The sequence below is a fragment of the Clostridium sp. UBA7791 genome, assembly GCF_002480755.1.
Classification (GTDB): domain Bacteria; phylum Bacillota; class Clostridia; order Clostridiales; family Clostridiaceae; genus Clostridium_J; species Clostridium_J sulfidigenes.
Genome location: NZ_DLCT01000005.1, coordinates 987,633 through 1,098,874 on the forward strand (window position 1 = coordinate 987,633; position 111,242 = coordinate 1,098,874).

117 protein-coding genes and 2 riboswitches (1 of these 119 only partly in view) are annotated in these 111,242 nt (G+C 30.9%); of the genes, 111 read left to right on the forward strand and 6 right to left on the reverse strand.

Annotated features, from left to right (window positions below; all coding sequences use genetic code 11):
- From B3Z56_RS10090 to B3Z56_RS10295, 42 genes are all read left to right on the forward strand, one after another.
- A protein-coding gene (locus B3Z56_RS10090) for a motility associated factor glycosyltransferase family protein (protein ID WP_346877358.1) crosses the window boundary here: on the forward strand, positions 1–848 show its end. Its footprint begins 964 nt before the window's first position; 848 of the gene's 1,812 nt are visible here — the last part of the coding sequence; its start codon lies off the left edge, out of view; its stop codon occupies positions 846–848.
- The gene (locus tag B3Z56_RS10095) at positions 838–1,137 is read left to right on the forward strand and encodes a hypothetical protein (protein WP_346877359.1); all 300 of its coding nucleotides are present in this window, start codon (positions 838–840) and stop codon (positions 1,135–1,137) included. Before B3Z56_RS10090 ends, B3Z56_RS10095 begins: the two co-directional genes overlap by 11 nt.
- A 13-nt stretch (positions 1,138–1,150) precedes the next feature.
- The gene (locus B3Z56_RS10100; RefSeq protein WP_346877360.1) at positions 1,151–2,140 is read left to right on the forward strand and encodes an NAD-dependent 4,6-dehydratase LegB; all 990 of its coding nucleotides are present in this window, start codon (positions 1,151–1,153) and stop codon (positions 2,138–2,140) included.
- Between the two features lie 18 nt (positions 2,141–2,158).
- Positions 2,159–3,322 carry a LegC family aminotransferase gene (locus tag B3Z56_RS10105; protein ID WP_346877361.1) on the forward strand — a complete coding sequence of 388 codons (1,164 nt, stop codon included), beginning with the start codon at positions 2,159–2,161 and terminating at the stop codon, positions 3,320–3,322.
- A 29-nt stretch (positions 3,323–3,351) separates the two neighbouring features.
- The gene (locus tag B3Z56_RS10110) at positions 3,352–4,404 is read left to right on the forward strand and encodes a nucleotidyltransferase family protein (protein ID WP_346877362.1); all 1,053 of its coding nucleotides are present in this window, start codon (positions 3,352–3,354) and stop codon (positions 4,402–4,404) included.
- The gene (locus B3Z56_RS10115) at positions 4,404–5,039 is read left to right on the forward strand and encodes an acetyltransferase (protein ID WP_346877363.1); all 636 of its coding nucleotides are present in this window, start codon (positions 4,404–4,406) and stop codon (positions 5,037–5,039) included. The genes B3Z56_RS10110 and B3Z56_RS10115 overlap by 1 nt, the downstream gene beginning before the upstream one ends.
- Positions 5,032–6,030: an N-acetylneuraminate synthase gene (neuB, locus tag B3Z56_RS10120; RefSeq protein ID WP_346878716.1), complete on the forward strand. Its 999-nt coding sequence runs from the start codon at positions 5,032–5,034 to the stop codon at positions 6,028–6,030. Before B3Z56_RS10115 ends, neuB begins: the two co-directional genes overlap by 8 nt.
- Positions 6,024–7,193 carry a UDP-N-acetylglucosamine 2-epimerase gene (gene neuC / locus B3Z56_RS10125; RefSeq protein ID WP_346878717.1) on the forward strand — a complete coding sequence of 390 codons (1,170 nt, stop codon included), beginning with the start codon at positions 6,024–6,026 and terminating at the stop codon, positions 7,191–7,193. The genes neuB and neuC overlap by 7 nt, the downstream gene beginning before the upstream one ends.
- A 15-nt stretch (positions 7,194–7,208) precedes the next feature.
- Positions 7,209–7,907, forward strand: coding sequence for an acylneuraminate cytidylyltransferase family protein (locus B3Z56_RS10130; protein ID WP_346877366.1), 699 nt, complete (start codon positions 7,209–7,211; stop codon positions 7,905–7,907).
- Between the two features lie 89 nt (positions 7,908–7,996).
- A complete protein-coding gene (locus B3Z56_RS10135) occupies positions 7,997–8,815 on the forward strand; it encodes an EFR1 family ferrodoxin (protein ID WP_346878718.1) in 819 nt (272 codons plus the stop codon).
- Between the two features lie 162 nt (positions 8,816–8,977).
- Entirely contained in the window at positions 8,978–10,723 is a 1,746-nt protein-coding gene (locus tag B3Z56_RS10140; protein WP_346878719.1) for a methyl-accepting chemotaxis protein, read from the forward strand.
- 211 nt (positions 10,724–10,934) lie between these two features.
- Positions 10,935–11,330 (forward strand): nucleotidyltransferase substrate binding protein, encoded by a 396-nt coding sequence (locus B3Z56_RS10145; protein WP_346878720.1) that lies wholly within the window; start codon positions 10,935–10,937, stop codon positions 11,328–11,330.
- Complete coding sequence (locus B3Z56_RS10150) at positions 11,327–11,554, forward strand: nucleotidyltransferase domain-containing protein (RefSeq protein WP_346877370.1); 228 nt, start codon at positions 11,327–11,329, stop codon at positions 11,552–11,554. Before B3Z56_RS10145 ends, B3Z56_RS10150 begins: the two co-directional genes overlap by 4 nt.
- Positions 11,555–11,849: 295 nt before the next feature.
- Positions 11,850–12,695 (forward strand): flagellin, encoded by an 846-nt coding sequence (locus B3Z56_RS10155; protein WP_346877371.1) that lies wholly within the window; start codon positions 11,850–11,852, stop codon positions 12,693–12,695.
- Positions 12,696–12,806: 111 nt separating this feature from the next.
- A riboswitch (cyclic di-GMP riboswitch) is annotated at positions 12,807–12,889 on the forward strand.
- 414 nt (positions 12,890–13,303) lie between these two features.
- The gene (gene flgB, locus B3Z56_RS10160; protein ID WP_346877372.1) at positions 13,304–13,684 is read left to right on the forward strand and encodes a flagellar basal body rod protein FlgB; all 381 of its coding nucleotides are present in this window, start codon (positions 13,304–13,306) and stop codon (positions 13,682–13,684) included.
- Between the two features lie 2 nt (positions 13,685–13,686).
- On the forward strand, positions 13,687–14,118 hold the full coding sequence (flgC, locus tag B3Z56_RS10165) for a flagellar basal body rod protein FlgC (protein ID WP_346877373.1): 432 nt from the start codon (positions 13,687–13,689) through the stop codon (positions 14,116–14,118).
- Between the two features lie 20 nt (positions 14,119–14,138).
- Complete coding sequence (gene fliE, locus B3Z56_RS10170) at positions 14,139–14,459, forward strand: flagellar hook-basal body complex protein FliE (protein WP_346877374.1); 321 nt, start codon at positions 14,139–14,141, stop codon at positions 14,457–14,459.
- 16 nt (positions 14,460–14,475) lie between these two features.
- On the forward strand, positions 14,476–16,047 hold the full coding sequence (gene fliF, locus B3Z56_RS10175) for a flagellar basal-body MS-ring/collar protein FliF (protein WP_346877375.1): 1,572 nt from the start codon (positions 14,476–14,478) through the stop codon (positions 16,045–16,047).
- Between the two features lie 2 nt (positions 16,048–16,049).
- Positions 16,050–17,063, forward strand: a complete 1,014-nt coding sequence (fliG, locus tag B3Z56_RS10180; protein ID WP_346847886.1) for a flagellar motor switch protein FliG — start codon at positions 16,050–16,052, stop codon at positions 17,061–17,063.
- Complete coding sequence (locus B3Z56_RS10185; protein ID WP_346877376.1) at positions 17,047–17,814, forward strand: hypothetical protein; 768 nt, start codon at positions 17,047–17,049, stop codon at positions 17,812–17,814. Before fliG ends, B3Z56_RS10185 begins: the two co-directional genes overlap by 17 nt.
- A gap of 14 nt (positions 17,815–17,828) precedes the next feature.
- A complete protein-coding gene (gene fliI, locus B3Z56_RS10190; protein WP_346877377.1) occupies positions 17,829–19,136 on the forward strand; it encodes a flagellar protein export ATPase FliI in 1,308 nt (435 codons plus the stop codon).
- 14 nt (positions 19,137–19,150) lie between these two features.
- Positions 19,151–19,591, forward strand: a complete 441-nt coding sequence (fliJ, locus tag B3Z56_RS10195) for a flagellar export protein FliJ (RefSeq protein WP_346877378.1) — start codon at positions 19,151–19,153, stop codon at positions 19,589–19,591.
- A 5-nt stretch (positions 19,592–19,596) separates the two neighbouring features.
- Positions 19,597–20,928, forward strand: coding sequence for a flagellar hook-length control protein FliK (locus tag B3Z56_RS10200; protein WP_346877474.1), 1,332 nt, complete (start codon positions 19,597–19,599; stop codon positions 20,926–20,928).
- A gap of 11 nt (positions 20,929–20,939) precedes the next feature.
- Positions 20,940–21,641: a flagellar hook capping FlgD N-terminal domain-containing protein gene (locus tag B3Z56_RS10205; protein WP_346877379.1), complete on the forward strand. Its 702-nt coding sequence runs from the start codon at positions 20,940–20,942 to the stop codon at positions 21,639–21,641.
- A 43-nt stretch (positions 21,642–21,684) separates the two neighbouring features.
- On the forward strand, positions 21,685–22,743 hold the full coding sequence (locus tag B3Z56_RS10210) for a flagellar hook-basal body complex protein (RefSeq protein WP_346877380.1): 1,059 nt from the start codon (positions 21,685–21,687) through the stop codon (positions 22,741–22,743).
- 101 nt (positions 22,744–22,844) lie between these two features.
- Positions 22,845–23,060, forward strand: coding sequence for a flagellar FlbD family protein (locus B3Z56_RS10215; protein WP_346847892.1), 216 nt, complete (start codon positions 22,845–22,847; stop codon positions 23,058–23,060).
- A complete protein-coding gene (locus B3Z56_RS10220) occupies positions 23,047–23,838 on the forward strand; it encodes a motility protein A (RefSeq protein WP_346847893.1) in 792 nt (263 codons plus the stop codon). The genes B3Z56_RS10215 and B3Z56_RS10220 overlap by 14 nt, the downstream gene beginning before the upstream one ends.
- A 10-nt stretch (positions 23,839–23,848) precedes the next feature.
- Positions 23,849–24,583, forward strand: coding sequence for an OmpA family protein (locus B3Z56_RS10225; RefSeq protein ID WP_346847894.1), 735 nt, complete (start codon positions 23,849–23,851; stop codon positions 24,581–24,583).
- Positions 24,567–25,064 (forward strand): flagellar basal body-associated FliL family protein, encoded by a 498-nt coding sequence (locus B3Z56_RS10230; protein ID WP_346847895.1) that lies wholly within the window; start codon positions 24,567–24,569, stop codon positions 25,062–25,064. Before B3Z56_RS10225 ends, B3Z56_RS10230 begins: the two co-directional genes overlap by 17 nt.
- A 7-nt stretch (positions 25,065–25,071) precedes the next feature.
- Positions 25,072–25,413 carry a flagellar biosynthetic protein FliO gene (locus B3Z56_RS10235; RefSeq protein WP_346878721.1) on the forward strand — a complete coding sequence of 114 codons (342 nt, stop codon included), beginning with the start codon at positions 25,072–25,074 and terminating at the stop codon, positions 25,411–25,413.
- 32 nt (positions 25,414–25,445) lie between these two features.
- The gene (fliP, locus tag B3Z56_RS10240; RefSeq protein WP_346877383.1) at positions 25,446–26,267 is read left to right on the forward strand and encodes a flagellar type III secretion system pore protein FliP; all 822 of its coding nucleotides are present in this window, start codon (positions 25,446–25,448) and stop codon (positions 26,265–26,267) included.
- A 14-nt stretch (positions 26,268–26,281) separates the two neighbouring features.
- Complete coding sequence (locus tag B3Z56_RS10245; protein ID WP_346847898.1) at positions 26,282–26,551, forward strand: flagellar biosynthetic protein FliQ; 270 nt, start codon at positions 26,282–26,284, stop codon at positions 26,549–26,551.
- A gap of 11 nt (positions 26,552–26,562) precedes the next feature.
- Positions 26,563–28,398: a fused FliR family export protein/FlhB family type III secretion system protein gene (locus B3Z56_RS10250; RefSeq protein ID WP_346847899.1), complete on the forward strand. Its 1,836-nt coding sequence runs from the start codon at positions 26,563–26,565 to the stop codon at positions 28,396–28,398.
- A 19-nt stretch (positions 28,399–28,417) separates the two neighbouring features.
- Complete coding sequence (gene flhA / locus B3Z56_RS10255) at positions 28,418–30,481, forward strand: flagellar biosynthesis protein FlhA (RefSeq protein WP_346847900.1); 2,064 nt, start codon at positions 28,418–28,420, stop codon at positions 30,479–30,481.
- On the forward strand, positions 30,481–31,659 hold the full coding sequence (gene flhF, locus B3Z56_RS10260) for a flagellar biosynthesis protein FlhF (RefSeq protein WP_346877385.1): 1,179 nt from the start codon (positions 30,481–30,483) through the stop codon (positions 31,657–31,659). The genes flhA and flhF overlap by 1 nt, the downstream gene beginning before the upstream one ends.
- A complete protein-coding gene (locus B3Z56_RS10265; RefSeq protein WP_346847902.1) occupies positions 31,653–32,519 on the forward strand; it encodes a MinD/ParA family protein in 867 nt (288 codons plus the stop codon). Before flhF ends, B3Z56_RS10265 begins: the two co-directional genes overlap by 7 nt.
- 9 nt (positions 32,520–32,528) lie before the next feature.
- Positions 32,529–33,188 carry a flagellar brake protein gene (locus B3Z56_RS10270; protein WP_346847903.1) on the forward strand — a complete coding sequence of 220 codons (660 nt, stop codon included), beginning with the start codon at positions 32,529–32,531 and terminating at the stop codon, positions 33,186–33,188.
- A 12-nt stretch (positions 33,189–33,200) separates the two neighbouring features.
- On the forward strand, positions 33,201–33,935 hold the full coding sequence (locus tag B3Z56_RS10275; protein ID WP_346847904.1) for a FliA/WhiG family RNA polymerase sigma factor: 735 nt from the start codon (positions 33,201–33,203) through the stop codon (positions 33,933–33,935).
- Positions 33,936–33,950: 15 nt separating this feature from the next.
- Entirely contained in the window at positions 33,951–34,520 is a 570-nt protein-coding gene (locus B3Z56_RS10280; RefSeq protein WP_346878722.1) for a hypothetical protein, read from the forward strand.
- A gap of 195 nt (positions 34,521–34,715) precedes the next feature.
- Entirely contained in the window at positions 34,716–35,498 is a 783-nt protein-coding gene (locus B3Z56_RS10285; RefSeq protein WP_346847906.1) for a flagellar hook-basal body complex protein, read from the forward strand.
- A 36-nt stretch (positions 35,499–35,534) separates the two neighbouring features.
- Positions 35,535–36,323, forward strand: coding sequence for a flagellar hook-basal body complex protein (locus B3Z56_RS10290; RefSeq protein ID WP_346847907.1), 789 nt, complete (start codon positions 35,535–35,537; stop codon positions 36,321–36,323).
- A gap of 137 nt (positions 36,324–36,460) precedes the next feature.
- The gene (locus B3Z56_RS10295) at positions 36,461–37,228 is read left to right on the forward strand and encodes a hypothetical protein (RefSeq protein WP_346847908.1); all 768 of its coding nucleotides are present in this window, start codon (positions 36,461–36,463) and stop codon (positions 37,226–37,228) included.
- A 47-nt stretch (positions 37,229–37,275) separates the two neighbouring features.
- Here the strand turns inward: B3Z56_RS10295 and B3Z56_RS10300 are convergent, their stop codons facing one another.
- Entirely contained in the window at positions 37,276–38,916 is a 1,641-nt protein-coding gene (locus B3Z56_RS10300; RefSeq protein ID WP_346878723.1) for a putative manganese-dependent inorganic diphosphatase, read from the reverse strand.
- Positions 38,917–39,081: 165 nt separating this feature from the next.
- Here B3Z56_RS10300 and B3Z56_RS10305 point away from each other — a divergent pair, with 165 nt between their 5' ends.
- On the forward strand, positions 39,082–41,631 hold the full coding sequence (locus B3Z56_RS10305) for a calcium-translocating P-type ATPase, PMCA-type (protein ID WP_346877389.1): 2,550 nt from the start codon (positions 39,082–39,084) through the stop codon (positions 41,629–41,631).
- A 178-nt stretch (positions 41,632–41,809) separates the two neighbouring features.
- Here B3Z56_RS10305 and B3Z56_RS10310 read toward each other — a convergent pair whose 3' ends face one another.
- From B3Z56_RS10310 to B3Z56_RS10320, 3 genes are all read right to left on the reverse strand, one after another.
- Entirely contained in the window at positions 41,810–42,502 is a 693-nt protein-coding gene (locus B3Z56_RS10310) for an LrgB family protein (protein ID WP_346847911.1), read from the reverse strand.
- Positions 42,499–42,858, reverse strand: a complete 360-nt coding sequence (locus B3Z56_RS10315; RefSeq protein ID WP_346847912.1) for a CidA/LrgA family protein — start codon at positions 42,856–42,858, stop codon at positions 42,499–42,501. The genes B3Z56_RS10310 and B3Z56_RS10315 overlap by 4 nt, the downstream gene beginning before the upstream one ends.
- Positions 42,859–43,008: 150 nt before the next feature.
- The gene (locus B3Z56_RS10320; protein WP_035129279.1) at positions 43,009–43,440 is read right to left on the reverse strand and encodes a hypothetical protein; all 432 of its coding nucleotides are present in this window, start codon (positions 43,438–43,440) and stop codon (positions 43,009–43,011) included.
- A 242-nt stretch (positions 43,441–43,682) separates the two neighbouring features.
- Here B3Z56_RS10320 and B3Z56_RS10325 point away from each other — a divergent pair, with 242 nt between their 5' ends.
- Both B3Z56_RS10325 and B3Z56_RS10330 read left to right on the forward strand, forming a co-directional pair.
- Complete coding sequence (locus B3Z56_RS10325) at positions 43,683–45,974, forward strand: AAA family ATPase (RefSeq protein WP_346847913.1); 2,292 nt, start codon at positions 43,683–43,685, stop codon at positions 45,972–45,974.
- Positions 45,975–46,499: 525 nt separating this feature from the next.
- Positions 46,500–48,494 (forward strand): methyl-accepting chemotaxis protein, encoded by a 1,995-nt coding sequence (locus B3Z56_RS10330; protein WP_346878724.1) that lies wholly within the window; start codon positions 46,500–46,502, stop codon positions 48,492–48,494.
- A 77-nt stretch (positions 48,495–48,571) separates the two neighbouring features.
- Here the strand turns inward: B3Z56_RS10330 and ychF are convergent, their stop codons facing one another.
- Positions 48,572–49,669: a redox-regulated ATPase YchF gene (ychF, locus tag B3Z56_RS10335; protein WP_346877391.1), complete on the reverse strand. Its 1,098-nt coding sequence runs from the start codon at positions 49,667–49,669 to the stop codon at positions 48,572–48,574.
- Between the two features lie 355 nt (positions 49,670–50,024).
- On the opposite strand from ychF, the gene rsmH reads away from it, so the two are divergent.
- The 22 genes from rsmH (at position 50,025) to B3Z56_RS10450 (ending at position 69,891) form a co-directional block, all read left to right on the forward strand.
- Positions 50,025–50,957: a 16S rRNA (cytosine(1402)-N(4))-methyltransferase RsmH gene (rsmH, locus tag B3Z56_RS10340; RefSeq protein ID WP_346878725.1), complete on the forward strand. Its 933-nt coding sequence runs from the start codon at positions 50,025–50,027 to the stop codon at positions 50,955–50,957.
- A 27-nt stretch (positions 50,958–50,984) separates the two neighbouring features.
- Positions 50,985–51,482, forward strand: a complete 498-nt coding sequence (locus B3Z56_RS10345; RefSeq protein WP_346878726.1) for a septum formation initiator family protein — start codon at positions 50,985–50,987, stop codon at positions 51,480–51,482.
- 18 nt (positions 51,483–51,500) lie between these two features.
- Positions 51,501–53,696: a stage V sporulation protein D gene (locus B3Z56_RS10350; protein ID WP_346847918.1), complete on the forward strand. Its 2,196-nt coding sequence runs from the start codon at positions 51,501–51,503 to the stop codon at positions 53,694–53,696.
- Positions 53,697–53,815: 119 nt separating this feature from the next.
- Positions 53,816–55,264: a UDP-N-acetylmuramoyl-L-alanyl-D-glutamate--2,6-diaminopimelate ligase gene (locus B3Z56_RS10355; protein ID WP_346878727.1), complete on the forward strand. Its 1,449-nt coding sequence runs from the start codon at positions 53,816–53,818 to the stop codon at positions 55,262–55,264.
- Positions 55,265–56,638: a UDP-N-acetylmuramoyl-tripeptide--D-alanyl-D-alanine ligase gene (locus B3Z56_RS10360; protein WP_346878728.1), complete on the forward strand. Its 1,374-nt coding sequence runs from the start codon at positions 55,265–55,267 to the stop codon at positions 56,636–56,638. It begins immediately after the preceding gene.
- Between the two features lie 13 nt (positions 56,639–56,651).
- Positions 56,652–57,608 (forward strand): phospho-N-acetylmuramoyl-pentapeptide-transferase, encoded by a 957-nt coding sequence (gene mraY / locus B3Z56_RS10365; RefSeq protein ID WP_035129292.1) that lies wholly within the window; start codon positions 56,652–56,654, stop codon positions 57,606–57,608.
- 22 nt (positions 57,609–57,630) lie between these two features.
- Positions 57,631–58,740: a stage V sporulation protein E gene (spoVE, locus tag B3Z56_RS10370; RefSeq protein WP_035129299.1), complete on the forward strand. Its 1,110-nt coding sequence runs from the start codon at positions 57,631–57,633 to the stop codon at positions 58,738–58,740.
- 118 nt (positions 58,741–58,858) lie between these two features.
- Positions 58,859–59,014, forward strand: a complete 156-nt coding sequence (locus B3Z56_RS10375) for a hypothetical protein (protein WP_346877397.1) — start codon at positions 58,859–58,861, stop codon at positions 59,012–59,014.
- Between the two features lie 480 nt (positions 59,015–59,494).
- The gene (locus B3Z56_RS10385; RefSeq protein WP_346878729.1) at positions 59,495–60,295 is read left to right on the forward strand and encodes a cell division protein FtsQ/DivIB; all 801 of its coding nucleotides are present in this window, start codon (positions 59,495–59,497) and stop codon (positions 60,293–60,295) included.
- Between the two features lie 63 nt (positions 60,296–60,358).
- On the forward strand, positions 60,359–61,069 hold the full coding sequence (locus tag B3Z56_RS10390; RefSeq protein WP_346847922.1) for a DUF881 domain-containing protein: 711 nt from the start codon (positions 60,359–60,361) through the stop codon (positions 61,067–61,069).
- 16 nt (positions 61,070–61,085) lie between these two features.
- Positions 61,086–61,427 (forward strand): small basic family protein, encoded by a 342-nt coding sequence (locus B3Z56_RS10395; RefSeq protein WP_035129303.1) that lies wholly within the window; start codon positions 61,086–61,088, stop codon positions 61,425–61,427.
- Positions 61,428–61,439: 12 nt separating this feature from the next.
- The gene (locus B3Z56_RS10400; protein ID WP_346877399.1) at positions 61,440–62,150 is read left to right on the forward strand and encodes a DUF881 domain-containing protein; all 711 of its coding nucleotides are present in this window, start codon (positions 61,440–61,442) and stop codon (positions 62,148–62,150) included.
- Positions 62,151–62,267: 117 nt separating this feature from the next.
- Positions 62,268–62,936: a YggS family pyridoxal phosphate-dependent enzyme gene (locus tag B3Z56_RS10405; RefSeq protein WP_346877400.1), complete on the forward strand. Its 669-nt coding sequence runs from the start codon at positions 62,268–62,270 to the stop codon at positions 62,934–62,936.
- A gap of 14 nt (positions 62,937–62,950) precedes the next feature.
- Positions 62,951–63,400, forward strand: coding sequence for a cell division protein SepF (locus B3Z56_RS10410; protein ID WP_035129307.1), 450 nt, complete (start codon positions 62,951–62,953; stop codon positions 63,398–63,400).
- A gap of 131 nt (positions 63,401–63,531) precedes the next feature.
- Positions 63,532–64,308 (forward strand): RNA-binding protein, encoded by a 777-nt coding sequence (locus B3Z56_RS10415; protein WP_346877401.1) that lies wholly within the window; start codon positions 63,532–63,534, stop codon positions 64,306–64,308.
- 15 nt (positions 64,309–64,323) lie between these two features.
- The gene (locus B3Z56_RS10420; RefSeq protein WP_346847926.1) at positions 64,324–64,917 is read left to right on the forward strand and encodes a DivIVA domain-containing protein; all 594 of its coding nucleotides are present in this window, start codon (positions 64,324–64,326) and stop codon (positions 64,915–64,917) included.
- Between the two features lie 398 nt (positions 64,918–65,315).
- On the forward strand, positions 65,316–66,008 hold the full coding sequence (locus tag B3Z56_RS10425) for a 5'-methylthioadenosine/adenosylhomocysteine nucleosidase (protein ID WP_346878730.1): 693 nt from the start codon (positions 65,316–65,318) through the stop codon (positions 66,006–66,008).
- An 11-nt stretch (positions 66,009–66,019) separates the two neighbouring features.
- A complete protein-coding gene (gene aroF, locus B3Z56_RS10430) occupies positions 66,020–66,832 on the forward strand; it encodes a 3-deoxy-7-phosphoheptulonate synthase (RefSeq protein ID WP_346847928.1) in 813 nt (270 codons plus the stop codon).
- A gap of 12 nt (positions 66,833–66,844) precedes the next feature.
- Positions 66,845–67,297, forward strand: a complete 453-nt coding sequence (gene lspA, locus B3Z56_RS10435) for a signal peptidase II (RefSeq protein WP_346847929.1) — start codon at positions 66,845–66,847, stop codon at positions 67,295–67,297.
- Entirely contained in the window at positions 67,297–68,211 is a 915-nt protein-coding gene (locus B3Z56_RS10440) for an RluA family pseudouridine synthase (RefSeq protein WP_346878731.1), read from the forward strand. Before lspA ends, B3Z56_RS10440 begins: the two co-directional genes overlap by 1 nt.
- Before the next feature lie 12 nt (positions 68,212–68,223).
- Positions 68,224–68,763 (forward strand): bifunctional pyr operon transcriptional regulator/uracil phosphoribosyltransferase PyrR, encoded by a 540-nt coding sequence (gene pyrR / locus B3Z56_RS10445; RefSeq protein WP_035129314.1) that lies wholly within the window; start codon positions 68,224–68,226, stop codon positions 68,761–68,763.
- A 12-nt stretch (positions 68,764–68,775) separates the two neighbouring features.
- The gene (locus tag B3Z56_RS10450; protein ID WP_150844846.1) at positions 68,776–69,891 is read left to right on the forward strand and encodes a THUMP domain-containing protein; all 1,116 of its coding nucleotides are present in this window, start codon (positions 68,776–68,778) and stop codon (positions 69,889–69,891) included.
- A gap of 40 nt (positions 69,892–69,931) precedes the next feature.
- Here B3Z56_RS10450 and B3Z56_RS10455 read toward each other — a convergent pair whose 3' ends face one another.
- Positions 69,932–71,677, reverse strand: coding sequence for an Rqc2 family fibronectin-binding protein (locus B3Z56_RS10455; protein WP_346847932.1), 1,746 nt, complete (start codon positions 71,675–71,677; stop codon positions 69,932–69,934).
- A 239-nt stretch (positions 71,678–71,916) separates the two neighbouring features.
- On the opposite strand from B3Z56_RS10455, the gene B3Z56_RS10460 reads away from it, so the two are divergent.
- From B3Z56_RS10460 to B3Z56_RS10675, 44 genes are all read left to right on the forward strand, one after another.
- Positions 71,917–73,185: an amidohydrolase gene (locus B3Z56_RS10460; RefSeq protein WP_346878732.1), complete on the forward strand. Its 1,269-nt coding sequence runs from the start codon at positions 71,917–71,919 to the stop codon at positions 73,183–73,185.
- A 52-nt stretch (positions 73,186–73,237) separates the two neighbouring features.
- Complete coding sequence (gene recQ, locus B3Z56_RS10465) at positions 73,238–75,712, forward strand: DNA helicase RecQ (protein WP_414633080.1); 2,475 nt, start codon at positions 73,238–73,240, stop codon at positions 75,710–75,712.
- A gap of 12 nt (positions 75,713–75,724) precedes the next feature.
- Positions 75,725–76,552 carry a diaminopimelate epimerase gene (dapF, locus tag B3Z56_RS10470; RefSeq protein WP_346877405.1) on the forward strand — a complete coding sequence of 276 codons (828 nt, stop codon included), beginning with the start codon at positions 75,725–75,727 and terminating at the stop codon, positions 76,550–76,552.
- A gap of 156 nt (positions 76,553–76,708) precedes the next feature.
- Positions 76,709–78,214, forward strand: coding sequence for a GspE/PulE family protein (locus tag B3Z56_RS10475; protein WP_346877406.1), 1,506 nt, complete (start codon positions 76,709–76,711; stop codon positions 78,212–78,214).
- Positions 78,204–79,400, forward strand: a complete 1,197-nt coding sequence (locus B3Z56_RS10480) for a type II secretion system F family protein (RefSeq protein ID WP_346847937.1) — start codon at positions 78,204–78,206, stop codon at positions 79,398–79,400. Before B3Z56_RS10475 ends, B3Z56_RS10480 begins: the two co-directional genes overlap by 11 nt.
- Before the next feature lie 21 nt (positions 79,401–79,421).
- On the forward strand, positions 79,422–79,865 hold the full coding sequence (locus B3Z56_RS10485; RefSeq protein ID WP_346847938.1) for a type II secretion system protein: 444 nt from the start codon (positions 79,422–79,424) through the stop codon (positions 79,863–79,865).
- Positions 79,846–80,289 carry a hypothetical protein gene (locus tag B3Z56_RS10490; RefSeq protein ID WP_346878733.1) on the forward strand — a complete coding sequence of 148 codons (444 nt, stop codon included), beginning with the start codon at positions 79,846–79,848 and terminating at the stop codon, positions 80,287–80,289. The genes B3Z56_RS10485 and B3Z56_RS10490 overlap by 20 nt, the downstream gene beginning before the upstream one ends.
- On the forward strand, positions 80,276–80,713 hold the full coding sequence (locus B3Z56_RS10495) for a hypothetical protein (protein ID WP_346877409.1): 438 nt from the start codon (positions 80,276–80,278) through the stop codon (positions 80,711–80,713). Before B3Z56_RS10490 ends, B3Z56_RS10495 begins: the two co-directional genes overlap by 14 nt.
- The gene (locus B3Z56_RS10500) at positions 80,700–81,143 is read left to right on the forward strand and encodes a hypothetical protein (protein WP_346847941.1); all 444 of its coding nucleotides are present in this window, start codon (positions 80,700–80,702) and stop codon (positions 81,141–81,143) included. Before B3Z56_RS10495 ends, B3Z56_RS10500 begins: the two co-directional genes overlap by 14 nt.
- 11 nt (positions 81,144–81,154) lie before the next feature.
- The gene (locus tag B3Z56_RS10505) at positions 81,155–81,883 is read left to right on the forward strand and encodes a hypothetical protein (protein WP_346878734.1); all 729 of its coding nucleotides are present in this window, start codon (positions 81,155–81,157) and stop codon (positions 81,881–81,883) included.
- Between the two features lie 21 nt (positions 81,884–81,904).
- Positions 81,905–82,348: a hypothetical protein gene (locus tag B3Z56_RS10510; RefSeq protein ID WP_346878735.1), complete on the forward strand. Its 444-nt coding sequence runs from the start codon at positions 81,905–81,907 to the stop codon at positions 82,346–82,348.
- A complete protein-coding gene (locus B3Z56_RS10515) occupies positions 82,338–82,727 on the forward strand; it encodes a hypothetical protein (RefSeq protein ID WP_346878736.1) in 390 nt (129 codons plus the stop codon). The genes B3Z56_RS10510 and B3Z56_RS10515 overlap by 11 nt, the downstream gene beginning before the upstream one ends.
- 73 nt (positions 82,728–82,800) lie before the next feature.
- Positions 82,801–82,931: riboswitch (SAM riboswitch) on the forward strand.
- A 128-nt stretch (positions 82,932–83,059) separates the two neighbouring features.
- Positions 83,060–84,019 (forward strand): methionine ABC transporter ATP-binding protein, encoded by a 960-nt coding sequence (locus B3Z56_RS10520; protein WP_346878737.1) that lies wholly within the window; start codon positions 83,060–83,062, stop codon positions 84,017–84,019.
- A gap of 2 nt (positions 84,020–84,021) precedes the next feature.
- Positions 84,022–84,672, forward strand: coding sequence for a methionine ABC transporter permease (locus tag B3Z56_RS10525; protein ID WP_414632280.1), 651 nt, complete (start codon positions 84,022–84,024; stop codon positions 84,670–84,672).
- Between the two features lie 48 nt (positions 84,673–84,720).
- The gene (locus tag B3Z56_RS10530) at positions 84,721–85,548 is read left to right on the forward strand and encodes a MetQ/NlpA family ABC transporter substrate-binding protein (RefSeq protein ID WP_346878738.1); all 828 of its coding nucleotides are present in this window, start codon (positions 84,721–84,723) and stop codon (positions 85,546–85,548) included.
- A gap of 302 nt (positions 85,549–85,850) precedes the next feature.
- Entirely contained in the window at positions 85,851–86,408 is a 558-nt protein-coding gene (efp, locus tag B3Z56_RS10535; RefSeq protein ID WP_035129348.1) for an elongation factor P, read from the forward strand.
- A 240-nt stretch (positions 86,409–86,648) separates the two neighbouring features.
- Positions 86,649–87,566: a stage III sporulation protein AA gene (gene spoIIIAA / locus B3Z56_RS10540; protein ID WP_346847946.1), complete on the forward strand. Its 918-nt coding sequence runs from the start codon at positions 86,649–86,651 to the stop codon at positions 87,564–87,566.
- Positions 87,567–87,569: 3 nt separating this feature from the next.
- Positions 87,570–88,088, forward strand: a complete 519-nt coding sequence (spoIIIAB, locus tag B3Z56_RS10545) for a stage III sporulation protein SpoIIIAB (protein ID WP_035129352.1) — start codon at positions 87,570–87,572, stop codon at positions 88,086–88,088.
- Between the two features lie 15 nt (positions 88,089–88,103).
- Entirely contained in the window at positions 88,104–88,301 is a 198-nt protein-coding gene (gene spoIIIAC / locus B3Z56_RS10550) for a stage III sporulation protein AC (RefSeq protein WP_035129354.1), read from the forward strand.
- A 9-nt stretch (positions 88,302–88,310) separates the two neighbouring features.
- Positions 88,311–88,694, forward strand: a complete 384-nt coding sequence (spoIIIAD, locus tag B3Z56_RS10555; RefSeq protein WP_035129356.1) for a stage III sporulation protein AD — start codon at positions 88,311–88,313, stop codon at positions 88,692–88,694.
- Positions 88,695–88,702: 8 nt separating this feature from the next.
- A complete protein-coding gene (gene spoIIIAE / locus B3Z56_RS10560) occupies positions 88,703–89,857 on the forward strand; it encodes a stage III sporulation protein AE (RefSeq protein ID WP_346878739.1) in 1,155 nt (384 codons plus the stop codon).
- 15 nt (positions 89,858–89,872) lie between these two features.
- On the forward strand, positions 89,873–90,490 hold the full coding sequence (gene spoIIIAF, locus B3Z56_RS10565) for a stage III sporulation protein AF (RefSeq protein WP_346878740.1): 618 nt from the start codon (positions 89,873–89,875) through the stop codon (positions 90,488–90,490).
- Between the two features lie 35 nt (positions 90,491–90,525).
- The gene (gene spoIIIAG / locus B3Z56_RS10570; RefSeq protein WP_346847948.1) at positions 90,526–91,230 is read left to right on the forward strand and encodes a stage III sporulation protein AG; all 705 of its coding nucleotides are present in this window, start codon (positions 90,526–90,528) and stop codon (positions 91,228–91,230) included.
- Between the two features lie 42 nt (positions 91,231–91,272).
- The gene (locus B3Z56_RS10575; protein WP_346847949.1) at positions 91,273–91,761 is read left to right on the forward strand and encodes a SpoIIIAH-like family protein; all 489 of its coding nucleotides are present in this window, start codon (positions 91,273–91,275) and stop codon (positions 91,759–91,761) included.
- A gap of 187 nt (positions 91,762–91,948) precedes the next feature.
- Complete coding sequence (locus B3Z56_RS10580; protein ID WP_035129363.1) at positions 91,949–92,347, forward strand: Asp23/Gls24 family envelope stress response protein; 399 nt, start codon at positions 91,949–91,951, stop codon at positions 92,345–92,347.
- A gap of 235 nt (positions 92,348–92,582) precedes the next feature.
- The gene (gene nusB / locus B3Z56_RS10585; protein WP_346847950.1) at positions 92,583–92,984 is read left to right on the forward strand and encodes a transcription antitermination factor NusB; all 402 of its coding nucleotides are present in this window, start codon (positions 92,583–92,585) and stop codon (positions 92,982–92,984) included.
- An 8-nt stretch (positions 92,985–92,992) separates the two neighbouring features.
- Positions 92,993–93,838 (forward strand): bifunctional 5,10-methylenetetrahydrofolate dehydrogenase/5,10-methenyltetrahydrofolate cyclohydrolase, encoded by an 846-nt coding sequence (locus B3Z56_RS10590; protein WP_346847951.1) that lies wholly within the window; start codon positions 92,993–92,995, stop codon positions 93,836–93,838.
- Complete coding sequence (gene xseA / locus B3Z56_RS10595; RefSeq protein WP_346878741.1) at positions 93,828–95,030, forward strand: exodeoxyribonuclease VII large subunit; 1,203 nt, start codon at positions 93,828–93,830, stop codon at positions 95,028–95,030. The genes B3Z56_RS10590 and xseA overlap by 11 nt, the downstream gene beginning before the upstream one ends.
- Position 95,031: 1 nt before the next feature.
- The gene (gene xseB, locus B3Z56_RS10600; protein WP_346878742.1) at positions 95,032–95,250 is read left to right on the forward strand and encodes an exodeoxyribonuclease VII small subunit; all 219 of its coding nucleotides are present in this window, start codon (positions 95,032–95,034) and stop codon (positions 95,248–95,250) included.
- Positions 95,251–95,273: 23 nt separating this feature from the next.
- Positions 95,274–96,140 (forward strand): polyprenyl synthetase family protein, encoded by an 867-nt coding sequence (locus B3Z56_RS10605; protein ID WP_346878743.1) that lies wholly within the window; start codon positions 95,274–95,276, stop codon positions 96,138–96,140.
- 857 nt (positions 96,141–96,997) lie between these two features.
- The gene (locus tag B3Z56_RS10610) at positions 96,998–97,582 is read left to right on the forward strand and encodes a hypothetical protein (RefSeq protein WP_346847954.1); all 585 of its coding nucleotides are present in this window, start codon (positions 96,998–97,000) and stop codon (positions 97,580–97,582) included.
- A 5-nt stretch (positions 97,583–97,587) separates the two neighbouring features.
- A complete protein-coding gene (dxs, locus tag B3Z56_RS10615) occupies positions 97,588–99,465 on the forward strand; it encodes a 1-deoxy-D-xylulose-5-phosphate synthase (RefSeq protein WP_346847955.1) in 1,878 nt (625 codons plus the stop codon).
- Positions 99,466–99,467: 2 nt separating this feature from the next.
- On the forward strand, positions 99,468–100,292 hold the full coding sequence (locus tag B3Z56_RS10620; RefSeq protein WP_346878744.1) for a TlyA family RNA methyltransferase: 825 nt from the start codon (positions 99,468–99,470) through the stop codon (positions 100,290–100,292).
- Positions 100,289–101,158: an NAD(+)/NADH kinase gene (locus B3Z56_RS10625; RefSeq protein ID WP_346878745.1), complete on the forward strand. Its 870-nt coding sequence runs from the start codon at positions 100,289–100,291 to the stop codon at positions 101,156–101,158. Before B3Z56_RS10620 ends, B3Z56_RS10625 begins: the two co-directional genes overlap by 4 nt.
- Complete coding sequence (locus B3Z56_RS10630; RefSeq protein WP_346847958.1) at positions 101,139–101,588, forward strand: arginine repressor; 450 nt, start codon at positions 101,139–101,141, stop codon at positions 101,586–101,588. The genes B3Z56_RS10625 and B3Z56_RS10630 overlap by 20 nt, the downstream gene beginning before the upstream one ends.
- 16 nt (positions 101,589–101,604) lie before the next feature.
- The gene (gene recN, locus B3Z56_RS10635) at positions 101,605–103,302 is read left to right on the forward strand and encodes a DNA repair protein RecN (RefSeq protein WP_346878746.1); all 1,698 of its coding nucleotides are present in this window, start codon (positions 101,605–101,607) and stop codon (positions 103,300–103,302) included.
- A 236-nt stretch (positions 103,303–103,538) separates the two neighbouring features.
- On the forward strand, positions 103,539–104,693 hold the full coding sequence (gene spoIVB, locus B3Z56_RS10640) for a SpoIVB peptidase (RefSeq protein ID WP_414632284.1): 1,155 nt from the start codon (positions 103,539–103,541) through the stop codon (positions 104,691–104,693).
- Between the two features lie 251 nt (positions 104,694–104,944).
- Positions 104,945–105,778 carry a sporulation transcription factor Spo0A gene (gene spo0A / locus B3Z56_RS10645; RefSeq protein WP_150844952.1) on the forward strand — a complete coding sequence of 278 codons (834 nt, stop codon included), beginning with the start codon at positions 104,945–104,947 and terminating at the stop codon, positions 105,776–105,778.
- Between the two features lie 182 nt (positions 105,779–105,960).
- Positions 105,961–106,479 carry an NUDIX hydrolase gene (locus B3Z56_RS10650; RefSeq protein ID WP_346878747.1) on the forward strand — a complete coding sequence of 173 codons (519 nt, stop codon included), beginning with the start codon at positions 105,961–105,963 and terminating at the stop codon, positions 106,477–106,479.
- Between the two features lie 80 nt (positions 106,480–106,559).
- The gene (spoIIM, locus tag B3Z56_RS10655) at positions 106,560–107,198 is read left to right on the forward strand and encodes a stage II sporulation protein M (protein ID WP_346878748.1); all 639 of its coding nucleotides are present in this window, start codon (positions 106,560–106,562) and stop codon (positions 107,196–107,198) included.
- Positions 107,199–107,202: 4 nt separating this feature from the next.
- The gene (locus tag B3Z56_RS10660; RefSeq protein ID WP_346847963.1) at positions 107,203–107,421 is read left to right on the forward strand and encodes a hypothetical protein; all 219 of its coding nucleotides are present in this window, start codon (positions 107,203–107,205) and stop codon (positions 107,419–107,421) included.
- Positions 107,422–107,616: 195 nt separating this feature from the next.
- Complete coding sequence (locus B3Z56_RS10665; protein ID WP_346847964.1) at positions 107,617–108,789, forward strand: phosphopentomutase; 1,173 nt, start codon at positions 107,617–107,619, stop codon at positions 108,787–108,789.
- 248 nt (positions 108,790–109,037) lie between these two features.
- Positions 109,038–109,853, forward strand: coding sequence for a purine-nucleoside phosphorylase (locus B3Z56_RS10670; RefSeq protein WP_035129396.1), 816 nt, complete (start codon positions 109,038–109,040; stop codon positions 109,851–109,853).
- A 56-nt stretch (positions 109,854–109,909) separates the two neighbouring features.
- Complete coding sequence (locus B3Z56_RS10675; protein WP_346878749.1) at positions 109,910–111,214, forward strand: pyrimidine-nucleoside phosphorylase; 1,305 nt, start codon at positions 109,910–109,912, stop codon at positions 111,212–111,214.
- The last annotated feature ends 28 nt before the right edge of the window (positions 111,215–111,242 follow it).

The window sequence follows — 111,242 nt, forward strand, 5'->3', positions numbered from 1 at the left end:
ATTTTACTCATTCATCTGTTGCACATACTTGTACAAAATTAGCTATGTATATGGGATGTAATCCTATAATATTTTTAGGTCAGGATTTAGCATATACAGATGATAAGGTTCATGCAGAAAATGCTGAATTTGTACAAGAAAAGTATAAGGATAAAGAAGATATCACTAAGGTAGCTGATAACTTTAGTCCGTACGTGGAAGATATATATGGAAATAAGGTAAGAACAAGTATGACATTAAATTTTTTTAGAGAAGAATTTGAGGAAATTATTAAGGAAAACTCTCAAATAGAATTTATTAATTCCACAGAAGGCGGAGCAAATATCAAGGGAACACAGATTAAAAAATTTATGGATAATAAAGTTATGTTTGATAATGTAATAGATAAGAATCATATATCTGTTAATTATGAAAATATGATTGGATGTATAAGCGATGATAAAGTTATAGATATAATTGATTGTGCTATAAATTATTTAAAAGAGTTAGAGATAAAATTAATAGAAGCTATAAAACATAATGAAAAGTATTATGATAATTTTACTAGTAAACATAAAATATTAAAGAGCTCATTAAAGATTTTAGAAGATACAGATAAATTTATAAGAGAAATACCTAAAGAAATTAGATTTATAGAATATTTATTTGCAGATACTATTAATATCGTTTTATATAATCCAGATTATAAAATTGGAAATGAAGATACGGAGTTAAGTAAGGCTAAGAAAATATATGAAAAAAGTAAAATACTATATTCAAACTTGTTAAATGAAGCTGAATATGCATTAAAATATATAAAAAATGAAAGAAAATCTATATGTAAAGGGGAAACTTACAGTGAATATTAAGGAATTTGCAGAAAATTTAGTAGAACTTATTAGTATAAATAATGAAGAAACAAGAAACAATGGGGGTAAAATAAATACTCAAGTGTTTGAAAGTATACTTGAATATATACAAATATTCATGACAGAAGCTATAAAAGTAAATAGTAATTGTATTAATATAGAAAAATTCAATGAAATTCTTAAAGAGATATTAGAAGCCCTAAAAAACAATGATTTAATCTTAATGAGTGATATGTTTGAATATGAGATTATACCAGAAATAAATAAAGTTATAGAACAATTAAGTTAATGAGGTGTATTAGATGAGTAAAAAGGTATTAATAACAGGAGCAGATGGATTTATTGGAAGTCACCTTACAGAAACACTTTTAGAAGAAGGTTATGATGTTAAGGCATTTACATATTATAATTCATTTAATTCATGGGGCTGGTTAGATACATTGTCTAAAGATAAGTTAAAGGAAATTGAAGTGTTTACAGGAGATATAAGAGATCCTAATGGAGTTAGAGAAGCTATGAAAGGAGTAGATGAAGTATTTCATCTTGCAGCCTTAATTGCAATTCCTTTTAGTTATCATTCACCAGATTCTTATGTTGATACTAATATAAAAGGAACTCTGAATGTGCTACAAGCTGCAAGAGACTTGGAGACTGAAAGGATACTGGTAACTTCTACGTCAGAAGTTTATGGAACAGCCCAGTACGTACCTATAGACGAATTGCACCCATATCAGGGTCAATCTCCTTATTCAGCAACTAAGATAGGTGCAGATAGGTTAGCTGAATCTTTTTATAGAAGCTTTAATATGCCGATTTCTATTGTTAGACCATTTAATACATACGGCCCAAGACAGTCAGCTAGAGCTGTTATTCCAACAATAATTACCCAATTATTATCTGGAGAAACTGAAATAAAATTAGGTTCTTTAACACCTACAAGAGACTTTAATTTTGTTAAGGATACAGCAAGAGGATTTATAGAAATTGCTAAATCAGATAGAACCATAGGCGAAGAGATAAACATAGCTACTCAAGATGAAATATCCATAGGAAGATTAGCAGAGGAAATGATAAGACAAATAAATCCAAATGCAAAAATCGTATGTGATGATCAAAGATTAAGACCTGATAAAAGTGAAGTAAATAGATTATTAGGTTCAAATGAAAAAATTAAGAAGTTAACAAATTGGTTGCCTAGTTATACTTTTGAAGAAGGAATTAGAGAAACTATAGAATGGTTTAGAAAACCAGAAAACTTAGCTAAGTATAAAGCTGACATATATAATATTTAATTAAAGGAGATGGGCTAAGTGAAGAAGTTTATTCCGCTTTCAGTACCTAATTTAAAAGGAAATGAATTAAAGTATGTAGTAGATGCAGTAGAAAAAGAATGGGTATCTACTGGTGGAGCATATATAAATGAATTTGAGGATAGCATAGCTAAATATCTTAATGTTGAATCTGCCGTTGCTTGTCAAAGTGGAACTGCTGGTATTCATTTATCGTTAATTTTAAGTGGAGTAGATGCTGGAGATGAAGTCATAGTTCCTACATTGACATTTATTGCAGCAGTAAATCCTGTTAGATATATTGGAGCAGAACCTATATTTATGGATTGTGATGATTCATTAACAATGGATGCTAATAAACTAAAAATGTTTTGTGAAGAAGAGTGTGAATTTATTGGTGGAAAATTAATAAATAAGCTTAATAGGAAGCATATAAAAGCCATAATTGTAGTTCATGTTTTTGGTAATAGTGTAAATATAGAGAGGATAATGGATATTGCACAAAAATATAACCTTAAAGTTATAGAGGATGCAACAGAAGCATTAGGAACTAAATTCATTTCAGGAAAATATATTGGAAAGTATGCGGGAACTATAGGTGATTTTGGAGTGTACTCGTTTAATGGAAATAAAATAATTACCACTGGTGGAGGTGGGATGATAGTATCAAATCATCCGGAACTTTTAGCAAAAGGAAAATACCTCTCTACGCAAGCTAAAGATGATGAACTTTACTATATACATGATGAAATAGGATATAATTATCGAATGACTAATTTACAAGCAGCACTAGGGGTTGCGCAATTAGAACAATTAGATAAATTTATAGAAATTAAGAAAAAAAATTATGAGTTATATAATAATGGATTGAAAAATACTAAAGGATTAACAATGCTTGATTTTAATAATAATATACAACCCAATTATTGGTTTTATTCTTTATTAATAAATAATGATATATATCCATTAAGAGTTAAAGAAATTATTCCGTATCTTAAAGAAAAAAATATACAAGTAAGACCAATATGGAATTTAATTCATACTCAAAAACCGTATAGAGAATCAAGAGCTTATAAAATAGATAGAGCTAATTATTATTTAGAAAATGTGATAAATATTCCATGTAGTAGCAATTTAACAGAAGAAGAAGTTAATTATGTTATTAATGTTTTGAATAGTATTTAAAGCATTATTAAGTATGGGGAGATATAGCTATGAATATTCAGGATATAATAATAAATGAAGAGATAAGTATAAGACAAGCTGCTAAGATTTTAGATAAAACTGCCAAGCAGGTTTTACTTATAACAGAAGATAATAAGTTAAAGGCTATACTTACAGATGGCGATATAAGAAGATGGATTTTAAAGAGTGGGGATTTGTCGGCACCTGTAAAAGAAATTGCTAACTATTCGCCTAAATATATAACAGAAACAGAGAGATATAAAGCTAAAAGACTTATGAAGAAATATTCAATTAGTTCTATACCTGTAGTTAGTATTGAAGGGGAAGTAAAATCAATAATATTTTGGAACGACTTGGATATGTCTAGTGTTGAGAAGAAGCCTTCATTAGATATACCAGTGGTAATTATGGCTGGAGGGTTAGGCACTAGGTTATATCCTTACACTAAAATTTTACCTAAGCCTCTTATACCTATTGGTGATATACCTATAGTAGAAAGAATAATTAATAGATTTAAGGAATTTGGATGTAATGAATATTATTTAACCGTTAATTATAAGAAAAATATGATTAAAGCATATTTTGAAGAAGTAGTTAAGAATTATAATATATACTATATAGAAGAAGATAAACCGCTAGGTACTGGAGGGAGCCTTTATTTTCTTAAAGATAAAATAAAGAGCACATTTTTTGTATCTAACTGTGATATATTAATAGATAGTGATTATGAAGCCATGTATGAGTATCATAAAGAAAATAAAAACTTTATTACTATGGTATGTGCAGTTAAAAATATGGTAATACCTTATGGTGTAGTTAATTTAAATAATGAAGGAAATATACAGAGTATGGTAGAAAAACCTGAGTATTCATTTTTAACTAATACAGGAATGTACATAATAGAGCCTGAGGCACTACAATTAATAAAGGAAGACACATTTATTCACTTACCTGATATAGCAAAAGAATGTATGGATAAAGGAATGAAAGTTGGAGTTTATCCAATAACAGAGAGAGCTTGGATGGATATGGGACAACCAGATGAAATGCAAGAAATGATGAAAAGATTAGAGGAAGGTTAATGAAAAAGATTGTATTAGTAGGTGGAGGAGGGCACTGTAAAAGTGTCATTGACTCCATAAGAAGTAAAAATGAATTTGAAATAGTAGGTATTACAGATCCTGTTGACAAAGGGGAGATACTTAATGTTAAGATACTTGGAACGGATTATATATTACAAGATATGCATAATCAAGGTGTTGAATATGCATTTATTACAGTTGGAAGTATTGGAAATCCTAAATTAAGAATTACTTTATATGATATGCTAAGTAAAATAGGATTTAAATTTCCAGCTATAATAGATAAAACGGCTATTGTATCGGAAGAATGTGGTATAGGTGAAGGAACTTTTGTAGGAAAAGGTGCTATAGTAAATGCAGAAGCTATAATAGGGAAACAAGCTATTATAAATACAGGAGCTATAGTTGAGCATGACTGCCTAGTTGGAGATTTTGTACATATTGCTCCAGGAGCAACTCTGAGCGGAGGAGTGACCATAGAAAAGTATTGTCATGTAGGAACAAATGCTACTATTATTGAGGGAATAAGTGTAGTCAAAAGTACTGTAATTGGAGCAGGATCCGTAGTAATTAATTCAATAGATAAAGTATCTAAAGTATATGGAAATCCAGCAAGGGGGAAAGAATATGAATAAGGTATTTATTATTGCAGAAGCTGGTGTTAATCATAATGGAAGTGTTGAAGTAGCAAAAAAGTTAATAGATGAAGCAGTAATAGCAGGAGCTGATGCAGTTAAGTTTCAAACCTTTAAAGCGGAAAATTTAGTGACTAAGAATGCTAAACAAGCTAAATATCAAGTAAGAAATTTAAGCGAAGAGACTTCGCAGTTTGAAATGCTGAAAAAGTTAGAATTGGATTACGCTGAATATAGAGAGTTGGTAGAATATTGTAAAAAGAGACATATAATGTTTTTATCATCACCATTTGATATAGAAAGTATAGAGTTTTTAGATAACTTGGGAATTGAAGTATTTAAAATTCCATCTGGAGAAATAGAAAATGTACCTTACCTTGAAAAGGTAGCTAGAATAGGTAAAAAGATTATCTTATCTACAGGAATGAGTGATTTATCAGACATAGAATTTGCTTTAAGCACTCTAAGAAATAATGGTAATAATGAAATTATTGTATTACATTGTAATACAGATTATCCTACTAATATGAATGATGTAAATTTGAAAGCAATGGAGACAATAAAAGAAGCATTTAAGGTTGATGTTGGATACTCTGATCATACAGAAGGAATAGAGGTTTCAATTGCAGCTGTAGCAATGGGAGCAAAGGTAATAGAGAAACATTTTACACTTGATAAAACTATGGAAGGACCTGATCATTTAGCTAGTTTAAATCCAGATGAGCTTAGGATGATGATTAAGTCTATTAGAAATATAGAAAAGGCTCTTGGAGATGGAATCAAGTATCCCACCACTGTAGAAAAAGAAAATAAGAAGATAGTAAGGAAAAGTATCGTTGCTAGTGTAGATATAAAATGCGGTGAAGTTTTCACAGAAAAAAATTTAACTGTTAAGAGACCTGCAAGTGGAATAAACCCCAAGATGTGGCACGCTATAATTGGTATGGTTTCTAAAAAAGATTATAGAAAGGATGATCTAATTCAATGGTAAAAAGAATATGTGTGATTACTGGAACAAGAGCTGAATATGGATTACTGAAGCCGTTAATAATGAAAATGATAGATGATAAAGAGATAGATTTAAAATTGGTTGTTACAGGAATGCACATGTCAACAGAATTTGGACTTACATATAAATTGATTGAAGAAGATGGCATAGTTATTGATGAAAAAATAGAAATATTACTAAGTTCAGATTCACATGTAGCTACTTCAAAAGCAATGGGATTAGCTATTATTAGCTTTAGTGAGTATATTAATAGAACTAAGCCTGACATGGTAATTGTACTTGGTGATAGATATGAAATATTGGCTGCAAGTATTTCAGCTATGGTAGCTAATGTTCCTATAGCACATATACATGGAGGAGAGATAACCGAGGGAGCACAGGATGATGTATTTAGGCACTGCATAACTAAATTGAGTTATCTTCATTTTACAAGTACTGAAAGTTATAGAAAGAGGGTAATGCAGTTAGGGGAAGAGCCTCATAGAGTTTTCAATGTTGGAGCTATAGGAATAGAAAATATTAAAGTATTAAAATTATTATCCCAGGAAGAGATAGAAAAAAGTATAAATTTTGTTTTGAATAAAAAATTTGCGCTTGTTACATTTCATCCAGTTACACTAGAACAAGGATTAGCAGAGATACAGATTACAGAGTTATTAGGTGCTTTAGAAGAATTTGATGATATGAAATTTATAATTACAAAAGCTAATTCTGATAATGAGGGGAGAAAAATAAATAGAAAGATAGATGAATTTATATCTAAAAACCCAGAGAAATATATTGGTTTTGTTTCTATGGGACAACTAAAATATTTAAGTGCTATGAAGTATTGTAGTATGGTAATAGGGAATTCATCTAGTGGAATTATAGAAGCTCCTTCCTTTAATATCCCTACTATAAATATTGGTGATAGACAAAAGGGAAGATTGCAAGCTAAAACGGTAATCAATTGTGACCCTATTAAAAGTGATATTATTAAAGCAATAAAAAGAGGACTAAGTAAAGAATTTAAAGATAAAATATCAAAGATTGAAAATCCATATGGAGATGGAGATACATCTAACAAAATACTATATGAAATAAAAAAAGCGTTAAGCAAAGAGATAGAGTTAAAAAAAACTTTTTACGATATAAGTATGATGTGAAAGGTAAAGGTATAAATGTATAGTAATAAAAGAATCTTAGCAATAATACCTGCAAGAAGCGGTTCTAAGGGGCTAAGGCATAAAAATATAAAATTATTAAATGATAAGCCATTAATAGCATATACCATTGAAGCTGCTATTGAAAGTGATATATTTACCGATATAGTTGTTTCTACTGATTCAGAAGAGTATGCCAATATATCTAAACGATATGGAGCAAGTATACCATTTTTAAGACCAGATGAATTAGCTAGCGACATAGCTAGTAGTACAGATATGATTGTGTATACCATTCAAAGATTAAAGGAGTTAGGGAAAGTATATGATTATTTTATGTTACTACAACCTACTTCACCCCTAAGAAAAGCTTTAGACATAAAAAAATCATTAGATTTATTAATAGAAAACAAATTAGATTCTGTAGTAAGTGTTTGTGAGGCTGAACATTCTTTAAGTATATATAATACATTGAGTGATAGTTTATCTTTAGAAGGTTTTATAAATAAAAACAGTGCAACTCGAAGGCAAGATGACAAAAAGTATTATCGTATAAATGGTTCAATATATATATCTAATGTTGAAAAATATTTAAGCGAAAGGGATTTCTACGGAAAGAAAAGCAAAGCATACATTATGAGTAGAGAAAGCTCAATAGATATTGATACAGAGCTAGATTTTAGAATTGCAGAATATATTATGGCCCAAAATATATAATTGAGCTAATTATGTTGAGGTCAAATATCACTTAGCATAATGCTATGGAATATTCATACTGGTCTTTCATTCATTAAGAGGTGATAAATTTGCATTATAAACTAAACACACTATATTTTAGTGCTACAGATACAACTAAGAAAGTAATATCTGGTATAGCAGAAGGACTTTCGGAAGATATGAACCTAAAGGAAAGCATAAATAGTATTGATTTTACCTTACCAAAGATAAGGGAGAAATCTGTATCTTTTTCAAAGGATGATATTGTTATTGTAGGAGTTCCAGTTTATGCAGGGCGAGTGCCTAATGTGCTTTTAAGGTATATAAATTCTATTGTGGGTAATGGTGCGTTGGCTGTCGCAGTGGTGGTTTATGGAAATAGAAATTATGATGATGCTTTGATAGAGTTAAGAGATATATTAGAACTAGATGGCTTTAGGGTTATTGTGGGGGCTGCATTTATAGGACAACATTCTTTTTCTAAAACCTTAGCTAAGAATAGACCTGATGAAAAGGATATGGATATAGTTAGGAATTTTGCTGATAAAATATATAGTAAAATTGCTGCTGGAGAAGATGGACAGGATCTATTAATAAATGAACAAAAGCCTTATAGAAATTATTATATGCCTAGGGATGAAAAGGGAGAGCCTATTGATATAAGAAAGGTGAAGCCCAAAACTAAGGATAGTTGTATAGATTGTAAACTTTGTGCTAGTGTTTGTACCATGGGCTCTGTTGATCTTGAAGATGTGACTAAAGTTAATGGAAATTGTATTAAATGTTGTGCATGTATTAAAAAATGTCCTGTAGAAGCAAAGTATTTTGATGATATTGGATATTTAAAGCACAAAGAAGAATTAGAAATAAATTTTATACATAGAAAAGAACCAGAATTATTTTTGTAAACAGATAATTGTAAAAAGCATTAATGGCTAATAATAGCTGTTAATGCTTTTTATATGTGATAAAGTTTAAAAAAAACCATAAAGTTATAATGTTAAATATCGATAATATTATTAATTTTAATTATATATTACTAAAATTTTGTGACAGAGGAGATTAAATTTATGAAAAGCTTAAAATGGAAAATAACTACTATTATTCTTACTATTATTATAATTATTTCGTTGTCTATGATGTTTATGGGACTTTTTAAGTCATTTAGTGTTACTAAAAATATTATAAACAAACAATCAGAAGATGCAATAGGTTCAGGTTATAGTGTGCTAGATATTTATCTTAAGGAGCAGTTTGGTACATTAAGTCTTAATGATGATGGGAAACTTATAGACTCTAATGGTAAGCCCATTGATGGTGACTATGAGTTTATTGACGAATTAGCGGAAGGTATGGATATACTTGCTACTGTCTTTGCTAAGTCTGGTGATGATTATGTGAGAGTTTTGACCACAATTAGAGATGATAAAGGGGAACGAATTATTGGAACAAAATTGGATGCTAGTGGTAAAGCCTATGAAGAGATTTCAAAGGGGAATGAATATTTTGGAGAAGCTGATATATTAGGTGAAAAGTATATGACAAAATATGCACCTATTTTTGGTGATAATAATGAAGTCATTGGTATTTATTATGTTGGAAAATCTGTAGAATCAATTTTAGATATATATAATGAAGGTGTATTATCTACCATAAAATCGGTAGTTATAGTAATTGTTATTGGACTACTTATATCTGTTGCTATAAGCTATAGCTTAGGGGCATCAATTACAAAACCTATAGTTGCTTTAACTAATACTATAAAAAAACAGTCAAATTTAGACTTTAAGTTTAATGAAAAAGATGAAACATTAAAATATATGAAAAGGAAAAATGAAATAGGAATTATGGCAAATTCTCTGAAGGTTATGGAGGACAATGTAAGAGACTTTGTTATAAAAACTTCAGAAGGTGCAGAAAAGGTAGTGGCAACTTCCCAGGAACTAACAGCAACAGCAGAACAGTCAGCCATAGCTTCTGAAGAAATATCAAGAACTATAGAAAATATAGCTAGTGGAGCAAGTAGCCAAGCTCAAGATACAGGAGAAGCAGCTTTAAGTGTAGAAGAAATGGGTAGTTTACTAGAAGAGAATAAAGAATATACAGAGGAATTAAATAACGCAGCAAAGGATATAGAAAAGGAAAAAGAAGAAGGTTTTATTATATTAAAAGATTTAGTATTAAAAACGGGAGAAAGTAATAATGCTTCTAAACAGGTGTATGAAATTATATTAAGTAATAACGAAAGTGCAGAAAAGATAGAAAAGGCAAGTACAATGATTCAGTCTATATCGGAACAAACAAATCTACTTGCTTTGAATGCAGCTATTGAAGCAGCGAGAGCAGGCGAGCATGGAAGAGGTTTTGCCGTAGTAGCAGAAGAGATAAGAAAACTTGCTGAAGAATCTAATAATTTTACAGGAGAAATCAAAACTGTAATAGAAGAGTTAAAATTAAAATCTGAAAATGCAGTAAATAGAATGAAAGAAGTAAAAGGGATAATTGATTCCCAATCTGAAAGTGTAGAAAAAACTGAAGAAAAATTTCATAGAATATCAAATTCTATAGAAATAACTAATAATGTTATAGATAAGCTTAATGAATCATCAGAAAAAATGAATGAAAATAAAGAAAAGCTTGTAGACTTAATGCAAAATCTATCTGCTATAGCAGAAGAAAATGCAGCAGGAACTGAGGAAGCTTCAGCAGCTATAGAAGAACAATCAGCAAGTATCGAAGAAATAGCCAATGGTAGTGAAGGATTGGTAAATATTATAGATGAACTACAAGGTATTATCAATAAATTTACAGTATAAATATTCCACGGGGTCAGACTCCGAGGAAAAGAATTCCTGGGGGTCTGACCCTATGGTGATTTTTTCAATTAAATTTGGTCACAGGCATTTGTAAAAGAATGGTTCAATCCCTGCATTTTACATGGTATAATAAAATAGTATGAAGATGAATATACTATGGTTTTAAGAGAAAAAATAATTAAAAAGCAGGTGGCTTTACAGGTGGCTTTATATGAACAATGATATTCGCTGGAAACAGAGATTTTCTAATTATAAAAAGGCTACATCACAACTAACGGAGTTTATAGAAAAAGGTGACCTTAATAAATTTGAAGTTCAAGGTTTAATAAAATGTTTTGAATATACTTTTGAATTAGCATGGAAGACTATGAAAGATTATCTTGAATTAGAAGGATTTGAAGTAAAAAGTCAAAGGGGAACGATAAAAACTGTTTTTCAAATTCAGTTGATTGAAGATGGACATATATGGATTGATGCATTGGAAAAGAGAAACTTAATGTCATATACTTATAATGAAGAAGTGGCTGAAGAAGCAGTAGAGCTTATTCGTAAATCCTATTATCCTATTATTAAAAAATTATATTCTAAATTGGAGGAATTACAGTGAGTTTTGGGCTAAGAGAATTAGATTTAGAATATATAGTTAGTGTTATAAGAGGATTTGATGAGATTGAAAAAGCATCTATATTTGGTTCCCGTGCTAAGGGTAATTATAAGCCAGGCTCAGATATTGATATAGCTGTCTATGGAGAAAATATAAATTTGGATATTTTATCAAAACTTAATTCAATACTGGAAGAAAAAAGTCCTATGCCGTACTTTTTGACATAGTTGATTATTCACATTTAAAGCATAAGGAATTAAAGGAACATATAGATAGGGTAGGGAAAGTTATCTTTTCTAGGTGACGGGCACTTGTGAAAGAATGGAAAAGCATTAATGGCTAAAAATAGCTGTTAATGCTTTTGCTAATCATAAAGTAATTAATAAAAAGTGACGATAAGTAAAATGGATTTAGTTGTCAACATAGTTTAAATAAATGGAACTTTATTCCATGGGGTCAGACCCCAAGGAAAAAAATTCCTGGGGGTCAGACCCCGTGGTAATTTTTGTGAGGAGTGAGATAATGAGATTAAGTAGAAATATGTCCGCTATGAGGATATTTAATAGCTATACTAAAAATTTAGTAGCTCAATCTAAGGCTTATGGTAGTATTAGTTCAGGTAATAAGATACAGACCTATAGAGATGATCCTAATGCTAAGGCTAAGAGTGATAAGTTGAAGTTAGAGATTAGAGGTCTTCAAATGGCCACTAGAAATATTCAAGATAGTGTAAGTCTTATGCAAACCATGGATGGTGGTATGCAAAGTATAAGTGAAGCCTTACAAAGGTCTAGAGAACTTATGGTTCAAGCTGGAGGAGCAACTACGCCGGAAGATAGAGCAGTTATTCAAAAGGAAATAGATGAGAATCTAGAACATATAACTTATACTGCTAATAATACGGAGATGAATGGTGTAAAGCTGTTAGCCGATAAAAATAATCCAGGTGATACAGTGGATCTACTTATTGGAGCAACTAGTGACTATGTAACTAAACTGCCAACATATAATTTAACATCTACAGGACTAGGACTTGTGAATGCTGACGGTAGCAATAAAATAAGTGTGGAGAATATGAATGATGGATTAGAACGCTTAGATGATGCTATAGATAAGCTTAATTCTGGAAGAGGAAAGTATGGAGCTCTAAGTAATAGAATGGAGTCTACTGCAGATTATACCAGTGAAATAGTAGGTAAGGTTGAAGGAGCAGAAGGTGAAATTACTGGTACTGATATAGCACTAGAAATGGTTGAATATGCTAAAAACTCAATTTTAGTGGAATCAGGTATGGCTATGATGGCTCAAAGTAATGAATTTCCACAGGATATTCTACAAATATTGAGCAATGTATATCCTAATAGGTAGAGAAAAAGTAATTTCGTGTAGCAAATAAGGAATTTTAAGTAAAAAGTAAATAATTTACGTTTAAAAGGTTGAATGGAAGAAAAATATAGTATATAATGCAGATATGTGAAAAAATTAAATAGGCAAAATTGACGAAAGTTAGTGACGCAAAGCTATAGGGGCTAAGCCTAAGGGTATGCCAGCCAGTTGCCAAAGAGTAAGTATACTTTTTGTTTTAGGTATTATAGAAGTAAATAATATTTTTATTTTAACCTTGTTGTAATTAAAAGCTACTCTTTTTGAGTAGCTTTTTTTATATAAAATTTATAGTTTTTCATATAAAAGTTGCAATTGGCTTTATAAAATATACCATATTGTAAATGATTACCCAGGTTCATGTTTTACAATGAGTATTTTACATAAGATTACATGTAACCATTATTATTCAATCTTTACCATACTGTTTTTTACTAATGATGAATTTTGTAGATTTATTTCTATTTAAAGTAAGTTTAAAGTGTATAAAATAAATAAAAAATCGTATAACTAACAAAAAAAAGAAGGGATTTAAGTATTTATGTCTAATTTATAAACATTAAGTATGTTTAAGTGGAAAATGGAGGTATAAAATGTCACAAAATGAAGTATATGGATTGTTAAAAAAATCTATGAATGTAACTGTTGAGGCTAATAAGGTTATTGCTAATAATATTGCAAATGTAAATATAAAAAACTATAAGAGATATTATGTTCCCTTCGAACAGGTTATGGAAGAGTCAACAGCTAATGGTAATTTAAAAACTACAAATGAAAAACATATAGGCATTGGAAGCAAAGATGTACAAGTTAAAAGAGATGATAGTGCATCTATGCGAGAAGATGGTAATAACGTGGATATTGAAACAGAAATGACAAGTCAAGCTGCTAATACTATGATGTATGAATCTTTAGTTAGATTTGCCAGTGGAAAGCTAAATAGTACAAGTAGAGTTATAAAAGGAGGGAACTAAAAGTGGAGGCATTTAGAGGAATGAGAATTTCAGCTAGTGGTCTTACTGCAGAAAGATTAAGAATGGATACTATCTCTTCTAATATTGTTAATGCAGGAACTACTAGAGGAAAAGATGGGAAACCTTATGTAAGAAAGATTGCTATGTTTCAAGAGAACTTAAAGGAAGCCTACAATAAAAGCAATGGAAAAGTAGAGGACAAGTTAAATGGGGTTAAAGCAGTTGGCATTGTAGATGATGAATCAGAACTTATTAAAGTATATAATCCAAGTCATCCAGATGCGGATGAAGAAGGATTTGTATCTATGCCAAATGTAAATATCTCCAATGAAATGGTGGAGTTAATAGCATCAAGTAGAGCTTATGAAGCCAATGTCAATGCAATGAACGCACAAAAAAGTATGTTTTTAAAAACTTTAGAAATAGGTAAATAAAAGATGGGAGTAGTACTTTTATGATGAACAATTACATACCAAATGCAACAATTTTTCAAAATGAGCTAAGGGAAATTTATGGGGTAAAAGAAAAGGATACTGAAGAGAATAGCACTTCGGGTGGCACAGGATTTGCAGCTGTTATAAAGGATGAATTGCAAAAGGTCAACGATCTACAAGTTGAAGCAGATAACAATGTAACAGGATATATTGCAGGAGAAAAAAGTATCCATGAAGTAGTATTAGCTACAGAAGAGGCATCTATGTCCCTAGAGCTTGCTATTCAAATAAGAAATAAGCTAGTTGATGCTTATAAGGAATTTAATAATATGCAAGTATAATGGGGGTAAGGATTAGATGAGTAAGCTATCGGAGCTAATGAAGAAGATAAAAGATAAGTGGAATTCCATGTCGAAAACTAGAAAGATAGCTTTAGTGATAATTGCGGTGGTGACTTTTATAGCAGTAGGAACACTACTTTATGTATCACTTAAACCAAAGTATACGGTTTTATTTTCAAATATGGATTCCCAAGATTCAGGAAAGATTATAGCCAATCTAGAGGGCAAAGGAACTAAGTATAAAATAGAAGGAAATTCCATTTTAGTTGAAAAGTCTCAAGTAGATAAACTGAGAATGGAAATGCTGTCAGAGGTTCAAATAACAGAAGGAAGCCAAGGCTTCGAACTTTTTGATAAGGGTAGCATTGGGGCCACAGATGAAGAATCAAGAATAATGTATCAAAGAGCACTTTCTGGAGAACTTGAAAGAACTATAAAGGGTTTTGAAGAAGTTGAGGCTGCAAAAGTAAACTTAGTTTTACCAACCAACTCAGCCTTTGTAACTAAACCAACTCCTGCTAGTGCTTCAGTAACGGTAAAGTTAGTGCCAGGAAATGAACTTTCACCTGAACAAGTTAAAGCTATTGTACACTTAGTAACAGGTAGTGTGGAAAACTTAGATAAGGAAGACGTTACAATAGTATCAGACAATCTAAAGTTATTAACGGAAGGTTTGTTTGATAATGAAAAAGGGACCCAAGCTACTAGTACAGAAAATCAAATTGATTCAACTAAAAAAGTTGAGAAAGAATATGAAAAGAAAATCTTAAATGTATTAGAACCAATATATAAAGATAATGTAAAAGTATCTGTAAATGCACAGCTTAATTTTGACGCTGTAAAGCAGAATAATGTTACATATGATCCAAAGGGATCCGCAGTAGTAAGTGAGCATATTATTAAAGACAATAGTAAGGGTACTGAAAATACTTCAGGAAGTACTGTAGATAATAATATGACTAATGAGCAAGATGCAGAAAAAGATACTGAAAAAGCAGGCTATTCGGAAGAAACAAGAAATTTTAATAATACTAAGAGTGAAGAAACAGTTGTCAAGGCACCAGGTCAAGTGGAGAGAATTACCACATCTGTTGTTGTAAATGGAGATATGGATAATGCAACTAAGAATACTATAAAAAATTTAGTATCTGATGCCATTGGTTTTGATGAGGCACGAGGTGATGGAATTTCAGTTGAAAGCTTAACATTTAATGATGATTATAAAACACAAGCTGAAGAAGAAATTAACGCTATGAAGGAAGCAGAAGCAAAATCTAGAAGGATTAAGCTTATTGCTTTAGGAGTAGGAGCAGTTATAGCACTTATACTTATTATTGTAGTTGTTTCTATTATTAGAAGTAAGAGAAAAGAAGATGATGAAGAAGATGAAGAGGCTATAGAAGGGCTAGATGTAGTTATAGGAGATGAAACTTTAGAAACAGTGGCGGATTTATACAAAGATTTAGATTTAGAAGCAGAAACTGAAAGAGAAAAGATTATGAAAGAAGTTAAAAAATATGCAGAAAAGAAACCTGAACAGGTAGCGGATATTATAAAATCATGGATGACTGATGAAGAAGGGAGATAGTAATGGCTAAAACAGAAAAATTTACAGGTATTCAAAAGGCAGCAATATTATTTATCTCTTTGGGACCAGATGCATCTGCAGCAATAATAAAAAGATTAAATGAAAGAGATATACAAAAGATAACCTATGAGATTGCTAATATGTCATCAGTTAAAGCTGAGGACAGACAAGCTGTTTTAGATGAATTTATGGAATTAAATAAGGCTAAGGATTATATTCTTGAAGGTGGAGTAGAGTATGCTAGAAGCGTTTTATCTAAAGCTTTAGGAACTCAAAAGGCCAACGATATTCTAGAGAGAGTTACAGAGTTTTCACAGCAGTTTAGACCTTTTTCTATTGCTAGAAAAGCCGATGCAACTCAGCTTATGAATGTAATTTCAGGAGAACATCCTCAGACTATAGCATTAATACTTTGTCATCTACAGCCGGACAAAGCGGGACAGATAATGTCTGCACTTCCATCTGAATTACAGAGTGAAGTTGCTTTTAGAGTTGCTACTATGAGTAATATATATCCGGTGGTAGTGAAAGAAATTGAAGAGGTATTAAATAGTAAGTTATCTTCAGTGGTTACTAGTGAAAGTAGTGTTATAGGAGGAGTTCAATCTTTAGTTAATATACTTAACCAAGTTGATAGGACTACAGAGAAAAACATTACAGAAGGTCTTGAAAGGGAAGATATGGAACTTGCAGATAAAGTTAAGGAATCTATGTTTGTATTTGAGGATATTATTACTATCAATGATGTGGAAATTCAAAGAATTTTACGTGAGGTTGATAATAAGGAGCTATGTATGGCTCTAAAGGGTACTTCAGAACAAGTAATAGAAACTATATCAAGAAACCTTTCAAAACGTGCAGCAGCTACATTGAAAGAAGATATGGAATTCTTAGGACCTGTAAGACTTATGGATGTTGAAAAAGCTCAACAAAAAATTGTTGCCTTAATTAGAAGACTAGATGAAGCTGGAGAAATAACAATTGTAAGAGGTGGAGACGATGCACTCATCTTATAGGGTAATAAAAAGTGTTAATGTATGTGAAAGTGGAACCAAGGCAATAGATACAGACTTTTATATAGAGCCAGCTCCCATAGTAGAGGAGACTATAGAGCTTGAGGATACTAATCCTAGGAGCATGGAGGAGTATCTAAAACTAAAGAAAAAGGGTGAAGAAATAGTTGAAAATGCCCATAAAGAAGGGGAAGCTATTCTTGCAAATGCAAATGCAAAAGTAGAAGAAATCCTATATGAAGCCAAGGAAGATGGATTTAATAAGGGTTATGAAGAAGGCCATAGTATTGGTTATAAAGAAGGCTATGACAAGGCTTATGATGAAGGAGTAAAAAAAGGTGAAGAAATAATTCGAAATGCAAATTTTATTCTTTATCAAGCTAAGGAAGAGTATGATAAATTTCTTAAGTCTAAGGAGATGGGCATTAGAAAAATTATTGTAAATGCCGTAGAAAATATGCTTAAAAAGGAGCTTGAAAGTAAGGAAGCACTAAATGGATTACTTTTCAACATCCTATCTGAAGAAAAAAATGCCAAGATGATAATTATAAGGGTAGCACCTAACTATTTAGAAGAAATAGAGACAAAGATAGAAGAATTCAAGCATAGTATGGGCATCAGAGGAGAAGTTGTGGTTTTACAGGATAATTATTTAGATTATGGAACCTTAGTTGTTGAAAAGGATGATGGAAAAACCACCTTTACTATTAAGGGGAGCATAGAGAAACTAAAGGAAATTCTCATGGAAGCATAGAGGAAGATGGTATTATGATTAATTTGAATATAGGAGACATTGAAAAAAGTATTAGTAAAACAAATTTTAATCATATGGAAGGCATAGTTAAAAACATAATAGGTCTTACCATTGAAGTAAAAGGAGTTAAGGGTTTTGTAGGGGAAATTTTCCACATATATAATGAGGAAAACAAAACTATAGTCTGTGAAGTAGTAGGTTTTAAAGATGGAAATTTGATTCTTATGCCCCTTGGAAACCTAATAGGGATATCTCCTGGATGCAGAGTAGAGAGAACAGGAAAGCAGTTAAGTATAAAGTGTTCAGATGAACTTTTAGGAAGAGTTTTAGATGGAATTGGAAATCCTTTAGATGAAAAGGAATTGTCACTTTATAAGAATTATCCCTTGGAAGCTATGCCACCAGACCCATTGAAGAGAAGAAGAATTAAAGAAGTTCTTCCTACAGGGGTAAGAGCCATTGATGGATTTCTTACTTGTGGTGAAGGACAAAGGATTGGTATTTTTGCTGGTTCAGGGGTAGGAAAAAGTACTACTCTTGGAATGATTGCTAGAGAAGCTAAGGCTGATGTAAATGTAATATCCCTAATAGGAGAAAGAGGTAGAGAGGTTTTAGATTTTATAGAAAAAGATCTAGGTCAAGAAGGGTTAAAGAAATCTGTAGTAGTATGTGCTACATCTGATCAACCGGCTCTTGTTAGGCTAAAGGGTGCATTTACTGCTACAGCCATTGCGGAATACTTTAGAGATAAAGGATTAAAGGTTATTCTTATGATGGATTCTGTGACACGTTTTGCTATGGCACAAAGGGAAATTGGTCTTGCTATAGGAGAGCCTCCAGCTACTAAAGGATATACTCCTTCGGTTTTTGCAATGTTACCTAAACTTCTTGAGCGTAGCGGTATGTCTGATAAAGGATCTATTACAGCTTTTTATACCGTCCTTGTTGATGGAGATGACTTTAATGAACCAATTGCAGATGCGGTAAGAGGTATTTTAGATGGACATATTGTCTTAAGCCGTGAGTTAGCTACTAAAAATCATTATCCAGCCATAGATGTACTTAAAAGTGTATCTAGACTTATGCCAGAAATTGCAGAGGAAATCCATATAAAGGCTGCCTCACTTGCTAGAGATTTAATGGCCTCTTATAAAGAAGCTGAAGATTTAATAAATCTAGGAGCTTATGTAAAGGGAAGTAATTCTAAAATAGATATGGCCATTGAATATATAGATAGTATAAATGGATTTTTAACTCAAGAGATAAAAGAAGGTTGCGAAATTGAAGCTAGTAAAGACATGCTTATTAATATGTTTAAATAAAGGTGGTGTAAATTTTGGGACAAACTTATAAGTTTAAATTACAAAGGTTATTGGACTTAAGAGAAAAAGAAGAAGATGGTAAAAAAATAGTTTTTATGGAGGCCCTTAGGGATAAGAACAGGGTAGAAGAAGAACTTAAAAGTCTAGAGGATAGCTTCCAAAGATACTCTACTGTGAATAATAACATGAGTGTAACTGAAAGAAAAATTCAGCATCATTACTTAAATCTATTAAATAGTACTATTGATATTACACAAGAAAAGCTTAAAACTGATGAAGAAAGAGTGAAGCTCACTAGGAAAGAATTGGTTACTGCTCAAGTAAATAAAAAGATTGTAGGCATATTAAAAGATAAGGATCAGGCAGCATTTATAAAAGAAGAAAATCGAATAGAACAAATTCAAAATGATGAATTTGCACTTTATGGATTTATACGTGAGTGTGGGAGGCGATAAATTTGATGGAAATGGCACAATTTAGTGTTGGAAATGACCTGTATAAAGGTAGTAGTACTAGTGATAAAGTTAAAAAGTCTGAAGGAAATAAAGGATATTCTAATAAGGAATTTTCCAAGGAACTTAAAAACTACAGTACAGATAATGAAAGCTCTAAAACTAAATCAGTAAATTCTATTAAGCAAGAAAAAGTTAAAGAGCCTTCGAAGGATTACATATTGAGCTCTGAGGAAGTTCATGAAGGTGAAAAGCTAAGTACCTCAGAAGATATGCAGTCACTAATAAATCTAATAATAGCTCTTTTGAATAAGAAGGATCCTTCTAAGGATGAAATGGTTTCTTCTGATCTTATCAGTGGAAATGAAGGTAAAGTGGAACTACAACCTTTATTAGACCTTTTAGGAAGTGAAAAAAGGGCAAATGGCTTATTAGAATTATTAAGTGAAGCATCAATTAATAGTGACATGAAAAATAAACTTACAGAGTTATTAACTTTAATTAATGAAGATATTACTGAGCTAGACAATAGTAGTGAAAGTCTTATGAAACTATTAACAGCAGAAGAAGGTATAGATAATGATGATCTAATAAGTCAGTTACAAAAAATAGTTTCAATGAAAGATGCTAATAAAGAAGAGGAGCCTTTAAATATACCTAGAAGAATAGAACTGGAAGCTAATGTTATAGAAAAAAGTAGTGTAGTAGCTAGAGTAGAAGATAATGAAGAAAGTAGTAGTAGTAAAGATAGTAAGTTTTCAAAGGAAACAGCTATTTTGAATAAAGTAATTAATGGTGAAGAGAAGGATTCAAAGGTTACAAGAGCTGCTGATTTTATGTCATACTTTGAAAATAGTGTACAAAAATCAGGAGAAGTATCTAGTGAAAAGCCTATAGCTATTACAAAGAGTGATCTTAATAATGATGTGATAAAAGCTTTATCATACATGGATAAAAATGGGGTTAAGGATTTAACTGTAAAGATTTATCCTAAAGAGTTGGGTGAAATATCCATATCTGTAAGTATGGAACAAGGTGCTTTAAAGGCAATGATTAAGGCTACATCAAAGGAAACTGTAGAAATGTTAGCTTTAGGACTTAAGGACATAAATGAAAAGCTAAATGGAAACAACATAAAAATACAATCAGTAGATATAGGACTTTATGAAGAGGATACTACCTATTATGCTCATGGAAACAACCAAGGCAAAGCATATGAAAATGGTGGACAAAGAGGTAGTGAGAATGGTAGACAAGGGTCAGAGGTCAATATAGTTGAAGAGGATGTTATACCTGAAGCTAATGTGAAAGCCTCTAATGAGATAGATTTACTAGTTTAGGAGATGATGAAATGGCAATATCAACTAATAATACAACAGCACCTTGGGTTGAAGGAAACAAAACTAAAAATGGTACGCCTATTGTAAAACCAGGGGCAGAACTTGACAAAAATTCTTTCTTTAAAATATTAGCTGCTGAGCTTTCTAATCAGGATCCAACTCAATCACAAGATACTACTGCATATGTCTCACAGTTAGCTCAATTTACAACCCTTGAACAGATGAGTTCATTAAATTCTACAATGACTCTTTCATCTGCACAAGGATTAACTGGAAAATTTGTAGCTTTAGATGCATTGGATGCTAATGGAGTACCTCAGTGTGGCGTAGTTAGGGCTGTGTATAAACATAAGGGAGACGTTTATGTTACTGTGGAAGGTGTAGATGGAAAATATACAGATTATGAATATAGCCAAGTTACAGATGTCATTGATTCGGGAGATCCAAATATGGATAACTTAACCTTCTCTAATGCAGTAACATTGATGGGTAAAATTGTTGAAATAGCATTGCCAGCAGATACATCTGTAGAAAAGCCTAAGGGAGATGGCAAGGAAGAAGAAAAGCCAGTAAAGCCTAAGAGTATTACAGGGAAAGTTCTAGAAGTATATAGGGATGCAGAAGGCATAAAGCTTAAGGTTGAAGTTGAAGTTGATGGAAAAATAGAAATCAGAGATTACTTATTTGACTCTGTAATTGGAGTAAAAGGTTAATAAAATTACATTAAAAAATAGAGAATCGGAGGGATAGTATAATATGTTAAATTCAATGTACTCAGGGATATCAGGTTTAGGAGCAAATCAAAAAAAGTTAGATGTAATAGGAAATAACGTGGCTAACTCAGGAACTACTTCCTTTAAATCATCTTCAGTTACTTTTCAGGATAGTATGTATCAAAGTTATAAGGGAGCATCAGGTCCAGGATTAAACTTAGGAGGAGTTAACCCTTCTAGAGTTGGTATGGGAGTTTCTATACAAAGTATAGTAACAAACATGGCTCAAGGAAGTCTGCAACCAACAGGAAGACCTTATGATGTAGCTGTAGATGGAACAGGATATTTTATAGTAGCTAAAGGAAAAGAAAATGGCACAATAACAGTTAATCCAGATCAAAGTATGGAATCTACAACCTTAGAGAGCTTTTATACAAGAGATGGTTCATTTAAGGTAGATAGTAAGGGAAATCTTCTAAATTCTAATGGATATAGAATTATGGGTTATGCTATAAGTGATGGAACAGCAACATCTCCATTAGGTGGAATAGTTAATTATGTAGATGGAGAATCCGAAAACTTAAATGCTAATCAAAATGAATTAGTAGCACTTAAAATACCAGAAACTGTTTCTAAGCTGGTAACTGATAAAGATGGAAATCCAGAAGTAGATGCTGGTGGAAATCCAACAGGAAGAAGAGAAGATGTTAGAATTCAAGGTTTCTCTATAGAAAATGATGGACTAATTAAGGCTGTCCTTGCTGATGGTAGTACTACTGTTCTTGGACAAGTTGCCATGGCGTCATTTACTAACAATGAAGGTCTTGAGCAAAAGGGAAATAATATGTATTCTCCTTCAGCAAACTCAGGAAATCCATTAGCTAGAGTTGGTAAATATACTGATAAAGCTGCTTTAGGTGCAAGAGAAGACAATGGCAAGGCTTATGGACAAGTTTTAAATGGATTCTTAGAGATGTCAAATGTTGATTTATCTGCACAGTTTACAGATATGATAGTTGCAACTCGTTCTTTCCAGGCTTGCGGTAAAATCATCACTACTGCAGATGAAATATTACAAGAACTTGTAAATTTAAAAAGATAATTTATTTAAATATGTAAATGTGATTTTCCTTAGGCTAGGACGGTGCTTATATTGATCTTAGCTTAAGTAAATTTACTATATCATAGGAGGTATAGGAGAATATGATAGAGGTTAATCCCTTAAATGGAAACAAATTTATTCTTAATAGTAATCACATTGAAAAAATTGAAGAAATCCCAGAGACAGTAATTACCTTAGTCAATGGAAAAAAGTATTTAGTTAAAGAAAGTTCTAAAGAAATAGTTGATAAGGTTATAGAATTTAGACGAAAATACTGGGCAAATGTACGGTTGGAGGAAAGCAATGAAGAAGAATGATATGTTAACAGCTATAGGTTTTGTGATTGCAATTGTTCTTGTATTTTATGGAATGCTAAATGGAGGATCGTTAAAGCTATTCTTTGATGTACCATCCTTAGCTATAACAGTAGGAGGGTCCTTCGGTGCACTTTTAATGTCTTATCCAATGAATGAAATAAAAAGATTTATCAAGGTTGCAGCACAAGCTTTCAAAGAAGATGGAACATCTAAGGTAGATAATATTGCACTATTTGTTAATTTATCTAAAAAAGCTAGAAGAGATGGACTACTTTCTTTAGAAGAAGATATACAAGAGATTAGTAACGAGTTTGTTAAAAAAGGCTTAAATATGATAGTTGACGGTATTGAACCTGAATCTATTAGAGAAGTTATGACTTTAGAAATTAAAGAATTAGAAAAAAGACATGAAGATGCAGCATCTATGTTCACAACTTGGGGAGCATATGCTCCAGCCATGGGTATGATTGGAACATTGATTGGACTTATTCAAATGCTTGCTAACCTATCAGATGCAGACAACTTAGCATCAGGTATGGGTAAGGCTCTTATTACAACTTTTTATGGATCAATGCTTGCTAACTTAGTTGTACTTCCTATAGCAGGAAAGCTAAATTATAAAACATCTAAGGAAGTAAACCAAATGGAAATGATGATTGAAGGAGTACTTTCTATACAATCAGGAGTAAACCCAAGGGTAATTGAAGATAAAATGATAGTATATTTATCACCAGAGGATAGAGTAAAGTATTTAAGTAGTGTTAATCAAGGAGAGTAGGTGAATAATTATGGCCAAGAAAGACATAAAAACTGATGGGTGGTTAGCTACTTATGCAGATACTGTTACTTTGCTATTAACCTTCTTTGTTTTACTTTATTCACTATCAACTATAGACTCACAAAAATTTCAGCAGATAGCTGTAGCCATGCAAAGTGCTTTTAGTGGTAAGGCTGATAGGTCCATACTTGAATTTAACTCAAGTAGTGGTGATGTACCTATAGTTGGAAAGCCACAGCTTACAGTGGAGGATATTCAAGAAAATGAAGACTTGGAAATTTTAGAGGACGTATTAACTTACATTAAGGAAAATGATTTAGAGAATGATGTTCAAATATATGAAGATGAAAAAGGTCTTAATATCCAGATGAAGGATTCGGTGCTTTTTGATACTGGAAAGGCAGAACTAAGGTCAGATAGTAAAAACGTATTAGATAAGGTTAGTGACTTAATTGGAAAGGTAGATAACAAGATTATAATTGAAGGTCATACAGATAATGTACCAATTAACACACCAGCTATGCCAAATAACTGGCATCTATCTTCTGCTAGAGCATTAAGCGTACTGGATTATTTTCTTGGTAGTAAAAAGATTTTAAATCCTCAAAGATTTTCAGCTCAGGGATGTGGAGAGTATAGACCTATAGCAAAAAACGATACGGATGAAGGTCGAGCTAAAAATAGAAGAGTTAATATTATAGTTGTAACTAATGTAAAGGAGCAAGGAAATGAGCAAGAAAAATAGTAATGGCAATGAGTTAGAAAAAGAAAAGGGCGGAAGTTCTAAATTAGTTCTAATTATAGTAACCGCTATAGTAATATTTGCACTTATAAGTGGAGCTGTATTTGTTGGATATACCATTGCAACAAAGAATGTAGGTAAAAATAATAATGGCACTAGTGAAAGTAATGTAGTAGAAAAGGAAGCTACCTTAAATTTAGACGAGTTCTTAGTAAATTTAAGTGATGAGGGAAAGTCTAAATTTGTAAAGGTGAAAATTTCCTTAGGTTCGAATTTAGAGAATAAGGATTTGCAAGAAGAACTTACAGCAAAGATTCCACAAATAAGAGACTGTATAAATAAGGTATTAAGAGCTAAGAAATCTACGGATTTCAAAACAGAGGGAGATGCTTTATTAAAAGAAGAGATAGTCGTAAAGGCAAATGAACTTTTAAATAGTGGTAAGATAACCAATATTTATTTCACAGATATAATTGTTCAATAGGTGACCTATGGATAGTCAATTGATTTTAACCTTATTAAAACTTGTAATATTTTTCCCATTAGTTATAGGATTAATTCTTTGGCTAGGGAAGAATGTTGAGAAATATAGTCACATAAACAGAAAATCTACAATGAGAGTAGTAGAGAGACTAACCATTAGTAAGGATAACTCTCTGCTCATTGTAAAGATAAGAGATAAATATTATTTAGTAACTTCAGCTCAAGGAAAAATAGAAATTGTAGAAGAAGTTGCAGGGGAAGATTATAAAGAAATTGAAATGATTAAATTAAAGAATAGTAGTGAGTTAAAACAAATTTTTAAAGACAAGTATCTTAAATGGAGAAAGTAAAATATTATTTTAGGAATAAAGGGATAATACATATGAAAAAATTTGATCTAAAAAAGTTTATAAAACCCATAACGCTAATACTATTGGTGTTTTGTGTTATTTCAATTAGTAGTAAAGTAGCTTATGCTACTGGAGATACCATGCCAATTCCAGATATAAATATATCTTTTGGTGATGGGGATGCAAAAACTCCTACTGAATATGTGGACAATATAAAATTATTATTAGTACTAACAGTACTTACAATACTTCCATCAATCCTTATAATGACCACAGGATTTATAAGAATTGTAACAGTACTATCTTTCTTTAAGAGTGCTATAGGAGCTACATCACTGCCAAAACAAATAATTGTTGGGTTGTCCTTATTTTTAACTTTCTTTGTAATGGCACCTACCTTTTCAGAAATTAATGAAAAGGCAGTTCAGCCTTATATGAAGGAAGAAATAACAATGGATGTTGCTATAGATAAAGGGATAAAGCCCATGAGGGAATTTATGTTAAAGCAAACTAGAGTAAAAGATTTAAAGTTGTTTCTTGAAGCTGGAAAGGTAGAGGATGCTATTAAAGTAGAAAAGGATGCAGATGGTAAGGAAACTTATAATTATGATGATGTTCCACTTTATACAATTGTACCAGCCTTTGTTATAAGTGAGTTAAGAACAGCCTTTGAAATAGGATTTTTGTTATTTATACCATTTATATTGGTGGACATTGTAACAGCTAGTGTTCTTATGTCTATGGGTATGTTTATGTTACCGCCAGCTATGATTTCTCTGCCATTTAAATTACTTTTATTTGTATTAGTAGATGGATGGAATTTGTTAAGTCAATCCTTAATACTAGGATTTTAGAGAGGTGATGTAATATGACACAGACTATGGTGGTTGCAATATTACAGGATATGGTGAAGACAGCTTTAATGGCAGCTGGACCAATACTACTTACAGCTACGGTAGTAGGTCTTTTGATAAGTATATTTCAAGCCACAACTCAGATACAAGAACAAACTTTAACCTTTGTACCTAAAATAATAGCTGTGGCAATAGTGGGAATAATTACTGCCACATTTATAGGAAACACAGTGATAGGTTTTACTCAAAGAATTTTTTCAATAATTTCTAATATAGGAGCTTAGGTGGGATAACGTTGGTAGATATTTTAATGTTTATAGCTTTTTTAATGGTGTTTATGAGGATAACATCCTTGATTTTTACAGTGCCAACCTTTTTCCCAACAGGAACACCAAATATAGCAAAGATTGGTGTAGGACTTATTATATCCATGATTTTATCTCCCATAATCAGTACTGAAGCATTACCAGAAATAAGTAATATGTTTGTTTTAATAGTGCTTATAGGTAAAGAAGTAATTATAGGAATATGTCTAGGATATATAGTAAATTTACTGTTTAGTGTTGTACAAATGGCAGGACAAATTATGGATTTTTCCATGGGCTTTTCTATGATGAGCCTATTTGACCCAGTTGCAGGTGAAAACATATCAGTAATGGGAAGGTTGATGTACTGGATTTGTCTTGCTGTATTTATGTTAGTTGATGGACATCTTATTTTAGTGCAGTGTCTTATAGATAGTTTTACTTCAGTTCCTGTAGGGACTGTAACCTTTAATAAAGAAATTTTGGGATATATTATTCAAGTTGTATTTGAATTTTTTACTATTGGGATTAAGATTGCAGTGCCAATAATGCTTATAATACTTATGACGGAAATTGTATTGGGCTTGGTATCAAGAGTTATGCCTCAGCTTAATGCTATGATACTAGGAATGCCAATCAAGATTTTTGTTGGACTTGCAACCTTTGTAATTTCTATTCCTTTAATTATGAAAATTATAGCTTCAAATTTTGGTGCTATTAAGCATATATTCTCGGAAATATTCACTATGATGCCCTTTATATTAATTTCCGCATCTAATGATAGTGGAGATAAAACGGAAAAACCTACTCCTAAAAAACTTCAAGATGCTAAGAAAAAAGGTCAAGTAGCTAAAAGTAAGGAATTATCTTCTGCCTTAACTCTTTTAGCAGCTACTTTAGTTATAGCTATCTTAAGTAGCTTTGTGCTAAAGGTATTAAGCTCCAGTATGACAAAGTATCTAGGGAGTTACTTAAATTTTCAATTAAGCCAAGAGAGTTTAGTAGGACTTTTAATAAAGGTATTCATAGATATATTTAAAATATTTATACCAGTGGCAGTTCCTATTATGGTTATAGGCGTAATTGGATCAATAATTCAAACTGGTTTTATATATACTGGAGATCCATTAAAACCTAAGTTTAGCAAACTAAATCCTATAAGTGGATTTAAAAGAATGTTTTCTATAAGATCCTTAGTGGATTTAGTAAAAAATTTAGGTATTGTTTCTATTGTAGGATATATAGGATATAAGTTTGTTATAGATAATTACTATAGTCTTTTGAACTTTGGAAATCTTAAAACAGGAACAATACTTACAGAATTGGCTAGTTTAATAATTAATGTTTTTGTTAAAGTTGGGATAGCCTTATTAATAATAGGATGCATAGATTTTTTATATCAGAAATTCCAACATAATAAGGATTTAAAAATGACTAAACAAGAGATAAAGGAAGAATATAAACAACAAGAAGGAGACCCTATAGTTAAGGGAAAAAGAAAACAAAAGCAAAGAGAAATGGCTATGAGAAGAATGATGCAATCAGTACCAGATGCTACTGTTGTAATTACAAACCCAACTCACATTGCGGTGGCTTTGAAATATGAAGAAAATAGTGGAAAAGCACCGATAGTTGTGGCAAAGGGCAGTGAGTATGTGGCGTTAAAGATTAAGGAAAAGGCGATTGAAAATAATGTACCAATTATAGAAAATAAACCATTAGCTAGACTCATGTTCAAAGAAGTGGATTTAGATAAGGAAATTCCCTTTGATATGTATAAGGCAGTGGCAGAAATATTAGTATTAGTTTATAAAATGAAGAAATAATGTAAAAAGGATGATAATTATGCTTAAAGATAAGGGATTTAGTATTAAGAATAACTTAGATATAATAGTAGCATTTGGGGTAATTCTTATTGTACTAATGATAATTATACCATTACCCCCAGGAATACTTGATATTTTCTTTGCCATTAATATTTCAATATCTATAGTTATAATGTTACTTACAATGTTTACTACAAATGTATTGCAACTATCAGTATTCCCAACATTATTACTTGTAACTACCCTATTTAGGTTAGCACTAAATGTATCATCTACTAGACTTATTCTAGGACAAGCAGATGCAGGAAAGATAGTGCAAGCTTTTGGAGAGTTCGTAATTGGTGGAAACTATTTCGTAGGAATAATAATATTTTTAATTATTGTTATTATACAGTTTTTAGTTATAACTAGTGGTGCTGGAAGAGTATCTGAGGTTTCAGCAAGATTCACCTTAGATGCAATGCCAGGAAAGCAAATGAGTATAGATGCAGATTTAAATGCAGGAATGATTACAGAAGAAGATGCTAGGAAAAAGAGACTTGACCTTCAAAGGGAAGCAGATTTTTATGGAGCTATGGATGGTGCATCTAAATTTGTTAAAGGTGATGCCATAGCAGGTATTATAATTACTATAATAAATATTTTAGGTGGTATTGTTATAGGGGCAGTAATGATGGATATGAGCATAGGCGAGTCTGCTGCTAAGTTTACACAACTCACCATAGGAGATGGACTTGTAAGTCAATTACCTGCACTGTTAATTTCTACAGCTTCGGGTATCTTAGTTACTCGTTCAGGAAGCGATGATAACTTTGGAGCACAGGTATCATCACAATTGACAGCATTCCCAGTAGTTATAGCAATTGCATCTCTAGTACTTTTTATCCTTGGAATAATTCCAGGGATGCCTACACTAGTATTCTTTGCTCTATCTGCAGCATCAGGAACAAGTGCTTATCTAATGTATAAGGATGAAAAGCAACAAGCTAAGCAGAAGATAGAAATAGAAGAAAAGGAAATTGTAGAGAGTGAGAGTAGAGAGCCAGAAAATGTGATGAATTTAATTTCTGTTGAGCCATTAGAGGTAGAAATAGGCTATGGACTTATTCCTATGGCTGATGAATCCTCAGGAGGAGATTTATTGCAGAGAATCTCATCAGTGAGAAGACAATGTGCTATAGAGATGGGAATTGTGGTTCAACCTATTAGAATTAGAGACAATCTGCAAATTAGAAATAATGAATATGTAATAAAGATAAGAGGAACAGTGATAGCTAGAGCGGACATAATGCCAAGCATGTTTCTATGTATGAATCCTTCTGGAGAAGATATAAATATTCAAGGAATAAAGACCATAGAACCTACCTTTGGAATAGAAGCTCTTTGGATAAATAAGGATCAAAGAGAAGATGCAGAGATAAAGGGACTTACTGTGGTAGATCCAACTACAGTTATGGTTACTCATCTTACAGAAACTATTAAAGCTCATTCTTATGAACTTCTTGGACGTCAAGAAACTAAAGTTATTTTAGATTCTGTAAAGGAAAAGTATCCTACTGTGGTAGAGGAACTTGTACCGGACCTTATGACCATAGGAGAAATTCAAAAGGTGTTACAAGGACTTTTAAAAGAGAAGGTATCTATAAAAGACATGGTAACTATATTAGAATGTCTTGCTGATAATTCGCGAAATACTAAGGATATTGAAATGTTAACGGAATATGTAAGATTTTCATTAAGTAGAACTATTTGCAATGATCTAGTGGATGATGAACATAGAATTACTGCAGTAACCATATCTCCAGATATAGAAAAACTAATAGGAAGTAATATTCAAAAATCTATGCAGGGTTCTTTCCCAGCAATAAATCCAGATATTACAACAGAAATATTTAATAGTATTAAGGGAATGTTAGAAAGTACACACTTTCCAACTAATATACCTATAATTCTAGTTTCTCCAAGAATTAGACCAGCTTTTAGAAAGCTTATAGAAATGGTATTTCCAAGCATTGTAGTGTTATCTTTAAATGAAATACCTAATGATGTAGAGATAAGGACCGAAGGAGTTGTATCTATCTAATGATTATAAAGAAATATGTAGCTTCTACCATGAAGGAAGCATTAAGTAAGATAGGTAAGGAGTTAGGAAAAGATGCTGTAATTATAAGTCAGAGAGCTATAAGAAAGCCTGGTATTAAAGGGTTGTTTTCTCCTAAAGTAGTGGAGATAACCGCAGCTGTTGAATCTAAATCTAATGATTTAAGTTGGGATGATAAAGAAATAAACAGTAAGAGTATTTTACCAGTAGATATAGTGGAAAATGATGAAGTGGAGCTAAGACAAGAAGTTGAAACAATGAAGAGTCTTATAAATTCCTATTTTTCTACTCAAAGCAATAATTCTATAAATGAAGAAATTAAATTAGAAGAATTAGATAACAAAAACAAAGAAGAAAGTGAGTTGCAACAAGAAAAGACTAATAATAGTGAAATTTATTTTAAAGAAGCCAAGGAAAGACTTAGAGAAGTAGATATATCTAAAGATATAATTGAAGAATTAATAGAAACTATAAAAATAAATAAACAAGTGTCTTCCGTTGATGAAATCATGAATGGAATTAAAGAGGAACTTGGCGCTATTATAAAAATAGATTCTAGTGAAATAAATGGAACCATAGCTTTAGTTGGTCCTACAGGAGTAGGAAAAACTACAACTATAGCAAAGCTAGCAGGGGAACTAGCTCTTGTAAAAAAGAAAAAGGTAGGTTTAATTACTGTAGACACCTATAGAATAGGAGCAGTAGAACAGTTAAAAACCTATGCAGATATTATGAATATTGATTTTAAAGTGGTATTTTCATTAGCTGAGATGGAAGAAGCTATAAACTCAATGAAAGACTGTGATGTGATCTTATTAGATACTACTGGAAGGAGTAGTAAAAATACTATGCAAGTATTAGAATTGAAGGCTTTTCTAGATAGGGCTAAGGTGGATAATGCTTATTTAGTAGTCAGTGCTACTACTAAGAGTGGTGACATGGACATCATAGCTAATGGATTTTCTAATATAAATTACAAGGGACTAATACTAACTAAGCTAGATGAGACTTCAACTTATGGTTCCATACTAAATATATGTAGAAGGACTCAAGTTCCTATTAAATTTATCACTGTAGGCCAGAATGTACCAGATGATATAAAGGTACCATTGGAGGATGAGATAATAAAATTGGTGTTAGGGGAAAATAGTATATGTTAGACCAGGCTTCAAGATTAAGACAAATGGTATTTGAAAAGCAAGATACTATGGAAGAAGGCAATAATAATACTAAAATCTTTACCATAACTTCCGGTAAGGGAGGGGTAGGTAAGAGTAACATGGTAATTAATTTAGCAATTTCTCTTAAAAAACTAGGGAAAAAGGTCTTAGTACTAGATGCAGATTTAGGTATGGGCAATGTAGATGTTTTAATAGGGACTATACCTAGATATACCATTTTTGATATAATATTAAATAATAAATCTGTTAATGAGGTAGTAATAAATGGACCTTTAGGTATAAAAATTTTATGTGGAGGTACAGGACTTTCTAGATTAGATGACTTAAATAGGTCGCAAAGAGAAGTTTTAATTAATAAGTTAGGAGAAATAAAAGATTTTGACTATATATTAATTGATACAGGAGCAGGCATAAATAGAACAGTTATGGCCTTTATAGAGTGTAGTCATGAAGTTTTTATTGTGACTACCCCGGAACCAACAGCATTAACGGATGCATATAGCTTATTAAAAACCATATGTAATCATAATGTGAAAAATAGAGCAAAGATTATTGTTAATAAGGTTTTAAGCAAGGAAGAAGGAAATGATACATTTAATAGACTTAATAGTTCAGCAAATAGATTTCTAGGAGCTAATCTAGTGCATTTAGGAAACATCGCTGAAGATAAAAAATTAGTGCAAGCTGTAAGGATGCAAAGACCTGTGGTATTGTCTTTCCCTAAAAGTGAAGTAAGTGAAAACATTGAGTCTATTGCAAAGGGGTTAGAAGGTATATCTTATAATAAGGGCAATAGCATCCAGGGTATATTTAAAAAAATGCTTAATATTTTTTCATAGGAGGAGAGTATGAAAGCTAATAATATGATGGAAATCAATAATAAAATAGAGATTTATACAAAAAATCGAGAATTAGCAAAATCAAAAATTCAGGATATTGATGAAGATGGTATATATATAGCTATAGCTACACCTATACTAAATGGCATAAGCTATCCCTTAAGTACTGGAGACACAGTTAAGTGTAATTATAATGATGGAAAAGGTAATATATATAATTTTCAAGCTAAGGTGAAAGGGAGAAAATTTGATAAAATAGCCTTGATTACATTGGAAAGAGAAAGTGAATTGCATAAGGTACAAAGAAGAGACTATGTAAGATTGCCATTTATAAATGCTATGAAATATTCACCAATAGATAAGTATAATGAAAGTGTCCTCAGGGATATTGAAAACTGCGATTATAGGGAAGGACAAACTTTAGATTTAAGTGGTGGAGGTATTAGAATAAAGGTAAAGGAAAGTCTTAATTTAGGGCAACTAGTCATGTTGAATACTAAGATTAATAACGAAGATATATTAGCCTTAGGTAAAATCGTTAGAGATGAAACACAAAATAAAAATGAATATGTATATGGAGTAAAATTTCAATTTATTGATGATAAGGTAAGGGAAAATATAATACAGTTTATTTTTAAGAATATGAGAAAGTTAATGAAAACAAAGTAGGAGGGAAATGATGTGTCTGTAGCTTGTGATGTAGATGTTAGAGAAGAAATAATTAAAAAAAATATACCTCTTGTAAAGTATATTGCTTCCAAGATTATCGTAGGAAAAAATAAATATGTTGAATATGAAGACTTAATAAGTTATGGAATGATTGGGCTTATGGATGCTATAAATAAGTTTGATGACACTAAGGGTATGAAATTTTCCACCTATGCTGCCATAAGAATAAATGGAAGTATTATAGATGAAATACGAAAAAATAGTCCTATATCTAAAAGAGCCATCGATAAGCTTAATAGATACAATAAGGTAGTGGAAGAATTACAAAATAAACTTTACAGAGAACCAAAAGATATTGAAGTAGCTGAAAGAATGGAAATAAGTTTAAAGGAGCTTACAGATATACAAGGTTATGTAAACTATATTTCAATGATGTCCTTAGAAACTATTTTATTTGGTGATGATGAGGAAATGTCTTTAATCAATTCCATAGAGGATACTAAAAGTCCTTCTCCACAAAAGTCTTTGGAAGAAAAAGAAATGCTAGAGTACTTGAGGAGAGGCCTGGATAATCTAAAGGAAAGAGATAGACTTATACTAAATCTATACTACTTTGAAAAACTTACTTTAAAACAAGTAGGAGCAGTGTTAGAAGTATCAGAATCAAGAGTTTGTCAACTTCATAGTAGAGCTATTTTAAATTTAAGAAAAGAAATTGAGAAACTCCAATATGATATTAAGTCATAGAAGATAGGTGAGAATATGTATATTTTATTAATTATTATTGGAGTGGCTTTAATTGCTACAAATATAAGGGCTATAATGAGAGAAGAAAATAACTTTAGTAAAGCTATGATAGATGCAGAATCTAATATAGATGAAGTAGACATGAGACTTGTTGAAATAAGAAGTGAGTTTGCTAAAACAGTTACAGAATTACAAAGAGAAATAAATGACTTAAAAAAAGTAAATCATACTGTATTTATTAAAAATGAATTATTAGAAAAAAGGGATGATTCAGATAAAAATATTAGTAATGATGAGTACATAAATACCTTGGTAGATAAGATTGATTCCTTAGATGATGATATTCTTCTTCAAGGAGAATATATGGATGAATTAATGGACGATTTAAAAGAAGAAGAAAAAGACGGTAATCCTAAAAAAGAAAAAGAAGATAGTAATCCTAAAAAAGATATAAAGGGTAATAGCTTAAAAGTAGAAGAGGTAAAAGCCTTATTAGCTGAAGGCTTAAGTGAAGAAGGCATAGCACAACGGCTGAATATAGGAAAGGGTGAGGTCTTATTAATAAAGGAATTATATTTAAAATAAAAAAATTTATTAAAGTTTTAAGTGATAGAAAAATTTTATTTGGTATAGGCATTGGCATAATACTAGGAATATTTTTTAGTATCCCTGCAAAAATAGATTATAAACTTAGCGATGGTGAAATTGAAATAAGAGCAAAAAAATTAGGAATGACCTATCCAGACCAGATTAAAATTGATATAAAGGCGGGTGCAAACAATGATTAGAGGATTGTATACAGTAGCTTCAGGAATAATTACCAGTGAAAAAAATCAAAGTGCTATTATGAATAATATAGCAAATATAAACACTACAGGATATAAATCACAGATTTTATCCATGAAGAGTTTTGATGAGGTATATATTTCTAATAAAGATGGAAAAAACAATGAAAGAGTAACCATTGGAGCTATGAGTAATGGAGTAGAAATAAATGATCGAACCACTAATTTCTCACAAGGAACTATAAAGGATACAGGAGTAACAACTGATTTTGCCCTTCAGGGAGAAGGATTTTTTGTAGTTCAAAGACAAACCGCTAATGGAGCTACAAATTATTATACAAGAGATGGTCATTTTGCTGTAGACACTTCAGGATATTTAGTGACCTCTAATGGAGATAGGGTTCTTAGTAGGAGTGGGAATGGATTAGCACCTATATATATAGGTGAAGGAAGTATTTCTGCAGACAATATTGGGAATATATCTGTAGATGGACGAGACGCTGGCAGATTAGCTGTAGTTAATTTTCCAAAGGATAACCAAGGTAAATATGAAAATCTAAATGAATTTACATATAATCTTTATGAAGGAGTTAATCCTACCTTTGTTAATAATCCTTATGTAGTTAATAAATCCCTTGAAGGATCTAATGTTAGCGTAGTTCAAGAAACTAGTAACATGATGACTGTTATGAGAAACTTTGAAAGTAATGCAACTATTTTAAAGGTTTTAGATTCTACCTTGGACAAGGCTGTAAATGAAATAGGTAAAGCTAGATAGAATTAATAGAGAAAGAAAAATTTGAGGAGTGAGTTTATGTACGGTATGTTTTACACCAATAGAAGTGCAATGGAAGCACAACAGAATAAATTAGACTTAGTATCAAATAATATAGCAAATTCCGGTACTATTGGATATAAAAAAGTAACATCTACATTCCAAGACCTTTATACCAGTTCATTAGAGAGACTAGGAGTACCATGGTCTAAGAATGCAAATACTGAACTTTATGTTGGTACAGGGGTTAAATCTACTAATGAAGTTAGAATAAAAACTCAAGGAAGCTTAACTAATACAAAGATATCTACAGATTTAGCTATAGATGGAGAAGGATTCTTTAAAGTATATAAACAAGATGGAAGTGCAGCCTATACTAGAAATGGAAACTTCAAAGTGGATGCTTCAGGAATTTTAGTAGATAATAATGGATATAGATTATCTATAACTGATGCTAATGGTAATGAGATAAATGTGCCAGGGGGTCCAATTAACTTTGCTAAAGATAAGTTTTCTATAGATGCAAATGGGGCTTTATCCTTAGATAATGATGGAAACTCTATAAAAGTTGGAGATATTAAAACTTATAAGACCATAGGTGATACAGATTTTATTTCTGCAGGACAAAGCTTATTTGTTCCAATAGAAGGAGCTACTGTATTGGAGACTACGGATAGAGATATTTATCAAGGGTTTACGGAAAGATCTAATGTAGATATGTCTACTGAGATGACTGACATGATTGTAGCCCAAAGAGCTTTTCAATTAAGCTCCTCTGCATTAAAAACTGCAGATGATATGTGGGGAATGATAAATAACTTAAGATAGTAATGGAAATAGAAAAGAATGAAAGACATAGTTTTTCATTCTTTTTTTATATTTTCAAACATATAATATAACATTAACAAAGGATAAATTTTAAATAGAAGGGGTGATATTATGGGGTAGGATATTTATTTGGATGTTTGCTAAGTATATTATTTTGGAAGTTTGATAGACATAGATTAGCAATAAAAGTCAATGAGAAATTTAGTGCTAAAATAAGAAGCAAAGTAGTTTTACGATGGGTATACTTTATACTTATACCTACCATAGGGATAATTATAAGTCTTATATCTAATAGGGAGATTGTTAATGCTATTGTAGCTTTCTTCGTTATTGAGATAAGCAATAGTGAAAGAAAAACAGTAATTAAAAAATCCACTGAAAAAAAGGAGTTTTACAATACTTTATCCTTAATTAGCAAATCATTGATTTGTGGTTTTTTAGCACCCTTAATTTATATTCTAATCATAGGTAATGGAGGAGGAGTAATATATACATTAATATATTATATCAGTGACGATGAGAGTCTAAAGTTTATTAATGGTATATTAAATGTGTTAAATATTATTCCAACTCTAATAGGTGGAATGTTCTTATATATTGTCTATATTATTAGAAATAAAACCTTTAAAATTAATTTCAAGGGGGATTTTTTAAAAAATCTATTTACTAATCCACTTTTAAACATTTATATTTTTGCTGCATATATTGAATCAGTTAATTTTTACTACATAGAAGATAAGGGGGTACATTATCTAAAAAGTTATGGGGTGTATCAAGGAAAGATTGATGATTTATGTGTTAAGGATTTTTTAACTGTGATATATGGAGTGTGTTTTATTTTCTTTGTTATATTTTGGATTTATATTATTAATAAGGGATCAATTCTAAAATTAGTGGTACAGTAAACAAAAGGAGGCAGTCTTTAGGGACAGCCTCCTTTGGAGCTAAAGAATTACTTAATTTGGTTTATAACCTCTGTAAGAGGTGGAATAACTTGTTTCTTTCTAGAAACTACCTGGTCAATATATGCTGTTCCATTGTTTAACTTAATGTTAAAGGCTCTTGAGAATACTTCTTTGTGTTCGCCACACACAATGAATAAAGAAGAACTTTTAAATATGTCAGTAACCATAAGAATAATTAGGTCAAACTTTCCTTGACTTGCTTTTTCATTCATTACAGTTTTTAAATCATTAATTAGTGGAGTAAATCCATCCATATAAGTAGTTGTTATTTGTCCAACACCTACTTTAAAATTACCCATATTAAAGATTTTGAAATCTTGGTATAAAAGTTCCTTTGAGCTTTTTCCTTCTAATGAAGTTCCAGCTTTAAACATCTCTTGAGCAAATTTTTCTATATCTATACTTGCTATTTCAGCTAATCTCTTTAGTATGATTTCATCTACAATAGTTGCTGTTGGAGATTTTAATAGTAGAGTATCGGAAATAATAGCTCCACATAATAATCCAGCTACTTTCTTAGATGGTCTAATTCCATTTTCAAAGAAAATATTAGCAACAATGGTAGAAGTACTTCCTACAGGCTCATTTCTAAAGTATATTGGTTGACCTGTTTGAATATCTCCTATTCTATGGTGGTCGATAATTTCTAAAATGTCTGCATCTTCAAGACCGTCTACAGACTGAGTCTTTTCGTTATGATCCACTAAAATTACTTTCTTTCTTTGTTGGGTTATTAAATGATATCTAGAAATGCTTCCAACCACGGAACCATCTTCATCTAAAACTGGATAACTTCTATATCTAGTTTCTAGCATAATATCTTTAATCTCCTCAATGAAGTCACTAGTAGAGAAGGTAATTAAATTATTTTTAGTCATTACGTATTCTATAGGAATACTTTGAGGTATTAGTCTAGCAGCAGTAAAAGAGTCATAAGGAGTAGTGATTATAGTGCATCCTTTTTCTTTAGCTAGGTCAATAATTTTTTCAGAGGGATTTGTATTATTAGTGATTATCATTAATCTAGCATTACAATCTAATACAAATTCTTGAACTAACTCACGGTCTCCACAGATGCAAATATCTTCCGCTTCTATTAAATTTCTATCATTTGGTTCCATCATAGAAACTACAACTTTCCCCTTAAGTTCTAAGTTTTCATCTGATAAGTAAACAATTTTAGCGGATAGAGTTTCTAAAATGTTACTTAGACTTGTTTTACTTTTAGCTAAAACGTAATTATCCCAAATGTCTAGATAACTAGCTGCCAGATTTGATACAGATACAATTCCAGCTAATTTTTCATTAGGATATATAACTGGGAGAGTTTTAATGTTTTTTTGCTTCATTATAGACCAAGCCATTTTTAAGGATATGTCTGAAGCAATAGGAGCTACTGTATCTATTTTTAAATCTATAATTTGAGGCTTTACAGTTTGAACAAGCTGTGGTGGCTGAACTCCAAAGTAATCTAGGATAAACTGAGTTTCTCTACTAATTTCCCCTAGTCTAATTGGAATTGCATTGATTCGTTGGGTTTTATTTTTAAACTCTGAATAAGCAATGGCTGCACAAATAGAATCAGAGTCAGGATTTCTATGACCTGTTATGTATACTTTATTTACCATGAATAACCTTCCTTTATAATATCTATTCTTATTTATAATTAGTATTTTAAAGGTTTATTTACCTTATGTAAAGTTAAAGTTTTCATATACTGGTAGGATGGTACATATATTTTAATGATAGATTATTTCTAACTATAAATAAAAAAATTGTAAGGGGGAAAAAATGTGAGTGCTAAAGAATATAGAGGGCTATCTACCAATGAAATAGAAGATAGGCTGAAAGAATACGGACTAAATGAGTTACAGAGTAAGAAAAAAGTGTCACCTATAAAAATATTCTTGTCACAATTTAATGATTTGATTATTTGGATACTAATGGTGGCAACCGTTATATCGGGTTTTATGGGGGATAAAGCAGACGCTATAACTATTCTAATAATTATAGTAATGAATGGAATTTTAGGTTTTGTACAAGAATATAAAACTGAAAAATCCTTAGAACAGTTAAAAAAATTATCATCACCTACTGCTAAGGTAATAAGGGATGGAAAAATTGAAGTTATTAATTCCATATATTTAGTACCAGGAGATTTGGTTATATTAGAAAGTGGGGATAGGATACCTGCTGATAGTATTTTAGTTGAAGGAAATAATCTTATGATGGATGAATCTCTTCTAACTGGTGAATCCGTAGGAGTGCACAAGAATCCAGAGGACAGTGATAATAATATATATATGGGAACTATCGTATTGACAGGTAGGGGAAAAGCAAAGGTATATGGAACTGGAATGAATACAGAAATGGGGAGAATAGCTCATATGCTTCACTCTATAGAAGATGAACCATCCCCACTAAAGGAAAGATTAAATTCCCTTGGAAAAGTACTTGTAGTTCTTTGCTTAACTATATGTGCAGTAGTAACCTTTTTAGGTATTTATAGAGGTGAAAATGTCTATGACATGTTTTTATCTGGGGTTAGTTTAGCCGTTGCTGCTATTCCAGAAGGGTTATCAGCTATAGTAACTGTTGCCCTTGCTTTAGGGGTATCAAGAATGCTTAAGAGAAATGCCCTAGTAAGAAAGTTACCAGCAGTGGAAACCCTAGGATGTACCTCTGTAATATGTAGTGATAAAACAGGAACTTTAACAGAAAATAGAATGACGGTAACAGCACTTCTTCATAATGGAAAAATTCATGATATTGATGAAGATAAAAGTTTTGACCATGATATTTTAAAAAAGATATTTGTATATTGTAATGATTGTAACTATAATTATTCTTCTAATTCCATGGAAAAGGCTTTAATGGGAGACCCAACAGAGACTGCTTTAATAAAAGGCTTCTTTAAAAAGGTTTCTGAAATAGAAAGATTTAATAGTAAAGTAGAGAGGATTTTTGATATCCCCTTTGATTCTACAAGAAAAATGATGACAGTAATTGTGAAGGACGTAACTACTAAGAAGGATGTATGTTATGTTAAAGGAGCTCCAGAGCGAGTACTTGATAGATGTTCACATATATTAGTAAATGGAAGGGTAGAGCCATTAACTATACCTTATAGAAGAAGTGTAGAAAAGCTTATTGATGATATGTCCTTTAGAGCGCTTAGATGCATTGCAGGTGCATATAAAGATAATAACTTAATTAAGGGAGACAAGGTGGAAAATGGTTTAATTTTTGTAGGGGTGGCTGGAATTATAGACCCACCAAGAAAAGAAGTAAAGGATGCAGTTTTAAAGTGCAGAGTTGCAGGAATAAGACCGGTTATGATTACAGGTGACCACAAAAATACAGCCTTTGCCATAGGGAAAGATCTAAATATATGTAATGAAAGCAAGGAAGTAATTACAGGAGCTGAACTTGATAGAATAAATGATAAAGAACTTGAAAAATCCATAGACGATTATAGAATATTTGCAAGGGTTAGCCCTAAACATAAATTAAGAATAGTAAAAGCTTTTAAAAGTAGAGGTAATATTGTAGCTATGACTGGGGATGGAGTTAATGATGCCCCTGCTATTAAAGAAGCTGACATTGGAATAGCTATGGGAATTTCAGGAACAGATGTAACTAAGGAAGCGGCATCTATGATATTGTTAGATGACAACTTTGCTACTATTGTAACTGCAGTAGAAGAAGGTAGAGTTATATATGATAATATTAGAAAATTTATAAGATATCTATTATCCTGTAACTTAGGTGAAGTATTGACTATGTTCTTAGCTTCATTGTTTTATTTAGAAGTACCACTGCTTCCAATTCAAATTTTATTTGTAAATTTAGTTACTGATGGACTTCCAGCTATAGCTCTTGGAGTAGACCCACCAAATAAAAATATAATGTATGAAAAGCCAAGAAAAAAAGGCGAAAGTGTTTTTGCAAGGGGATTAAAAGAAAAGATATTAATTAGAGGTGCATTAATTGGTGTTTGTACAGTTCTTGCATTCTTAGCGGGTAAGTATTATGGATATGGATTAGGAGTATGTAGAACTTTAGCCCTTGGAACTTTAATTTGCTCACAGTTAATTCACGTATTTGAATGTAGAAGTGAAAAGTATTCTCTCTTTGAAATCAATCCATTTACCAATATGTATTTATTGGGTTCTGTTATTATTTCAGTGACAGCACTTTTATTAGTAATATATGTTCCTATGTTACAAGGTATATTCCATACCATGTCTATAGGTATTGGACAGTGGGCAATCATTGTATTTTTCTCAGGAATAATATCCTTTATTAATAGCATTGCTACTTTTGTAGGAAACAGAACTTAAGAATATTTTAAGTGAAAAATAGCCATGGTACTTTCTGATATTCTCATCCTTATAATAGACAATTTTATTATTTAAACTGTCTACCATAAGGGAAGCATATCACTGTAGATGCCTTGGCTATTTATATGCTTATAGCTTGTACAAATATATTGCTGTAATTTTAAGCAGAGCCCAACAATTATAAAAGATTAGCAAATATGGAGGCACCAATTACTGTGAATAAACCTGCCACTGCTATTGCAAGACCACTCATAGCACCTTCTATTTCTCCAATTTCCATTGCCTTTGAAGTTCCTATGGCATGGGAAGAGGTTCCTATGGCAATTCCTTTAGCAATTGGTTCATGGATATGAAATACCTTACAAATAACTTCAGCAAGGATATTACCAATAATACCAGTTACAATAATGACAGCTACTGTAATTGTAACAATTCCATTTAGCTCTTCTGAAATTCCCATTCCTATAGCTGTGGTAATGGACTTTGGAAGCAAGGTTACATACTGTTCATGGGTAAACTGAAAAAGCAAGGCGAATAAAAATACACTTATAAGACTGGCTGCTACTCCTGAAAAAATTCCTATTATAATAGCTTTAAAATTGTTTTTTAATAAATCCAGTTGCTCATATAGAGGGATTGCTAGACATACTGTAGCAGGAGTTAGTAAATAGCTTAAATATTTTGCTCCATTATTGTAACTTTCAAAATCTACTTTAAAAATAACTAAAGCTGCCATTACAAAAAGAATTGAAATAAGTAAGGGATTAAAGATCCCATTATTAAATTTCTTTTTTAAAAACAACCCTATTTCATAGCCTAGAATACTGACCACTACTCCGAAAAATGCTGAATTACATAATAAATCCTTCAATTTCTATTCATCCTCTCTAGCTTAATCATAAACTGGGTAACCTTACCTGTCACTATCATTACAATAACTGTGGTTAAAATAGTTATTATAATAACAGGAATCCAAATATTCTTTAGTACATCCCAAGAAACTAATAAACCAACTGCTGCTGGTATAAACATAAGAGGCATAATTTCTATTAAAAAAGTTCCAGTTTCCTTCACTTGTTCAAGGGAAATTATTTTTGTTTTTAAAATTATAAGCATGAGAATTAAACCATATATACTAGCAGGAATAGGTAATGGAATAATATATTTTAATATTTCTCCAATAAAAGTTACTGCCAAAATAATTCCAAATTGACGAAAATACTTCATATAAACATCCCTTTCTAAATTGGTACTACCAATTTAGAATTGTACATCTTTTTTATAGGTATGTCAAAAAACACAGGATACAAATAGTATCCTGTGCTAACTAAAAAGTTAAGTTTTCCAATTACGCCCCAGCCAAGGGAGCTTCATTACTTATTTAAATCTTCTATCTTGTCTTACTCTCTGTATCTTCTTTTGACCACCTTCAACAGGAACTAAGTCTCTCTTATTAGTAAGGTTCATAACGTTCATTATGCTTATGTAGTCCTTAACTTTCTTTTTCTTCTTTTTCTTTTTAGAATAATCAGGTTTTAAACCTTGGATTAATAAAGAATGGCCTTGAGATACAGGAATGAATTCTGGCTTTTTAAACCATCTCTTTTTCTTATAAACACAAGTTGCTATAGTTCTAGCACTGTCTTGTTTCACTACAATAGTAACAATAATAGTATTTAAAATTCCAAGAAAAGATTTCTCCTCTGTTTTAACAGATAAAGCCCTTCCTTGAACTTGTGTTATTCTATCACCATATCTATTTATAAAAGCATTAGAATAACTTTGTGATAATTTGTCTTTGAATCCCATATGAATAACTCCTTTACATGAAGAATAAATAACTACGTATAATATCTGACTGTATTCAAGTGTATAATATTACACAATATCATTATTATATAATAATTAAGTTGTTATAACAAGTTTATGTTTAATTTTTAAAAATATATCATGAATTTTTTAAAATTATAATATGAATTTTTATGTTTTTGTTCCAAAAGTCCTTTTATAAGAATATTAATATACTAAATGATTTTATTTGGGAGGACAGTATGAAAAGAGTTTTAAAACCCAGTGAAGTTTTGTACGATTTTGAAATTGTTGAAGATAGAGAAATAGAAGGCGAATTTATATTGCCACAATATAAGGATGCATATAATAAAATAAAAACCTCACTTCTTTTAAATGGGGAAGGATATAATATTTACTTAGTTGATGAATTTTGCAAGGATAGAGTAAAACATATTATTAGCTATGTAAAACATATATTGACGGATGGAAAGCCACCAAAGGATATATGTTATGTTATAAAAGGAAATGTAAAGGAACCTGTTCCTTTGTTTGTTAACAATGGATATGGAAATAAGCTTAAAAAGGTAGTAGACAAAATTCAAGAATTTTATGCAGAAAGTATATTTAAATTTTATAATGGTATAGATAATAAAGAAAAAGAGCACCTTATTAGTACTATTAAAGATAGGCGTAGCAAAATAGTTGGAGATTTAATTAAACTTTCTAAAGAATATGGTTTTGATATAAAAACTAGTGGGGATGGATTTACATTTATACCCCTAGTTGATGGAAAAGAAATGACAGAGGATGAATTCGATAATCTTAAGGAAGAAGAAAAATTTGAAATATTAAATAAAGTGGATGAGTTAAAGATAAATGCTAATGACATATTAGAAAAGTTAAGAAATATGAAAAATGATGAAATAAATAGAATTAGAGAGATAATGGATAACTTTTTTAAAGAAGAAATGGAAGAGTTAAATGTAATAATAGAAGAAGAATTTAATGATGATAGTGAGGCTAAGGCTTATATTCATTACTTAATTACTGAGATTAAGGGTGAACTTGAGGAAAACTATTCTATAAGCTACGAGGATGATGAAGAAGCTATAAGAGACATTATATATAAATATGATGTAAATGTAATTGTTGATAATTCAGATATTGAATATCCACCAGTAATCTTTGAAGAAGATCCTAGTGTATCTAACCTTTTTGGATCTATAGATTATGAAAATCATAATAATATATATGTATCTACTGTAAAATCCATAAGAGCAGGTAGTTATTTAAGAGCTAATGGGGGATGCCTAATTCTTAGAGCCAGTAGTCTACTTAGTAATTCTCAGTCTTATTATTATTTGAAAAGAGCTATAATATCAGAAAAAGTAGACTTGGATTACAACAGAGGATATATAGAACTATTTACTTTAAGTAGTTTAAAACCAGTACCTATGCCAATTAATACTAAAGTAATAATAATTGGGGATTATGATATTTATGACGCATTGTATAACTATGATAAAGAATTCAGAACAATATTTAAGACGAGGGCTGATTATAGAGGAGTATTGAAGGCTGAGAATAAGGTTAAAACTGTATTAATAAAAGAAATAAATAGATTGTCTAAGGAAAATAATATTAAACCTATAACATCTAGTGGCATAAGAGAAATTGCAAAATTTTTATCTAGAAAGGCAGAAAATAAAAATAAGATACATTTTGACCATGATGAATTATCAAACCTTATAATACAAGCTAATTATAAAGCAGCAGAAGAGGCAAGGGAGTTTATTGATGGAGATAATATAGAGAACATTGCTTATAGGAAAGAACCTATAGAAAGAGAATATCTAGAGTTATATGATGAAAAAAGATTGTTAATAGATGTTTCGGGAAGCAAGGTGGGGCAAATTAACGGGCTTTCTGTCATTGATACGGGATATACAAGTTTTGGTAAACCTGTTAAAATAACCTGTACCTGTTTTAAGGGAGAAGGAAAAATCATTGATGCTCAAAGGGAATCCAACCTAAGTGGTAAAATTCATACTAAGGGAATTAATATTTTAAAAGGATATATTAATAATATCAATGGAGGATATAAAACTCTACCAGTAGATTTCAATCTTAGCTTTGAGCAGTTATATGGAGTTATAGATGGTGATAGTGCATCAGTAGCTGAAGCATTAGCTATAATATCTGCTCTTTGCAAGATTCCTATCAAACAAAATATTTCAATTACTGGATCCATAAATCAATTTGGTCAAGTACAGCCTATAGGTGGTGTAAATGAAAAAATTGAAGGATTCTTCGAAGTGTGTAAAATCATGGATGATACGGAAGGAAAGGGAGTTGTTATTCCTCTATCTAATAAAGATGATTTAGTACTTTCAAGAGAAGTTGAGAGAGCAATTTTTGAAGGTGAATTTAAAATATATACTATAGAAACTGTGGAAGATGCCATGGAGTTAATATTTGATGCTGAAGAAATTACTATGGATAATATAATGGAGTTAATAAGTAAGCAGTGTATAGAATATGAGAAGAAATGATGGTAAAGGAATGGTGCAAATTCCTTGAAACCCCCATGAATAGAACAAATAGTTAACTATATTCATATATAACTATTTATATATGTAAAAATTAATATAGGTATATAGGTATATAGGTATATAGTGAAATAGTAATATAGGTATATTGTTATATAACTAGCTAGTTTTATGGGAATGTATTAGCATATCATATATTTTCAATATTGAGGGAATAAATATACAATAAGTGTAAAGTGGAGAGTATTATGCAACTTTTAAGGTGATGAGTTGTAATAATACCCTCCATTTATATTTAATTAAGTTATTTAAAATAGAGCGATTGCCTTTGGAAGAGAAGTTTAATTATATAGGTTTTGCTCTTCGAAACATCCATTTTAGTTTTATAACTTCAATCAACTACATACCTAATTAATAATTGTATATTAGTATAATTATTCTATATAAAGAATTTTATGAATGTTTCGAAAATTAAAATATAAAGTTTGAAAAACTTTATATTAATAAATTTTGAATGGGGATGGGTATATGAAAAAGAATTTAAACAGCTTAAAGAGTAAACTTATAATTTCGTTGCTAGGAGTATCTATTATCCCTTTAATTTTTATAGCCTTATTGGTTTATAATGAATGTTATAGTTTACTTAAGGATAACTTAAAGTACTCCACTGGTCAAACACTGGTAGAGGTGAATAGAGGGATAGAAAATTATTTTAATACAGTAGCGAATCAAATAAATTCACTAACACTTAACAGTAAGTTTATTGAGTTGGACAATAGTAGTGAAAGCATTAAAGATATAATAAGTCATATGAATAATGTAGAAGTATCAGATTCTAATATTAGTACAGTGTTTTATGGAACAGAGAATGGTGATTTTTATACTTCCCACAAAATTAATCTTCCAGATGGATATAATCATAAGGAGAAGGAATGGTATACTTTAGCTACAGCAAATAAGGACTCCTATATAATTACATCTCCATATACTAGTGCTGAAGATCAAAAAACTACGGTTACACTGGCTAGGACAGTGGTAAAGGATGGACAGGTTGTTGGAGTTGTTGGATTAGATTTATCTTTAGATGTTTTTAGTTCAAGTATATCTAACATAAAAATAGGTGATGAAGGGGTTGTAGTTGTATGTAGTAGTAATGGGGATATTATATCTCATACAGATGAAGGCTTAATAGGTAAAAATTTAATAGAGGTAGATGAGGAACTTAAATCTGTAGTAGATGATAATTCAGGTTTTATAGAATTAAGTAATAATGGAAAAAGAAATTTTATAGTTTATAATTTGAATTCCTTAGAAAACATAAAATTAGTGGCATTTATACCGGAAATAGAATTATTAAAAGATACTAATGCAGTTAGAAGCTTTTTAATAATAGGGATAATTGTAATAGGAATAGTTGCAATAATTATAAGCATAATTTTAGGAGAAGGCATCGCTAAAAATATGAAAAAGGTTAAGAACGTAATATCTAAAGCTGCCAAAGGAGATTTTACAGGTAAAGTAGAAATTAAGTCCAAAGATGACTTTAAAGAATTAGGAGATTACTTTAACAATATGATGGAATCAATTGCACTGTTAATGAAAAATGTGGACAAGTCATCTCAGGTGGTATTAAAAACTGCAGCTGATTTAGCTATAATGTCTAATGAAACTACTACTGCCCTTTCGCAAACGCATATAGCCATGGATGAAATAGCTTCAGGTGCATCTAATCAAGCTGAAAGTACTATTCAATGTGCAAGCCATATGGAGGATTTAGCCCAAGGAATTGATAATATAGAAAACTCCTCTACAGAAATTGATAGTATATCTAAAGATACAAAGAATTATAGTATTGAAGGAAGTAAAATAGTTTCAGAGCTAATAAACAGTTCAACGAAAATAAGAGATACTTTTGAAGTTGTTGGAAATATAGTGAAAGAAGTAAATGAAAGTATGGATCAAATAAATCTTATATCTAAAACAATTTCTGATATAACAGAACAAACTAATTTATTATCTTTGAATGCATCTATAGAGGCAGCTAGATCTGGCGAGGCAGGTAAGGGGTTTGCTGTAGTAGCTAATGAAATAAGAAGATTAGCAGATCAATCAAAGAGTTCAACTGATAGAATAAATGTTATGATTAAAGCGATAGAAGAAAAATCTATGTTAGCTGTATCTGCTATAAATAACTCTCAACAAGTGGTAGATGAAGAAGGAAAAATGGTAAGTGAAACTTCACAAATTTTTGAAAACATATCTGGAAGTGTACTTGAGTTATCAAGTAAGATAAGTGAAATTAAAAAATCTATTGAGAATATTCAATATGAAAAAATTAATGTAGTAAAAGAAATAGAAAATGTTACATCAATTTCAGAAAGCACTGCTTCAGCCACAGAAGAAATATCAGCTTCTACAGAAGAAATTACTGCTAATATGGATGAAATTTCAAGATATACTCAGAATTTAAATGAATTATCTGAAGCTTTAAAATTTGAGATTTCAAAGTTTATAATTGAATAATACATTATATAAAAAATGTATGAGTGAATTTCACTCATACATTTTCAAATTATATAAAGGATTTAATTTTAGAATAATTATACATTAAATCTAAAGTTTACTACATCTCCATCTTGCATTATATATTCTTTTCCTTCAAGTCTGTAGAAGCCTTTTTCTTTAGCTGCAGCTTCAGAACCACATTCAACTAACTTATCAAAGGAAATTACCTCAGCACGGATAAATCCACGTTCAATGTCGGTATGAATTTTACCAGCAGCAGCAGGTGCCTTTGTACCTATTTTAATTGTCCAAGCTCTTACCTCTTGAACACCAGCAGTTAAGTAGCTCATTAGTCCAAGAAGTTTATAACTTGCATGGATTAGTTTATCAAGACCTGATTCTTCAAGACCATACTCTGAAAGTAAGTCTTTCTTTTCTTCATCATCTAATGTAGATAATTCTTCTTCTAATTTAGCACATACTATGATAATTTCAGATTTTTCCTTAGCAGCATAGGCTTCTACTTCTTTTACCATTTCGTTTTCTCCGCCACACTCCATTAAGTCTTCTTCACTTACATTGCATGCATATAATACAGGTTTAGAAGTTATTAAGAAAAGAGATTTAACAAATTCATCTTCTTCATCTGTAAACTCTAAAGTTCTAACTGGCATATTGTCTTCTAAATGTTTTTTAATTTTTTCCATAATTGCATATTCAACCTTTGCAGTCTTATCCCCTGAGCGTACTAGTTTTATAGATTTTTCCATTCTTCTTTCTAGCACTTCTAAATCAGAAAAAATTAATTCTAAATTAATAGTTTCAATATCTCTTATAGGTGATACAGATCCTTCTACATGAACAACATTATCATCTTTAAAACATCTAACAGTATGAACAATTGAAGCTACTTCTCTTATATGAGATAAAAACTTGTTTCCAAGTCCTTCACCTTTACTTGCTCCTTTAACTAATCCTGCTATGTCATAGAATTCTATGGCAGTATGCACTTGTTTTTTAGAATTATATAATTTTTGTAATACATCAAGACGGTTGTCAGGTACACTAACAACTCCTACATTTGGCTCTATAGTACAAAAGGGATAGTTAGCAGACTCTGCTCCTGCTTTTGTAATGGCATTAAATAATGTACTTTTTCCTACGTTAGGTAAACCTACTATTCCTAATTTCATATAATACTCGTCCTTTCTATGTAAACCATGTGGCTTATTACTTAAAAATTTCATTCTTTTAAATTATACTCTACAGAAAAGGGAATTTCAATAATTCTACAAGTTATATAGAGTAATAGGGAAAAAACCGTAGAAAAATAAGGAACTATATTATATAAATGTAATATATTTGAAATTAGTTGGAGATTCTTTATATATATCTATAAATTTGTTTAAAAAAAGTTTTTCATTTAGGGAATATTTAAAAGGAATTTATGTAAACTTATAGAATTATTTATGGTACAATGAAAAGTGTATAAATGGATTCTATAGTTTATATTTTATAAACCATAGACGAAACAAAGGAGAATATATAATGGAATTTAAACACTTTTCAGTAATGTTAGAAGAATGCATAGAAATGTTAGATATTAAAGAAGATGGTATATATGTTGATTGCACTTTAGGTGGAGCAGGTCATTCAAAGGAAATTTTAAAGAAACTTTCACCAAAGGGAAGATTAATAGGAATAGACCAAGATTTAGATGCTCTTAAGGCTGCAAAGGAAAAGCTAAAGGATTTTAATAACATTACCTATGTACACAATAATTTTTATAATATTAAGGACATATTGGAGTCTTTAGGAATAGAAAAAGTTGATGGTATACTCATGGATTTAGGAGTTTCATCTTATCAGTTGGATCAAGGTGAAAGAGGCTTTAGTTATATGAAGGAAGCGGCCTTAGATATGAGAATGAATAGGGAAGAAGCTTTTTCAGCCTATAATGTAGTGAATGAATATAGTGAGGATGAACTCTTTAGAATTCTTAGAGATTTTGGGGAGGAGAAGTTTTCAAGAAGAATTGCCAGCAGGATAGTAGAAAAAAGAAAAGTAAAACCTGTTGAAACTACCCTTGAACTTGTAAAAATTATAGATGAGTGCATACCTGCCAAGTTTAAAAGGGAGGGTGGACACCCTGCTAAAAGAACATTTCAAGGTATTAGAATAGAAGTAAACAGCGAATTGAGTATTTTAGATAGAGCCATAGGAGATGGCATAGAAGCTTTAAATAAGGATGGAGTTATGGCAATAATTACATTCCATTCTTTAGAAGATAGAATTGTAAAAAATAAGTTTAGAGATTTAGTAGACCCATGTAAGTGTCCTAAGGATCTTCCTATGTGTGTGTGTGGGAAAAAGCCAATAATTAAATTAATTAACAAAAAGCCTATAGAAGCTACTAAGGAAGAACTTGATAATAATTCAAGAAGTAAAAGTGCCAAGTTAAGGGGATGTAAAAAGATTTAGTTCTAAAAACTAGATGGGGGTAGTAAAATGGTAGTAGAAAATAGAAAAAATAGGGTAAGTGGGAATACAGCTTTAGCTTCTCAGGTAAATCCGTTACCTAGAGAAAGGGTAAAAGCTCCTACTAAACAAGGCCCAAGTAAAGAAGAATTAAGAAAAGTTAGGAAGCAAAAGATAGCAAAATTTTTAAAGCTTAATGGAAGTATAGTAGCAGCAGGACTAGTTGGGGCTATTATTGTATCTAGATACAGTGCTATATATAATAATCAAAAGGAAATAATAGTTCTTCAAGAGCAGATACAAACGCTAACAGAAGAGAGTGAAGATTTGAGAATAAAACTACTTAAGTTTAACAATTTTTCCTACATAGAAGAAGTTGCCACTAAAGAGTTAAAAATGATTGAACCAAAGAGTACTAATGCAATCTATTGTGATATTGATGCAATTAAAGAGATAGCTACAAGTAGCACTAATGAAGAAAAAGGGGTTAGTTTATTAAGTAAAATTAAAAACTTATTATTTAATTAGTTAGTGAGGTAATTGTAGGTGGCAAAGAAATATTTTGTTGATAAGGTGTTAATGAAAAAGAGAATGATGTTAGCTATGCTATTAGCCTTCTTAGTTTTCCTAGGATTAAGTATAAGATTAGGTTATGTTATGTTTGTTGAAGAATCAACCTATAAGTCTTTGGCGAAACAGCAATGGACCAGTGATGTTAGGATAAATGCTAAAAGAGGTAAGATATTAGATAGAAATGGTAATGAGCTAGCAATAAGTGCTAATGTTTATAGAGCGGACTTAGATTTGAACACTTTAAGAAAAGATATAGAAAATAATGGAATGACCATGGAACAAGTTGCAACAACTCTAAGTGAAATAATTGGAGAAGAACAGGCTGACGTGTTACACATATTAACTAATCCTCTTCCCAATGGAAAACCTAGAGGCTCTGCAATATTAAAGAGAAGAATAGAAAAGGATGCAACAGATGCCATAAGAGAGTTTTGTAAAAATAATAACATAAATGGTATAGTAATATCACCTGATACGAAAAGGTATTATCCAAATGGTAATTTTGCTGCCCATATATTAGGTCATACTAATTCAGATGGAGAAGGACTCACAGGGTTAGAACTGTATTATAATAAGTATCTATCTGGAGTTCCAGGAATTAAAGTTGCTGAAATTGACCAAAAGAGTGAGGGATTACCATATACAATCTCAGAATTTACAGAACCTATTGATGGAAGAAACGTAGTTACTACCATTGATGAAAATATACAAAACTTTGCAGAAAAGTTAGCTGAAGAGGCCTTGGCAGATAATGAGGCTAAAGCAGTATCAATTATGGTTATGGATCCTAATACAGGAGAAATATTGGCTTTAGCAAATAAGCCAGATTATGATCCTAATAATCCGTGGGTTGGGGGAACATCAGATGATGACATTCAGCAGATGTGGAGAAATAGATTAGTCAGTGATGCCTATGAACCTGGTTCTATTTTTAAGGTAGTTACAGCCACGGCGGCCATAGAAAAGGGGATTCTTACAGAGGGAGAAGCTTTTAATTGTGGAGGCTCCCTTAATATTGGGGGAAGAAATATTCACTGTTGGAAGACTTCAGGTCATGGTCCTCAAACCTTTGAAGAAATATTAAAAAATTCTTGTAACGTTGGATTTATGGTTTTAGGAGAAAGATTAGGTGCTGCAAATCTTAACGAATATATCGAAAAGTTTGGGTTAGGACATAAAACCGGAATTGATTTACCTGGTGAATCAGCTGGTATAGTTAAAGCCACAAAAGATATATCTGTAACAGACTTAGCTACTATATCCTTTGGACAAAGCAATACAACTACAGGAGTTCAATTTATGAGAGCTTTCAATGCAATTGCCAATGGTGGATATTTGATAACACCTCATTTAATGAAGGAAATAAATCATTATGATGATAAAAAAGAGCTAGTAGTTGATGAAACCTATAAGATAGAAAAGCAACAACGTTTTACTCCAGAGGCTATGACTGAAATGAGGTCTCATTTAGAACAAGTAGTTGGTGCAGGTGGAGGATCAAAGGCTAAAATTGATGGATATAGAATTGCTGGTAAAACTGGTACAGCACAAAAGGTAGACACTGTTAATGGTGGATATGCAAATGGTAAGTATCTATCATCCTTTGCAGGGATGGCTCCTGCTGATAATCCAAAGTATACAGTATTTGTATCTATTGATGAACCAAATCCATCTTGGTACTATGCGGGACAAATTGCTGCCCCAGTTGGACAAAAGTTATTTAATGATTTGTTTAATTATACAGAAATGAAGCCTAATGGAAGCTATATGGAAGTTGATGAAAGTTTAAAAGCAGATGTAATTGTTCCTGAGGTTAGGGGACTATCAGTTGCAGATGCTAAAAAAGTAATAACTGATGCAGGGTTAACTATTAGAGTAGAAGGTAGTGGAGGCACTATAACAGATATAAATCCAAAACCAGGGTTTACGCTTAAGGAAGGTAAAGAGATAATCCTATATGCAGGAGGCAGTAATGGAAGCGCAGATACAGTTATAATTCCTGATTTAAAGGGATTTACAAAGGAAAGTATCATAAAGCTTTTCAATGATTTAGGATTAAAGAGTGAATTTATAGGTGAAGGTCTAGTGGTAGAACAAAGTGTTGCAGGAAACCAAGAAATTAAAAAAGGAACCACGGTAACCTTCCATCTTGGCACCTTAGTAGATTAGATTATCCGGTAGTTACAGGTTGACTTGTGCTACCGGATTTTATATGCTATAAGGTATAAAAATTAAATTTTGGACAATGTTTTAATTAGAAAGAAAAGTATTTTAAGGATGTGAGCAAGATGAAAATAGAAGAGATATTAAAGGGATCAACCTATACAGTATTAAGTGGAGATGAGAGTATAGAAATTAATGATCCTCAATATGATAGTAGAAAGATAAAATGTGAAGATATGTTTTTTGCAATAGGAGGATTTAATGTAGATGGACACAATTTTATATCAAAGGCTATAGAAAATGGTGCTAAAGCTGTAGTGGTTGAAAAAGATGTGACTCTTGTTGAAGGAATAACGTTTATAAAAGTTGAAAATGGTAGAAGGGCATTAGCTATAGCAGCTTCAAACTTTTATAATAATCCAAGCAAAAAGATGAAAATAATAGGTATAACTGGTACCAATGGCAAGACTACTTCTGCCTTTATGTTAAAGGGAATATTAGAGGCAAAGGGGTATAAAGTTGGGCTAATAGGTACCATAGCTAACTATATAGGGGATAAGGAGATTCATACAGAAAAAACTACTCCAGAATCTTTGGAATTGCAAAAGCTTTTTAAGGATATGGTAGACAGTGATATAGATTATTGTGTTATGGAAGTTTCATCTCACTCTTTAGACTTAGATAGAGTTTATGGGATTGAATTTTCACAAGGGATATTTACAAATCTAACTCAAGACCATTTAGATTTCCATAAAACCTTTGAAAACTACTTCAATGCAAAAAGCAAGTTGTTTAAAATTTGTAAACATTCTGTGGTAAATGTAGATGATAGTTATGGAATTAAGCTTCTTGAAAAAATAAATTCAAGGGTAACAACTTATTCTATTGAAAAAGAAAGTGATTTAAGGGGAATAGACATTAATTTAGAATCTACGGGAATTATATTTAATTTAAAAGGAAATGAAAAAACATATAAAGTTCAGTTGCCTATACCAGGTAGATATAATGTTTACAATGCACTAGGTTGTATTGGAGCTGCCTTAGATGAAGGTATAGATATGGATACTATTGTTGAAGGACTTTCTAAGGTTACTGTGCCTGGAAGATGTGAGAACTTAACTTTAGGGATGAACTTAGGTTTTCAAGTAATTAGAGATTATTCTCATACTCCAGATAGCTTAAAAAATATCTTAGAAAATCTTAGAGAACTTACTAAAGGAAAGTTGATTTGTATCTTTGGGTGTGGTGGTGATAGAGATAGAACCAAAAGACCTATCATGGGTGAAATAGGAACAGAACTCAGTGATATAGCCATAATAACCTCTGATAATCCAAGAAGCGAAGATCCTTATATGATATTAGAAGATATTAAGGCTGGGGTTGAGAAATCTAACTATAAACTTATTGAAAATAGAAGAGAAGCCATAAAAACAGCCTTACTCCTCGGGGAAAAAGATGATATTATAGTAATTGCAGGAAAAGGACATGAAACTTACCAAATCCTTAAAAATGAAACTATTCATTTTGATGAAAAGGAAGTTGTATTAGAATTGATAGAGGAGTTGGAGCTTTAGATGGAAACTATAAGGTTAAAGGAAATAGCTGAGGCTATATCCGGAGAAATATTAATTAGTGGAGCTACAGAAGAGTTTTCTAATGTAACCATAGATAGTAGAAATGTCTCTTTGGGAGATATTTTTATAGCAATCAAGGGAGAAAACTTTGATGGTCATAAATTTGTAAAGGGAGCTATAGATAGTGGAGCTAAACTTTGTATAGTACATGAAAAAGAACAATATGAAGATTTAGATGAAAAAGATTTATCTATAATTTTAGTTAAGGATACTAAGAGGGCCCTTCTTGATTTAGCATCCTACTATATTAGTACTTTAGATATAAAGGTGGTAGGAATTACTGGTTCTACTGGTAAGACATCCACAAAGGATTTAATGGCAGCAGCTCTTAGCAAAAAATATAGGGTGTTTAAAACCCAAGGGAATTTTAATAATGATATTGGACTTCCTTTGATGATATTTAAATTAGATAAAACTTACCAGGTTGCAATTTTAGAGATGGGTATGAGTGATTTGGGAGAAATTGATACCTTGGCAAAAGTAGCAAAACCATCTATAGGGGTCATAACTAACATAGGTACATCTCACCTAGAAAACTTAAAGACTAGAGAAAATATTTTAAAAGCTAAACTAGAAATAGCAAATAATTTTACAGAAGAAAATGTGTTAATTATAAATGGAGATAATGATATGCTTCACAATTATTACACAGATAAATATAAAATTGTAAAAATTGGTATAGATAGTGATTATAATTTTAAAGGTTGTAGAATAATTATAAATAAGGACAGTATAGAGTTTGGTGTTAAGGAAAATGGTGAGGATGTAAATGCTACTATAAAAGTACCAGTACCAGGAAAACATAATGTGCTTAATTCATTATTGGCAATAGCTGTAGCTAGAGAGCTTAAGGTTACCTATGAAGAAATCCAAGGAGGAATAGAAAATTTACAGGCTACATCTATGAGATTGGATGTTTTAAATTTAGATAACTATACTATAATAAATGATGCTTATAATGCAAGTCCAGATTCTATGGAGGCTGCTCTAGAGGTCTTAAAACAATATAATGGAAGAAAAATTGCTGTACTTGGAACCATGAAGGAACTAGGTGAGGATTCTGCTAGAGCTCATGAGCAGGTAGGAGCTTATGCAAAGGCAAGGGGCATAGATTTATTATTTACCCTAGGAGAGTTTAATGAGAACTTTAAAAAGGGCTATGGCAGTGAAAATTTTATGGATTTTAATTCCATGGAGGAGCTAATAGCAGAATTAAAGAAAACTATTAAAAGTGATGATATTTTATTAATAAAGGCATCTAGATCTATGAAATTTGAAAATATAATTAAAGAATTACAAAAGAAAAATATATAGGGAGGGATGGAATATGAATAAGTTAATATATTCTATTTTAGTAGCATTTATAATATCTTTTGCAATAGCACCATTTATAATACCAGGATTACACAAGTTGAAATTTGGCCAAAACATTAGAGAAGATGGACCACAAAGTCATTTAAAAAAACAGGGAACTCCAACCATGGGAGGAATAATATTTATTATTTCTACTTGTATTACTATGATATTAATGGTTAGAAATCCTCATGATGAAGCAATGCTTGCTCTTTATGCCCTTATCGCCTTTGGAGCTATAGGATTTTTAGATGATGGTCTAAAGATAATCAAGAAGAAGAATGAAGGCTTAAAAAGTTATCAAAAAATGTTGCTTTTGGTAATAGTATCTATAGTCTTTGGATATTATGCTAAGGATAAAATAGGAACGGATATTATGATACCTTTCCTAGGTACAGTAACTTGGGATTTAAAAGTGCTATTTATACCTTTTATAGTAGTATACTTTGCAGCAGTAACTAATGCGGTTAATCTTACAGATGGATTAGATGGGCTTTGTAGTTCTATTACCCTTTTAATTATGACTTTCTTTGCTCTTGTAAGTTTTGGCATGGCATATTATACTTTAGCAATTTTCTGTGGAATTCTAGCTGGAGCTATTCTTGGATTCTTAAAGTACAACTCGTATCCAGCACAAATTTTCATGGGAGATGGTGGTTCATTAGCTCTTGGAGGAGCTGTTGCAGCTATTGCTATGATATTAAAGCTAGAGCTTATAGTAATAATTGTAGGTGGAGTTTATTTATTAGAAACTCTTTCAGTAATTATTCAGGTTGCTTCCTTTAAACTTACTGGAAAGAGAGTATTTAAGATGGCACCTCTACATCATCACTTTGAATTAAAGGGATGGCATGAAAGTAAGATAGTAGCAGTATTTTCCATCATAACAGTTATACTATGTTTAATAGGATTCCTTGCACTAACTTATTAAAATGGCGTAGGAGGAATTTAATATGAAAAAACCCAAAATGAAATTGGGAGATGTGGACTTTCTACTTTTTGCTGTAATTATTATGTTAGTTACAGTGGGAGTTGTCATGGTATATAGTGCTAGTTCATATTTTTCAGCCTTTAAATATGATGATGCAGAATTCTTTTTATGGAAACAGCTTCAGTGGGCTGGACTTGGACTTATTGGAATGATGATCACATTGAATATCGATTACCATAAGTATAAAAAGTATACAAGAATTTTAATAATCTTTACATTTATAGCCCTTTGCTTAGTGTTTTTATTTCCACCAGTAAAGGGAGCTCAGCGGTGGATTAGACTTGGACCTCTATCCTTTCAACCATCGGAGATTGCAAAGTACGTGGTAGTGCTTTTTGTAGCAAAATATATATCAAGCAATCCCCAAAATATAAAAAAGTTTTGGAAGGGCGTAGTGCCTAACCTTTTATTTGCAGGTTTTATAGCAGGAATGATTCTTCTTGAAAAGAATCTTAGTATTGCCACAGTCACCATGGTGGTTAGTCTTATAATGTTATTTGTAGCTGGAACTAAAGTTATTCATATGGGAGGACTAATAGGAACTGTAGGAGTTTTAGGTGCTGTTTTTATTTTAACAGAGGAATATAGACTTAGAAGACTTTTAAGTTTTACTAATCCTTGGAGTGATTCTCAAGGAGATGGATATCAATTGGTACAATCTCTCTTAGCATTAGGTTCTGGAGGACTTATTGGTGTTGGAATAGGTCAATCAAGACAAAAGTGTTTTTATATTCCTGAACCTCATAATGATTTTATATTGTCAGTTATAGGTGAAGAACTAGGTTTTATAGGCTGTGCCTTTATAATTATATTGTTTATACTGTTTCTATGGAGGGGAGTTATTGCAGCATCTAAGGCAAAGGATATGTACGGTTCCCTATTAGCTACAGGAATAACTTCTGTAGTAGTTATTCAAAGCTTAATCAATATTGCTGTTGTTACAGGCTCTATGCCAGTAACAGGGGTTCCTCTACCATTCATAAGCTATGGAGGGTCTTCCTTAGTAATTAATATGCTATTTATGGGAATACTTCTTAATATAACTCGGCAGAACAATAAAAAAACTTCATAGAAATAATAGGACTGAAGAATAGAAAGCATCTTCAGTCCTATTATTTTGGCTCTGTTGTTGATTAAAGTGATAAATCATGGAGACGATTTATAGGAACATTAATTATGGAGGTTTGATAATGAGTTCGCCAAATTATCACGAAGTGTTAGCGTTAGCTAGAGAAGTAAAAGAAAATGAAAGATTAAAACTAATTTTAGAAATAAGTAAAACAATGAATGATGTTTTAATATTGAGCCTAGCTGTATGGGACGTCCAGAAAGTAGTGATCTTTTAAGAGTACTAGGAAGAGTAATAAAAAAGATAGTGTGCTTGTAACAGATTCACTGTTTTGTTACAAGCACACTATCTTCCTATAGTAAATCAAAACATATAGCAATCCCTACGGGTTCTCGCAGAGTAGGTTCATATAATATCCAAAGAATTAATAACCTTCATAGCAAGGTAAAAAGTTTTATGAGGCCCTATAAAGGTGTTTCAACTAAGTATCTTAGTAATTATATGTTTCTTTTTAAATACATAGAGTCAAAATATGAGGCTACACCTATATTTTTTTAGGGGCACAAAGCCTTGTTTCAGCACGAACTTTAAGGGACGTCCACCAATATTCTCATAGCATGTATATTCTATCACTGTAATTTTCAACAGAGCCATAATATTTAATATTTTTGTAATGAATTTGTAATATAAAAATGGTATGATAGAAGGTGTATTAATTTACTTTCATGTTCATATATTGTAATTTGGTGGTGAAGATGTGGCAAAAAAAACTAAACAGAGTTATGGTAATTATATAATAGATAATAAAGAAGAGATATTAAAGCGAAAGAAAAAAATAATTAAATTAAAAAAGACCATGTTACTACTTGTAGTAATGATTTCTATTTTAATAACTTTGGCTTTAACTTTACCTACTTTTAATTTATCAGAGATTTTAGTTAGTGGGTTGGTAAATTTATCTGAAGACGGTGTTAAAACAACTACAAAGCTTCAAAAGGGTACCAATATATTCAAGATAAAAACAAAAAAAATAGAAAAAGAGTTAGAGAAAAACCCTTACATATTAGAAGCAACCATTATTAGAAAATATCCTAACAAACTCTCTATTGCTATCAATGAGAGAAAGATTGCTTTCTACACAGAAATATCAGGAGGTTTCTATGTGATTGATGATAAGGGTGTGGTTTTGGAAAAAAAGGAATCTATCGAAGGTATAGAAGCTTTAAAGATTGAAGGAATTGATGAAACATGTTTAAAAATAGGCGAACAGATTAAAAATATAGACGAAGATAAAATAAAGGCAATTTGCAATATTCATAAATTTATAAAAGAAAATAGTTTGTTTGAAAAATATAACATAATAAAATTGGAAGTTAATGACTTTGTAGACTTAAAATTATACGTAAATAATTTACACATGAAACTTGGAACTGTTGATAAAGTTAATAGCAAAGTTGCTAGGGGGTTTAGCATAATAGAAAGTGGGACCCTTGGAGAGATGAAGGGATATGTGGATGTAAGTTTTGAAGGCAATCCAGTTATTTATAAGGAAAAATAGATCAAAAGATTAAAAAGTAAAAGCATCATAGTTCAAGAAAGATTTTATTGGGAGGTAGGGTAAGTGAAAAGTATTATTTCCAAGCTATGTACCGGACTTATATTTTTAATGTTTGGATTTGTTATAATCACTCAACTTAATACTATAGGAGAGCAAAGTACAGATAAAGTTGAGGGTTCACAAAGTCCAGAAATATTATTAGAAAATGAGCAATTAAAAAAACAAAAGGAAGAATTGGAAAAGGCTGTTGAGGAACTAGAGGTGAAGGCGGCTGAATACGAAAAGGAAGCAACAGAAGATACAAAGAATCAAAGGCTCCTTGAAGAGCTAAATAATACTAGACTTAGAGCCGGATTAACTAATGTTGAGGGGCCAGGTATTACAATATATATTGATCCTAAAACTAGTTTATTCACTCCACAAGTAGAAGATGATCCTATACAAGATTATGAGTTACTGTATATCGTTAATGAATTATATGCTGCAGGGGCTGAAGCTGTATCTATAAATGATATAAGACTTATTGGAAACAGCAGTATAAGGATAGCAGGAAATAGTATTAGAATTAATGGTGAAAGAATTTCACAACAGGAGCGTATAGTTATAAAAGCTATAGGAAATAAGACTATATTAGAAGGGGCTATGGGATGGTTCATTCCTAATAGAGTGAAAAGAATCTGTGAGGTTACATCGGAAACAAAGGATAATATTAAAATTAAAAAGGCAAGTATACCAGTAAAATATGAACACATAAAAGAAGTACAAGAAAACTAAAAGTAGGAGTGATGAAATGATTGCATTAATAGGACTTATAATAGGAATTATATTAGGAATAGCTTTCAACATAAATTTTCCACTTAAATTATCACCATATATATCTGTTGCAATATTTGCTTGTATAGACTCCACTTTTGGGGCTATTAGAGCTACCTTAAATAAGGATTTTAGACCAGATATATTTATATCAGGATTCTTTGGAAATGCATTTTTAGCAGCAGGAATGGTTTATCTAGGGGATAAGCTGGGTATACCTGTATATATTGCAGCAATTATAATATTTGGACAGAGGATATTTACAAACTTTGCTGTTATAAGAAGGTTATTGATGGATAGAATAAAAACACATCATTAAGGAGATAATTAAATGCGAGTTAATGAAGCTAATATATTTTTACTTATAGCTACCATTATAATTGGTATTTTAATAGCTATGAATGTAAATTTAGGAGGAAAAACTAAATTTTTAGATGTAGAGCAGTATCAAAAGGCATATGATAGTAGGACAAAGTTACAAAATGAAATAAGTAATTTAGAAGACCAATATGTTGAAACTAATGATAAAATTAATAAATATGAAAGAAGTAGTATATCTGAGGATGAAGTTAGAAAAGAGATGATTGGAGAGATAAGCAAAAATAAACTTGCATTAGGTTTGCTTCCAGTGGTGGGAAATGGTGTAAAGATTACTTTAAATGATGCACCGGAAGCTACAATTTTAGGGCAAGATGTACCCCTTTATATGTTAATTCATGATTCGGATTTAACAATGGTTGTTAATGATTTAAGAGCTGCAGGAGCAGAGGCAATAGCTATTAATGGATATAGAATAATAGGTTCAACAGCTGGACTTTGTGCTGGAGCAACCATAGAGTTAGATGGGATAAAAGTAATAGCTCCTTTTTACATTACAGCTATTGGAAATCAGGATGTAATAAATAGTTTTCTTGAAAATCAACAAAATCAACTTAAGAGTTTGAAGGCAAGAGGCTGTTATGTAGATATTGAATCAGTTTATGATGAAAAGTTGCCAGCCTATAATGGAGAGTTAAAAAGTGAGTATCTAAAATTAAAATAAAAAACTAGAAAAAATTAATAATATTAAAGGTTTTTTAGATTATATCGAGAATAAATTATATGGGCATATATTTTCCATTATAAGCTAGAGTTTGTATATGAGACGGGAGGAATAAAATTGTCTATTGAAGAAAATTTTATAAAATTGAAGAATGAGTTGCCAGAAGAAGTGACATTGATTTCAGTATCAAAAACTAGATCTATAGCTGAAATACAAAATGTATATGACTTAGGGGAAAGAAATTTTGGAGAGAATAAAGTTCAAGAGTTAATGGAAAAGCAAGAAATCTTACCTAAGGATATTAGGTGGCACTTAATAGGTCATCTTCAAAGAAATAAGGTTAAATATTTAGTTGGACGAGTTTATTTAATACATTCTTTAGATAGTGTTAGACTTTTACAGGAGATTGAAAAACAATTTTCAAGTAAGGAACTTATTGCAAATGTATTAATTCAAATTAATATAGGTAGAGAAGAGTCTAAAACTGGGATTATGATGGAGGATTTAGATGAACTTATAAATGCTTGTGAACAGTGTAAAAACGTCAAGGTGAAAGGTATTATGGCTACTATTCCAAAAGGAGATACTGAAAGTTGTAATTACTATTTTACTAAGACTAAAGAAGTATTTGATACCCTGAAAACTAAAAGCTATAAAAATATTACCATGGAGATTTTATCTATGGGAATGAGTGGAGATTATAAAGAAGCTTTAAAAGTAGGATCAAATATGATTCGAATTGGTGAAGGGGTTTTTGGGAAAAGAGATTATAACAAATTAAAGTAGGAGGAAGGTTTATTATGGAATTTTTCAAAGGAATAAGTAGAATGATGGGATTTGATGAAGAAGATGATGAAGAATTATTAGAGAACAGGGAAGAAAACTATGATGAAGGTGAAGAGGAGATTGAAATTGAACCTTTCGTAAGCAAGAAGCAAAATAAAATAGTTAATATTCATACTGCATCATCCTCAAAGGTTGTAATTAGTAAGCCTTCAAATTATGATGAGGGAAAAATTATTGTAGACAATTTAAAGTCTAGAAGAATAGTTATTGTTAACTTAAATGGAGTAGAGCCTAAGGAAGGTCAAAGAATACTTGATTTCCTAATAGGAGCTATTTACGCATTAGAGGGAGGACTTCAACCTGTAGAAAAGGGAGTATTTATATTAACTCCATCTAATATTGAAGTTAGTAATGAATTAAAAAATGAGCTTACAAACAAAGGAATTTTTAGTTCCTTCAAATAAGTCTAGTACTCGAACTTAGTAAAGTATTACGTGGTTAATTTTATATATATTTGAGTGGTAGAATATAGCTTAAAAAACATGAACAGTATTAAGAGGAATTATAATAATATATAATGAATTAGAGGAAAGCTATGGAGAAGAAGGCATTTTTAGATATATTTAAAGACCACGATAAAAATTATATTTCAAGTATATATGAGGACATAGAACTATGTAAGAACATAGAAATTCCTATATATACAAAGGAGTTTGTGACTCCGGATATCTATATGAATATAAAAAACAACCAAAGTAAACTTGGGGTTTTTGTTCATGGTACTGGTGTGTTTGCGGATTGTGAGAGAAAGATGTTATGTTTTTCTACTAATACATATGAAACTCTGGACTATGATATTCATATTGTAAAGATAAAAAATAAATCAAAGTTTAAAGATCTTAAGCATAAAGATTATTTAGGCTCTATAATGGCTTTAGGAGTTAAGAGAAGCTTATTTGGAGACTTAGTAGTAAAAGGAGATGCTTGCTTTGTTCCAATGACAAGGTCAGTTTCTCAATATGTTCAATATAATTTAACTAACATTGGAAATTGTCCATGTACTATTGATAGAATAGATATAAATAGTGAAGATATCCCAAAGATTGAATTTGAAGAAAAGATTATAATGGTTACATCCCTTAGACTAGATAATGTGGTACCTAGTATTTGCAATATGTCTAGGGCTAAGGGCACAGATCTTATAAGTAATGGGTCTGTATTATTAAATTATCTTAAATGTAATAGAAAGGATAAATTAATAGAAATGAAGGATACTATTACCATAAGGGGATTTGGAAAGTATAAAATTAATTCAATTGAAGGAGAAACTAGTAAGGGACGAATTAAATTATTAATAGGTAAATATATTTAATGCGGGGTGAAGGATATGAAGATGACAGCTATGGACATTATGAACAAAGATTTTAAAAAAGCCATGAGAGGATATAACATGGATGAGGTGGATGAATTTTTAGAACAAATTTCTGAGGATTATGAAACCGTGTATAAGGAAAATGCTATTTTAAAGGAAAAATTAGATGTTTTTCAAGATAAATTAGATCATTATTCAAAGATGGAAACTACTATTCAAAGCACTTTGTTATTAGCACAAAATGCTGCAGAACAGGCAAAGCAAAGTTCTCAATCAGAAGCTGAACTTATAATTAAAAATGCAAATGAAAGTGCTAAAAGAATTTTAGATAAAGCTCACACTGATGTTTTAAATATCAATGATGAATTCGATAGAACAAAACAGGAATTTGCTAAGTTTAGGAGCAAGTTTAGAAACTTTATAGTTACACAAATGGAAATGTTTGAAGCGCTAGAAAAAGATTTTGATAAAAATTATAATATTTCAACTGTAATGGAAGAGAAGGTACATGAGCCAGTATTAGAAGTTGCTTCTGAGAAGGATGTAGAAAGCTTTGAATATAATACAGCTGAATTAGAGGATATAAAAAGTTTTTTTGTAGATAAGTAATATTGAAATTTTATTTACATATATTGTGTAATTTTTGGTAAATATGATTAATGTATAAACAGAGTTCTTTGCTTTAGAGAGAGTTTTTACTCCCACTGAAGGTTATTAATAGAACTATAAGTATGAATTTATTCATACTTATAATTCGTTGTCCTTTAGGGGAAATCATTATCCAGGGACGTAGCAGCTCTTTAATCTCACTTTAGGGTGAGATTTTTTTATCTGCTGAAAGCTATTGACATATCCCGGAACATGTATATTATAATAGATGTAGTTGTACCCAATTAATGTGAAAAATTATATTTCGATATGTATTAACATAATTGGTGACCTAAATTTGTATTAAAGAAAAGTACCTAGAATTATTTGTACCTAGGAAGAAAAGAGGAGATTTTAGCATGAGGATAGGAATTATAGGAGCTATGGAAGAGGAAGTAAGCTCTCTAATAGCTGATATGGAAATAAAGAAAAAAGTTACAAGAGCAATGATGACATTTAATCATGGAACTATTTATGATAAGGATGTTGTAATAGTTAGAAGTGGAATAGGTAAGGTAAATGCAGCAGTTTGTACACAAATTTTAGTTGATGATTTCAATGTGGATGCTGTTATAAATGTTGGTATAGCTGGTGGTATTGGAGAAGATATATATCCAGGAGATGTGGTTATTGCAACAGACTTAGTGGAGCATGATATGGACACAACTAAATTTGGAGATAGACCAGGTCAAGTTCCTAATATGGAAGTCTTTGACTTTAAATGTGATAAGGGATTAGTAGAAAAAGCCCAAAGTGCTTGTGAAGGTATAAAAGATATAAATATTTTCACTGGTAGAATAGTATCTGGAGATCAATTTATAGCTGATATAGAGAAGATAAGATGGTTAAAAAGCGAGTTTAATGCGCTATCTTGTGAGATGGAAGGAGCAAGTATAGCTCATGCAGCTTATCTTAATAACAAACCTTTTGTTATAATACGATCAATTTCTGACAATGCTAATAATGGAGCACATATGGACTATGAAAAATTTAAAGAAATATCAGTTAAAAATTCAAATACCATATTACGTTATATGTTAAAAACTTTATAAGGTGATATTATATGAAAAGAATACTTGCAGAAAAAAATAGTGGAGAAAAAATTACAGTACAGGTTAAGGATGTAATCATTGGTGGAGATGACTTAGTGTTTATATCTGGACCATGTGCAGTGGAAAACTATGATAAAATGATAAAGATAGGAAGAGCTTTGAAGGACCAGGGAGCACATATGATGAGAGCAGGTGCCTTCAAGCCTAGAACATCTCCCTATGATTTTCAAGGTCTCGGTATAGAAGGACTAAAAATACTTAAAGAAGTGGGAAATGAATTTGGTTTGCCAGTAGTATCTGAGGTAATGGATGCTAGAGATATAGAAATTTCTCTTCCTTATGTAGATATGATACAGGTTGGTTCTAGAAATATGTATAACTATACATTTTTGAAGGAATTAGGAAAGCTTAAAGTACCTGTACTTCTAAAAAGAGGGATAAGTGCAACTGTAGCTGAATGGATTTATGCAGCTGAATATGTTTTAAAGGAAGGTAATAATCAAGTAGTACTTTGTGAAAGAGGAGTAAGAACCTTTGAGACTACCACTAGAAATACCTTGGATTTAAACTCTGTAGCAGTGATTAAGGAAAATTATAGACTTCCTGTTATTGTGGACCCTAGTCATGGAACTGGAAGGCGTGAGTTAGTTGAAGCTATGAGTTTAGCTGCTGTGGCAGCTGGTGCAGATGGATTAATTATAGAAAGTCATGTAAATCCTGATAATTCTGTATCAGATGCAAGACAAACTATTAATGTAGAAAATTTAAAAAAAATTATAAATAAGTCTAATGCCATTAAAAATATTTTATCCGAGTTAAGATAAGGGGGAGTGGTTTTGACTTTAGGAATAATAATAGTAGTATTAGGTCTAATAATAGATAGAGGAACAAAATGGTGGGCTATAGGTACCTTAAAGGGTTCAGAAGGATTAACTGTAATTAAGGATTTCTTTACTCTTGATTATCTAGAAAACCGTGGAGCTGCTTTTGGAATGCTTCAAAATAAGCAGTGGTTATTTATTGTTATTACTATAGTTGTAGTTATAGGAATGATATTCTATTTATTAAAGTATAAGCCTAAGTTCAAATTAGTATATGTATCTATTGCTATGATAATTGCGGGAGCAATAGGTAATCTTATAGATAGAATAAGTTATAATTATGTAGTAGATTTTATTATGGTTCATTATAGGGATGTATATTATTTTCCAACCTTTAATGTGGCTGACATGCTAGTTTGTATAGGAACATTTTTTCTATTAATATGTATACTGAAGGATGAGATTTAATGGATTTTAAAAATTATATTATAGAAGAAGAAAATGTAGGGAAGAGACTTGACTTATTTGTAAGTGAAAATGAAGTAGATATGTCTAGATCTTTTGTCCAGGGAATTATTGAAAAACAACAAGTGAAAGTCAATGGACAGATAAAAAAAAGTAATTACAAATTAAGAGTAGGGGATCAGGTTCGAGTAGAACTAGCTGAGCCAGTGGAGCTTCAAGTAGAGGCTGAAGATATTCCTTTAGATATAATTTATGAGGACAGTGATGTTATAGTAATAAATAAACCACAGGACATGGTAGTCCATCCTGCCCCAGGAAATTATACTGGAACTCTTGTTAATGGTCTTCTTTATCATTGTAAGGACTTATCAGGTATAAACGGAGTTATAAGACCTGGTATAGTGCATAGAATTGATAAAGATACTTCTGGGGTATTAGTAGTTGCTAAAAATGATAAATCGCATAATTCATTAGCTATGCAGCTAAAGGACCACTCCATGAAGAGAACTTACTATGCCATAGTAGAAGGTATAGTAAAGGAGGAAGAGGGTACGGTTAGAAACAATATAGGAAGACATCCTGTAGAGAGAATAAAGATGGCTGTAGTTAAGGATGGAAAAGAAGCTATTACTAATTATAAAGTGCTGGAGCGATTTAAAAGTAATACCTTGGTGGAATGTAGATTAGAAACAGGTAGAACACATCAAATTAGAGTTCATATGGCTCATTTACATCATCCACTAATTGGAGATCAAGTATATGGATATAAAAAACAGAAGTTTAAATTGCAAGGTCAAGCACTTCATGCGAAAAATTTAGGCTTTATACATCCTACCACAGGAGAGTATATGGAATTTGATTCACAACTTCCAGAATATTTTCAGGATATATTAGATAAATTAAGAAAAGAAGTTTAGGGAGGGATTGTTATGGAACTGAAATCAGTACTTATGGACGATAAAGCAATTAAGAGAACTCTGACGAGAATTTCTCATGAAATTATAGAAAAAAACAAGGGTACAGAAAACTTAGTTATATTAGGAATTAAAAGTAGAGGAGTGCCACTAGCTAATAGAATTGCTGAACTGATCAACATGTTTGAAGGTGAAGAGGTAGAAGTAGGGAGTGTAGATATAACTAAATATAGAGACGACCTAAAAAAACCTGAAAACTTAAAGGAACATAATAGTATAGAATTAGGTGTAGACATAACTGGTAAGAGAATAATTCTAGTGGATGATGTTTTATTTACAGGAAGAAGTGTAAGAGCGGCAATAGATGCAATCATAGATAGAGGAAGACCTGAAATGATTCAGTTAGCTGTACTTGTAGATAGAGGTCATAGAGAGCTGCCAATAAGAGCTGATTATGTGGGGAAAAACATACCAACTTCAAGAAAAGAGGATATATCTGTTGAACTAGTAGAAAAAGATGGAGTGGACTCTGTAAGTCTATACGAGAATAATTAGGAGAAAAAATTTATGTATAAAATAATTGTAACTACTACCTTTGGTATAGAGGCTATTACAGGCAAGGAGCTAAAGAATTTAGGATATGAAGACTTAAAAATAGAAAATGGAAAGATAACCTTTGAAGGAGATGAAATGGATGTTGCTATCTGTAATATCCATTTAAGAACTGCAGAGAGAGTTTTTCTAGAGATGGCAGAATTTGAAGCTACCTCCTTTGAAGAATTATTTCAAGGAACTAAAAAAGTTGACTGGGGTAGCTTAATACCTATTGATGGTAAGATGCATGTTATAGGAAAATCTGTTAAATCTACTTTACATAGTGTACCTGACTGTCAAGGTATAGTAAAAAAAGCTGTAGTAGAAAAAATGAAAGAAAAATATGATACTAATTGGTTTAGTGAAGATGGACCAGTATATAAGATAGAAGTTGGAATTCTAAAGGATAAGGTAACCCTTGCAGTAGATACCTCTGGAGTAGGACTTCATAAGAGGGGATATAGGGAAAATGCAGGAATGGCTCCTTTGAAGGAAACCTTAGCAGCAGCCTTAGTTTTGATAGCCAAATTCAATGGAGATGAGCTTTTAATAGACCCATTTTGTGGATCAGGAACTATACCTATAGAAGCGGCACTGATAGCTAAAAATATAGCACCAGGAGTTAATAGACACTTTGTAAGTGAAACTTGGCCTACCTTTGACAAAGAAATTTGGGAGCAGGTACGCGAAGGAGCGAAAAGAAGTGTTAATAAAAAAGACTTCGTTATTCAAGGCTCTGATATAGATGGAAGAGTACTTAGAACTGCCATGGATAATGCTAAAAAAGCAGGTGTAGAGAAGTATGTTAACTTCCAAAGACTTGATATGAAGGATGTAAGAAATAGAAAAAAAGGTGGTATGATAATAACTAATCCACCTTATGGAGAGAGACTTTTAGATGAAGATGAGGTTAAGTATCTCTACAAAACTTTTTCTAATGTGTATGCAGGACTAGAGGATTGGTCTTGCTATGTACTAACATCCTATGATGACTTTCAAAAGGTATTTGGAAAAAAGGCTGATAAAAACAGAAAACTTTATAATGGAAGAATTCAGTGTTATTACTATCAATATAATCCGAAGAAATAAATTAAAGACTATCTCAAAAAAATTTGAGATAGTCTTTGTTTTAAGCTTGCTTTAAATCAAGTTTTATAGGATCTACATAGATGGTTTTGTTTGTGGAGTAGGTTACCATACCAGGCTTTCCTTTAGCCATTTTTTTAACATTTCTAATTTCTGTGTAGTCTATAGGTACCTTTGTAGAGTTTTTACCCTTGCTATAGAAGGCGGCTAAGGTTGCAGCTTCAAGAAGGGTGGAATCAGGTACTTCTCCAAGGTTTTTAATGATTACATGGGAACCTGGAATATTTTTTATGTGAAGCCAAATATCATTGTTATGAGCAAACTTCAGAGTTAAATAATCATTTTCTAGATTGTTTTTACCTACATATATATCAATGCCATCACTAGATATGAAGTGGAGTGGTTTTGAAGGCTTAGTCTTTTTACTTTTCATAGACTTTTTGAAAGCAATGTAGCCAGTTTCCACTAACTCATTTTTTATATCCTCTAAATCTTTATAGTTATCAGCATTTTCAATATTACTAAGTACTGATTGAAGATATTCATCCTCTTCTTCGGCTAATTCTATTTGGATATAAGCATTTTCTTCTGCAGCTTTTAATTTACTGTATTTTTTAAAATACTTTTGAGCATTTTCAGAAGGGGTTTTATTTACATCTAAAGGAATTTTAATATATTCTTCTTCCTCACTATAATAATTTAATGCTTCAACCTCTTTATCACCCTTTTTAATATTATAAATATTTGCAGTTATAAGCTCTCCATATAGATTATATTTTTGCTTTTCTTCACATTCAATTAAAGTTTTTTTTAGAATGTTTAATTTTTTTTCAACTCTGTCTATGTTATTTATAACTAGCTTTTGCATATCATGACTTTTACTTTGAAGTCTACTTATTTTATCCTTTGCATGATAGAAGCTTTCTAGAAGACTACTAGGAGAAGAATATTCTTCACATTGTCCACCATAATCTAAAATATACTCTAGCTTTATACAGTGGAAATCTTTTAGTTCATCATTTATGGAATAGCTATAAAGGTCATAATTATTATCTTTGGATTTAGCAAAAAACTCTATTAAGAATTCATAGATTCCCTTTAGGTTATTTTTACTTAAAGGAATATTTCTTTTATTTAGCCTAAAAGAAATCTCTTTAGCTATAGGATTACTTACTCCATCTAAAACTCTAGTAAAGAATTTTTCATTTAGCTCTTCATCTTCATAGAGACTAAAAGTTTTTTCTTGAAATGATTCAAAGGTAGTGTTGAATATATCAAGTTTATTACTTTCAGGAGGATATACATATTCAATACCAGGATAGAGTACTCTATAGCTATTTATATCTGGTGTAATATGTTTTATGGAATCCATGATGAGTCCATCTCTTTTTCTTATCAAAGTAATGTTACTGTGTCTACCCATGATTTCAATTATCAGGGTATATATACTGTTAAAGCCTAATTCATCACTACTTTCAAAATCTAAAAGTAGGATTCTGTCGTTATTTAATTGAGTAACATCTTTTAAAACTGCAGTATTTAGATATTTTCTTAAAACCATACAAAATACAGGTGCCTTAAGTGGACTTTCCTTAGAGTAATCAATAAAGTTTATTCTAGGATAAGAAGCGTTAGCGTTTAGCAGTAGTCTAACAGGTTTCCTATTTATTTTAAAGCTCAGTATTATTTCATCCTTTTCAGGTTGGGTTATTTTATCTATTCTACTGCTTATTAGAGTGTTTTTTATTTCATTGGCTAGAGAGCGCAAATATAATCCATCTAGTGCCATATAAATCATCCTTTCATTTAAGCATATATTTTACAGTATATCACTATTATTTTATAAATAAAATACAAAATAAGTTAGGACAAGGATAATTTCCTTAATTGAAGATGATATAATAAAAGTAATATTGCATTTAAGGAATATTTAAGTTAAAGGAACTGTAGTTGTTTAAGAAGTAATAAGAATGAATTTACATAAGAGTTGAATATATAGAAAAAATTATAAAGGCAGGGTGGATATAAATGGAGTTAAGGGAAAGTATCATTAACTTAAGAAGGGAATTTCATAGATGTGCAGAAGCTGGGTGGTTAGAATTTGAAACCACCATAAAAATAATGGATTACTTGAAAAAACTTGGATATAATCTACAATATGGTAAGGAAATACATAGTAATCCAATGGGTATGGCTGATGAAGAAATACTTACTAATCATAGGATAGAGTGTAGTAGAGCAATTAAAAACAAGTCCTATAATGTAGATGAAATTCTACAAGGCTATACTGGGGTAGTAGCAAGTATAGATACAGGAGTTCAGGGTCCTACCATGGCTTTTAGATTTGATATAGATGGTCTTAAGGTTGAGGAAGCTAAGGAAAATCATAGACCTTTTAAAGAGGGGTTTTCTTCTAAAAATCCAGGAATATGTCATTGTTGTGGTCACGATGCTCATATAGCTATGGGCCTTCAGCTTGCAAATACTATTGTAGAGATGAAAGAAAAATTAACAGGAAAAATAAAGCTCATATTTCAACCGGCAGAGGAAGAGGTTAGAGGGGCTAAGTCTATGGTAGAAGCTGGAGTTTTAAAAGATGTAGATTATTTATTCTCTGGTCACATCGGCTTTATTAATAAAAATAATGCCATAGCTGTTAAAGTTAAAAATTTGCTTGCTACTAATAAAGTGGAGGTAGAGTTCTTAGGTAAATCTGCCCATGCAGGTATTTGTCCAGAAGAGGGAAGAAATGCTCTTTTAGCAGGAGCAAGCTGTATTTTAAATCTTCATAGCCAAGTGCAATTTGGAAAAGGAGTAGGAAGACTTAACGTAGGAACTCTTCATGGAGGAACTGGAAAAAATGTTATAGCAGATAAAGCAGTTTTACAGTTGGAAACAAGGGGCGATACTAACGAAATTAATGATAGAATCATGGATATGGTTTGTCGAGTAGTTAAGGGTGCAGCAATTTCCTACAATGTGGAATATAATATAAGAGTAGTTGGTTCTGCAAGGGCATATAATAGCACCGATAATGAATTTTCTAAGATAGTAATAAAAAATCTTAGAAGTTTACCTATAGAAATTATTGAAGAATTTTCCTTTGGAGCTTCTGAGGATATAACTTATATGTTAGAAGAGGTGGAAAAGCAAGGGGGAAAGGGAATCTATTTTATAATTCCATCTTCTATTGTGGCACCACATCATAATCCCTATTTTGATTTTAATGAAGAATCACTTATAATAGGTCATGATGTATATGTACGTATGATAAGAACTTTTTTACAAAAGATATAATTTAAACTTGAGATAAATTTACTAAATTAAACAAGCTAAGGGATGTGTAGTTTTGAAAGAAGCAATGAAAGAAATTTTGGAAAAATATTATGGATATAAAAGCTTTAGGACAGGTCAACAGCCAGTTATAGAATCTATTTTAAAGGGAGAGGATGCATTAACTATAATGTCTACAGGTAGTGGTAAGTCTATATGTTATCAAGTGCCTGCTTTAATCCTTCAGGGATTAACTATAGTAATTTCACCTTTAATTTCCCTTATGAAGGATCAAGTAGATGCACTTAAGGACATGGGAATACCTTGCAGCTATATTAATAGCTCCTTAAGCAGTAAAGATTTTAAAGAAGTATTAGATGGAATAAAGGAAGAAAAATATAAAATACTTTATATAGCCCCTGAGAGATTAGATAATATAGAATTTTATAATGTAATTTCTAGGATACCTATTAGCCAGATAGCTATAGATGAGGCCCATTGTGTATCTCAATGGGGTCATGACTTTAGAGCTAGTTATAAAAGAATTGCAGGTTTTATAGAAAGGCTTATGGTGAGACCTATAGTTACAGCCTTTACTGCAACAGCTTCTAAAGAAGTAAGACAAGATATAGTAAAACTTTTAAAGCTTCAAAGTCCTAAAATATTTATTACTGGCTTTGATAGAGAAAACTTGTCTATAAATATAGTTAAATCTGAGAATAAGAAGAAATATCTTCTTAAATTTATGGAAGACAATAAAGAGAACTCTGGTATTATATATGGAGCTACTAGAAAGGAAGTAGATAATATTTATAGAGAGCTTTCTAGTAAGGGATATAATATAGCTAGATATCATGCGGGTTTATCTGATGAGGAAAGAAAAGAGAATCAAGAAGATTTTATTTATGATAGAGTTAAGATTATGGTGGCAACTAATGCCTTTGGTATGGGAATAGATAAGTCTAATATAAGATATGTGGTTCACTATAATATGCCTAAAAATATAGAAGGTTATTACCAAGAGATTGGAAGAGCTGGTAGAGATGGTGAGAAGAGTCAGTGTATATTATTATTTTCTCCAGGAGATATCCATGTTCAAAAGTATTTAATAGAGATGAGTATAGAAAATCCGGAGAGAAAAAACAATCAGTATAAAGCACTTCAGCAGATGGTGGATTTTGTTTATAGTAATGATTGTTATAGAAAATATATTTTAAATTACTTTGGAGAAAGTTATGAAGATGACTGTAATAATTGTAGTAATTGTTTAAATCAGGGAGAGATAGTTGATAAAACTGTAGATGCTCAAAAGGTATTATCTTGTATATATAGGATGAAACGAAACTATGGTGCAACTATGCTTATAGATGTACTAAGAGGATCGAAAAATAAAAAGGTTACACAGTTTAATTTTCAAGAGCTATCTACCTATGGAATAATGAAGGATTATTCAAGTGAAAACCTAAAAACTTTTATAAATACATTAATTTCTCATGGGTATATAAATCAAGTTGAAGGAACTTATCCTGTCCTTGCATTAAATAATAAGTCTATGGAAGTACTTAGAGGTAAGGAAGTAGTTCACTTTAAAGAATTTAAAGTTAAAGTAAATGCAGAGGTAAGAAATGAACTCTTTGATATATTAAGAGAACTTAGATATAACATGGCAAAGGCTGCTGGAATTCCTCCATATATAATTTTTAGTGATGGAACCCTTAGGGAAATGAGTGTTAAGCATCCTACAAATAAGGAGGAGTTTTTAGAGATATCTGGAGTGGGAGAAACTAAGTATAGTAAGTATGGTAAGGAATTTCAAGGTGCTATTATAGAGTATGTTGAAGCTAACAATCTAACTGTTAAGGAAAAGAATAACCCTGACAAAAGCTATGAAGAAGTTAGTGTAACTAAATCAGAAGAAATTAGTAGTATTAATGAGGAATCAGGGGATTTTTATGTAAATACTGATAAAAAGCTATTTGAAAGGTTAGTTTTAGTGCGAAAGGAATTTAGCAGGATAGAAGGTGCCATGGAACAGAATATCATAGCAAAAAATACTCTAAAAGAGATAAGTGGAAGATATCCTAAAACCTTAGAAGAGCTAAAGGATATAGGAGGTATGGGGCCTAAGAAGATAGAAAAATATGGAGTGGCTTTAATAGAAGCAGTAAATACATATATAGAAGAAGAAGGAATAACTCCTATATGGGAAGAAAAAAAGAAAAAAAGATTAGTTATAGATGGAGATGAAAGAAAGAATAAGGAAATAGCTTTAGACATGCTAAATGAAGACTTTGCAATTGAGGATATTGCAGAAGAGATTGAGGTATCAATTTCAACTATACTTGGATACGTTACAGAGTATATAGAGGAGTATGGAAGACCTAAGTTTACTATTCCTTTAAATAAGTTTTTTAACCAAGATGAAGAAAAAATTATCATGGAAGTTTGTGAAAGAGTTGGCTATGATAAGGTTAGTAAGGTAAAGGCAGAGTTACCTAAGACAATTAATTATGAATCTATAAGAGCTGTTATACTTAAGAATTACTTTTAAGAGGAGAATATTATGGAAATTTTAAAATTTACAAAGATGCAGGGAGCAGGAAATAATTTTGTGGTTTTTGAAGATATGGAAGTAAAATACAATGATTTAGGTACTTTAGCTAAAAAGTTATGTGATAGAAATTTTGGCATAGGAGGAGATGGAATATTAGTAGTAAGAAGAAGTAAAATTGCTGATATTCAAATGATAATAATAAATAGTGATGGTTCCTATGCTGGTATGTGTGGAAATGGAATAAGATGCTTTGCAAAATACGTATATGAAAATAACATGGTAAGAAAAAGTGAGTTTACCGTAGAAACAGGAGATGGTATAAAGGTTTGTCATCTGTTCATAGAAGATAATAAGGTAAAAGCTGTTAAGATAAATATGGGAAGAGAGAGTTTTAATCCAAAGTTTATTCCTGCCTTAGGAGAGGAAGAAATTATTAAAAAAGATATATGTGCCAATGGAAAAAGCTATAATATAACTTCATTATTACTTGGAGTTCCCCATACTGTTTTATTAACTGAAGAGGGCGGGTTTAAGGTTGAAGAAGGTGCAGCCATAGAAACCCATGAATTATTTCCACAGGGGACCAATGTTAACTTTTGTAGAGTTGTGAATAGAGAGGAAATAAAGGTTAATACCTGGGAAAGAGGAGCAGGGCCAACCCTTGCCTGTGGAACAGGATGTTGTTCATCGGTGGTGGTTTGTAATAAATTAAATTTAGTAGATAAATCTGTGAAGGTTATGGCTCCAGGAGGTATTTTAACTATAGAAATAACTGAGGATGGAATAATGATGACGGGGCCAGCGGAGAATGTATTTAAGGGTGAAATAGCAGTATAAGTGAACATTAAGGGTTTATATTTAAACAATTTATAAATTTGTTTTAATATAAACCCTTTTTTATTTATTTATAGAATTATATTTGAAATAAATGGTAACAATTATAGTTGTGATAAAAGAAATCTATATTTTTAATATGTTTAAGGAGATAAACTGGTGATCAACAAAATAGATTTAGATTCAATAGCAATAAATACTAAGGCTATGTCTATGCTTTCCAAGGAAGTGTGTGAAGAGTATAGCATTTTACCTTATGACATAAAAAATAATGAGATTTATTTAGCTACCTTTACGGAGCATTCCAATGAAGAAATTAATAGATTAAGATTTATTTTAAAGAAAAAAATTGTATTTAACTTATGTACTATAGATCAATTTAAGATTTATTTAGATAAATATTATGAAGAAATTTATAGAAAGCAAATAGTTAAGGGACTTAAAGGTGAAGAGTATCCTAAAAAGGAGCGTGATAAAGAAGTAAAAGGACCCATTATTTCTTTAGTGGATTCGATTTTTAGAGAAGGTATTGAAAAAGGTGCAAGTGATATACATATAGAGTCATGGAAGGATACAATTACTGTAAGATATAGAATAGATGGAGTTTTAAATATTTTTAGTACTTTACCTAAAAATCTTTATGAGGTTATAGCCACAAGAATAAAGGTTATGGCAAATATGGATATTACTAATAAATATACTCCAGAAGATGGAGAGATAAATCTTGAAGTAAAGGAAAATATTTATGATTTAAGAATATCTACAATGCCTACTGTTCATGGAGAAAAATTTGTAATAAGAATATTACAAAGAAATGCACCTTTGTTAGATATAAATAAGCTAGGTTTTACACCTAAAGATTATCGACTCTTAAAAAATATATTAAAGTTCAAACAAGGTTTAATCATAATTACAGGTCCTACAGGAAGTGGTAAAACTACTACTTTATATTCTATGATAAATGAGTTGAACGAAGAAACTAGGAATATAGTCACTGTAGAAAAGCCGGTGGAGTGTGAAGTTGAGGGAATTAATCAAGTTTCCATAGGAGATGGTAGTGCTACCTATGGAAATATATTAAAGGCAGTATTAAGACAGGATCCTGATGTAATAATGGTGGGTGAAATTATAGATAAGGAAACTGCTGAAGTAGCTATAAGAGCATCTTTAACAGGTCACTTAGTTTTAACTACCTTGCATACTAACGATGCTAGCAGTGCTATAAATAGACTAACTAACATGGGGATAGATGGAGATATAATTAAAAGTTCTCTCGTTCTTGTAATTGCTCAAAGGTTAACAAGATTAATATGTGAAAAGTGTAAGGTGAAATATAAATTATCCAAGGAAGAAAAGAAGCTTCTAGCCATGGATAGGATTGAAGAAGGCTATAGAGGAACTGGATGTATTAAATGTAATAGCACTGGATACAGAGGAAGAACTGTAGCCTATGAGATTATGATTATGGGAAAGAGATTAAAGGAGTCTATGGATAGTGGGGATAGTGATATATTAAGAAACATAGCGATTGAAGAGGGAATGGTTACTATGAATGAATATTTTAAGGAGTTAGTTGTAGAGGGAAGTACTTCCGTGGAAGAGTATTATGGAAATATGCAGGTTTATAACATTGAAAAAGCCTTAGGAGTGGATTATGGAGTATAAGTATAAGGGGATAAATGTAAAGGGAAAAATTGTATCAGGAAAAGTTATAGTAGAAGATCATTGTAGTTTAATGGAAAGATTAGAAGAGGAAGAAATATATTGTATTAATTACAAAGAGTTGCATAAAGAAAATACATATTTGTTTAAAAGAAGGATTTCAGAAAAGAATTTATCTACTTTTTGCAGAAATTTAAAGAATAATTTAAAGGCGGGAATTCCTTTAGTTAATGCTTTGAAACTATTAGAAGAGCATTTAGGGGATAAAAGGTTATGTGAAATTCTAAATAAAGTTATAAATAATATAAAAAGTGGTTTATCTTTTTCAGAAAGCTTAGAGAAGTTTAAAAGTGTATTCCCAGAATTTTTTATAACATTAATTCATTTTGGAGAAGAAAGTGGTAGATTGCAGCAGATTCTAACTTTCATGGAAAAGTACTATATGAAGGAATATAAAAGGCGAAAGAAAATTATTAGCGTAAGTACTTATCCTATAGGATTATTTATATTTGTATTAATTATGGGCATGATTGCTATTTACAAGTTAGTACCTACATTTTTTAATTCTATGGATATAGAAAATATGAAACTTCCTTATATAACTAGATTTTATTTAGGATTATCTAGAGTTATAAATAGTCTAGGTATACTTGTAGTACCAATAGGCATAGGGATTTTTATAGGCATAAGCTTTATACATATCTATCTAAAGGGGAAAGGGATAACCTATAATTTAAAATATAAAAATCCACTAACGAGAAATTTAGAGAAAAATAGATTTTGTTGTAAATTTACTATGGCCCTTTCAATGATGATAGGTAGTGGTATTGATATAAAATCTTCTTTAATCTTACTGAGAAATTGTGAAAATGCCATTTACATTAAGGAGCGGTTAAATAGATGTATAGAAGGATTAGAAAGAGGTGATAGCCTTTATGAGGGCCTTAAGAGGTGCAATATTTTTTCAAATTATTTTCTATCAACAATATATATAGGAGAAATTAATGGAAGTGTTGAAGAGGTGTTGCAATGTTGTAATGAAGTTTTCGAAGAAGAACTTGAAGGGAAATTAGATAGGATCACATCCCTAATAGAGCCACTACTAATAGTCTTTGTAGGTCTATTTATAGGATCTATCATTATTGCAATTATGATTCCATTGTTTAATATGTACAATACAAAGTTTTAAAAGGTATTAAGGTAGAAAACTATGAAGAAAAATGGATTTACACTAATAGAATTAATAGTGGTATTAGGTATATTGTCTATATGTTCATTTATAATATATCCTCATTTAAACTCCTATGATGAAAAGAAGTTAGCCATGGAAATGGAACATGGGGTTAATGGCACAATTGAATTTATAAATAGCTGTAAGATGTATGCAAGAAATAATTATGATAATAGGAAACTCTTTAGATTAGTTATCCAAAGTAGAGAATTAAACCTATATCATGGAACTGTAAAAGTACACAGTTATCTATTACCAGATTCACTAAGGATACATATATCTAATGATGCTAGTATAACTATACCATTAGATATTGACGGAAATACATCTTTGGGAAGGTCTATAAATATATATGATCCAGATGGACGTAGAGAAGTTATAACCATAAAGGTAGGAACAGATTATGTTAGTAAGCAAAAATAAAGGAATTACACTGTTAGAAACTATAATAAGCATGTTAGTTATATCTACTATTCTCATAGGAGCACTTACTTTTTATGGTGTAATGGGAAGGTGTGAAGAAGAAGAGCAAAAGAAAATGAAGGCCACTTTTCAGATAGATGCAGTTAAAAAGCTTATTTTATGCAATATGGATTATGGTGATATTAAAAAAGAGATAGTTGAAAAAACTAGATTTATAAATACTAGTGATTTATCAGAGGAAGCTCTAGGTAGTATAAATATAAAATATATTATAAAGGATGAAGTAAAGCAATACCCAATTATAATGTTAATGGGAACTGAAGAAACTGGTAAAGAAATTATAAAAATAGAGGTTTTATATAAGTTTCAAGATGGAAAGGAAATAAATTATGTATTTTACAAGGGTAATTATGAGAAAAGCTAAAGGGGTTACCATATTAGAATTAATAGCGGCCTTAAGTATTTCCTCCTTAATAATTACAGTTATTATTAGCAGTTATAGTATTTGGATGAAAAGCTATAAGGAAAACGTATATTATTCTAGTGAAATTACAGGGATTTATGAAGCACTTATGTATATAGAAAATTATGTTAATTATAGAGGTGAAGGATGTTTTTTAAAAGATGGGGATATAATTATACCTACATCTGTAGGAGAAAGTTATGTTTCTTTAGAGGGGAATGAACTTAGGTTTTTTTTCAAGAATAAACATGGAGTAGGCCACACCAATCAGCCTCTTTTATATGATGTGAGAGAATTTAAAGTTAGGCAAAATGGTAAGGTTCTATTCATTAAAATAGTTACGAATAAAGGAATTAGTGGAGAGAGAGCAATTGGTAAAATATAAAACAGGGTTAAGCAAGTATAGAAAAATTCATAGGGGATGGATATTAACTTATGTGGTAATTGTAGGAATGATTATTTCCCTAACTATATGTTATTCTATGAAGTCCTTTATTAATAGAAATTCTTATATTAAAAATTATGTGGAATATAACTTGAAAGAAAATAAGGACCATAGCTATAAGGAGCACTTAATAGCTAATTTTAATAGTTATGTACTAGAAAATATAGAAACTATAAATGCAGAGACTTCAGAGAAATACTTTGAAAGGAAGGCTGGTGAAAAACTAATAACCTATGATAATAGTTATATAACCTATGATTTAAGTAATAAGTATTTTCAAATCAATGGATTAAATAGAGTTTATAGGTTCGCTATGGAGATTAGTGGTAGTGAAGTTAAATATATTTTTAAGGGGAATTTAGTACAGTAGAAGGGAGAGTTATGAAGAAAAGGTGTACGATTGAAATAAGTGAAGAAGAAATAAAGTTTGTAAAAGAAAAGATTAAAGATTTAAAAAAGGATAAGAATTTTTACTGCACATATTGCTGTAAGAAAAATTATAAAGACACTGATGTAGCAGTTGAGGAAAATTTAAGAAAGCTTAATTTGGACATAATTTTAGAGGGAGAAGAGATATTTGTACATAATATTTTTGTGCCTAAAGTAAATAAAAATAAACTAGATTTAATTGTTAAAAATCAAGTAATAAAAATTTTTTATGATATAGAAAATATAATATTTAACTATGAAATTATTAGGAATAAAAGAGGAAAATTAGAGGTAGCCATATACTGCATAAATGTAAAGGATTCACTTTTAATGAATCGAGAATTGTTTTTAGGAGCAAATATAAACTCTATAATACCTATACAACAGTTATATACAAATAAATACAACAAAAAGATTAAAAATGGAGAATTCACTTTAATAATATATAGAAATAAATATGTTTATATCATTGAAGTAGAAAATGGGACTATAAGAGCAAATAGAGTTATAAATGGAAGTAAAGAAAATGTAAATATAGAAATCTTAGCATTTTTGAGAGAGATTAATGGAGAAGAACATAATAATAATAAGGGAATTTACATCATTACAAATGAAAAAAAGGAAAAGGTTAAGGTCGCTAATTTATATGAGATGAAAAGGAGTTTTCCTGTAAATTCTTAATTTATGAAAGGGAGGGAGACAATGAAAGAAGGATATTATCCTCAATGGTATATAGAGAGTTTAAGGTACATCTATAAGAAAAATATAATAAGGACTTTGATATATTTCTCTATATTATTTATAATTATTCCCATGGGAATATTAGGGAATAATTATAAGAGATTAAATATTGTAGGTAAAGTGCAGTATAACAAAAACATAGAATTAAATAATGACAGAAAAAGTATTACAACCTTTGCATATAACTATATTTATGAAATAATTTCAAAGGAAGAGCTTGAGATAAATTCTATGAATATAGATGACAATAATATAGGATTTAATATAAAGATTAAAGATAAGGAAGATTATTCAATGTGTATTAAAACTTTAGAAGAAAAGTTTTCAATAGTTGAAGTTTCATCTATTCTTCAAGAGAAGGAAGAGCTATATTTTACAGCTAGGGTAAAGATTAATGGATACTAGAAAATATAAATTAATTAATATTACTATAGTTATAGCAACTATAATACTCTTAATAGCCTATGGTAAAACACAAATAAATTTAAATAATGCTAAAAATCATAGAAATTTAGTTGTAAGTAACCTTGTAGAAGAAAATAAAAGGGAAGAGTTTAAACTTGGAGAATTTTTAAATAGATTAAGAAGTTATAATGATATTTCTTTAAATAACATTGTTGTTTATGACTCTTGGGGTGAAGTAACTATCAAGTGTAAGGGGGATTTTACTACTTTTAAAAATTTACTTAGTGATTTAGGTAAGATGGATGAAATAAAAGAAATTAACTCTTTGGTGGTGGAAGAAGATATTTGCACCTTTATTCTTGTATTCAAAAAAATCTAAAAAATTTGGTATTTTTATGTTGACTATTTATTTATTGTTATGTATAATTAGTGCCAAGGTAAAAGTAAATATTGTCTTATCACGAGCGGTGGAGGGACTGGCCCTTTGAAACCCAGCAACCTGTGTATATATATTGAATCATATATCTTTATATGTGCGTCATGGTGCTAAATCCTGCAGCTTTTTTGAGCTGGAAGATAAGAGAATGAATTGGCATGCATGAAGTTTTATGCACTAGAGATTTATTCTCTAGTGCTTTTATTTTTACCCCAAATAATTAAATCTAGATTTAAAGTAAATAGGATATCTACAGTAAAGGGCGGTGCTAGATAATGATAGAGGTATCACATATCAATAAGAGCTTTGAGAGTTTAAAAGCTCTAAAGAATGTATCATTTACCATAGAAGAGGGACAAGTATATGGAATCATAGGTCACAGTGGAGCTGGAAAATCTACCATGTTAAGATGTATAAATGGATTAGAAGGTTATGATGAAGGCAGTTTGAAAGTTATGGGAAAAGAAGTTTCCTCTATGACAGAAAGAGATATTAGAGAGTTTAGAAAAAATGTTGGAATGATATTTCAAAATTTTAACTTACTTAAAAGGTCTAATGTATATAATAATGTGGCATTACCATTACAACTATGGGGATATGATAAAGAGTATATAGAAAAAAAGGTAGGAGAATTGTTGAAAATTGTTGGATTATTCCACAAGATAAAGTCTATGCCTAAAGAGTTAAGTGGCGGAGAAAAGCAAAGAGTAGCAATTGCAAGAGCTTTAGCTTTAGAACCTAAAATATTACTTTGTGATGAAGCAACCTCAGCACTGGATCCTAAAACTACAAAGGACATATTAGAGCTGTTATCTAAAATTAATAAAGAAATGGGGATTACCATAGTAATGGTTACTCATCAGATGGAAGTAGTAAAGTCTATATGCCAGCGAATAGTGCTTGTAGAAGGAGGAGAAGTTAAAGCTGAAGGAAATGTAGATGAACTGTTCTTAAGACCAGGATATTCTCTAAGAAAATTCTTAGGAGAAGAAGAAGAAATTTTATTTCAAGATGGAGTCAATATTAAGATATATTTTCCGGCAAATAAAAGTGAAAATTCATTTATAACCAACATGGCTAGAGATTTGAATGTAAATTTTTCTATTGTGTGGGGCAAGTTAGAAAGATTTAGGGAAAATATATTGGGATCATTAGTCATAAGAGTTGATGAACAGTGGAAGGAAGTTGTTACTAGTTACTTAGAAAAGAATAAATTCCAATGGGAGGTGTTATAGTTATGACAGCAGAAGCAATTATAGGGATCCTTAGTAGTGCACTAATAGAAACTTTAATAATGGTAGTGATATCTACGATCTTTGCAGTAATTATTGGTATGGTTTTAGCCATAGCTTTAATACTAACAACCAAAGAAGGTCCAATGGAAAATAAATATATATATAAAATATTAGATGGGGTTATAAATACTTTAAGAAGTTTACCTTTCGTAATATTGATGGTGGTAGTAGTTCCTGTTACTAGAGTTATTGTAGGTAAATCCATAGGAACTACAGCGGCCATAGTACCTTTGACTATAGCTGCAGCTCCTTTTGTTGCAAGAATTATTGAAACTTCTTTAAAGGAAGTAGATAAAGGAGTTATAGAAGCAGCTCAATCCTTAGGAGCTACTAAGACTCAAATAATATTTAAAATAATGATAAAAGAAGCCTTACCATCTATTGCGTCAGGTCTTACTTTAACTATTATAAGCATTATAGGCTATTCTGCCATGGCTGGATCTATTGGTGGAGGCGGTCTTGGAGCAGCAGCTATAACCTATGGATATAATAGATTTAATACTCCAATTATGATATTTACAGTGGTAGTTTTAATTATATTTGTTCAACTTATTCAAAGCTTAGGAAACTACATATATAAGAAACTAAGCTAGTATTCAAAATTTAAGTTTAGAAATTTATAATCAAGGAGGAATATATACATGAAAAAATCAGTAAAGAAATTATTAGGTTTAACGTTAACATTAGCTTTAGGGGTGACTTTAGTAGGCTGTGGTTCTAAGGGGAAAGCAGGCTCAGGGGCTAAGGGTGAAGATAAGGTTATAGCTATAGGAGTATCTCCAGAGCCGCATAAAGCTATAGTGGAAAATGCTATAAAGCCACTATTGGAGAATCAAGGATATAAAGTAGAAGTAGTAGAGTTTTCAGATTATGTACTACCTAATACTGCCCTTGAAGAAGGTGAAATAGATGCAAACTATTTTCAGCATGTACCTTTTTTAGAAGCTACAGTTAAGGAAAAATCTTATGAACTTTCTTATACAACAAAGGTACACCTAGAACCAATGGGAGTATATTCAGAAAAATTAGATGGTATGGGGGCTATTAAAGATGGTGCGGAAATAGCAATTCCTAATGATCCATCTAATGGAGCAAGAGCTTTAAAACTTTTAGCTAAAAATGGAGTAATTGAAATTTCAGAGGGGGATCTAGTAACTGCAAAAGATATTACTTCAAATCCGAAAAATGTTAAGATTACAGAGCTAGATGCAGAACAGTTACCAAGGGTTCTAAAAGATGTAGAATTAGCAGTAATAAATACTAACTATGCTTTAGAGGGGGGACTTAACCCTTTGAAAGATGCTTTAGCAATTGAAGGTACAGATAGTCCATATGCTAATATCATTGCTGTTAGAACTGAAGATAAAGAAAAGGATAAAATAAAAGCTTTAACAAAGGCAGCCACTTCTGAAGAAGTAAAAAAATACATCGAAGATAATTATAAAGGAGCTATTGTTCCAGGGTTTTAAATCTATCAAAATGTATATAATAGATATGAATATATGGATATAATATGTATTTTTAATAATATATTTAAACTTTTATTGCAAGTTTCTTAATATGAAGGTATAATTTGTTTGCAAAGAATACATAGTTTTGATAAAATATCATTGTTAATGTAAATGTAAGTAAGTATAATTATTAAATTAGGTAATTAGTTTATTACTAAAATTTAGTATGCATATTAATAACTACATAAGGTATTAAAGTGCTTTAAATAGGTTATAATAATTTTATTAACAAAGGCTATTATATATTGGGAGGTTACATTATGATATCAGCTGGAGATTTAAGAAAAGGAACAACTTTTGAAGATGGTGGACAAGTTTACACTGTTGTAGAATTTTTACATGTTAAACCAGGTAAGGGTGCTGCCTTCGTTAGAACTAAATTAAAAAATGCTATAACTGGAGCGGTTACAGAAACAACTTTCAACCCAACTGCTAAATTCCAAGAAGCAGTAATAGAGAGAAAAGAAATGCAGTATCTTTATTCTGATGGAGAGTTATACTACTTCATGGATCAAGAAACTTTCGAGCAAATTCCTTTAAACTACGATAAAGTAGAAGAAGCTATAAAGTTCTTAAAAGAAAACATGTTTGCAATAATTAAATTCTACAAGGGTGAAGCTTTCTCAGTAGAAGCTCCAAACTTCGTTGAACTATTAATTACAAACACTGAACCAGCAGTTAAAGGAAATACTGCAACTAACGTGTTAAAACCAGCTACAGTAGAAACAGGGGCAATAGTTCCAGTTCCTCTATTTGTAAATGAAGGAGACACAATTAGAGTTGATACTAGATCAGGAGAATATATGGAAAGAGTTTAGTCCATATTGAGCTAGCTTTCATAATTGAAGGCTAGTTTTTATTTGCTCTATGAATACATATTTAATAGGTTGCAGAGATATATGAAAACATACTGTTTTTAATAAGTGCTTCCTATAATGAAATATTATATTTCGTTATAGGAAGCACTTATTTTTTTGCAAAAAATAAAAAAATAAAAATATTATAGTAATAATTATCTATGAAAGGTAATAACAATTAAGTAAGAAAGGGTGAGTTGCATGATTACTAAAGATGTTTTGGATATACTATCTCCTTCTATTAGAACTGAAGTTATAAACTATGACCATGGTGGAAAACTACAAGAAATTAGATTGAAAGTTAACAAACCGCTTATATTTATAAGCAATAATAAGGAGATAAGAACAAGTTATAATACAAAACTAGAGGACATAAAGATAATTATTCAAAAGATAAGTAGCTACTCCATATACGCCTTTGAGGAAGAAATCAAACAAGGATATATAACTATTCAAGGTGGTCACAGAGTTGGAATTTGTGGTACCTGTGTTTTAGAAGAAAACTCTCTTAAGACTATAAAACACATATCTTCAATTAATATACGTATTGCTAGAGAGGTAAAGGGATGTAGTGATGGAATCTTACCTTTTATTATTAAAGATAATTCTATATTAAATACTATAATAATATCTCCACCTAAATGTGGGAAAACAACTATATTAAGAGATTTATCAAGAGAGATATCTAATGGATTATCAAGATATGGGTTAAGTGGCAAAAATGTAGCTATTATTGATGAAAGAAGTGAAATTGGAGCATGTTATAGAGGGGTTCCTCAAATGGATGTAGGCATTAGGACAGATATATTGGATAACTGCCCGAAAAGTCAAGGAATAATCATGGCCATTAGAAGTATGGCTCCTCATCTTATAGTATGTGACGAAATAGGTACCTATAAAGATATGGAGAGTATTGTGGCAGCATTAAATTCAGGTGTAAATGTAATAACGACTATCCACGGATTTAGTGAAAAGGATCTCTATAATAGACCAGTATTCAAAGAAATTTTAGAAAATAAAGTTTTTCAAAGAGCTGTAATTTTAAGTAATAAGTGTGGCATTGCAACCATAGAATATATATATGATTTTACAAAAGGTGAGAAAGTAAGGGGGTGGTAATAAATGATAAAAGTAATAGGGTTTATTCTTATAGTCGTTTCATCTACTATTTTAGGATTTTCTTATGGAGAAAAATTTAAAAAAAGAGTTAGGGAGTTAAAGGAATTTCAGCGAGGCGTATATGTATTAAAGAATGAAATAAATTTTACCCATGCATTACTTCCAGAGGCTCTTAATAAGGTATATGAAAAATGTGAAGAACCCATAGCTGGAATTTTTAAGGAAGCGTCAGAATTAATTATTAGTAGCGAAGAATGTGATGTAAATAGTTGTTTTATTCATAGCCTAGATAAAAGAGTGGACAAATTATCCTTAACTAAAGATGATCTAGGCATATTTTTAGATTTTACTAAAAGCCTAGGTGAGATGGATATAGAAGGACATAATGATATGTTTGCACTAACTCTAGAAAATTTGGGAAAAGCAATTAAGAATGCCGAATATAACATTGATAAAAACGTGAAAATGTATAGGTACCTAGGGTTTTCCTTCGGTGCCATGATAGGAATTATTTTAATGTAAGGAGGCGTGTGGATTTTGTTAGATATAAGTATAATAGTGAAAATTGGTATAGTTGGAATTGTAATGATAGTTTTAGATAAGGTTTTAGATAGTGGAGGGAAAAAGGAATATGCAGTTATTAGTAATTTAGCAGGAATAGTAATAATACTAATATTGGTGATTAGTTTGGTTTCAAAGCTATTCAATGCAATACAAACTTTATTTTACTTTTAGGAGGAAACTATGGATATTATCAAAATAGTATCCTTTGCACTAATAACTCTTCTTATTGTGATAATGGTAAAAAGGGAAAGACCAGATATTGCACTTTTAATTAGCTTAATAGCAGGCATAATAGTATTTATGTTTTTAGTTAGCAAGCTAACTATAATAGTAAATTTCCTTCAAACCTTATCTAATAAAGCTAATATAGACATAGTGTACTTGGATACAGTATTTAAAATTTTAGGTATTGCATATTTATCATCCTTTTGTAGTGAAATTTGCAGGGATGCTGGTGAGAGTAGTATTGCATCAAAGGTTGAATTTGCTGGTAAAATATTAATTCTTACTCTTGCAATACCAATACTAATGGCTGTAATGCAAACAATATTAAAGATAATGTAGGTGTAAATATGAAGAAAAGTATATTTGTTTTAATAGTTATGATCATATTTTTAATTCCTATAAAAGCTTATGGTAATGATGAAGTAAATATAGATGATGAGCAAATGAGCAAAATAAATGGACTATATGATTATATAAGTAATCTGGATACTGGAACTGAATTACTAAAGGATATGTCGCCTAAGGAATTTGTGCAAAGTTACATGAAAGATGGACAAGGCTCCTTAGAAAGAAAAGAAATATTAAAGATGGCTTTGGGATACTTATTTAAAGAAATAGTAGTATCTTTTAAAATAGTAGGACAACTTATCATAATAGCTATAGTTTGTGCATTATTAAATAATCTTCAAAATGCCTTTAGCAATGAAAAGTTGTGTAATGTAGCATATTTTGCTTGCTTCTCTGTGATGATTATACTGATTGCTCGAGGATTTTATATAGGAGTGGAATTAACCCAACAGGTTATAAATAGTATAAGTGATTTTATGGTAGCGCTAATGCCGGTGCTTATAATGTTACTGGCAAGTGTAGGAAGTGTAAGTCAAGCTGTGGTAATGGACCCCATTATTATGGGTGTATGCACCTTAGGAACTAAGCTTTATTCTTCTATAATCATACCTATAATTTGTATGAGTTTTGTCCTAGACTTTGTAAATAACATATCTAATGAATATAACGTTAAGAATTTAACTAGTTTACTTAAAAAGTTTGCTCTATGGGTTCAAGGTATTTTTCTAACAATTTTTGTTGGGATTATAACAATTAGGGGAATTGTAGGAAATAGTTTTGATGTTGTGACCACAAAAACAGCTAAATTTGCCATGGACAGTTTTATACCTGTAGTAGGTAAAACTTTATCTGATGCCTTTGCAACAGTAGCCAGCTACACCTTACTTTTGAAAAACTCAGTTAGTCTATTAGGTGTAATAATTCTTATATCTATAATTTTACTTCCTATAATAAAGATTTTTGTTATGGGATTTATGTATAAACTAACTTCTGCATTATTACAACCAGTAAGTGATAATAAAGTAACTAATATTATAGATGCTGCAGGAGGATCTTTGATGCTACTTGGTTCTTGCATTATATGTGTCAGTGTAATGTTTTTTATAATGATTACTATAATAGCTGCTACAGGTAAGGGATTTATTCTAATGTAGATATTAGATTAATTTATGTTAAAAGTAGGTGATGGAATGATAGAAGCTTTAGGAAAGTGGATAATAACCATATGTGTGGCAATATTTTTTTCTACAGCAGTACAAATGATATTACCAGATAATTCATTAAAAAAGTATTGTAATTTTGTTCTTGGATTAATTGTTTTTGTAGTTATATTAAGTCCTATTTTAAAAATATTTAATGAAGAGCTACAAGTGAACAAAATAATTGAAGAATCTGCAGACTTAGTATTCAATGATAGAGGTGAGAGAAATTATGAAGAATATAGACGGGCTAACATAAATAGTACATTAGAAAGATTTAAAAACAATTTAGAAAAACAATGTGTAGCTGATTTAGAGAAAAATTTTAAGGGAGATCGGTATAGTGCAAAGGTAAATGCAGCTTATGACAATGAAAACAGCATTTTTCTTATTGAAAGAATTGAGATAGGAATTAATGATGGTTCAGTGGAAAGGGTAAAAAAGGTACAAATCGGTGATGAGTCAGTTCAAGTAGACAATCAAGATTCTTCAACAGATAAAAAATCAATGGAGGTTAGAAATTTTATTAGCTCTACTTACGATATAGATGAGGAAAATATATATGTATACAAACTTAATAATAATTAAACATAAATTTTATATAGAAGTTTGGGGGGATAAAAGTGTCAAATAATCTTAAAAAAATATTTGAAGATATTTTTAAGGGAAAAGGAGGTGAGAACAAACAGCAAGATAAAGATTCTAAAACTACTATAGGAGAAAGTGGTAAAAAGCCCAAGGTGATAAATTCTAATCTATTAACAAATTTAGCCATAGTATTTTTAGTTGGAGTTTTATTATTAATAGTAGGAAGTATGTTTACAAAGGACAATAGTCCAAAGGGAAGTGACAGTGGAACTGCTAATGTAGTGGCAATAGGTGGTGATGAAATACAAAAGAATACAGATACTACATCTTCAGCTGTAGATAAGGCTTATAAGGAGAAGATGCAACAAGAATTAATTAGTTTATTAGAGAAAATAGAAGGTGTAGGTAAAGTCCACTCTATGATTTACTTTGAAAGTGGACAAGAACAGGTACCAGTATTTAATGAAGAAACTTCAACTAGTGTTACTAGTGAAAAGGACAATGGTGGGGGACAAAGGGAGATAACACAAGAAAATGATGGGAGTACAGTAGTTATGGAAAACAAGGAAAATCAGCAACAACCCTTTATAACAAAAACTTATAATCCAACCATTACAGGTATTTGTGTAGTAGCTGAAGGAGCAGGGAATTCAGTGACAGAATTAAGGATACGCCAAGCAGTAATTAAATTATTTGGTCTTTCAGATAATAAAGTACAGGTATATCCTATGAAAAAGTAGCATATAAATGTGATATAAATAAAAAATTCGGGGGGAACTATAATGAATAAAAAACAAACTATAATTATTTCTTCACTAGTAGTATTAATTTTATTTGCAGGTTATTTAGCGACTCAAGTAAATGGCCCACTTTATGTAAATGATACAAAGGGAAATGATGGAACTACAATTAGTGCATCAACTAATGCAAATTATTTTACAGAAGCAAGATTACAACGTGATAACAATGCCACTAAAACTCTTCAAACTTTAAAGGCTTTATTAGATGATGAAAATACTCCACAAGATCAAAAGGCAGAGGCTGCTGATGAATATAAGAATTTAGCACTTCAATCTGATAAAGAAGTTAAAATTGAATTAGCACTTAAAGCTCAAGGATTTGAAGAAGCTCTTTGTACTTTAGATAAGGAAAAGGCTACAGTGGTAGTTAAACATGAAGGAGAGCTTTCAGACCAACAAGTTAGACAAATTAAAGATGTAGTTATGAGTAAAGCTGATATAAAAGATATAGAAATAAAAGTAGCTGAATAACTAAACATATTTTGTTTTAAAAACAGTAGAGTAAAAATCTGCTGTTTTTAATATGTTTATAGGGTAATATTTATAAAAGTGGGTAATATAAAAATAATGAGTATTTCTATTATAAAATTTGTAAAAGAAATTATTATCTGATATAATATGAATATTATTAATCACACTGGTAAGGGGGTAGTGAATTATGGAAGAAAATATATTAAATGAAGTTCCTACAGAGGAAGAAGTTGGTATAGTAAGAATATCTGACGAAGTTATTGGTGTAATAGCTAGTCTTGCAGCATCAGAAATAGAAGGTGTTGCAGGTATGAGTGCTGGATTAGTAGAAGATATAAGTAAAAAGCTTACTGGTAAAAAGAATATATCAAAGGGCGTTAAAGTAACTATGGATAACGATTCTGCAGTAATAGATTTACATATGTCCGTGGAGTATGGTATAAAGATACCGGATATGTGTTTAAAGGTGCAGAAAAATGTTAAGAACACTGTTGAAACTATGACAGGTTTAAATGTATCATTAGTTAATATTAACGTGCAGAATATTATATTTCCTAAGATGAACAAAGAAGAGGAAATAGAGTAATTTTAAACACCCTCTAGTGAAGAGGGTGTTTCCATGTGTAAAATTAACTTATCCATGTCATGATGTGGAGTTTAATTTCAATTTTAAAAACATAATATTAATAAGAAGATATAAGGAGCTTATACATAAGAAACTCCCATTTGAGTGGTTTTATATAGATAATTCATTTATAAAAGGTTACAAAAAACTTATTAGGATAAATAACAAACAAGAGATATTTTATGGAGGTATATATATGAATAGAAGAAAAAGTAGAGAGATAGCAACTAGGTTAATATTTGAAATGTCAATTAACAAGGAGAGTTATGTAGACATTATTGAAAATTTTCGCGAAAATACAGAGGAAAAAATAGAGGATATAGACTTTGAATATGTAATAAGAGTATTAAAGGGAGTATCTGAAAATGAAGCTCAAATTAATGAAACTATTACTAAGTATCTAGTAAAATGGAAATTAGAAAGATTACCAAAGATGAACTTAGCTATACTGAAAATGGCAACTTATGAAATCTTATTTGATGAAGATATTCCAAACAAAGTTACTATTAATGAAGCTATAGAACTTGCAAAGAGGTATGGAGATGATAATGCACCATCATTTATAAATGGGGTGTTAAATAATTTAATTAAAAAGTAGGTGTATTTATGGGAACAAAATTAAGTGGAAAAGACTTGGCAGTTCAACATAAAAGCGAAATTAAAGAATTAATTGCAAGCAGAGTAATAAAAGGGAAAAGACCTCCAAGGCTAGTATCAATAATTGTTGGTGAGGATGGAGGATCTATTTCATATACTCGAGGACAAAAAAAGGTAAGTGAGGAGCTTGGAATATTGTATGAAACAAAAATGTTTTCAGAAAATATTTCGGAAGATAAGCTTATTGATGAAATTAAAGAGTTAAATGAAGATAATTATGTTGATGGAATAATAATTCAATTACCTCTTCCAAAAGCATTAAATGAAGAAAGAGTTTTAGATGCTGTTGATGTAGAAAAGGATGTAGATGGACTTACAGATTTTAATCTAGGAAAGATGTATAAAGATAAAAAATCTTTCATGCCCTGTACAGCTAGGAGTGTTATTGAACTTATTAAATCTCAAGTAGATATAAAGGGAAAAGAAGCAGTAATAATTGGACGAAGCAACATAGTTGGAAAGCCAGCAGCTTTTTTACTTCTTAAAGAAAATGCTACTATTACTATATGTCATTCAAAAACTATAGATATAGAAAGTGTTTGTAAAAAAGCAGATATTTTAGTTTCTGCCATAGGAAAACCTGGCTTTGTAACTAAAGATTTTGTTAAAGAGGGAGCCATAGTTATAGATGTAGGAACTACTATGGTGGAAGGTAAGGTCAAAGGCGATGTAAACTTTGAAGAAGTATTAGAAGTGGCTAGTTTAGTAACTCCAGTACCTGGTGGGGTAGGCGCTATGACAACAACTATGCTTATGAAGAATACCTGTGAGGCATGGTTAAAAAATGTACAGTAAAATTTTAACAGTGACAGCAGTAAATAGCTATATAAAGAAAGTAATAGATAATGATTTTATACTTAAAAATTCTAATATCAAAGGAGAACTATCTAATGTAAAAATCCATAGCAGTGGTCATATATACTTTTCATTAAAGGATAGTTTTACAAAGCTTAAATGTGTAATGTTCAAGACAAGAGCCATGAATTTAACATTTATACCTAAGGATGGAATGAATGTAGTAGTGTCTGGGAATATATCTATCTATGAGAAAGAAGGAACCTACCAACTTTACTGTAACACTATGGAGGTAGAAGGGGAAGGAGAACTCTTTATTGCATTTAATTTATTAAAAGAAAAGTTAGAGAAAGAAGGACTTTTTGATAATAATTTAAAAAAGGCAATTCCATCCATGCCAAGAAGAATAGGAGTAATTACTTCACCTACTGGTGCAGCAGTAAGGGATATAATTAAAGTAGCAACTAGACGAAACCCAAACATTGATATTTTAATATATCCATCCTTAGTTCAAGGGATCAATGCCAGTAGAGATATAGCTGCTGGTATAAAAGCTCTTAATAATATTGAGGATGTAGATGTGATACTTTTAGCTAGAGGTGGTGGCTCAATCGAAGAGTTATGGGCCTTTAACGAGGAAGAGGTAGCGAGGGCTATTAAAGCCTCTAAAATTCCTATTATTACAGGAGTAGGACACGAAACAGATTTTACAATAGCTGACTTTACAGCTGATTTAAGGGCAGCCACTCCTTCCCATGCTGCTGAAATTGCAGTATACAGCTTAGAGGGTTTTAAGGAAAAATTAAATGGATTAAGAGAAGAAATAAAATATGCTATAAGTAAAAATATTAATGGTAAATTTAATATTCTTAATAATATGCTTAATAGATTATTGTTATATAGCCCTGAGAATTATGTGGTAAATCAATATGATAAGTTAGATAATCTAAAAAGTAAACTAGTGTTTACTATGGAGTTAAGGCTTCAAGAGGAAAGAAATAGATTAAAGGTTATAAGCCATAGATTAATTGGAAATAACCCATTAAACATATTAGAAAAGGGGTATAGCATTATAAAAAGTCCAGAGAATCAGCCTATAGAATCTTTAGAAAAATTGAAAAAGTATGGAGTTGTAAGGATTACCATGAAAGATGGTCATGGACTATTTAAAATAGAACAGGTGGAGGAATAACATGGCTAAGAAAAAAGAAACTTATGAGAGTAAGGTCCTCAAGTTAGAGGAAATATTGCTTGAAATGGAAAATAGAGAAGTTACTTTAAATGAGGCTATTTGTAAATATGAAGAGGGAATGAAGCTTTATAGTGATTTATATAAGACTCTTCAAGAAGCAGAAGGAAAAATAAAGATATTGACAGATAAAGGTGAAGAAGATTTTCATCAGGAAGATTAATTGTATTTTGTGAGGGATTAAATATGAATATTAATATCTATAAGGAAAAAATAGAAAGTTGGATGGAAAACTATTTTAAAACTAAAGATGTTGGTGATAGTTCCATGTTAGAACCTATAATATATAGCTTAAAGGTTGGGGGTAAAAGAATAAGACCTATTCTTATGATTTGTACTTATAATATGTATAATAATATTATAGATGAAATCCTTCCTTTTGCTGCATCTATGGAGATGATACACACCTATTCATTAATACACGATGATCTTCCATGTATGGATGATGATGATTTAAGAAGAGGTAAACCAACAAATCATAAGGTGTATGGAGAAGCTATGGCTACTTTAGCTGGAGATAGTTTACTAAATGAGGCTATGAATGTTATGTTTTCACAATGTCTAAGTGGGGAATTGAAAAAAATTAGAGCAGCAGCGATTATTTCAAAGTCATCAGGTATAGATGGTATGATAAAGGGTCAAATTATAGATATAAGAAGTGAAGGTCAAAAAATAAATGAAGAAATTCTTTTAGAGATGCACAAGAATAAAACAGGTCAGCTAATATCAGCTTCTATTATTGCAGGGGCTACAATGGGAGAGGCTCCAGAAAAAGATTTGGAAACTCTTAAATCTTTTGGAGAAAAACTAGGTCTTGCATTCCAAATTAAAGATGATATTTTAGATGTTGAAGGAGATTCGAAATTACTAGGTAAAACTCAAAGTGATGGAGAAAATGATAAAGCGAATTTTATTACCATGTATGGAATTAATAAGTGTAAAGAGTTTTGTAACAATTTAACTCAAGAATGTTATGAGCTTTTAAATAGCATAGAAAGAGATACAAAAGAACTAGAAGATATAACTAAGTTTTTGTTGGAGAGAGAATACTAATCTACTAAAACAAATGACTCTAAGCACATTTAACTTTATCCGATGACTACCAGCTCTAATACTCCCATCTTTTTCAAATCGGGAGTTAAGAGCTGGTACGTCTCTGGATAACGATTTCTCCTAAAGGACAACGAATTCTAAGTATCAAATTAATTGACACTTAGAATTCTGTTAGTAAGTTTCAAGGAAGTTAAGAAATCTGTTAATAAAAAAAGTAATGTCAATTAATTATAGTTATGCTATAATTAATTTAATGAGGTGGTGCAGTATTCTAGTCAGGTAAGTACTTTTGAGGACGGGGCTAAAAATCCGTTGAAGGGCACATCGATGAAGTTCCTTGTGCTGGCCTGTAACGCCCAGTTGTGGGCTTGTGCTGGGAGTAAGGTTGTGGGGCGACCGCAAAGGCATGCGACATCGACCCTACAATCGTGGAGACCAATGTTTGTGCTTTGGGAGAGATACCCACGGTACGGCACTGGATTAAACCTGCATTGTGGTAAACGAGCTATGTGCAGAGTAGCCTGCCTTGAGTGAGGTGGGTAGAGGTGAGAACAAATCTTGTTACCCCGGCCAGGGTAATGGGGCTATTGCTTGCTAAAACCCATGTTGCAAAAGAGGATAAGAGAGTACCTAACTGTCGAGGAAATCTCCTAGACTGTTCCATGTGAAGCATATTAAGGATTGCAGTGTGGACTAAGTGGTAATCTAGCCCTGTAGTTGGAAACACTATAGATAGAGCATTAAAGGGAAACCGTCAAGATGGCGACATCTTGATTACTCTATGGGAAATCCTGCTAGACCTAAGCCGCAAATTTTACTTAGTATGCTACCACCTTTATCTATTTTGGAGGGTAAAATTGGAAAGCGATAGTAGTAGGCGGAATAAAAAAGCCAAAAACAAAGAATGTAAGAAAAAAAATACAAAAGAAGCATTATGGATAACTAAAATTACAATTTATACTATAATTATTAGTGGAACTGCTTCACTTTTATCAGAATCTACACTTCCAAGGGTTAATGCTTCGTTAGCGTTTACCATATTAGTGTTGATTATTTTTTTAGGCGTAATTTTTGATGTGATAGGTACAGCGGTTACGGCAGCAAATGAAATTCCATTTCATGCCATGGCTGCAAAGAAGATAAAAGAAGCAAAGATAGCAGTGAAGATGATAAGAAATGCAAGTAAGGTTTCAAACTTTTGTAACGACGTGGTAGGAGATGTGTGTGGTATTATAAGTGGAGCTGTAGGTGTAGTAATAGTAGCAAAAATATTGCAACTTTACCCTTATGGTTCTGAAATATTAATAGCATCTGGTATTAGTGCAATGATAGCAGGAGCTACTGTTGGTGGAAAAGCAATAGGAAAAAAATTCGCAATTACAAATAGTAATAATATATTATATGCAGTTGCAAAAGTAATATATTTTATAAAACGAGGTTAAGGCAAATGTCAAAGTATTTAGATAGATATGAAGATTTTAATGAAATAAGAAACATGAAAATAAATGAATTGGAAGAATTTGCAGAAGAAATACGTCAATTTCTGATCACTCAAGTCTCCAAGACGGGAGGACACTTATCATCTAATTTAGGTGTAGTTGAATTGACTATGAGTTTATTTAACGTATTTGATTTTAACAAGGATAAGATAATTTGGGATGTAGGACATCAATCTTATGTTCATAAAATATTAACAGGACGTAAAGAAAAATTTGATACCCTTAGACAATATAAAGGTCTTAGTGGATTTCCTAAAACAGAAGAAAGTAAGTATGATATGTTCAATACAGGACATAGTAGTACATCTATATCGGCAGCGGCAGGGATGGCAAGGGCTAGAGACATAAAAAATGAGAAACATGATGTGGTAGCTGTAATTGGAGATGGAGCCCTTACTGGCGGAATGGCTATGGAGGCTTTAAATGATATAGGATATAATAAAACTAAGATGATAGTAGTATTAAATGATAATCAAATGTCTATTTCACCAAATGTTGGAGGAATATCCACATATCTAAATGATTTAAGGATGGGAAATGCTTATAATAGAGTTAAAAGTGATGTAAATGCTACTTTGGAGAAGATACCAAAGGTAGGAAAAAGTATGATTAATTCTATAAATAAGATGAAGGATTCTGTAAAGCAACTTATGGTTCCTGGAATGCTTTTTGAAAATATGGGTTTAAAATATTATGGACCAATAGATGGCCATGATATTAAAGAGATGAGTAAGGTACTAAAAAAAGCTCAACAGGTAGAAGGCCCAGTAATTATTCATGTAATAACTAAAAAAGGTAAAGGTTATGAGTATGCAGAGGAGTTCCCAGATAAATTTCATGGAGTAGGACCTTTTAATTGTGAAAATGGACAGCAACCTTCAAAGGCTAGCAAATCCTATTCAGAAATTTTTGGTGATACTATGGTAAAATTAGCAGAAAAAAACAGAAAATTAGTAGCTATAACTGCAGCTATGCCAGAGGGAACAGGACTTGAGGGATTTTCTAAGGAATTCCCAAAGAGATTTTTTGACGTAGGTATAGCAGAGCAACATGCGGTAACCATGGCAGCAGGTATGGCATCACAAGGATTAAAGCCTGTATTTGCAGTGTATTCTACTTTTCTTCAAAGAGCCTATGATCAAGTTATTCATGATGTAGCAATACAAAAATTGCCAGTGGTAATTGCTATAGATAGAGCGGGTATTGTAGGTCAAGATGGAGAAACTCACCAAGGGGTATTTGATTTATCTTACTTAACACACATACCAGATATGACAATAATGAGTCCTAAATGTACTGAAGAGTTAAGGTATATGCTACAGTTTGCAGTTACACAAAACTATCCTATAGCTATAAGATATCCAAGGGGTGGAGACTTATCTAATATTAAACTTTCACCTATGACTTTCTTTAGAAAAGGTAAGTGGGAAGTTTTAGGTAATAAATCTGGAAAAGTGGCAATAATAGCAGTAGGTAAAATGGTTCAGAATGTAATTATTGCTAAAGAAATGTTAAAGGAGAAAAATATAGATTGTACAATAGTAAATAGCTGTTTTGTAAAACCTATAGACACTGAATTGATAAAAGAACTAGTACAGTCAGGATATGATTTAGTTACTGTAGAAGATAATATGATATCTGGTGGTCTTGGAAGTGAGATATTAGAGTATTTAAATAGGGAAGGGTTACTTAAGAATAATATTTTAACATTAGGATTTAAGGATAAATTTATACAGCATGGAGATGTTAATATATTATATAATCTTAACAAATTAGACCCAGAAGGAATTTGTAGTAGTGTAGAGGAATTTTTAACTAAGGAGTAAGCATGTTAAAGGAAAGAGTTAGATTAGATTTATTAGTAGTAAAAAAGCAATTAGCAATTTCTCGTGAAAAAGCTAGAGAATATATTTTATCTGGAAAAATATATGTCAATGGAAAAGAAGAAAGAAAATGCGGGCTAAAAGTTGAAGAAACTGCTGAAGTTGAAATGTGTGGGGAAGTAATTCCCTATGTAAGTAGAGGTGGACTTAAATTAGAAAAAGCCCTTAAAGATTTTAATATAAATCTTAAAGGGCTTAAATGCTTAGATATAGGAGCATCTACTGGAGGATTTACAGAATGTATGCTTACTAGTGGAGTCATTAAGGTATATGCAATAGATGTAGGTAAAGATCAATTGGCATACAAACTTAAAGGGGATAAAAGAGTTGTTTCTATGGAAAGCACAAATGTAAGAAATCTTACAATAGAACAAATTGGTGAATCCTGTGATTTTGCATCTATAGATGTATCTTTTATTTCATTAGATAAAGTAATACCTCATGTTATTCCACTTTTGAAGGACGTGGGAGAAGTGGTAGCACTTATAAAACCTCAGTTTGAAGCTGGTAGAGGAAAAGTTTCTAAAAAAGGGGTAGTAAGGGATAGTAAAATCCATGAAGAGGTTATTTTAAATGTAGTAACTTTTTTGAAGGAGAGTCACATTAATATATTAAATTTAACTTATTCAGGCATTAAGGGTCCTAATGGAAATATAGAATATCTGATTAATTTTACTAAAGATTTTAATAGAATTGGAAATTTTAACAGCAATAGTATAGGAAACATTGTAAAAAATGCTCATGAAAAACTTACTGTGGAGGATATATGAAGAGTATAGGTATTAACATAAATTCATCTAAAGATAAGAAGAATACAATACTAAACTATGTTCATGATCTAATAAAGGAAGAATTTCCTGAAAGTGAATTACACATATTTAAAGATGCTCAGGGATTGGAGCTAGAAGAAAACAAAAAATTAGATTTACTCGTTACCTTAGGTGGGGATGGAACTATCTTAAGAGCAGCAAGAAAGATATATAAATATGGAGTACCAATTCTTGGAGTTAATATAGGCCATTTAGGTTTTTTAACTAGTGTAGAACTAACAGAAGTTAGTGAAGCTATTAAAAAACTTAAAAATAATGAATTTAAAATCATGGAAAGAATGATGATAAAGGTTACTATTCCTAAAAAAGATAGTGAAAATGTCCATGTAGCTTTAAATGATATAGTTATAACCAAAGGGATTCTAAGCAGAATGTTGACTTATAATATATTTGTAGATGGAAGCTTTTATAGTAGCTATAAAGCTGATGGGTTAATAGTATCTACCCCTACAGGCTCTACAGCCTATTCTTTATCAGCGGGGGGGCCAATAATCTATCCAACTATGGAGCTAATAAGTTTAACTCCTATTTGTCCTATATCTAATGGAGTAAAGACGATTATTTTAGATCCTCATAACAAGATAAAAATAATATTAAATACTAATGAAGATAACGTATTCTTAACCTGTGATGGGCATTTAGAATTAGAATCAGATAAATACAATGAGATGATAATTGAAACAATTGAAGATAAGTGTAAGATTGTTCAATTTAAGGATTATGATTATTTTAAAATATTAAGAACGAAAATAATTTCAAGATCTATGGATTGTGAGGAGAAAATATATGAAAGAAAATCGCCATAGTATAATATTGGATATAATAAAAAATGAAGATATTGAAACTCAAGAAGATTTAGCTGATAGATTAAGAGCTAAAAATATAAATGTAACTCAGGCAACTGTATCTAGAGATATAAAGGAATTAAACTTAATTAAAACCTTATCTCATACAGGAAGATACAAGTATGCACAAGTAAATTCAAATAACAACTCAACTATTAGTGCATTGGCATACATATTTTCAAATACAGCTATATCTGTTGAAAAAGTAGATAAAATTTTGGTTGTTAGAACAATTACAGCATCAGCTCAAGTTGCAGCTGAAGCAATTGACTCTTTTAAATTAGAAGGAATTGCAGGAACGATAGCTGGAGATAATACTATTTTTATCTTGGTAAGGACTGACGAAAAAGCCGAGGAACTTAAATTAGAAATAGAAAAATTAATAAAGTAAATGAGGAATGGTATAAATGCTTTTACAACTTAATATTATGAACTTTGCTCTTATAGAAAAACTATCCATAGATTTTTCTAAGGGATTTAATGTTTTATCAGGAGAAACAGGAGCAGGTAAATCTATATTAATTGATGCTATTAGCTTTGTTCTTGGAGGTAAATTTAATAAGAATTTAATAAGGGTAGGAGAAGATAAAACTGTAGTAGAAGCAGTTTTTTCTATTGAAAATCAAAGAACTAAGGCTATTTTAGAAGAATTAGATATTATTGATGAGGGAATAGTAATACTCAGTAGGGAAAGCTTTCACTCAGGTAAAACCATAGCAAAAGTAAATAATAAAACCTTATTGCTATCTAAAATAAAGCAGGTTAGTGAAACTTTAATTGATATTCATGGTCAACATGAAAACCAAAATTTATTAGATAGTTCAAAGCACATAAATTATGTAGACTCATTTGGCCAAGATTTATTGGTGAATAAGCTTGAAGAATACGATAAATTTTATTTAAAATATGGTGAAGTTGAAGAAAAAATAAATAGACTTCAAGGAAACGATGGAGAAAGAGAGAAAAAAATAGATTTTCTAAAGTTTCAAATAGATGAAATTAATAGCATAAAACCTAAAATAGGTGAAGATGAAGAGTTATCAAAAAAATTTAATATGTTATCTAATGGAGAAAAAATCAAAAAGGCGTTAGAAAAAAGTTATATGCTACTTAAAGAGAATGATGAAAGTAGGATTTCTATTATAGATTCCTTAATGTATGTTATTAGAGAACTTAAGTCTATTGAAGCTCATCATGAAGAAGTTAAATCCATAGTAGATTCTCTGGAGGAATCATATTACTTGTTAGAGGATAATACTAGAACTCTTAGTGACTTAAAGGATAATACAGACTATGATATAGGTGAATTGGAATTTATAAATTCTAGAATGTATCAATTATCTGCTTGTAAAAAGAAATATGGACCTACTTTAGAAGATGTGCTAGTGTATAAAAATAATATAGAAGAACAATATTTCGAATTAATAAACAGTGGAGAGATTATAGAAGAATTATTAAAACAAAAGAAAAAGTTATATGAAAAATTAGAAGGAATAGCACAGGAATTACATAATTTAAGATTAGAAATAAGTGAAGTACTAGAAAAAGAAATAAAAAAAGAATTAGATTATGTAGGTCTTGAAAAAAGTAGATTTAAAATAGAGGTAGCATATACAGATAATCTTAATTATAAAGGTAGAGACAAGATACAGTTCAACATTTCCACTAACCCTGGACAGCCATTACAGCCTTTAGAAGAAGTGGTTTCGGGTGGAGAATTATCAAGGATTATGCTAGCACTTAAAACTGTGTTTGTAGATAAAGACCAAATTCCATCTGTAATATTTGACGAGGTAGATACTGGAATAAGTGGTAGGATAGCTCAAAGAGTAGGAGCAAAAATGGTGCTTATTTCTGAAGCTCATCAAGTATTTTGTATAACTCATTTACCTCAAATTGCAGCACTAGCAGATGTGAATTATTTAATTGAAAAAAACAGCGATGAAGTAAATACGTTTACAAAAGTTAAGAAGCTGAAGGATGATGAAGTGGAACAAGAAGTAGCTAGAATAATTGGTGGTAGCGAAGTTACGGCTATAACTATTGAAAATGCAAGAGAGATGATTTCAAAAGCAAAAGAAATAAAAAGTGATTTAAGACAATAAACAGAGTTCTTAGATTTTATTATAAATTTTAAAAAATAAAAATTAAAATGTGAATATATACTATAAAAATGTTTAACACTATAAACTAAGTATAACTTTAGTTTATAGTGTTTTATTTTCATGTTCTAAAAAATTCAATTAGGAAATCTTTTTGGGTTTAAAAGAAAAAGAACTCTAACATAAAAATTTCTCATAGGGGAAAATTAAAGTTAAACATTCTTTACAGGAGGTAAAGCATTATGAAAAAATTTAGTAATATTTTATTCTTGATATTTACTACAACCTTCATACTAATATCTATAAATTGCTATACTGATATAATTAATAGATATTTTAATGAAGCAGTGCCTTCAATAAATAATTATTCAAGTGCTATGGACTATAAATTAAATTTTTCAGAAGCTACTAGTCTAAAAAAGGTTAATTATGCTAAAACCTCCGACATAATGGTTTACCCAGGAGGAAAACCTTTAGGAATTAAAATTAATACAAAAGGAGCCCTTGTTATTGCTTTGTCAGATATTGAGGTAGATGGTAATAAGGTTCAAAGCCCAGCTGCTATTTCTGGAATAGCTATAGGAGATAGTATTACAAAAATTAACAATGAAACAATAAAAAGTGCCGAAGATATAGCTACTTATGTAAATAGAGCAAAGGGAGGGCAGGTTAAAATTACAGTAAATAGAAAAGGCGAAGAAATGAATTTTGTAGTTAATCCAGTGGTCAGTAAGAAGGATGAAAACTATAAAATTGGATTATGGGTTAGGGATTCTGTGGCAGGTGTGGGAACTTTAACATTTTATCATAAAGAAAGTGGGAAGTTTGGAGCACTAGGACATCCTATAACAGATATGGATACCAATACTATTATGAGTGTTGGGAAAGGTGAAATTGTAGATTCTAATATAGTGTCAGTTAGGAAAGGAGCTAAAGGTAGTCCAGGTGAACTTAGGGGGATTTTTACAGATAGTAATAAGACCTTAGGAATAATTAGATTAAATACCCCTGTTGGAGTATTTGGAGAAGGTAATGATAATTTAATATGCAATAATTATAATAAGCCTATGAAGGTAGGATTTAAAGATGAAGTTAAGGTAGGAAAAGCACAAATTCTTACAACTATAGATGGAGAAGAGCCTCAATTATTTGACATAGTAATAGAAAAATTATTAAATCAACAAGAACCAAATGGTAAAAGTATGATAATAAAAGTTACAGATCCATTGTGCATAGAGAAAACAGGTGGGATTATTCAAGGTATGAGTGGAAGTCCAATAATTCAAAATAACAAAATAGTAGGTGCAGTAACCCATGTTCTTGTCAATAAGCCTGATACAGGATATGGAATATATATGGATTGGATGATAAATGAAGCAGACATTAGGAAATAAATAAATATTATCAATTACACTTAAAAAATACAAAAGGCTATATAATAATCATAAATAATTAAATAAAAACAATCTATTTATATAAAATTACAATAGGTTGTTTTTATTTGACTCAAAATGATGTTATAATATAAGAAAAGGTTGAATTTTAAAAAAATTTATTTTTTTTAGGTAGTAGAAGGAGTTTTATTACTTTTGTCGAAATTATATATCTATGATATGGTAAAAATTACAAAAAGGGGAGTTGTGGAATGGAGCAAAGAAGCATTAATGTGCTAATTGCAGATGATAATAAGGAGTTTTGCAATATTTTAAGTGATTATTTTTTAAGTCAAAAGGACATCAACGTAGTTGGTGTAGCAAAAGATGGAGTAGAGGTTTTAGAACTTATTGAACAAACTAACCCTGATTTAGTAGTTCTAGACATTATAATGCCTCATTTAGATGGATTAGGAGTTCTTGAGAGATTAAATACAATGAATTTAAATCCAATGCCTAGAATAATTATATTATCAGCAGTAGGTCAAGACAAAATAACTCAAAGAGCTATATCTTTAGGAGCTGATTATTATGTAGTTAAGCCTTTTGATATGGACGTATTATCTAATAGAATTAGAGATATGTTTAATAATTCAATTTCAAGTGATACAGTTAGAAAAACACCAGTTACTAATACAACTAGTTCTTCATCATTAATGATGGATGCTAAACCCAAATCAAATAGTGGATCTATGGATTTAGAATCAGAAATTACTAATATTATTCATGAAATTGGTGTACCAGCTCATATTAAAGGGTATATGTATTTAAGAGAAGCCATAACTTTAGTGGTAAATGACATAGAATTATTGTCAGCAGTAACTAAAGAACTATATCCAGCAATAGCTAAGAAATACAATACTACTGCAAGTAGAGTAGAAAGAGCTATAAGACATGCTATAGAAGTTGCATGGGGTAGAGGACAGGTTGATACTATTAATAAGTTATTTGGATACACTATTCATAATGAAAAGGGTAAACCAACAAATTCAGAGTTCATCGCAATGGTAGCAGACAAGCTAAGACTTAAAAATAAAGTATGCTAGAAGTTTAATATTATTAGGTTTATAGTAAAATTTAAGTCGATTAATTATTAAAGCTAAGGCAACAAATTGTTTTTACACCAACAATATATAATTAAAAATTATAGACATCTTTTAATTTGAAAAAATTGAAGGTGTCTATTTTATGTATGATAGGTTATTATATATTGTGGGGAGTGGTGATGATGAAACTTTTTGAGAAAACTATTAGTGAAGAATATAAGTTTAAAGGAACAGTAATAAATTTAAAAGTGCAACAAGTGGAACTTCCTAATGGAAAAGTGGGAAAAAGAGAACTTGTAGAACATCCAGGAGCAGTTGGTATAGTAGCTTATTTGAATTCAGATACTATACTTATTGTGGAACAGTTTAGAAAAGCATTAGATAGAGCAATTTTAGAAATACCAGCTGGAAAAATAGAAAAGGGAGAAGATATTAAACTATGTGGCATTAGAGAATTGGAAGAAGAAACTGGATATAGGGCTAAAAAATTTCAGTTCTTAGGTAAAATAGCTACAGCACCTGGATTTTCAGATGAATATATATATTTATATAAGGCTACTGAGTTATATAAAGGGGAAGTTAATAGAGATGATGATGAATTTATAAATGTAAAATTATATAGTATAGATAAAATTAAAGAAATGGTTAAAAGTGGAGAAGTTATAGACGGAAAGACCATTGCAGCTTTAGCATACTTGTAAAAATTAAACAAAATGGAATATTACCCTTGGGTTAGGCATAAATATAAATTAATTCTTAAATAAACTAAGGGGGAATATGTATGACATTAAGAAGCATAATAGATAGTTTTAATAAACATTTTTATGAAAATATTTGGATGTATTTATTAACAATATTATTTATTGCCACTGGGATGATTCTAGGTCTCTATTGTGTTAAATATATGGGGGATGTGGACAAGAGTACCTTAATTAACTATATAACTGCTTTTGGATCATCATCGACCTTAGATGGATTATCTAATAAAGAAATATTAATGGGTACTTTAAAAAATAATATACCCATTATAATTGGATTTTGGTTCTTGGGATTAACAGTGGTAGGACTTCCAATAATTATTTTGATTAATATTTACAAAGGATTTTCTTTAGGATTTACTTTTAGTTTTTTTATATATGGATTAAAAGAAAAAGGATTACTCTTATCACTTTTAGGTGTTTTACCACAAAACCTTATATATATACCATGTTTAATATTTTTATCAGTACTATCTATTGAATTTTCTATAGGTATAGTAAAAGAAAAATTTACAAAGAAATATTCACCTAATACTGGTTCAGTAAAAAATTATACTATGATGTTTTTAATTGTCACAGGAGTTATGTTCATTGGATTTTTATTTGAGTCTTTTATAACGCCTATACTTATAAATTTTGCACTAAAGGGGTTAGGGGTATAAAAGTATGAAAGATGACATTAAAAAGTTCTTAATTATATACGCAGAGTGCTTTATAATTATATTTGTTATGGGGGGAGTACTGCCTAATATATTAGATTATGTACTGAATTATTTTTATAAACCTGGAATTTATGAAAATAGTATTTTAGTTGGCAATGAACTAATAAAACCTTTAGAAATATTATATAATTATATTCATATATTTAATTCCATATTGAGATAAAGGAATAATATAGATAAATAAATTCAACTAATAAATTGACATATTTCAATAATAATGTACTATTATATTATGTGCCATTGCTAAAAAAGATGGAAGTTTAGCAGTGACACATAATTTATTTTATTTAGTTATATATTTTGAAACAACTGTGGTAAAATATAATATATCAGTGACTAAGAAGAAAGGAAGTATATCATGGATAGAAAAGTAGTTTTAGTTGTGCTTGATAGTGTTGGTATTGGAGAACTTCCAGATGCAGAGCTTTATGGAGATAAAGGTAGTAATACTTTAGGTAATATAGCAAAACATGTTAAAGGTTTTTCTATTCCAAACTTAGAAGCTTTAGGAATTGGTTCCATAGAAGGCGTGGAAAACCTTATTAAGTGCGAAAATCCAGAAGGAATTTATGGAAGATGTAGTGAACTTTCAAAAGGAAAGGATACTATTACAGGACATTGGGAAATGGCAGGAGTAATTTTAGAAACACCTCTTCAAACTTATCCTAATGGTTTTCCAAGAGAAATTATGGATGAATTTGAAGCTAAGATAGGAAGAAAGACTTTAGGAAATGTAGTTGCTTCTGGTACAGCCATCATTGAGGAATTAGGGGAAGAACATATAAGAACTGGATACCCTATAATCTACACTTCTGCAGATAGTGTATTCCAAATTGCAGCTAACGAAGATGTAATACCTTTAGAAGAATTATATAATATGTGCAAAATTGCAAGAGAAATGTTAGTTGGAGATAAGATGGTAGGTAGAGTAATTGCCAGACCATTTAAAGGTATGAAAAAAGGTGAGTTTGTAAGAACAGCTAATAGACATGATTATGCACTAGAGCCTTTTAATAAGACTGCTCTTGAGTATGTCAGTGAAGCTGGCTTACCTATGGCAGCTGTAGGTAAGATTAAAGATATATTTACAGGAAAAGGTGTTACAGAATCAGTATCTATAAAGGACAATATGGATGGGGTTGATAAAACTTTACAAATGATGAAGTCTCATTCTAATGGATTCATATTTACAAACTTAGTAGATTTTGATATGAAATTTGGACATAGAAATGATGTAGAAGGATATGCTAAGGCTTTAGAAGAATTTGATGATAGATTACCAGAAATTAAAGAAGCTTTAGGAGATAATGATGTATTAATCATTACTGCAGATCATGGATGTGATCCAACTACAGAAGGTACAGATCATTCCAGAGAATATGTGCCTGTACTTGTATATGGAAGAAATCTTAAGGAAGATATAAATCTTGGAACTAGAAATGGATTCTGCGATATAGGTAAAACTGTATTAGATTTACTTGATATTGAAAATGATTTAGTAGGAAAAAGCTTCAAAGATTTAATTGTATAGCTAGTAATCTAGGTTTAAAAGAGTTTTAGATAGTATAAAAATATAAAGACAATAAGAATAATAAAAATTTTAATACACAAATTACAATATATAAATTCCTTAAAGGTAATAATATATTGTAATTTGTTGTTAATATTATTTATTTAACTAACTAGTCAAACAAATAACATTAAGATAAATTAATAAGCTGATAATATAGAGTATAACTAAATAAAATTATATAACTGTGAAGAAGAGGAGAAATTATAATGGATATTAAATTAATTAATGAGAGTGTAGAATACATAAAGGCTAAGTTAAGCTTCCAACCAGAAATAGGTATTATCTTAGGCTCTGGTCTTGGTGATATGGCTGACAAGGTTGAAGATAGGGTGGTAGTAAAGTATTCAGAAGTACCTAATCTTCCGGTATCTACAGTACAAGGTCATGCAGGACAATTTGTATGCGGAACTTTAGAAGGTAAAAAGGTTATCATGATGCAAGGTAGATTTCATTATTACGAAGGCCATCCTATGAGCGTATTAGCACTTCCAATCCATATCATGAAATATTTGGGTGTTAAGTCCTTGATAGTAACTAATGCTTGTGGTGGTGTTAATACTAGCTTTGTACCAGGTGATTTAATGATGATTACAGATCATATAAACTTTGCAGGTACAAATCCACTTATAGGTAAAAATGAAGAAGAAATAGGAGCAAGATTCCCAGATATGTCTACAGCTTATGATAGAGAATATTTAAAACTAGCAAAAGAAGTTGGAGCATCTCTTAATATAGAATTGAAAGAAGGAGTTTATATGATGTTTACAGGTCCAGTATATGAAACTCCAGCAGAGGTAAGAATGGCAAGAATACTAGGTGCTGATGCAGTTGGAATGTCAACAGTTCCTGAAGTTATTGCAGCTAATCATTGTGGTCTTAGAATACTAGGAATTTCATGCATAACTAACATGGCAGCTGGAATCTTAGACCAGCCATTAAATCATGAAGAAGTAATAGAAACTTCTGCTAAAGTAAAATCAAAATTTGTTTCTTTAGTGAAAGGAATAGTTAGAGAATTATAATAGTGGACCATTTACAAACAAAATTAAATATAAAGGTATAGAGCGGGGTGTGATTTATGAGAATGTATGATTTGATTCTAAAAAAGAGAAATGGTGGAGAGCTTTCTACAGAGGAAATAAATTATTTTGTAGAGAGCTATACAAAGGGAGAAATTCCAGATTATCAAGTATCAGCTCTTTTGATGGCTATATATTTTCAAAAGATGAATAAGAGAGAAACTTCAGACTTAACAATGGCAATGGTACATTCTGGAGATATGTTAGATTTAAGTGAAATTCAAGGCGTTAAGGTAGATAAGCACAGTACAGGTGGAGTAGGAGATACTACGACTTTAGTGCTTACACCTATGGTAGCAGCATTGGGGATACCAGTAGCTAAGATGTCAGGGAGAGGCCTAGGGCATACTGGAGGAACCATAGATAAGTTAGAAGCTTTCAAAGGTTTTTCAGTGGAGATGCCAACAGAAAAATTCATTAATAATGTTAACACTATTAAAATTGCTGTGGGAGGACAGACTGGAGACTTAGCACCAGCTGATAAGAAGTTATATGCCTTAAGAGATGTTACAGCAACCGTTGATAATGTTTCTTTAATTGCATCTAGCATTATGAGCAAAAAAATAGCTTCAGGAGCTGATGCTATAGTTTTAGATGTTAAGGTTGGAGATGGAGCTTTCATGAAAAACACAGAATCTGCTAAGGAATTGGCTACAGAAATGGTTTCTATAGGAAAACATATTGGGCGTAATACTATGGCAGTAATTTCTGATATGGACCAACCATTAGGTTTAGCTATAGGTAATGCTTTAGAAGTAGAAGAAGCCATAAATACATTAAAGGGAAATGGTCCCGAGGACTTATTACAACTTTCTTTAGTTTTAGGAAGTCGTATGGTAATGTTAGCAGGAAAAGCAAGTACTGCTGAGGAAGCTGAAGCTATGTTAAAAGAGACTATAACTTCAGGAGCAGCTATAGAAAAACTTAAAGAATTTGTTAAAGCTCAAGGTGGAGATATAGACTGTATCGATAATACAAATTTATTACCTAAAGCTAAGTATGTAGTACCGGTAATTGCAGAAAATAGTGGAGTGGTTAAAAAAATCCATGCTGAAAACTTAGGAATAGTTGCAATGGAACTTGGAGCAGGAAGGGCCACTAAAGAAAGTAAAATAGATTTAGCAGTGGGAATAGTTTTAAATAAAAAACGTGGTGATAAAGTAGAAAAGGGTGACACCATAGCATATATTCATAGTAATAATGAAAGCCTTATTGAAAAAGCTAATGAGGGTATCTTAAAAAACTATGAAATAGTTGAAGGCTATAAAAATGATATACCACTAATCCATGAAGTAATTAGTTAGTATATATTAAAATAAAATGAAGCTATAT

Coding starts and splice junctions, on each gene's coding strand:
- B3Z56_RS10100 (WP_346877360.1), top strand. CDS start 1,151: ATGAGTAAAAAGGTATTAATAACAGGAGCAGATGGATTTATTGGAAGT.
- B3Z56_RS10110 (WP_346877362.1), top strand. CDS start 3,352: ATGAATATTCAGGATATAATAATAAATGAAGAGATAAGTATAAGACAA.
- B3Z56_RS10115 (WP_346877363.1), top strand. CDS start 4,404: ATGAAAAAGATTGTATTAGTAGGTGGAGGAGGGCACTGTAAAAGTGTC.
- neuB (WP_346878716.1), top strand. CDS start 5,032: ATGAATAAGGTATTTATTATTGCAGAAGCTGGTGTTAATCATAATGGA.
- neuC (WP_346878717.1), top strand. CDS start 6,024: ATGGTAAAAAGAATATGTGTGATTACTGGAACAAGAGCTGAATATGGA.
- B3Z56_RS10130 (WP_346877366.1), top strand. CDS start 7,209: ATGTATAGTAATAAAAGAATCTTAGCAATAATACCTGCAAGAAGCGGT.
- B3Z56_RS10140 (WP_346878719.1), top strand. CDS start 8,978: ATGAAAAGCTTAAAATGGAAAATAACTACTATTATTCTTACTATTATT.
- B3Z56_RS10145 (WP_346878720.1), top strand. CDS start 10,935: ATGAACAATGATATTCGCTGGAAACAGAGATTTTCTAATTATAAAAAG.
- B3Z56_RS10155 (WP_346877371.1), top strand. CDS start 11,850: ATGAGATTAAGTAGAAATATGTCCGCTATGAGGATATTTAATAGCTAT.
- flgB (WP_346877372.1), top strand. CDS start 13,304: ATGTCACAAAATGAAGTATATGGATTGTTAAAAAAATCTATGAATGTA.
- fliE (WP_346877374.1), top strand. CDS start 14,139: ATGATGAACAATTACATACCAAATGCAACAATTTTTCAAAATGAGCTA.
- fliF (WP_346877375.1), top strand. CDS start 14,476: ATGAGTAAGCTATCGGAGCTAATGAAGAAGATAAAAGATAAGTGGAAT.
- fliG (WP_346847886.1), top strand. CDS start 16,050: ATGGCTAAAACAGAAAAATTTACAGGTATTCAAAAGGCAGCAATATTA.
- B3Z56_RS10185 (WP_346877376.1), top strand. CDS start 17,047: ATGCACTCATCTTATAGGGTAATAAAAAGTGTTAATGTATGTGAAAGT.
- fliI (WP_346877377.1), top strand. CDS start 17,829: ATGATTAATTTGAATATAGGAGACATTGAAAAAAGTATTAGTAAAACA.
- B3Z56_RS10200 (WP_346877474.1), top strand. CDS start 19,597: ATGGAAATGGCACAATTTAGTGTTGGAAATGACCTGTATAAAGGTAGT.
- B3Z56_RS10205 (WP_346877379.1), top strand. CDS start 20,940: ATGGCAATATCAACTAATAATACAACAGCACCTTGGGTTGAAGGAAAC.
- B3Z56_RS10210 (WP_346877380.1), top strand. CDS start 21,685: ATGTTAAATTCAATGTACTCAGGGATATCAGGTTTAGGAGCAAATCAA.
- B3Z56_RS10215 (WP_346847892.1), top strand. CDS start 22,845: ATGATAGAGGTTAATCCCTTAAATGGAAACAAATTTATTCTTAATAGT.
- B3Z56_RS10220 (WP_346847893.1), top strand. CDS start 23,047: ATGAAGAAGAATGATATGTTAACAGCTATAGGTTTTGTGATTGCAATT.
- B3Z56_RS10225 (WP_346847894.1), top strand. CDS start 23,849: ATGGCCAAGAAAGACATAAAAACTGATGGGTGGTTAGCTACTTATGCA.
- B3Z56_RS10230 (WP_346847895.1), top strand. CDS start 24,567: ATGAGCAAGAAAAATAGTAATGGCAATGAGTTAGAAAAAGAAAAGGGC.
- B3Z56_RS10235 (WP_346878721.1), top strand. CDS start 25,072: ATGGATAGTCAATTGATTTTAACCTTATTAAAACTTGTAATATTTTTC.
- fliP (WP_346877383.1), top strand. CDS start 25,446: ATGAAAAAATTTGATCTAAAAAAGTTTATAAAACCCATAACGCTAATA.
- B3Z56_RS10245 (WP_346847898.1), top strand. CDS start 26,282: ATGACACAGACTATGGTGGTTGCAATATTACAGGATATGGTGAAGACA.
- flhA (WP_346847900.1), top strand. CDS start 28,418: ATGCTTAAAGATAAGGGATTTAGTATTAAGAATAACTTAGATATAATA.
- flhF (WP_346877385.1), top strand. CDS start 30,481: ATGATTATAAAGAAATATGTAGCTTCTACCATGAAGGAAGCATTAAGT.
- B3Z56_RS10265 (WP_346847902.1), top strand. CDS start 31,653: ATGTTAGACCAGGCTTCAAGATTAAGACAAATGGTATTTGAAAAGCAA.
- B3Z56_RS10270 (WP_346847903.1), top strand. CDS start 32,529: ATGAAAGCTAATAATATGATGGAAATCAATAATAAAATAGAGATTTAT.
- B3Z56_RS10280 (WP_346878722.1), top strand. CDS start 33,951: ATGTATATTTTATTAATTATTATTGGAGTGGCTTTAATTGCTACAAAT.
- B3Z56_RS10285 (WP_346847906.1), top strand. CDS start 34,716: ATGATTAGAGGATTGTATACAGTAGCTTCAGGAATAATTACCAGTGAA.
- B3Z56_RS10290 (WP_346847907.1), top strand. CDS start 35,535: ATGTACGGTATGTTTTACACCAATAGAAGTGCAATGGAAGCACAACAG.
- B3Z56_RS10300 (WP_346878723.1), bottom strand. CDS start 38,916: ATGGTAAATAAAGTATACATAACAGGTCATAGAAATCCTGACTCTGAT.
- B3Z56_RS10315 (WP_346847912.1), bottom strand. CDS start 42,858: ATGAAGTATTTTCGTCAATTTGGAATTATTTTGGCAGTAACTTTTATT.
- B3Z56_RS10320 (WP_035129279.1), bottom strand. CDS start 43,440: ATGGGATTCAAAGACAAATTATCACAAAGTTATTCTAATGCTTTTATA.
- B3Z56_RS10325 (WP_346847913.1), top strand. CDS start 43,683: ATGAAAAGAGTTTTAAAACCCAGTGAAGTTTTGTACGATTTTGAAATT.
- B3Z56_RS10330 (WP_346878724.1), top strand. CDS start 46,500: ATGAAAAAGAATTTAAACAGCTTAAAGAGTAAACTTATAATTTCGTTG.
- ychF (WP_346877391.1), bottom strand. CDS start 49,669: ATGAAATTAGGAATAGTAGGTTTACCTAACGTAGGAAAAAGTACATTA.
- rsmH (WP_346878725.1), top strand. CDS start 50,025: ATGGAATTTAAACACTTTTCAGTAATGTTAGAAGAATGCATAGAAATG.
- B3Z56_RS10345 (WP_346878726.1), top strand. CDS start 50,985: ATGGTAGTAGAAAATAGAAAAAATAGGGTAAGTGGGAATACAGCTTTA.
- B3Z56_RS10355 (WP_346878727.1), top strand. CDS start 53,816: ATGAAAATAGAAGAGATATTAAAGGGATCAACCTATACAGTATTAAGT.
- B3Z56_RS10360 (WP_346878728.1), top strand. CDS start 55,265: ATGGAAACTATAAGGTTAAAGGAAATAGCTGAGGCTATATCCGGAGAA.
- mraY (WP_035129292.1), top strand. CDS start 56,652: ATGAATAAGTTAATATATTCTATTTTAGTAGCATTTATAATATCTTTT.
- spoVE (WP_035129299.1), top strand. CDS start 57,631: ATGAAAAAACCCAAAATGAAATTGGGAGATGTGGACTTTCTACTTTTT.
- B3Z56_RS10375 (WP_346877397.1), top strand. CDS start 58,859: ATGAGTTCGCCAAATTATCACGAAGTGTTAGCGTTAGCTAGAGAAGTA.
- B3Z56_RS10395 (WP_035129303.1), top strand. CDS start 61,086: ATGATTGCATTAATAGGACTTATAATAGGAATTATATTAGGAATAGCT.
- B3Z56_RS10400 (WP_346877399.1), top strand. CDS start 61,440: ATGCGAGTTAATGAAGCTAATATATTTTTACTTATAGCTACCATTATA.
- B3Z56_RS10410 (WP_035129307.1), top strand. CDS start 62,951: ATGGAATTTTTCAAAGGAATAAGTAGAATGATGGGATTTGATGAAGAA.
- B3Z56_RS10415 (WP_346877401.1), top strand. CDS start 63,532: ATGGAGAAGAAGGCATTTTTAGATATATTTAAAGACCACGATAAAAAT.
- B3Z56_RS10420 (WP_346847926.1), top strand. CDS start 64,324: ATGAAGATGACAGCTATGGACATTATGAACAAAGATTTTAAAAAAGCC.
- B3Z56_RS10425 (WP_346878730.1), top strand. CDS start 65,316: ATGAGGATAGGAATTATAGGAGCTATGGAAGAGGAAGTAAGCTCTCTA.
- aroF (WP_346847928.1), top strand. CDS start 66,020: ATGAAAAGAATACTTGCAGAAAAAAATAGTGGAGAAAAAATTACAGTA.
- B3Z56_RS10440 (WP_346878731.1), top strand. CDS start 67,297: ATGGATTTTAAAAATTATATTATAGAAGAAGAAAATGTAGGGAAGAGA.
- pyrR (WP_035129314.1), top strand. CDS start 68,224: ATGGAACTGAAATCAGTACTTATGGACGATAAAGCAATTAAGAGAACT.
- B3Z56_RS10450 (WP_150844846.1), top strand. CDS start 68,776: ATGTATAAAATAATTGTAACTACTACCTTTGGTATAGAGGCTATTACA.
- B3Z56_RS10455 (WP_346847932.1), bottom strand. CDS start 71,677: ATGGCACTAGATGGATTATATTTGCGCTCTCTAGCCAATGAAATAAAA.
- B3Z56_RS10460 (WP_346878732.1), top strand. CDS start 71,917: ATGGAGTTAAGGGAAAGTATCATTAACTTAAGAAGGGAATTTCATAGA.
- dapF (WP_346877405.1), top strand. CDS start 75,725: ATGGAAATTTTAAAATTTACAAAGATGCAGGGAGCAGGAAATAATTTT.
- B3Z56_RS10480 (WP_346847937.1), top strand. CDS start 78,204: ATGGAGTATAAGTATAAGGGGATAAATGTAAAGGGAAAAATTGTATCA.
- B3Z56_RS10485 (WP_346847938.1), top strand. CDS start 79,422: ATGAAGAAAAATGGATTTACACTAATAGAATTAATAGTGGTATTAGGT.
- B3Z56_RS10490 (WP_346878733.1), top strand. CDS start 79,846: ATGTTAGTAAGCAAAAATAAAGGAATTACACTGTTAGAAACTATAATA.
- B3Z56_RS10495 (WP_346877409.1), top strand. CDS start 80,276: ATGAGAAAAGCTAAAGGGGTTACCATATTAGAATTAATAGCGGCCTTA.
- B3Z56_RS10505 (WP_346878734.1), top strand. CDS start 81,155: ATGAAGAAAAGGTGTACGATTGAAATAAGTGAAGAAGAAATAAAGTTT.
- B3Z56_RS10510 (WP_346878735.1), top strand. CDS start 81,905: ATGAAAGAAGGATATTATCCTCAATGGTATATAGAGAGTTTAAGGTAC.
- B3Z56_RS10515 (WP_346878736.1), top strand. CDS start 82,338: ATGGATACTAGAAAATATAAATTAATTAATATTACTATAGTTATAGCA.
- B3Z56_RS10520 (WP_346878737.1), top strand. CDS start 83,060: ATGATAGAGGTATCACATATCAATAAGAGCTTTGAGAGTTTAAAAGCT.
- B3Z56_RS10525 (WP_414632280.1), top strand. CDS start 84,022: ATGACAGCAGAAGCAATTATAGGGATCCTTAGTAGTGCACTAATAGAA.
- B3Z56_RS10530 (WP_346878738.1), top strand. CDS start 84,721: ATGAAAAAATCAGTAAAGAAATTATTAGGTTTAACGTTAACATTAGCT.
- efp (WP_035129348.1), top strand. CDS start 85,851: ATGATATCAGCTGGAGATTTAAGAAAAGGAACAACTTTTGAAGATGGT.
- spoIIIAA (WP_346847946.1), top strand. CDS start 86,649: ATGATTACTAAAGATGTTTTGGATATACTATCTCCTTCTATTAGAACT.
- spoIIIAB (WP_035129352.1), top strand. CDS start 87,570: ATGATAAAAGTAATAGGGTTTATTCTTATAGTCGTTTCATCTACTATT.
- spoIIIAD (WP_035129356.1), top strand. CDS start 88,311: ATGGATATTATCAAAATAGTATCCTTTGCACTAATAACTCTTCTTATT.
- spoIIIAE (WP_346878739.1), top strand. CDS start 88,703: ATGAAGAAAAGTATATTTGTTTTAATAGTTATGATCATATTTTTAATT.
- spoIIIAF (WP_346878740.1), top strand. CDS start 89,873: ATGTTAAAAGTAGGTGATGGAATGATAGAAGCTTTAGGAAAGTGGATA.
- B3Z56_RS10575 (WP_346847949.1), top strand. CDS start 91,273: ATGAATAAAAAACAAACTATAATTATTTCTTCACTAGTAGTATTAATT.
- B3Z56_RS10580 (WP_035129363.1), top strand. CDS start 91,949: ATGGAAGAAAATATATTAAATGAAGTTCCTACAGAGGAAGAAGTTGGT.
- nusB (WP_346847950.1), top strand. CDS start 92,583: ATGAATAGAAGAAAAAGTAGAGAGATAGCAACTAGGTTAATATTTGAA.
- B3Z56_RS10590 (WP_346847951.1), top strand. CDS start 92,993: ATGGGAACAAAATTAAGTGGAAAAGACTTGGCAGTTCAACATAAAAGC.
- xseA (WP_346878741.1), top strand. CDS start 93,828: ATGTACAGTAAAATTTTAACAGTGACAGCAGTAAATAGCTATATAAAG.
- xseB (WP_346878742.1), top strand. CDS start 95,032: ATGGCTAAGAAAAAAGAAACTTATGAGAGTAAGGTCCTCAAGTTAGAG.
- B3Z56_RS10605 (WP_346878743.1), top strand. CDS start 95,274: ATGAATATTAATATCTATAAGGAAAAAATAGAAAGTTGGATGGAAAAC.
- dxs (WP_346847955.1), top strand. CDS start 97,588: ATGTCAAAGTATTTAGATAGATATGAAGATTTTAATGAAATAAGAAAC.
- B3Z56_RS10620 (WP_346878744.1), top strand. CDS start 99,468: ATGTTAAAGGAAAGAGTTAGATTAGATTTATTAGTAGTAAAAAAGCAA.
- B3Z56_RS10625 (WP_346878745.1), top strand. CDS start 100,289: ATGAAGAGTATAGGTATTAACATAAATTCATCTAAAGATAAGAAGAAT.
- B3Z56_RS10630 (WP_346847958.1), top strand. CDS start 101,139: ATGAAAGAAAATCGCCATAGTATAATATTGGATATAATAAAAAATGAA.
- recN (WP_346878746.1), top strand. CDS start 101,605: ATGCTTTTACAACTTAATATTATGAACTTTGCTCTTATAGAAAAACTA.
- spo0A (WP_150844952.1), top strand. CDS start 104,945: ATGGAGCAAAGAAGCATTAATGTGCTAATTGCAGATGATAATAAGGAG.
- B3Z56_RS10650 (WP_346878747.1), top strand. CDS start 105,961: ATGAAACTTTTTGAGAAAACTATTAGTGAAGAATATAAGTTTAAAGGA.
- spoIIM (WP_346878748.1), top strand. CDS start 106,560: ATGACATTAAGAAGCATAATAGATAGTTTTAATAAACATTTTTATGAA.
- B3Z56_RS10660 (WP_346847963.1), top strand. CDS start 107,203: ATGAAAGATGACATTAAAAAGTTCTTAATTATATACGCAGAGTGCTTT.
- B3Z56_RS10665 (WP_346847964.1), top strand. CDS start 107,617: ATGGATAGAAAAGTAGTTTTAGTTGTGCTTGATAGTGTTGGTATTGGA.
- B3Z56_RS10670 (WP_035129396.1), top strand. CDS start 109,038: ATGGATATTAAATTAATTAATGAGAGTGTAGAATACATAAAGGCTAAG.
- B3Z56_RS10675 (WP_346878749.1), top strand. CDS start 109,910: ATGAGAATGTATGATTTGATTCTAAAAAAGAGAAATGGTGGAGAGCTT.